We start from the raw sequence: 115,343 nt of genomic DNA, 5'->3' as shown, positions 1-115,343 counted from the left end.
AATCTCAGTACCTTTTTCATCACCAGATTCTGCATCATAAAATACATCCTGATCCTCAGAAAGACTCATTAAATAACTTTTAGCAGCATCAACATTTAAATGATCAGGTTGCTTAGGAACGTTATCAATATTCATCTGATTTTCCTGGCTAGGAGTCTCAGTTTTTAAATTTTCTTGTGTAGCCACATTCTTTTTTTCATCAGTTTGCTCTCTTAAAAATTGCCTTACCATCTTCTGTTTTTCTCTAAACAAAAAATCAAATAATATTGGAGAAAGCTCTAGCTTTGCCCCCTCTGGAATAACAATACCATTACCTTGAGATTCACTTGAAAGTTGACTAGCACCACTTGCTTGATCTGCCTTATTACCAAACATCAAGTTTTTAACACTATTCCAGTATGGTGAAAATTTTTCTGAGACCCATGAAAATTCTATTTTAGTTGATGGCATAGTATCATAAACATTTTTTAATTTATTTCCAACACTACTAATTGTCCCTTTTGCTTGTGAAATAATGGCTTGCTCTTGAGTTTGTACTTCGAAATCTCTCTTAGTAAGCTGCTGGTTTATGCTATCAAATTCTACCGCATTACCTGGCTGAGAAGCATTAATCCTTCTGGTTGCAGCCAACTCATTTTTCATTCTAAAAATCTCCCGATCTTTCTCAGAAATAGTTTTATCTTTATCTTCTATCTCTTTTGCTTGATTAGCCAGTTGAGTATTTTTTTCGGATATTTCTTTTACTTTCTCAGAAATTATTTTACCTTTAGCTTCTACTTTACTTTTTTCATCAGAAAGCTGAGCTTCCTTCTCAGAAATAGTTTTGTTCTTACTAACTGCTGCATACGAAAGTGCAATAGCTACAGCAGAAAATACAGCACCACCAATAATAAATGGAAGGCCAACACTTAATGCTGCAACTGGAGCTAAGAAACCAATATAAGGAGCTGCAGCAAACACTCCAGATGCTAATAAAGTTAAAGCAGCCAGAGTTCCAGCTATATAATAGGGTACATTGTTTTTATTCATCATCTCACGTATTATAAAATATAATACCATATATAAAAGGATTTTTAAGAAATTGTCAAGCTATCTTTACATAAAAAAATAATCAATGAACTTGGGAACAAGAAGATTGCTGTCAAGCTATGAACTATGCCTTTCCGTGTAATCTTTGAATGCACCTCTGTTAGAGTCAAAATATAGCTTCACACTGCCAATTGGTCCATTTCTCTGCTTTGCAATAATGAGCTCTGCAATGTTTCTAATTTTTTCCATTTTCTCTTGCCATTCCCGATGTTTATTGTTTCCTTCATTTGGCTGTTTTCTTAGTTCATAATACTCTTCTCTATAGAGAAACATTACTATATCTGCGTCTTGCTCTATGCTCCCTGAATCACGTAAATCAGAAAGTTGTGGTTTTTTATCATCCCTCTGCTCAACAGAACGAGAGAGCTGAGATAGTGCAACAATGGGAATATTTAGCTCCTTTGCAATTGCTTTCAAACCCTGCGTCACTTCCGAGATTTCTTGCACTCTATTTTCATTACTCCTTTTTGTTGTTCCTCTGATTAGCTGCAAATAATCAATGAATACCACTTCTACATTATATAATTGATACAGCAAGCGTATTCTGGTGCGAAGGGCACTAATTGATAGCGCAGGGGTGTCATCTATGATGAAAGGCAGTTCAGATAATTCTGTACTAGTATTGATAAATTCATGCAATTCAAAATCACTAATTCTCCCGGTTAATGCCTTATAATAACTAATCCCTGAATCTATAGTGATCAGCCTTGCAGTTAATTGCTCTGCTGACATTTCAAGTGAGAAAAACGCTACATGGTGTTGTTTATCTGCTCTTTTTTGCAACATCTTACAAGCATTAAGTGCAATGTTTAGCGCCAATGCTGTTTTACCCATAGAAGGCCTTGCAGCTAAAATTAATAAATCAGATTTTTGTAGACCACCAAGAAGCTGATTTAGATCTTGAAGTCCGGTTGTAACGCCTAGCGCTTCTGGATTATTTTTCAGTGTGCTGATCTTCTCAACTACATCTTTAATTGAACTTGCAAGTTTTATATATGTTTTCTCACCTTGTTTTTTTACTGCCAAATTGAACAATTTTGTCATTGCTTGTTCAATTTGCGCCTGTGCAGGATTTTCAATATCGTAGTTGTAGCTATCACCAACTATTTCTTGCCCGAGCTTAATTAAACATCTCCTTAAGTAAGTATCACGGATTATTCTAGTCAAATTATAAATATCAAGTGCAATACTTGCCTTCGCTGCAAGCTTTGCTAAGTACTCTACCCCGCCACACTCGGTAAACGCTTGGTCGTTCTCAAAAAACATTTTGAGGCTCAGTTCATTGGCAACTATACCGTGTTTCCTGGTTTTAGATATTTGCGTAAAAATACTTTGATGCAGTGGATCATAGAAATTTTCTGCTGTAATTGTGTCTTCAACTGCATCACAGATTCTATTATCACGAATCATTGCACCAATAAGCATCTGTTCAGCTTCTAAATTATGCGGTAATTTACATATTTCCTTATCTACACTTCTTGAACTGAGGAGATTGGCTAATTCATTCATTTTAAGTTTTGAGAGTAACTGTTGATTATTGTAGAATATTTAGTCCTAATTTGAAAGATGTAAAGGCAAAAAAATTTGACTAATTCCGTGTTGCCTATAGCATTAAAACTTAATGCCCCTGTGGTGGAATGGTAGACACGGCAGACTCAAAATCTGTTGCTTGCAAAAGCATGCTGGTTCAAGTCCGGCCAGGGGCACGTTAAATATTGGAAAGTATATATATGTTACATAAATTTTTTAATCGTTTATTTTCTATTTTTTCTTCTATAAATGTTATTCAAAAGGTAAAGAAAGATGAAAATGGGATATGTTATGTAACGGGCCTCAGGCGCTATATATCAGTATTGCTTGATTTGATTATTATCGTTTTGTTCTTGCAGTTTTGCAGCCAAGCCTTAAATCAGCTCTTTATGAACTCAGAGGATAGCAAAATATTAAGTCAAATTGCTGCAAAATCCCCAATGCAAGCACCACTGTCTGCGGAAGAAAAGACAACGCAGAGTAGACTTATAAAATTACTAATCCTAAATCAAATAAATTAAAAAATATTTATGATACTATGCCATCAGCTGAGTTTGCAAAGGATATCAAAACAGCATCTGAAAAAGCATTTACTTCTACAAAAGAAGCATTTATTAGTGGTCGTGTAACTCGTATTGTTAAAGATGGCTTAAAAGATGTTTATGGTACGTCATTTGAACCAGTAAAAAGTGCACTTAATAGCTTTGGAAGCAGCTTGAAAAACACTTGTGATACATCAATTGAGTCAGCAAAAGGGACAATTAGTAGTGTTGGAAATAAATTAAATTATTATGCTCTTTTGCTATGTAATATATATGTGGGTAAAGTTTGCTACTACACCTGGAAAACTATTATTTGGGCTTAGAGTTGTGGATGCACAAACTTTCGAAAAGATGACCCTAAAACAAGCAACAAAGAGATTTTTTTCCTTTATATTGTCAGTTGCACCATTGTTCTTGGGCTTTTTATGGTCAAATTTCAACAAACGCTGTCAAACTTGGCACGATAAGATCGCAGGCACAGTGGTTGTCACGAGTAAAAGCCTTAGAAGGCAGAGCTAAAAACTACTTGACACCCTTCGCCAGCCCCTTTATCATGATACTTAAGGTATTCATTTATCTTCAATCTGTGCAGATTAAACGACAACAGTATTACGTATTGGCGTCTTATTTTTAATTTTTTGCACTATGTGCATGCACTGGGATGACACCTCTGGGCACTGCCGTCGTAAAGGAACCAGTGTCAGCTACTCGTATGACAAAGGAGGACAGTGTCTCAGCTACTTTCATGACACCATTTGCTGTCTTTAAAAATGAATGTTCTTACAATTGTGGGTCATGCGCTTTATTAAATATTTTACTTAAAAATCTAATTTCTTATTATACAAGAGATAAGCAATTCATTGATGATGAAAAATTACAAAAAGGTGCATAGAAAGCGCCTAAGGGAGAAAATTATTTTAGATAATGGACAATCATTACTTGATTATGAGGTTTTAGAGCACATTTTATATTCAGCATACAGTAGAATTGATGTAAAGCCGATAGCAAAGAGTTTGATAGAAAATTTTGGCAGTTTGAATAAAGTTTTTAATGCTGACCTGGAAGCGCTGCAAAACGTTGATGATGTCAGCAATGCAGCGATATCTGCCATCTTTTGTGTAAAACAAGCCTTTGTTCGTTCTGCAAGAGAAGAAATAAAAAACCTGCCTGTAATCGATAACTGGGAAAAATTGCTTGATTATTTAAGAATAAGTATAGGAAGCCTCAATAAGGAAAATTTTCGTGTCATCTATATGAATAAAAAGTATCGTCTAATAGCGGAAGACCTGCAAAATATTGGTACAGTAGATCAAACTCCTCTTTATGTCAGAGAGATCATCAAGCGCGCACTTTTGATTGGTTCAATATCCATTGTAATATCTCACAATCATCCAAGCGGAGATACACAACCTTCAAATAGCGATATATCTCTCACTAGACAACTAGCAGAAGCTTGCCAAAGTATAGGAATAGAATTAATAGACCACATTATTATTACATTCAGTAGCTATTTTAGTTTCAAGGAAAATAGGTTGTTGTGAAAGCCTTTATAGCTACAGTAACTTAGATTTACCGACAATCGTCATTCCGCTACGTGTTAGCGGCTAAGAGATACCGTGACGGGATGACGTAGGGGTTGCCGAGAACTTGTCATTCCAGTGCTTGACACTGGAATCCAGTTTTCTTTACAAATTCACCAAAAGTGCTTCATTCTATAACGCAAAACCCATACTCACCAAACCCAATGCATTACTTGCAATTAAGTTTCCTGGATCCAAGTAGTCAGGGCACTGGGATGACACCGTCATAAAGGAACCAGTGTCAGCTACTTTCATGACACCCTTCTGGTAGGCCCAAATCGCAATGTTCGTACAGTTGTGGAATGAATCGCGGTATGACGGTTCGCGGTGGTATGACGTAGTAGCTATTTCTTGCAATCAAGTTTCGTTAAAAGTCAGATTGAATGGTTAAATCTTCCACCCAAATAACCACGCACTCTACTTGCTTGTTTGGATATATTTCTTGTACTAAGGTTTTATAGATTAACATCTGTTTTTTTATTTCATTTAATAAGGAAACAGAAACGTTACGGTGTGACTTGTAGTCAATTATGATTGCTTTATCTTGCGTTATGCATAGCCTATCTAGTCGTACTAATACTGGTTCGCCATCGATTATTCCACTCAGTGTAATCTCTGATTTGCCTCCTAAGTCAAACAAATAGCCATATTTTTCATTAAAGGCCAATATTTTACTGTAAATTTCATCCTTATCTTCACTGGTGTTGATGTTATCAAGGTATTTTCTGACCCAATTTTTTCTCCTTTCTTTTTCTATCTTGGGCATATACTGCAATATGCTGTGAATTATTAGGCCTCTTGCATAACCATCTGTCATCCCAGTGCTCTTTTTTTTGTCATTCAAGTAGCTAGACACTGGCTTTTTTTCTCTAGGTTCCAGCGTTACGTGCTGGAATGACATTGATAGGTTTGGCGGAAGAGAAATGACCGGAACGTCAAAGTAATCACGTTTTTTATAAATGTAAGGGTAGTTTGCGTTCACACATAGCACTTCAACTTTTTCTTTAAATATTGGCTGTAAGCATGCTTGTTTCTTTTCATATGATGTTCCATACTGAGTGATTAAATCATACCAAGAGCCCTTTTGCACTGCCTCTTTGCTTAAGATGTATAACTCATCTTCAGCACGCGTGAGTGCTACGTATAATAAACGCAAATATTCATTATAATCCTCTAGTTTTTTCTCTCTTTTTACTTGATCACAATAAGCATTGTTGTTTTTTCTACACCAAAATGGCACTTCCATTCCATCAAAGATGATACTTTCATTGCTTCTTGGCACCGTATTTGTATCAACCAAAAATACTATGGGAGCTTGCAGGCCTTTTGATTTGTGAATCGTCATTATTCGCACAGCATTGCGTTCTGATTGCATATCATTCTTAATCTCCGGATTATTCTCCTTGATCCATTGAACAAACGCTTGAAGAGATGGGTTTTCAAATTGCAACACAAGGTTCATAAATTCGTCTAGAACCTCAAAGCACTCAAGACCTAGCCTTGCAGCAAATTTCTTCTTACCTGTGCGCAATATATGTGTAAATAGTGCAAGAGGAGACTCTATGCGAGATAAGTTAATGAGATAGTTTAATTCACTATAGATAACCACAGAATAATCCTGAATTCTTTCCCATAGTGAATGCTCCTTACGGTCGTATGCAATGTTAAATAAATCATCCTCGGTGAAATTAAATAGCGGTGATTTTAAAGCATTTGCAAGAGCTAAATCATTTGCCTGGAGGAGTAAAAATTCGGCCAAAGCTATTAAGTCCTGCACGGCTATATAGTCCATAATTCTAAAATAATCCCGGCCTACAACTGGCACATTTGCTTTTTTAAGTTCGCTTATTATGTAATCAACTAACACGTTTCGTTGTCGCACCAAAATCATAATGTCTCTTGGCTCTATATGGCGATCTTTAGCGACTAAAATCCGCCCTTCGTTTAACCAATTGTGAATTCTGTTAGCTATTGTTTGAGCAAGTAATCGATCTGCTATTGTATAACCTTCCTTGCATGTCAGAGGAATTTGTAAAGCTCGCTGTTCTTTCTCTTTGCGCCTTGGTAACGCTGGCCAAATTTCAATATATCCTTGGTCATTTTCTCTATGTGGAACATGTTTTATTTCATTATCATTAAAAGATATTTCTGCGCGGAAGTTATTAAATATTCTATCTACAAGCATCAAAACTTCTGGAGTTGAGCGAAATGACTTTTCAAGTTGGCATGATATCCAATCTCTAACACCAGTTTTCGTATGAAAGTATTGTTGCATATAGTTGAATAGATGGGGATTTGCTCCTTGAAATCTGTATATTGATTGTTTTACGTCACCAACTACAAATAAGGTTCGCTTTTCATCATTACCGGCAAAAAATTCATCGCAGAGATTTGTTATAATTTTCCACTGGCTGATGCTATTGTCTTGTGCCTCATCAACAAGGATGTGATCTATTTTTTGATCCAAGTTAAACAATATCCAATCTTTATAGTTTGGATTGCTGAGAAGATTTGTTGCTAAGCCAATTATATCATTGTAGTCAAGCAGTGCATTTTTTGATTTTTCGCTACTGTATAGATCAACATATACTTTAAATATACCAAGTAAGCTACTGGTTCTCTTGAATATTTGATAAGAGTTCATGTCTCTTATATGGGTAAATACTACATTCTGAACGCTCTCTATTATTTGCTCTGCATCTTTGAATTTCTCCAAAATACTTTTTGTTGCAATGGATGATATGCTCTTTTTTTCGTGCGATTCTGATTTTAGAAATACCTTGGCTAGGTTTTCTATTTTGGTGTCATTCCACTTTATTCCGGTGTCATCCGAGTAGCTGACACTGGTTCTTTTTTTCTGGATCCCAGCTGGGATGACAGTAGAATAAAGTATTTCACTATAACTCTGATCTCTTTTACTGCCTTCACTTAATATCTCGGCTAGTCTTCCCACGTGCTCAATTGTTTCACTCTGTAAGTCATGAATTCCATCTGGGGCGCTCAATTTATCTTTGATATATTTCGAATCATTTGCTGACATCGATCTTTTTACACATAAAGTATAAAGCAAATCGCGTAGTTTATTTTCATCAATTTCAGTTGCAATAAGGTTGATATCATCCTGCACAGTTTCGTTATGAAGCACTTTATTGAATATGAGTGAATGTAATTCTTTACATTCACTCAGCGTGCAATTTGGAGCAATGCCAGCTTCTATGGGAAAGCTGGAAATTAATTTGTAACAGAAAGCGTGTATGGTTTGTATAGTTAGACCAAGATTTTCCAGTTCAGAGAAAAGCCTTCTTGCTCTTGTTAAATAATCTTTATTTTTTCTGGATCCCAGTGTCACGCACTGGGATGACAAGTAGGGGTACATCGGAAAGAAATCTAGTTGTTCCAGATCCATTATTAATTCACTATCTGAACATATTGCCCACTTACTGAGTATGCTGTGAATGCGATTCTCCATCTCGTTTGCTGCAGCATTGGTGAATGTTAAGCAAAGAATATTTCTTTTGTTTTCTAATAAAAGTCTCAATACTCTGTCTATTAAGATTTTTGTTTTGCCTGTACCAGCGGACGCATTTACCCACACAGAGAAATTAGGATTTATGGCATTTGATCTCATCAGAAGTGCGAGAACCTTATAAAAGTTGACTAGAATAGCATTATACATATAATGTAAAAATAGTGTTAGTGAAGATATATAATGAAAAGTTTTTGTGTAAAGGCGCCTGCAAAAATCAATCTTTTTTTGCATGTTGTAGACAAAAAAGAAACAGGGTATCACTTGATTGAAGGTTTATTTGTCTTTGCTAATCTCTCTAATTTTTTGGAAATAAAAGTAGGTGAGAAGGATTCTAGATACGATAACTCTACAGTTGAATTTATAAACTCCGAGTCTAGAATAAATAACCAGTATAACACTGTAATGAAAGCGGTTAATCTGCTGCTTAGGCATGCTCCTGTACGCACTAAAGTCACTGTAAAGGTTGTAAAAAACATACCAATTGCTGCAGGACTTGGTAGCGGATCCTCAGATGCTGGAGCTGTGGTACGTACGCTAGGGAAGCTGTGGGAGATTGATAGGACGATTTTAAATGAAATAGCCTTAAACGTTGGTGCTGATGTTCCCGCAAGCGTAGATAGCAAGCCAGTTTTTGTTAGAGGTATTGGCGAAGAATTATGCCACATTAAAAAATTCTCTTTACCTACAAATGTGGTGCTTGTGAAACCGAAAAAAAGGTTTTTGAGTACACCAGAGGTATTTTCCAAACATGAAGGAAAATTTTCTGAGCCAATTAAATGGAGCGATGACGCTGAAAAGGATTTGTTGAAGCTTCTTAAAGAGACGAGAAACGATCTTCAAGAAATAGCAATAAGCTTTGTACCTGAAATTAAGGATGTGATATCAACACTTGAGTCACAAGAAGGCTCTATACTTTCTCGCATGTCAGGCAGTGGTGTATCATGTTTTGGAATATTCGATAGTGAGGAAAATGCAAAAGCTGCTGCAGTTAATATCGGAAAAAAGCAACCAGAATGGTGGGTATGTGACACTCAATTAATAGTTTGACTTATGCCCTTAATTTCCGAGAATAAAAATCTTATAAATGGTTACAGGGAAGGAAAATTTTTGGTGAATAATAGAGAATATTGCGGCTCAATTATAATTTTTCCTGAAAAGGTGATTAAATTGAAAGAAAGTGATATAAATAGCAAGGAACATTTTAAATCTTTTTTAACAGAGGAAATAGAAATTTTGATAATAGGTACTGGTAAAACACGCAATATACTAAGTTCTTCAGTGAAGTCCTATCTTATGGAACAAAAAGGTTTAAATTTTGAATTTATGACAACAGGTTCTGCATGCAGAACCCATAACGTTTTAATATCCGAAGATAGATTTGTTGTCAGTTATCTAATAGCCATATAGCATGCTTACCCAGGACTTTTTCATCAATAGTCTAGTTGCAGTAGTTGTAATTAGCCTAGTAACAGGCGCTTTAGGATCGTTTATGATATGGCAAAGGTTATCTTATCTTGGTGATAGTTTGTCCCATTCTTCGTTGCTTGGTGTTGCACTTGCTTTAATCTTTAAGATTAGCCCATCGCTTAGCATAATGCTCATTGCAATTACATTTGCTATACTACTTTCTCTTAATTTTAACAGATTATATTCTGCTGATACGATATTGAACATTGTTACCAATGTAGTTTTATCATCGAGTTTAATACTTATGTCTTTTCTTCCATCTGGCAATAATAGTATTATTAGCTCACTGTTTGGTGATATATTAACGCTCGATCAAAGTGATATAGTATTGATTTTTTTAACCTCTGCAGTAGTTACTTTGATATTAATATTTAGATGGCGTTATTGGTTAATGATTTCAATTAATCAAGATTTAGCAGTAGTTGAAAAAATTAATGTTACCTTTGTTAGACTAGAATTTTTAATCACTCTTGCTATATTTATAGCAATTGCTGCCCAACTAATAGGAATATTACTCATTGCTGCATTTTTGCTAATACCAGCAGCATCTGCAAGGCTCATTTCGAAAACTCCAATGCAGATGATTATTGTTGCAACAGTTTTTTCTGTGATCTCTGGGATATCAGGTCTCATGTTATCTGCAAGTTTTGATTTGTTAACTGGACCTGCAATTATACTTGTTGCAGCGGTATATTTAATTATCGCTTATTTTATAAGGCTAGTATTAAGCAGGTTGGCTTAATTTTGATCTCGAATGTTAATAATTTTGTAATATACTCATTATAAAACATCACTATCTTAGCACAAAATAGTTTTTGCTATACTATTATTTATATGCTAATGATAAGTTGTTAATTTTATGGAGTAAGCAATATGAGCGAAGAAGGATTTTTTTCCAAATATATATCTCAACCTGTGAAAAAATTTTATAATTATATTACAGGAAAAACAGAAGAGTCAGATGATGTAGCAGGTGATGTGCATAATATTGCACAAGGAGACTCAGAGTCTTTGGATACTCATGTACAGTCAAATGAGAATGATATCATATAGATAGCATGAGGGTCACACCATCCAAAGTTAAAAAATTCCTAGAGAAACCTGATGCTTTACGTGGTGTGTTAATTCATGGAAGTGATAACAGTAGGGTTGATTTTTATGTACAAGAAATAATTGCTAATTTGGGTGAGTATTCAGTTCAGGTGATGGATTTTGCAATAGTGAATAAGTCACCCAGTTTACTGTTTTCTGAATTGGCAAACGTTTCGATGTTTACCAGCAAAAAATTAATTAAGCTGATAAATGTGAGTGGAGGTATATCCAAAGAGTTAAAAAACGTATTGGATTATAACGCAAGTGGTCACTATGTAATGATGGTAGCAAGTGATCTTCCATATAATTCTGCGACTAAAAGTTATATGGAGAGTTCAAAAATTTTTGGTGTGATTGCTTGCTATAAGGACAGCAACAGCAATCTTTATGACATTATATCAAGTTACTTAAAACAAAATGATATAAAATGCACAAATGAGATAATCTACCATTTGCAATCTTACTTTAATCATAGCAAGCTGCCTATATGTTCAGAACTTGAGAAGTTAGTTTTATACTTAGGGGAGAGAAAAGACCTAAAACTTACTGATATAGAATTATGCTTTTCAACTTCCGGCAACGACTATGCTACACTTGATGATTTATGTTCTGCCATAGCAAGTAAAGATATGTTGCGCTTCATTAGAATTTCTGATGCATTGGTATCGCAAGAAAATTTTTCACCGATAGCGCTAATTCGCATTATATCAAATTATTTCCTACGCCTTGAAAACGTTTTGCTGTCAGTGCAAGGTGGAATGAGTGAGCAGGCTGCGATTGATCAGCTAAGCCCTCCATTGTTTTTTAAACAATTGCAGAGTTTTAAATCTCATTTGAAAAGTTTGCAACTTTCAGAACTTAAGAAGATCTTGGAAAAATTGATAAGCTTAGAAGTTACCTGTAAAAAAACTGATTTAGATCATAAAATGATTTTTCAACATGCACTGACGGGTAGCTGACTACTCGGATCCAGCCTTTCTTATAATTTCATCAAAATGTTGTATTTTAACATAAAATAGCTGCTTTTATGCCTACCAAAATTCATTCTTTAGTGTGTGTCTCACAAGTATTCTTTGCTAATAGGATATTTTCGAATATAATTGAATATAACTAGATAAAAATACAGATATGTTTGACATTTCAAAAATTGTAATAACACCTGAAATGTTAAAATTAGTTGCTGAAATTGATGAATTTAAAGGAGCATGGCAATTGTTTGGTAATTTAGCTCCAGAACGTTTACAAATGCTCAAGAAAATTGCAACAATTGAAAGTATTGGTTCTTCTACTCGTATTGAAGGGGCAAGATTATCAGACCGTGAAGTTGAGCAATTACTATCCAAACTTGATACACGCTCATTTCGTTCTCTAGATGAACGAGAAATAGCCGGATATGCGTATGTGTGTGAAGAAGTATTTCAAAACTTTAACAAGATGCCATTTACAGAAAACACTATAAAACAGTTTCACATCTGGCTTTTACAATTTTCATATAAAGATCAAAGGCACATGGGAGAATATAAAAAATTCCCCAATCATGTTGAAGCGTTTGATGAATCTGGAAAAAGCTTGGGCATAGTTTTTGAAACAGCCTCTCCATTTGAGACAGCAACACAAATGCAAGAACTTATTTATTGGACTAGCCAGCAATTAGAGGTGAAATCGTTACACCCTCTATTAATTATTGGCATTTTTATAGTTACTTTTTTAGCTATTCATCCCTTCCAGGATGGAAATGGCAGATTATCACGCATTCTCACAACTTTCTTGTTACTAAAGTTAGGGTATATCTATGTACCTTACAGTTCCCTTGAAAGTAATAAGGAGAGTTACTACTTAGCTTTGCGTCGTACTCAACAATCCTTGAAGACGAGCAGCAATGATTTTAATCCATGGCTTATGTTCTTTTTAAGGTCACTACAAAAGCAAAAATTTTATCTTGAACAAAAGGTGTCACATGAAAAAGTGTTAAATCTCTATTTACCACCACTTTCTGCTGAAATACTAGCACTACTCAGCAAACATGGACGTCTTACAATTAAGGATTTGGAAAATATTACTAAAGCAAACTGCAATACCTTAAAGAAGCACGTATCTAATCTCGTAAAGAGTAATCACATTACTCAGCATGGAAAAGGCAGAGCAACCTGGTATGTAATATAGAGCTCAATAGGATATGTATTCATTTTGAATTGTTAAATTATTCAGCTATAGAATATAGATCACAGCTGTACAAACATTGTAGTTTGAGCCCACTAGATCCCAGTGCCCTATTCTTGTCATCCCAGTGCCTTCTCCTGTCATCCCAGTGCCCAGACACTGGGATCCAGAAAAGTTTGCTTGTAAGCAAGCAAACTAGCATAGAAAGTGGTTACAACGTTTTCGATGAGATTGCAGAAAGGCTAGATTCCAGACTGGAATGACATCGTTCACTATGTACCATATTGCAATAGTTGTGGTCAAGGCACTGGGATCTGAAATTGCAGTGTTCGTACAGCTATAGAATATAGATCAGAAGTGACAGAGCTTAAAAAAAGGCCTAACATTCTTAATAAACGTAAAAAGTTTTATGAAAATCAGAGTTGGAGTAATAGGCTGCTTAGGCAGAATGGGCAAAAAAATACTCAATGAATTAATTACAAATACCAAAGTGGAAATAGCAGGTGCTGTTGCCCGTTCAGGTAGTAAGTACATAGATTCAGATATTGGACCAATTATAGCCAATCTAGGAATTAAAGTTACAAGTTCTATTAGTGGCATATTTGAGTCATCTGACGTTGTAATAGATTTTACAACTAAAGAATGTATGTTAGACTGCCTTAAAGCAGCTGTAAAATTTAAAACACCGCTGGTTAGTGGCACAACTGGAATAGAAGGTGTCGATTTGAAAGAATATGCTGCTGAAGTTCCAATATTATGGTCAGCAAATATGAGTGTTGGGGTTAATGTGTTGCTGAAATTGGTAAAAAAAGCTGCTGAGCTTTTAGGTAATGAATATGACGTTGAGATTTGGGAAATGCATCATAACTTAAAAAAGGATTCACCATCTGGAACAGCTATAGAACTTGGCAAAACAATTGCTAACGCTTCAAAAGTGGATTTTCAGTCCAATCAATATTTACATAGTGGTTCAAACATAAGGAAAAAGGGGGGAATAGGTTTTGCAGTATCTCGTGGAGGTGGAGTAATAGGAGATCACAGCGTGATGTTTGTTAATTCTGATGAACGGATAGAACTAAACCACAAAGCAATTGATCGCACAACATTTGCTAGAGGAGCTGTTCAAGCAGCAGTATGGCTATACGAAAATAAAAGAGAAATTCCGGGGCTCTATTCAATGCAGGATGTGATATGAGCAATACACGTGCCTCTGTTAAAGATTTAAATCTCTGGTACGGCTCTAAGCAAGTTTTATTCGATATAAATTTGAATATTTATAAAAGAAAAGTTACTACTTTTATCGGACCATCCGGGTGCGGTAAATCAACATTTTTGCGTTGTTTTAATCGTATGAATGACTATGTACCAGGTTGCAAAACTGTTGGTGAATTAGATATCGATGGGCTGGGTGATATATATTCACGCGATATGGATGTTGTACTACTTAGAGCAAAAGTTGGTATGGTATTTCAAAAGCCAAATCCTTTTCCAAAATCAATATATGATAATGTTGCTTGTGGGCCAAAATTGCATGGTATGGCGAAGGATAAGCAAAAATTGAATGAGATGGTGGAAAATAGTTTAACCAAGGTTGGTTTATGGGAAGAATTGAAGGACAGATTGCAAGATAGCGCACTCAATTTATCCGGTGGCCAACAACAGAGGCTATGCATCGCTCGCGCAATTGCAGTGAAGCCAACTATTTTATTAATGGATGAACCGTGCTCTGCTCTTGATCCAATGGCAACCAATGCAATCGAAAATCTTATACAAGAGCTGAAATTAAGATTTACTATAATTATGGTGACTCATTCAATGAAGCAAGCTAAAAAGTTATCTGATAGTGTAATTTTCTTTCATAATGGCAGAATTGTTGAGTCTGGAAGCACTCAAGAAATATTCGAAAATGCTCAATCTCCCTTAACAAAGGAGTATATCCTGGATCATTAAATTTCTGACCTTACCCAGAAAAAGTGGAGAGAAAGAAAGGAGTTTTTTCGGGTAAAATAAAATTTTGAAGGATTAGAAATGGCAAGAGAATATAAGGCAGAATTCAAATTGGAAGCTGTTAAGCTGACAAATGAACAAAGAAAGGTAGGTCAACCAGTTGCAAAAGTAGCAAGAGATCTAGGAATAAGGGATAGTGTATTAGGAAAATGGATGAAGAAATATAACGAAAAAAAGTCAGCGGCAAATGCATTTCCAGATGTAGCACCTTATGACAAAGAGAGATTTGATTTACAGAAAGAGTTAGCAAAAGTAACAAGAGAAAGAGACATTTTAAAAAAAGCCCTGGCCAGTCAAAAAGAGTAAAATATTTTTTCATAAAAGAGCATAGTAAACACTATAAAGTGCAGGAATTATGTAGGGTTTTCTGCTAGTGGCTACTATAAGTGGACTACAAGGAAAATAAGCAGTAGAGAATCAGCAAATAAAGAGTCATTAGCAGATATTCAAAAAATATATCAAGCTTCTAAATGTAGATATGGAGCTCCTAAAATTCATTCTGAATTAAAGGCTTTGGGTAAAAGTTGCAACTTAAAAACAGTGCAAAGTATTATGCAGAAAAATGGTATTCAGGCTATATTGAGAAGAAAATTTAAAATTAAGAAACAACAAACGGACAGTAGCTCCCAATATATTAGACCAAAACTTTATTGTCGATCAACCAAATAAAGTATGGGATTACTTATATAAAAACCAAAGAAGGATGGCTATATTTGGCAACAATAATCGATCTATATTTACGCATGGTAGTTAATGAGCAGTTCAATAAATTGGTTATGGACTCTTTATTAATGGACGTTAACAAGCGTAAACCTGCCAAAAATCTACTATTACATAGTGATAAAGGTTCACAATATACTTCGCAAGGTTATCAATATCTCTTAGCTGTAAAGAATATAGATGAGTCATAAAGGTTGTTGTTACAACAATTCTGTTGTGGAAAGCTTCTTTAGCTCATTGAAAAGAGAAATACTTATTGATACTTCACAACACTCTGCTCAACAAACTAGAACTGCAATATTTGAATACATAGAAATTTTTTATAACAAACAACGTCACTATTAACTATTGCATTCCAGAACAATTTGATGCATCATTCTTTTTGTAAAAAACATTCCAAACTTTCTCTCCACTTTTTCTGGGTAAGGTCACTTTTCCACTGATCATATTTAATCGCCATAACTTTACTCCTACTTTAACAATATTTTAATTATCATATATTATGGCAAGAAAGTCAACCCTACCTAATTTTGCTTAGTAAGCACACTAACTATGAAACAATCTATATTACCATCAAAAACAGAATTTATATTGCCCACTTCATGTCCGGTTCTTAAATCCTTCACCATTTGATATGGATGCATAACGTACGATCTGATCTGATTACCCCAGCCTATATCGCATTTTTTACCATATTCTTCAGCCATTTTCTGTTCTTTTTTTTCCAGTTCAATTTGGTATAAACGTCCTTTAAGTAATTTCAATGCCTCATCTTTATTTCTGTGTTGAGAACGACCATTTTGGCATTGAACTACAACACCAGTTGGAATATGCGTAATGCGTACCGCACTTTCAGTTTTGTTCACATGCTGACCGCCTGCTCCAGAAGCTCGGTAGGTGTCGATCTTTAGATCCTTTTCATCCACAGCAATATCAATTGAATCTTCTATCACTGGAGTTACTCCTACACTTGCAAAACTGGTATGACGTTTACCATTTGCATCAAACGGCGATATTCTAACCAGCCTGTGAATTCCACTTTCACTTTTTGCCCACCCATAAGCTTTTTCTCCAACGATTTTTATCATTGCAGACTTTATACCAACTGACTCTCCTTCTAATTTTTCTACAACTTCAACTTTAAAGTTGTGATAAATTTCTGCCCACCTTATATACATGCGCATCAGCATTTCAGCCCAATCATTGCTCTCGGTTCCGCCAGCTCCTGAGTGGATTTCTAAAAAGCAGTTATTATTATCTGCTTCACCAGTAAATAAGGACTCTGTTTCTTTATACTTGATTAATTTCTCTAGCTTAGCTAATTCATTTTCAACTTCAGAGAAAAATTCTTCATCATTTTCATCAATAGCAGACTTCATTAAGCTGATGGCATCGTTGTAATCGCTTTCCAGCTTTAAAAACGACTCTACGTCATTCTTAATTTTAGAACGTTCTTTTAAAACTTCTTGTGCTTTTTGGTTATCTTGCCATAGGTCATCATTCGACGCTTGGGAGTCAAGCTCTTCAAGGTGCAACTTTAATTTTTCTATGTCAAAGACACCTCCTGATAAGAGAAATACTTTTATTTAAGCTTTGAAAGTGTTCAAGAATTTCTGGATAAGTTTTCATTATACTTTAGATTTTAATATATTTACTATCAATAACAATAACAGTAAACAAAATAGAAATTTAACCATATGATAGTTAATTTAAATAATTTCATTATACTTTAATGTTTAAGGAAATCAAGCGCGTATATTTATTAAAAAATAAGGTAAAGTAATGAATATTAAAATAAGTTCTCATTATGGTTTAGACAAAAAGGCTATTGATGACTTAATAGAGTCACTTGATAACGAGGAGCTAGAGAATGTTTGTAGTATTGTAAAAACGATAGATAGCGTTCAGTTAGCTTATTTTTTATCTACTTCAATCAGTGATCACAGGGAGAAATTAGTTAATATCCTCGATCAACATTTGTTAAGTGATGCCCTAGTGCATGTAGTGCCAGATTTACAAATAGAGATCATAGAAACATTGGGAATAGAAAATACAGCAAAGTTACTAATGCTCCTTGATGTAGAAGATATAGTAACCATAGTGAAAGATTTAGATAGAAAGTCTGTAGAAAATATACTTTACTATTTGCCCAGCAAAACTCAGAAATCGGTAGAGGAGTTGCTATCATATCCAGAAGAAAGTGCAGGAAGGTTAATACATAAAGATATGGTTATAGCTCCATATTATTGGACAATAAATCAACTGACAGAATTTGTGTGCAACTATAAAAAAATACCAGAAAAATTTCACCAGATATTCATTATCAACTCAAAATTAGAGCCTATAGGCAGTGTTAATTTAAATAAGGTAATATCTCACTCAGGAGACACAATAATAAAAGAGATAATGGATCATGACATAAAAATCATTAAAACTGGAGTAGACCAAGAGGAAGTAGCAAGAATATTTAAAGATTACTCTCTATTATCGGCTCCGGTAGTAAATAAGAATGGTAAAATTATTGGTGTGATCTTAATTGAAGATGTGATAAAAGTTGTTCAACAAGAAACAGAAGAGGATGCACTCAAAATAAGCGGTGTATCTTCTAAAGCCGATATAAATGCCCCTATACATAAAACTATAATTAAAAGGCTACCTTGGTTACTGTTTAACCTCTTAGCTGCAACAATGTGTTCCATAGTAGTTGGCTTTTTCGATGATGTAATAAAGAGTTTTATAGTGCTGCCAGTAATCATGCCGATAATTGCATCAATGAGCGGAAATGCAGGATCCCAAACAGTAACGCTAACCATCCGGGCAATCGCAACAAAATATCTAACTGAGCAAAATGCAAAAAGAATACTGATGAAAGAATTTTTAATAGGTCTTATAAACGGGGTGATCTTATCTACTATTTCATTAGTAGTGTTAGCAATAAGGTTTCACAACTTCAAAGTGGAGATGATTTTTGTGGTCTCCATGATTATGATGTCAATTATTGCAACGTTCATCGGAACTTTCATTCCTATAATGCTTCATCGCTTAAAGTCTGACCCTGCCGTTTCTTCTTCAATCCTAACATCGGCAACAACTGATATTCTCTCAGCTTTTATATTTCTTGGTTTAGCTACGATCTTTTTATTAAATAGCTAATACTATCTATAGCTATACCGCCGCGAACCGTCATGCCGCGATTCATTCGCGGTATCTCTTAGCATAGATCCCGCTAACAAGTAGCGGGATGACGAGAAAGGGGCTACTTGGATGACATTCTTCCTGGTGTGCCCAAATCACAATGTTCGTACATCTGTGGATTTATTCGCGGTATAGATATCGCTAACGAGTAGCGGAATGACGGTTTTTCAAATTGTCGTAAGTCAGTTTAGCTATAATATCAAGTTTCACCAACTATTTCTCTCTATTAAATAAGAATAAATTACCTATACAAAAATAGATTGGCAATATTTCAAGTCTGCCAAGCAGCATTAAAAACGATAGAAATAATTTTACTTCATTACTGAAAGAGGAATAATTACCCGAAGGACCTATTAAATTACTAAATCCCGGGCCAGAGTTTGTAAGCGTTGCAGAGACTGAACTGATGCTAGTTATAAAGTCTGCATTGCTTAAGTAAGACATCACTATTGATGAAATGGTAAACGTTAACATGAAAATTGCAAAAAATATAAAGACAGAGTGAACTTCATCATTCTCCAGAATTTTTCCATTGAATTTTACTCCATTGTCTGCATCAGGGTTTAATAAAAGGTAAAAGTAATTTCTTATAGACCTTAAAAGAACAATCAAGCGGAAGATTTTGACACCACCACTTGAAGAACCGCTACATCCACCAACAAAGGTTAGAAAAAAAGCTAAGACTGAAATGAAACTCCAATCTATATGATTACAGATTGCATAACCAGTTGACGTAATCAAGGAAGTGATGGTAAATGTGCTGCATCTAAATGATAATGACACTCCTAAATCAACATTTTTATACAACCAAAAACAAGCAAATAAAGATGAGATAGTAGCTATCTTAACAAAGTAAGAGACCTGTTCATCATAGCAAATGTCTAACCGTCTTATAATTTTTAAATAGCTAAGAAAAGGCAGAGAACCCAAAATCATAAAAACGATCGTTATGGCTTCTAGTATGGGATTATTATAGTGCCCTATAGAATCATTATAGTTAGCAAATCCACCAGTTGATACAGCAGACATTCCGTGACATATTGCATCAAATAGTGGCATACCAGATAGATAATAGGAAAATATGCATAACAAAATTAAGCCATAATATATTGCCGTAACATGAATCACTACGCTTCGCGTGTTCGGCAACTTCCTTTTGGTAGCATCTGAATATTCAGAATAAAGTAAATTATTTAGGCTGAGAACCTTAAACATAGGAAAAACTGCAATTCCTAAAGTGATTACACCAAAACCCCATGCCGTGTAGCATTGCTCTCCACAGCAGTATTCCTGGAGATTGTTTTTCAATATCATTAAATATAGTTGCCCCTGTGGTTGTGATGCCAGATATCGTTTCAAACAATGCATCAACATAGCTCAGATTATCAAAATAGAAAGGAATAGCTGCAAACAGAGACAAGGCAATCCAGGTGCAACTAGTAATCGCAAAAATTGCTGGCATTCCATGCAATCTACTTAATTTACCGAGTAAAATAAAAATTGCGCCAGATGTGCAGGTAATTATGAATCCAGCGAAAAAATTTTTCCATTCGTAGCTGAGATACTTATTGGTAATAGCAGGAATAAGCATTGCTAAGCTAAATAGCAATAGGAATATTCCCACAATAAATGCAATTGAACGTAAAGTTTGTAAACGTTGATGATTTTCATAGAGTTACTTCCTCGCTATACAAAGCCATAAAAGCTACTCTAACGTCAAGCATTTTGTTGGCCTTTATTAACAGTTATTAACAATATACTTGATTTACTTGTAAATATGTATGATAATTAAATTTTTATTAGAGGTAAGATATGGTTGAATTAACTGATGCACAAGAAGAAATTCTAGGTTCATTAAGACAGGCAGTCAGGAATGACAATTTTCAAGAAGTCCAGAACGTACTCAACAATAAGGAACATAATGATATACAAGCAGTTTTGAGCCACGAGGGGACTATGACTAGTGACAAAGGTACCATTTAAATGATGTTATTGGCTGTACTAAAACTAGCGTTAACACTAAAGTAGGGATCATTGAACTAATTTGGAAGGAAGCTGATCAAAAACTCGTGATTTTTTGTGTGATTACAAGGTAACAAAATCTTTTGAAGATCAACCATATTTTACGGATACAATAGATGATCTTAAACGCTTTCAAGGAAAATTTGACCCTCATAGCACAGAATATTTTGCTCTTGTACAAGTTGTTCAAAAAATAGAAGATCACAAGTGGGTAATGGATCTTGATTCCAACTTACAAGAAGCAATAGAAAACCTTGATATTGATCAAGTTAAAGCAGCATTAGAGAATTGTGGTGAAGATGTAGAAAGGGTTTTAGAGCGAGAGAGGTATATTGGAGTAGTGGAAGAGTAGATGCCCTTTTAGTTTATCCTCTGAAAGTTGAATATAGTGAAGAATTGAACCAAGAAGATGTGGAAAAGATAAAAGAAAGCTTTAAATTAATGTTTGATGCTGCTTCTCCAGGGCTCCTTGGGTTCGAGCCCAATGGAAATAACTATGTAATGGATAAACTTACATGTGCACAAAAACGTTTTGCTAAAATACCTGGAGTAGGTGAGCAATGCTTTCAAGATTTGATTCAAGAATTTGAGGAAAAACTTAGTAAAAATGAACTAGATAATGCCAAGATTAATGATCAGATAGCATGGGATAAAGAGTATGCGACTCGATTTTCACAAGAAATCAATCAGGATCCGTCTGAGAATGATGATCTTAACTTTATAGATGACACTGATCTAGATCAAAACACCGTAAACTCTGCACCAACTGCAGACAACAAAACCCCAGAAAAAAACGATACAAACTTCTGGAGTGAACACAAAGGGAAGATCGCTCTGGGCGTTGTTGAACTATGCGTAGTTGGTGCTATTGCAGCCTATGTGCTGGCATATCCTGTAGTTGCATTAGTTTTAGAAGTTTTAGCAGTTTCAGCATTGGCTGTACTAGCTTATATTGGAGGAGTTTGTGAGAAATCAGAAAGCCCAAATACGAAAAGCTCGGACCCGGTTGTTTCTGGGGTGTTGCAACAACGCAGAACTGTCTAATTAGTAATCCATTGTCATCCCAGCGCGCCGCGCTGGGTCTGACTACGCTAGAACAAAGAATATAAAAGAAACGTTGCCGTCACGTTATATCATAAACCTTTGCTGAAGCTTTCTTTATATCTTCACTTGAAAGTGGAATTAGACCAAGCCTAGATAGGTACCCATCTTCAATGCCGATCGAATCTATAATTTCTTTTATGAATTCTCTTAATCCATCAACAGTATCCAGGTGTTCTTTCTTTATATAAAGGTATAGAGGTCTTGCTAATATATATTTTCCCGATGATATATTTTCGTAAGTTGGCTCAATTCCTGCAATTGTGCTCCCTTGTATTTTATCTTGATTCCTCATTAAAAAGCTAAAACTAAATATCCCTAAAGCGTTCTTGTTACTTTTCAATTTTTGTATTATTATGTTTTCATTAATTCCAACTTCTATATACCTTCCGTCATCCCTTATATTACCACATGCTTTCTTTCTTTCTTCCTGATCTTTATAATTCTCTTTGAAAATTCTCGAGTTCATGCATGAATATTGATCAAGCATAATAGAATTAACCAAAGTTTCGTATGTGCCTGTATTTTGATGTGGACCATAAATTTCAATTTCTGTTTTTGGTAAGGCTTGATTTACATCAGACCAAAACTTCTTATTATTTTTTACTAATTTATCATTTTCTTGAGAATATGCAGATAAAGTTTCAAATAAGTCCTTCTTTGTGAAATCAAATCTATGGCTTTGATTTGAATTTGCAATGACAATTCCATCATAGCCAATGATGATCTCTATCACTTCATTAATTTTATTTCTTTTACATAGTTCTCTTTCTACTTCCTTTATAGGGCGAGATGAAGTGGTGATGTCTGGCGTGTCTTCCCCTATTCCTGAGCAAAACATTTTGAACCCTGATCCACTTCCTATTGATTCCACAACTGGAGTCTTAAAAGGGAATACACGATTGAACTCCTCGGCTATAAACGAGATAAAAGGAAAAACAGTTGAAGATCCAACAATTCTGATGTATTTCCTGGCATCAGCATTTGACGGCGGCGTGAATAATACGAATACAAAAATCAGGAGAAAGTTTCTAAGCATTATTTTTAGTTAAGAACATAAATCTAATTATTGTAACAAAACATCAAACTGAAAAGCTTTAATTGCATGACAAAAGCTACAGTTTACATTTAAATTTTATTTTATATTATTGTAAGTATTACACAACTTTAAGGAACAGTTATGGCAGTTATGCCAGATAAATGGATAAGAGAAAAAGCTGAAAACTTTGGAATGATAGAGCCTTTTGTGAATCACAAAAGCAGCAAAGGTGTTATATCTTTCGGACTATCATCTTACGGTTACGATGCAAGAGTGGATAATAAATTTAAAATTTTTACTAACGTTAATTCAGCCATCGTGGACCCTAAAAATTTTTCTGAGAATAGTTTTATAGATAAAGAAACAGACGTATGCATAATTCCACCAAATAGCTTTGTGCTTGCAAGTACAGTGGAATATTTTCGTATACCAAGGAATGTACTGGTCATTTGTGTTGGTAAATCAACTTACGCAAGATGTGGAATTATAGTAAACGTTACTCCCTTAGAACCTGGATGGGAAGGTCATGTCACACTCGAATTCTCAAACACCACTCCACTTCCTGCAAAAATTTACGCTAATGAAGGCGCATGCCAATTCGTATTTTTAAGCGGCGAAAGTGAATGCGAGAAATCATATGATGATATGAAAGGAAAATACATGAATCAGCATGGTATCACTTTGCCGTTAGTTAAGTGATTACTTTAGGTAAAGCGTGATATTGTTTTATTGTACTGAAGATTACTAAAATGAGTTTTAACTAATTTGTCGCATTCTTTATCACCTAAAACTGCACGTGCAGAGTGGTTTTTAAATGACTCTACATAGCTTGAAAAGAAATTTGTAGAAGGATTACTTAAAGCTTCTGCAACTTCTTTTTTTTCTTTATCATTGGAAAGCTGATTAAATAGTTCTTCTCCCTTTTTTTGCAGCTCATTTTCAAATTCCTGCTTTATAGTATTCTTATCTGCTTTTTGCAAGAAGGAAAACTCTTCAAAAGTGTACAAGGAAGAGACAATACTGTTAAATGTGCCAGTAAAACATGCACTTGAACCACGACCACCACGCACTCCGTATTCTGTTTGCGATTCTACTAAATGTTTAACCAGTTGATATTTTCTCTGTGATATGCGGGTATTAATAGCTATATTATTTGCTCTAGTTTGATCGTTGCAAGCCTTCCAAACTAAATTTAAAACTTGCTTCAATGTTAACCCGCTTCCACTATGTGTACCAGGGTTATTTTTTATACGCTTCAAGCACTCAAGTGCATGTTTTTTCTCATCTTCTATAAGTTGATCTTTATCTGCAGCTTTTTGTGTGCCATTTGCTATGCACTCTAACTGATCAATAAATCCTTCTATTTCCTCTATAAACTTATCATCAATATCAGGCTCACCGTAGTTTTCTTTTAGCTTTTGAACGTTAATATTAATTGCATCATTTACATCAGTATCATGCGTTGTTTGTGGAATACGTGCTGCCTCCATAAATGCTTCAGCTCTTTGCTCTAACCATTCTGGTGCTTTGCCTCCTGCAAAAAGATATAGCTTACTCAATACATTGGCGATTGAGAGAAACACCAGGAAAGAAATAACAAATATTATCAAAAGTACTACAGATAAACCTATGATTAGCCACCTTACAGGAGCTAGCAGAATTTCTTTTGCTTTTTTTAATTTTGACGGTCTTTGTATGTTGTCTGGTGTATTTACTACTGCTGGCATAATTAGTTTAAGTTAATATCAATATTATTAATATACTATATTTTTTCTTATTTTGTCAACTCAAATTTCTACTTCCGCACTTTCTTATTGTTGCTTACAATGATTATAGCTACACCATGTGCTTTTCTTAATTACAAACTTCAACTATTCATTGTAAATTATTGAATTTCCTACTATTTAGTAGCAAATTGTCATCCAAGTGGCTGTAAAACGACAAATTCGTCATTCCGCTGCTTGTTAGCGGCTAAGAGATACCGCGAATGAATCGCGGTATGACGGTTAAGTACCCTGCTACGTGTTAGCAGGATCTAGAGATACCGTGACGGTATGACGGTTCGCGGCGGCATAACGATAAGCTCGTCATCCCGCTGCTTGTTAGCGGCGCGGCGGCATGACGTAGAGCCTACATTAACTATAGAAACAAAAAGGAGGATTACCATGTCTACAATAATTTTATCATCAATTTTTGGTCAAGCAGGCAGCATTTTTGGGCCAATTGGCCGGATTATCGGCTCAGAACTTGGTGCTCTTCTTGGTGCACAGCTAGATGGGGCAATGTTCGGCCTTGAAGCCGAGCAAAAAGTAACGCATGGGGCAAGGCTAAAAAATCTGCAAGTTCAAACCTCAACCTACGGCAGAACGATCCCAATTATCTATGGCACTGCTCGTGTTGCAGGGAATATTATTTGGGCACAGCCAATAAAAGAAGAGGCGATAACCACCAAAAGTAAAATTGGAAGAGGTATGAACGTTACATATAATTACTATGCAACGCTTGCAATTGCGATCTGCAAGGGGAAAGTAGAAAAATTAAACAGAATCTGGGCAGATACAACATCACTTAGCTTTGATGAAATAGATTATACTTTTTACAGCGGCAGAGAAGACCAAAATCCTGATCCATTTATGTCATCAATTGAAGGAGAGGGGAATGTGCCGGCTTATAGGGGAATATCTTACATAGTCATCAAGAATTTTCCTTTAGCAGACTATAATAATCATGTTCCGGTATTTACGTTTGAAGTGCAAACTGCAGTAAAGTCAAATGAATTTTCAGTAGCAAAAAATATTCGGAATATCAATATCATACCAGGTTCAGGTGAGTTTGTATATGATACAAAAATACAGAAGAAAATCGCGCAAGAGAAAATAAGCAGCAACCAATATATCCCATATGGGCTGGCGCAAAGGGTAAATCACAACAACCACACTTAAAAGAGCGATGCAATGCTTTCTTTGGATCAATTAAAAGAAGATTTGCCAAATGTTGAGTTGGTGTCGGTGGTAGTCAATTGGTTTGTGAATAATCTGAACATTAAAGATTGTAAAATATACCCTGCAGTTGAATTTCAAGATGATTCCGCGATATTACCTGATGATTGGCAAGTAGGGGGTGTAACCAGAGATAATGCTCAGCTAATTTCAAAAGATGCGAGTGGAAACCCAAGGTATGGTGGCACAGTTAGTGATGCAGCGTTAACTAGATATATAGAAGAGCTGCACAGCAGAGGTTATAAGGTGATGCTCTATCCAATGCCATTACTTGATACAAAGAACAAAGAGTGGCGAGGAAGATTGAGTGGGGCTCCTGAAGATATAAGTGATTTTTTAAGAATCAGTACAACAAATTTATAGAGCATTATGCAAGCATTGCCAAACAAACTAAAGTGGAAGGGTTTATCATTGGTTCTGAATTTGCGCAACTTACCAAAATCAGGGATGAACAAGGGAATTACCCTGCCGTTATAGAGCTGGTCAAGCTTGCAAAGCGAATAAAACTTAATCTTGGAAAAGAAGTAACAGTTACCTACGCTGCAGATTGGAGCGAATACCATTCATATGATGGTTGGTATAATATGGATGAACTGTGGTCTTCAGAGTACATCGACGTTGTTGGCATAGATGCTTATTTTCCACTGACTGATGGTCCAGAGCCTCCTTTTGGCTATTCTGCGGAAGATGTAATGGGTGGTTGGAGCAGTGGAGTGGGGTATGATTATTTCTATGATTACTCAAAGAGTGAGTCTGAAAAAGTAAAGTATAACGACAGCAGGTATGCGTGGAAAAATATAGAGAAATGGTGGAGTGAAACTCACATAAACCCCGGTGGTAGTAAAACAAAATGGCAACCAAAAATGAAAAAATATGGTTTACTGAATATGGATTTCCCAGTATGAACGGCTGCACTAATGAGCCAAATGTGTTTGTTGACAAAGGCAGCATAGAGAGCAAATATCCACGATATTCAAACGGAGAGGTGAGCTTTCTTTCGCAAAAAATTGCAATTGAAGGAACGCTAAAAAAGTGGCAAAGTTCAGAAATGGTAGAAAAAATGTTTCTCTGGGCATGGGATGCAAGGCCATTTCCTTATTTCCCCAATTTGTGTGATATGTGGACTGACTGCCATAATTGGCAGACAGGACATTGGATTCAGGGAAAGCTTTCACAGCTTAATATTTCCGATGTTTTATCGGATCTGTTACAAAAAACAGGTTTAAAAAGCGATCAGTTCGATGCAAGCAACGTCAAAGGGTTATTGTCTGGGTATGTGATAAACGAACAGCAATCGGTACGTTCAATTATTAAAATGCTGCAAAGTTGCTATTTTTTTGATGTGGTTGAACAGGACTCTAAACTGAAATTTGTCCAAAAGGGCAGGGGAGTTGCGACTGGAATACCAATTGGTGAAATGGTTTTCAGTAACAATTCAAAACTTGCTAATATCAGTCAATTAGATTTAAACAATAAAGTTAACGTCGTTTATTTTAATCGCAATTTTGGCTATCCAATTGATGTTAAATATGCTGAGTTGCCAAAGCAAGGCGCTGCTATAACAGTTGAAATACCGCTCATTATGGAGGAGGGAGAGGCGCAAAATATAGCTGAGGTTTTACTTTATTCTTCGTGGCAAGAGAGAAATATATACAATTTCAAGCTGCCGATAAAATATGCGTGGCTTGTGCCAAGTGATGTAATAACGATTTTAGACGGTAAGAAAAAGCATACGGTGAGAATTATAAAAACAAAATTCGAAAGCATGTCCATTCAAGTAATTGGCGTTGGTTATGATCACTCTATATATAAGCTTTCTTTTCCTTCAACAAGGTCACTTATGCTGAAGGAATACCCTCCCTCTCACATTAGCAAAACCATCGTAAAAATGATAGATTTACCGGATATTAAAGGTAATAGTGCAAGCTTTACTTTAATTAGTGAGGAAAAGAATTGGAAGGGAGCAACACTCTTTATTTCGTACAACGATAAGGATTATAAGCCTATTGCAAGCACAAACAAGCAGTCTACTTACGGATATGTAATGGAATCTACCGACGAGGGGCTTATAGTAGTGCTACGTTTTGGTATATTGAGTTCTTCATATAACCATTATTTAAGTGATGGTGTCATCCCAGCGCTTGACTATATTTCTCCTGGATCCCAGTGTCTGGGCACTGGGATGACGGAAGAGGGTTTTACAAGCACTAACGTTAGTACTATAAATGTAAGCAATTTAGCACTGGTTGGAAAAGAGGTGATAAAGTTCCAGAGTGCTGAACTAATAGATAAAAATAAATATAAGCTTAGCAACCTAATTAGAGGGCAAGAAGGCACCAAAGAGTATCAGCACACCACAGGTGAAAAATTTGTTCTACTTGATGATTCAATAATATCTTTTGAAGTGCAACCAGGAAAACGACTTTTCCTTAAAGCAGTGACTTATGGTGATTCATTGGATAATACGGAAGCGAAGGTCTTGAGTAATTGAAATTTAATAAAGTAAGTGCTAAAATTAATATACAGGTATTAATGGTAGAGATATAACATGTCAAAGGAAATGGTCAATGCGTTGAAAGCTGAAGTGAAGAAGCTCAAATATGCTGATTTCAAAGCTAACACTTGGGACGAAGTAATTTCTGGTGAGGGAACATATAAGGATCTTAATAGAACACACGGCCTTGCTATTAACGGACAAAAAATAACTAACGAATTTATTAACAATCTGTATTCAAACCATAAAAATCTAATTCTACGGGATGAAAACGGAAAAGGGAATTATCGTCCATTTCTCAGACAAATTTTTACAGAAATGTTTAAACACGTTGGTGCAACAATTCCCAATAACTCTATTATTGAGGAGTTAATAAATAACTATTATCAGGGCGGATATACTCATTTTCTTCCTAATGATATGAATCAAGCTCTTGGATCTTTTCATTTGTCAACGCAAGGCAACTGTATGACAAGAGAGTATATTATGGATTGTCGTGAACCCAATTGTATAAAGCTTAGTTTTAGCATGAAATATACAAAAATGCTTAACTATGATGATTGTACATATATCGAAACACCAGGTTTTTGCAGTTCAGCGGAGTTTAAGCTGAAATGTAAGGATGAAAATGTGACGTATGAAGACGGTAAGGTATTGCTTACCATTCCTAAAGAGTTAGAGGACTATAAAGCTGGTGATGACGGTTTGTTTGATAAGCTTACTTATATTATAAATAAGCTTATTGAGTATTTCAAAAAACTTTGTGAGAAATTGGGCTTTGAGTTTGATACAAGAATAGAGTACGATCCTGAGCGTAATATAAAAATAGAGCATAATCTTGGTGAACCACTAAAGGTAGTAAGTGAGGCAAATGCATCTTCTGTTGAAGACTTAAAGCTTAAAGTGAATAATCAAAGATAAGGTATTGAAATTCAGGCTTTTCATGATTTTAGCTTAAGATTTCAGTGTCCGCTACTCGAATGACATCGTTTACTATGTAACATTGTACTTATACTAATGAAAAAAATACATTATAATTAAGTATATTTAATCCAGTAAATCATTAAGTGAAAACAGCTCTTCCGCAAAATATCATCTCTCTTATTATGATATTGTCTGTAGCAATTGTCGATATGGCAACTGACCTATACTCAGTTGCACTACCAAGCATTGCCAATTATTTTAAAGTAGAAGGCAGTGTAGTGCAGCTTACAATTAGCTTGAATCTAGTTGGATTTGCAGTATCTGGCTTAATTTATGGTCCATTATCGGACCATTATGGTAGGCGTCCAATGATGCTGATTGGTATGACAATTTTTACTTTGGCAAGTGTCATGTGTTATATAGCCGACAGTATTGCGCTCTTGATACTAATTCGCTTCATACAAGGAACAGGGGCTGGTGTTGCAGGTGTTGTTGGGTATGCAGCAATAAGGGATATGTACTCGGGTAGTGAATACTCGAGAGTCATTTCAAAATTAAATATGGTTGTGGCACTCTCACCTGGAATAGCTCCAGTGGTGGGCAGTTATATAATTTCACATGGGTATAGTTGGAAATTTTTGTTTTTTATTATATCACTTGCAGCAATTGCTATACTTATTTTTATCTACTTTAAGTTACAAGAAACACTCACTGTAAATAAAAATGAAACCAGTATAACTAACATAACTACTAATATCTGCAAGCAATATATATCAATATTTAGAAATTATCGTTTCCTTGGGTTTTCAGCCATTCATGGATTAACTTTCATGTGGCTTTGGGCATACATTGCTAACTACCCTTTCATATTTGAATCGATGGGCATTGAAGTACAGTATTTTGGCTACCTCATATCGATCATAGTCATATTTTACATAATTGGAACTTTAATTAATAGAAGGTATGTACCAAAAGTAGGGGTTAGCAAAATGCTAATAATAGGTTTGGTGTTACCGATAATATCCGATAGTTTATTGGTATATTTTTATTTCGCGGACAAGTTAAATATATTAATTCTTCAAACTGTTTGGATTCCAGCCAATATCGGACTTGCATTAATAATAAGCAATAACGTAACTTCTGCTTTAGAAACGATCAAAGGTATAGGGCTTGGTAGTGCAGTTCTCTCATTCTGCAATATGATGTTTGGGGCTATTGGAATATATATAGTAGGAAAATTTTTTCGCTATGGTATTTTACCAAATTTACTATTAACAATAGCATGCTCTACAATTGCAATTCTTATGTACAGCCAGCTCAAATGTACTGAAAAACACAGGGAATAACCATTATTTGCGTGATCCAGAGCTCATGGGTTATTAATGACTTTATCATGATAATATAATTTTACAGGGGGTGAGAGCTCATAGATTATTAACGGCTTTATCATAACAATATAGTTTTACAAAGAGGTGTAGGATGAGTAGTTCACAAAGTAGAGATAATTTTTTAAGGCTGTTGAAAGAGGTGATATTGATGCAGTAACCCGTCTAATAAGTGAAGGAGCAGATGTTAAGGTAGAAAATGATAAAGGAGAGACTCCTTTACATATTGCTGCTGTATGGGGCCATAAAGAGGTAGTAGAAGCCCTACTGCAAGTAAAAGGAATCGATATTAATGCAAAAGATCAAGGTGGAAAGACTCCTTTACACTTTGCTGCTGAAAGTGGTTATCAGCAGGTGGTGCAAGCTCTATTGGATAAAGGGGCAGATGTTAATATAAAAGATAAAAATGAAAAAACTCCCTTAAATTTAGCCACTGATAAAGAAATACAAGCTCTATTAAGGAATGCAAAAAACCCTGGCGACGGTTCTAAGCCATCGACGGACAATGAAGAAAATTCAGAGGAAGATGCTGGTACACGAGAGAAAGAAAAACAAGAAGGTGATGCTCAATCAGGATCAGACATTACAAAGCAAGAAGCTGATAAAACTGTAAATTCGGGGAGTGGAACACCACAAACACAACAGGGGACCACCAGTGCAGGACAAGGAACTGATGTACAAGACAACGGTGTAAATTATGTTGCTTCCACAGAACCTGCACAAACAGAAGAACAGCCGAGCTCTTTTTTGGTAGTTTGTTTAGTATACTTATGAAGCCTTTTTCATTAGTTGCATCATTTTTTGGTGGGTTTTTTTCATGGTTGTTTGGGTCTGATGAGCCAACACAATCATCATCTGAATTTGATCAACCAGTTGTATTAGAATCACCAAGTAGTTCAGAAGGCAATGACATAATATAGCCAGAGGTTTACTAGATTCCAGCGTCACGCGCTGGAATGACATGGTGGTATGTATTCAAGTAGCTGACACTGGTTCCTTTATGACGGCAGTGCCCAGAGGTGTCATCCCAGTGCCCAGACACTGGGATCCAGGAAACTTAATTGCAAGTAATGCATTGGGTTTGGTGAGTATGGGTTTTGCGTTATAGAATGAAGCACTTTTGGTGAATTTGTAAAGAAAACTAGATGCCAGTGTCAAGTGCTGGAATGACATCATCTTGGATGGAAATAACGTCACGCGCTGGAATGACAAAGAAGAGTGGGCTTTCATATGGTTATGCAAGAAGTCTACTGAATGTAAACCAGTTTCTCACACACACATTTTACCACATGATCAGCGTTGATATTAAAATGCTCATAAAGTGTTTTATAAGGTGCTGATTCTCCGAAGCTTTTCATGCCAATAAATATACCGTTTGAACCTATGTATTTATGCCAACCCATTTCACTTCCGGCTTCAATTGCAACTTTAATGCTGTCATTATTTAATATTGCCGCTTTATATTCATCGCTTTGCTCGTCAAAAAGCCTCCAGCATGGCATAGAAACAATCCTTGTACCTATACCCTTTTCCTGCAATTTCTCCCTTGTTTCAACTGCAATTTCAACCTCGGACCCCGTAGCAAATATCGTCACTTTTAATTCTTTTGAACATTCACACAAAATATATGCACCAAACTTCGATAAATTAGCAGATTGATCGATATCAGAGTAGAACTTGCGCATGTAACTTACGTTTTGCCTTGAGAGCGCAAACAGTGCTGGAGATTCTTTCTTTTCGAGTGCAATGCTAACACAATCCAGAGTTTCAACTGCATCGGCTGGCCTAAAAACATATAGATTTGGTATAGCACGCAAAGAGGCTAAATGCTCTATTGGCTGATGAGTTGGGCCATCTTCTCCCACTCCAATTGAGTCGTGAGTCATGACATACATAACCTGCTGCTTCATCAGAGCTGAAAGACGTATAGCAGGACGACAATAGTCGGAAAATACCAAAAAAGTGCCGCCATAAGGAAGAATCGCGCCGTGAAGTGCCATACCATTCATACATGCTGCCATAGCGTGCTCTCTCACTCCATAGTGGACATAAGAGCCACTATAATTATTGCTATTTATTACCTGCATGTGCTTATATTTAGTGCAATTTGACCAGGTAAGATCAGCAGAACCGCCGATTAATTCCGGCATATGTTGTGTTAAAAGTTCCATTACCCTACCAAAAGAAGATCGAGTAGCTTCGTTTGGCATTAGCTCACATATTTGTTTCTTCAGGTCAGCTAAAACACCAGCGATATTATCCGGCAAACGCTTATCAAGTCTTCTTTTTAGTTCTTCATTTTTTTCTCTGGATTCCAGTGTCACGCACTGGAATGACAATGAATTGTAATTTTGTTTTGCTCTCTCAACAGTTTTCTTCCAGGCATTTTTCACATCTTCTGGTACATGGAATGGTTCATAATTCCAGTTTAATTTCTCTCTCATCTGTTTGATGTCTTCCTCCGAAAAAGCACCACTGTGAGCAGAGGATGTGCCAGCACGGCTTGAAAATTTTCCGATAATGGTTTTGCAGCAGATCATTGTAGGTTTATCAGACTTTTTTGCTTGCTCTATTGCAAAGGATATGGCATCAAAATCATGGCCATCAATTTTGTCAACATTCCATCCATACGCTAAGAAGCGTTTCTCTACATCGTCAGAACAGGAAAGGCAAGTAGCGCCATCTATAGAAATATCATTATCATCAAAAAGAGCTATAAGCTTATTCAATTTAAGATGCCGATGCCCAGCAAGTGATGCTGCTTCATGGCTTATTCCTTCCATAAGACAGCCATCCCCTAGCATCACGTAAGTGTAGTGATTGATTCTAAACTGCTTTTCAAGTATCGATTCAGCAAGTGCCATGCCAACAGCAGCGGCAAACCCCTGCCCTAAAGGGCCTGTTGTTGCCTCTACTCCGGAAGTCAAGCCAAACTCTGGATGACCTGGGGTCTTGGATCCCATTTGCCTGAAGTTCTTTAGCTCATCTATGCTAATATAACCTGTCAAATATAATATTGAATATAGTAACATTGACCCATGACCGTTTGATAAAACAAAGCGATCTCTATTGAACCATTTAGAATCATCAGGATTATGATTCAGATATTTAGCAAACAAAACAGTTGCAACATCTGCCATGCCAAGTGGCATACCTGGGTGTCCAGAGTTTGCTTTTTGTACTGCATCAATTGATAAAAAACGGATGGCGTTTGCCATAGATTCCAAATGTGAATGATTCATGTGTTAATAGAAAAACTTAAAAATGAAGTATAAAAGATTATATCAGCAAAAACAAGTTGACACTGAGTGCTAAAATCCTTAATAATCTAAAGTTAAATCGTGAGAGTTTTTATATGACAACTGTTATCACTAGAAAGTATAGGATTAGCCGTAGACTTGGTGTAAATTTATGGGGTAGAGCTAAAGACCCAGTAAACAAAAGGAAATACCCTCCAGGTCAACATGGTATTCTTGGATTCAAGAAGTTATCCGACTTTGGTAAGCAGTTTGCTGCGCATAAGAAATTTAAGTTTTACTATGCGATTTCAAGTAAGCAGCTCAGACGTACATTTTTAGATGCTTATAACAGAAAGGGTTATACGGCTGATAATTTTATCGGTATCTTAGAATCGAGATTAAGTTCTGTTTTATACCACTCTGGTCTTGTTCCAACAATTTACTCAGCAAAGCAGCTCATATCTCACAAGCACGTTACAGTTAATGATAAGGTGGTTAACATATCGAGTTATCGAGTGAAGCCAGGTGATATAATAAAAATAAGAGAAAGGGCAGCAAAAATCCCTGTAGTAGTAGAGGCTGAACAAAAACAAGAGCGCAAGGCTCCGGATTATTTAGAAGCAGATAGTAAAGAGCATTCAGTGAAGTATTTGAGGTCACCTCAATATTCTGAGGTTCCTTATTCAGCAGACATGGAAGTCAATTTAGTAGTAGAGTTTTACTCTAGATAGATAAAAAAAGCCCGTGTGGCGGAATCGGTAGACGCAGCGGACTTAAAATCCGTGGGTTTTGCGACCTTGGGAGTTCAAGTCTCCCCATGGGCACCAATTTAACTTAGCAGATAAATACAAAAAAGTATGAAATGGCTTGATATAGAAGATATTGTGGAAGCTCTGGAGGAAAAATTTCCAAATGAGAATATAATTAGTATCAGATTCACTGAGCTTAAAAAAAAGGTCTTGAGTTTAGAGGAATTTGATGATGATGAAAAACGCTGTAACGAGAAAATACTCGAAGCCATTCAGGCAGCTTGGATTGAGGAAAGATTAACCGCATAGCAATAAACCATACGCAAACGTGATTTCTATTACAATTTGCATATGGATTATGCTATTTTTTGGATCTAGCCTGGCAAGTTAATAATAATTTAACTAATTACAATTAAAACAGCTATAAGGTTAATTATGAGGCAAAGATGACAGCACAAAATTTGGTAAATGGAACGATCTTGACAAGTGCTACGTTGAGATAAGTTTTGCATAAAAATACTGCTTTTACGGTGTGAGACTAGAGGTTTGTAAAGCAGTTAGAAGGTTGTCATCTAAGTAGCGTGACCAGAGCTAGATTCCGCGAACACGCCGCGGAATGACGACTATGCAATATGCGTTGCGGAGTGACGATTATGGTCATACCGTCACGGTATCTCACAAACATGTAGCAGTAATGACAAAATCTCAAGTTATATGTATACTTTTATATTATCTACCTACTAAAAAAACAGAAAAATGCTCAAACGTAGCGGTCCAAAAAAATTAAAGTCTATAATAGAAAACTATGCATTAAAATGCATGAAAAATAAAATTAGCAAAAATGAAATACGTCTTATTTTAAACTGGCGAAATATAGTAGGGAAAGAAATAGCAGAGTGTACAAAACCGAAAAAGATCTCATATGCACAGAATATAAATTCGGGTGTGTTGCATCTGGTAGTAACAAATGGCAGCAAAGCATTGGAAATTCAGCATATGATTTCTCTTATAATAGAAAAAATTACGATATTTTTTGGCTATAAAGCAGTATATGGTATAAAAATTAAGCAAGAGAGTATTGACTATTTGACTATATAAGGTAATCTAAGTACATAGAATAATTTGGTATATTGAAGTGAGTAGAGTTTGTGAATTAACAAATAGAAAAAAATCTTTTGGTAATAAGGTATCACATTCAAATCGTAAAACAAAGCGTACCTTTCTTTTAAATTTACATAAGGTTACGTTGACAAGTGATATATTGAATAAAAAGTTTAGATTTCGTGTGGCAACAAGAACTTTGAGAACTATAGATTACAAAGGTGATTTAGATGCTTTTTTGCTCAACACAAGAACGATTAAACTAAGTGAGAAAGCGCAGAAGATAAAAAGAAGGTTGAAAAAAGTTTTAGTAAAGCAAGAGGTAGAGTTAGCAGTTTCAGATGCATAGCAAACCTCAATGGCTCAGAGCAAAAGCTCCGACCGGTGAAGTGTTCAATGAGACCTTAAACATCGTTAAACTGCATAACTTGCATACAGTGTGCGAAGAGGCTGCATGTCCAAACATTGGTGAATGTTGGAATAAACGTCATGCTACTGTGATGATTCTTGGTTCTGTTTGCACTCGTGCTTGTGCATTTTGCAACGTTGCAACTGGCATTCCTGATAAACTAGATCCTCATGAACCAGAAAATTTAGCAAAAGCAATAAAAAAGTTAAACTTAAAGCATGTTGTTATTACTTCCGTTGATCGTGATGATTTACCAGATGGTGGCGCAAATCAGTTTATACAGTGCATAGAAGAAATTAGAAAGATAACTTCAGAAACAACAATAGAGATTTTAACTCCTGATTTTTTAAATAAGAAAGGAGCATTTGAAGCAATCGCTGTTGCATCACCTGATGTCTATAACCACAATATTGAAACAGTGCCGAGATTGTATGCAAAAATAAGACCACGAGCTCGCTATTTTCATTCACTATATTTACTGAAGATGGTAAAGCAGATTAATTCTAAAGTTTTCACAAAGTCAGGGCTTATGGTTGGTCTTGGAGAAACAAAAGAGGAAATACTTCAGGTTATGGACGATTTGCGCAGTGCTGAGGTTGATTTTATTACAATTGGTCAATATCTACAACCAACTCCAAAACATGCAAAACTTGATAGGTATGTTACCCCAGAGGAATTTGAGCATTATAAATATATCGCTTACTCCAAAGGGTTCCTAGTGGTTGCATCAAGCCCACTAACTCGGTCATCATACCACGCTGAAGAAGATTTTAACAGGCTCAAGGCCTGTCGTTGACATTTGTGTTAATTCAAATTAATTTTTACTAATTATAAAGGAGTTTTTACGTAATGTCTACTATAAAAATCGAGAAGAAATCACAATTAGTTAAAGAGGTATTCGATTCCGTGGCAAGTCGCTACGACACCATGAATGATATAATGAGCCTCGGAATGCACAGATTATGGAAAGATAAGATGGTAAATAGTGTGCATTTTACAAAAAACTCTAAGGTTTTAGATGTTGCTGGAGGAACTGGAGATATAGCAATAAGAGTAGTAAGAAAAGAGCCAAGTGCTAAGGTTACAGTATGCGATATAAATCAAAACATGCTAAACAGAGGACGTGATAAAGCTATAAATTCAAACCAAATTAATTTTGATTGGGTATGTGCAAGTGCAGAAAGTTTACCATTTGAAGACTCCGAATTTGATTATTGCACAATAGCTTTTGGCATTCGAAACGTTTCTGACCGCAAGAAGGCTTTAAATGAGGCGCACAGGGTATTAAAACCACATGGAAAATTTATCTGCTTAGAATTTGCCCCTATGCACTATCAAAATGAGATATTTACCAAACTTTATGACTTATATTCATTTAAAGTAATTCCTAAAATTGGCAGCATAGTTGCTAAAGACAAGAGTTCTTATGAATATTTAGTGAGGAGCATTAGAGAGTTTCCAACTCAGGCTGATTTTAAAATGGAAATTGAAGAGGTAGGCTTTAAGAATGTTGAGTTTCATAATATGAGCTATGGAATAGTGGCATTACACATTGGAACAAAATGAATATTAAACTCTGGTATAGAACGCTGGATTACTATCTCATCCTTCCAGTGTTTTTTTTGCTCACTATAAGCTTCATTCTTGTTTATTCAGCAAGCCCTGTAATTGCGCAGCGTCTTTCTTTACCACAAGATTATTTTATACGGCGTCACACAATTTATATAGTCCTGTCACTAATTACCTTGGTGACATTTTCTTTTCTCAACACAAGAACTATACTTAACCTCTCGTTCGCAGGTTTCATTTTATTTACTATTCTAGTAGCAATTGCGATAATACTTGGTATAGAGGTAAAAGGTGCGAAACGATGGTTACATATTGTCAAAATTTCAGTTCAACCATCTGAGTTTGTAAGGCCATTTTTTTCTGTTGTTATAGCTAGTATCTTGGCCAGCGAAATGAAGTTTAAAATACACATATCAATCATAATATTTCTGTTAGTTTTTGTGTTGTTACTTTTGCAACCTGATTTCAGTATGTCTATGCTTTTAACATATTCTTTTATTGGTCAAATGTTTATTGCATGTATACCATTTTTATACTTTCTATGCATAATAGGAATGGCCACAACTGGAACTACAATAGCTTACTTATGCCTCCCACATATAAAGCAAAGGATTTACAATTTTGTCTTTTTTACGCAGCGCGATAACTTTCAAGTCACAAAATCATTAGAAGCATTCAAAAGAGGTCAATTAACTGGGGTTGGACCTGGTGAAGGTAGCGTAAAAGCCTCTCTTCCTGATTGTCATACAGATTTTGTGTTTTCTGTTTTAGCAGAAGAATTTGGTTTGATTACGTGCTTAGCCACATTGATGTTATTTGGCATCATTTCCGCCCGTTTGCTTTACGTTGCATATAGGGAAAATGAATTATTTAATCTGTTAGTGATTCTCGGTATCTCAATGCAATTCATCACACAATTCATAATAAACATAGGGGTAACATTGAGTGTTTTTCCAACCACCGGCATAACCCTGCCGTTACTTAGCTATGGTGGTTCTTCTCTTTTATCTTCGAGCATCGCACTTGGCATAATGCTGTCTTTTAGTAGAAATCAAGCTATTGCATTAAAGTTTCGTGAGCGTATTATGCTTGGAAGGTATATGGACTAAACTTGTACCGCTCACAACTATTATTGGTATCCCTCCAAAATGGGTATCTGTTCAGATGAGTGGCAAGAGATATTATGAAATCTGAAAGAGTTATGTGGAAATTTTTCAGAAAATATTCCACTGACATGCTGAACAACAAATACATCACTATGTCGTTTATCGCAAAAACTTATATTTTTCGTAACCATTCACACTTAATTCTGCAATTCTTTGATCTCACTCATAGAAAGACCAGTAGTTTGAGCTATAATATTAAAAGAAACACCTGCTTTAAGTAGATTCTTTGCGACTTCAATTTCCCTCTCTTTTCTACCTTCCTCTTTAGCAAGATCAAGTCTGTATTCAAGAATGGCTTCTTCTTTGCGCAGATCCATTATTCTTTCTTCATAAGCTATTAGATCTTTTTCATTCCAGTGAAACTTATCTAATTCATCATATGCTAGCTTTATTATTGGTGATTTTTCAGCAATTTTTCTGAGATCTTCGTCCGTTGTTTCATCTGCATATTTGAAAAAAAATAGCCAACGGTCTACTACACTTTCTAGTTGTTCTTCTCTACTCTTAGGAAATTTTGGCAGCTCTATGAAGATAAATTGAAAATCTTTTAAGTCATGCTCATTGGTTTTCTCATCTCTTATGGTATGGCTAGATATATAGTCAAGCTTATCAGGGAATAAGGTACAATTTGAAATCGCGATAAAGAAAATCTTCTTTAAATCAACGTATTTATCAGATTTATCAGCTTGTCTTGAGTAAGCCTTAGCAGCATAAAGTTGTGCACGTTTTTCAAAGCCTTTATCACGAGTGAGCTGCATCTCAATTATATACCTGTTCCCACTAGAATCCCTGCAAAGAACATCAACAATGCTTTGTTTATCAGAAGCAATTTCAGGGTCCATAATGGTGCTTAAGAATTCTACTTCTTGTATAGTGTTGACTTCAGTACATCCTAAAATATCGTTCAAAAAATGAATAAGAATATTCTTATTTCTCTCAGTACCAAATATTTTTTTAAATGTTAGGTCCAATTTTGGATCGAGAAATTTAGAAAGAGCCATAGTAAAAATACTGAGAAAAGATTAATAATTATACACTATTATTAACAACTATTCAACCATATTTTTAAGTATAGCTATACCGCTGCGGCGCTAACACGTAGCGGTATGACGAGCTTATCGTCATACCACCGCAAACCGTCATACCGCGATTCATTCACGGTATTTCTAGATCCCGCTAACACGTAGCGGAATGACGAATTACTATCTACACTGTCATACCGCGATTCATTCGCGGTATCTCAGCCGCTAACAAGAGATCCCGCTAACACGTAGCGGGATGACGATTGTCGTTTAGCTATAAATATTAAGGAATTTACCAAACGAAAAAAAGGCAAAAGAAACCCTAGTCATTGTCTATTTTCAGTATTGGCGTTTTTTAAGTCTTAAACACTGCAATTTAGCTGCTTTTAATTGCAACTAACCTACGCTGCAAATGTTTAAGAAATTTACTAAGCAGAAAAAAAGACAAAGAATCCCCGAGTTAGCTAGTCTTTTACTATCTCTGTCGAGTATTGGCATTTTTTGATGTCTTGTAACGCTTTATAAGCGCGTTCAGCTTATTTAGATAAAAATCTAGATGTAGATGAAGTTTTGTAAAGACATACAGTATCTATATACTGCAAAAAATTGAACATAAGACGCCAATACATTAAGTAATCCTTACCTTTTAATCTGCAGATTGGCGAAAGCAAATACAATAGCTTCAGTTTCATGATAAGAGGGCTGGCGGAGTTTGTCAAGCAAGTTTTTTGTTTCTGCGAGCTACTACCCTTTCTTGGTGGACTAAAATCACAACAGCTGCAGAACCTAAATTGCTTCATACTACACCTTTTCCCTTTCCCCTGAAACTAGAATCTATATACTTAACTTTAGAAACTTTAAAATAAGATGCGATCTAATATTAGGCAGTTATTTTACTATATAAAGCCTAATCTATCTTATTTCATCATAGCTTTTATTGCAGTTTTATTTTCAGCCTTAATGATCCTCCTCTTTGGCAGAGGCTTAAGCAATATAATTGATTCTGGCACAGAGCACGATTTTACTACCAAACTATTAGTTGCAATACTTATAGTTTTAGCCATTTCTCTCACTGCATTTACTCGGTTATATTTCATTGGCATTGGCAGCGAGAAAGTTATCGCAAGAATCAGATATGACTTATATAGCAGTATCACTAACTTGCAACCAAGTTTCTTTGAGAACACAGGCGTACAAGATGTTATTTCAGCGTTAGTTACTGATACCTCTGTGCTGCAATCAATAATAAACAGCAGCTTACTAACCATATTACGAAATTTTGTGATTCTGATTGGTAGTGTTGCTATGTTATTGTATACAAATATACAACTAACTGCGTATGCAGCTGCAATAATACCTATACTACTCATTATCATGACCTCACTTGGAAAAAAAGTGCGTAGCTATGCACGCTTTGCCCAGGATAAATTAAGTGAGCTTGCGTCATTTAGTGAGGAAAATTTTAGATCTATAGTGACTATCAAATCGTTTGTACTCGAGGAAAACGAAAAAATCCGTTTTAAGGAACATTTAAACTCAGTATCAAAATCATACGTAAAATTAGTACTCTTGCGTGCTATTTTAGTAACTCTAGTTATCACGTGTGTGATAGGTTCACTAGTTGTTTTGCTCTTTTTTGGTATTAAAGAAGTCTTAAGCAATAATATAACTATTGGAAAACTCTCCTCATTTGTGTTTTATTCAGCGCTCGCAGCAGGAGCTATAAATAATTTGAGCGATAATATCAGTGATTTACAACGAGGTCTTGGAATAGTAGAGCGTTTATTTGAATTTAAAAATATGAAAAGCTCTATAGCAGATCCCGATGATCCTATAAAAATTTGTAGTGTTCAAAAGGGAATTTCGTTTAATGGCGTAACATTTTTTTATGAATCTCAGTCTGATAAGCCAGCGTTAAATAACGTATCATTTTCTATAGAGGCAGGTCAAGCAGTATCAATTGTTGGACCATCTGGCAGTGGTAAAAGCACCATTTTAAAGCTTCTGCTCCGTTTTCATGATCCAAACAAAGGTAGCATTACTATCGATGGGCACAATATTAAGTCAATTGCGCTAAATGACCTCAGATCGTTGTTTGGCTTAGTGCCACAAGATCACATGATATTTTCTTGCTCAATAATGGAAAATATACTATATGGCAAACCAGGTGCCGAATATGAGGAAGTGAAGCAAGCAGCCATCAGCGCTTATGCGATGGAATTTATTGATAAGCTGCCTGATAAATTTGATACATTTGTAGGAAAAAGAGGATTAAAACTTTCTGAAGGACAAAAACAACGTATTGTAATAGCAAGGGCCATACTCAACAATCCTCAGGTTTTAATACTGGATGAAGCAACCTCTGCCCTTGATTACAAAAGTGAGAACCTCGTGCAAAAAGCCTTGAGCAAGTTAATGCAAAACAGAACAACAATCGTAATTACACACAGGCTATCAACCGCACTCAAGACTGACAAGATTATAGTAATTAATCATGGAAAAGTAGAAGAAGTAGGAACTCATGACTCTCTAATAAGTAAAGACGGGCTGTATGCAAAACTGGCGAAGATACAGTAGGCATGAAATATTGTGTAAATTAAAAGAGAATTTAAGCTATATCGTTGTTGATTTAATGAGTATGCTAGATTTAAAATTAAAATTATTAATTTTTTAATTTTATTATTTTATAATGGTTCCATAGTTATCCGGAAATTTCGTGACCTGTGGTTTCTTTCATTCATGTTATATTCATAGCTTGTTCTATCTTAATGTAATTCCAATTTTAACTGTATAGGAGGTCTCTATGTTAAAACATAACTATAGTGATAAAATCAATAATCGCTATTCATATACTAACAAATTTTCTTATAGTGATGAGGGTGTAGATGAGACGATCAAGGATAAAATCACAACTGAAGATCAGGTAGTAACTGATGATAAGGTAGTAACTGAGGATCAGGTTACGGGTCTAAGAGATCAGATCGAAAAAGAGAAAAAGGATGATGAATTTACCAGAGAAACACTTGAAGAGTGCAAAGACAGGGCTAAGAAGGCAGAAGATGGTGCTAAAAAGGCAGTAAAACAAGCACATGGTGAAGCTAAAGAAGCAAAAGAGCAGTTTGCGAAATGTGAAAAAGATGCTGAGAGGATAAAAGATGATGCTAAACAGGCAATAGAACGTGCAAAAGATGATGCTAAAGCAAAAGCCGATTTAGCAATAAAACAAGCTCAAGATGAGATTGAAAAAGTGAAAGCAGAAGCTAAACAGGCAAAAGCAGACGCTGGAAAAGCAAAAGAGGAGGCTGAAGGGATAAAAGAAGCATTTGTACAGTGTGAAAAGAAAGTTGAGAAAGCCAAAGAAGAAGTTGTAAAGTGTAAAATTGGAATGGCAAAGGCAGAGGTTGAGTGGTATAAAAAAGAAGCTGAAGAATGCAAAAAAGAGAAAGGAATTGGTACAGGCAAACCTGATACTGGTGAAAAAGGAGATGAAACTGGTACAAACAAACCTGATACTGATGAGAAAGAAGATGAAACTGGAAAAGCAAGTGTCATTACATCTCAAGAAATAACCTTAGATTGTTCCCAAGCTGAAAATTGTGGAGCATATGCTTCTTGGTATACAGCTTATAATAAGATAGGTCATCAAGGTTTTAATACATCTGATTTACTAAAGGAATTGTATCCTGAGATGTATAGTAATCCTAAAATTGCGACATATATAGAAAAGGGAATAGAGGGTTATTACGGTGTAGTAAATTTTAAATTTGCCTTTACAGAGCTTTTTGATTCAGCACACTATTTTAGTAATATGTCATGTAAAAAATGTATGGATAATCCACAAGAGATAGCCTGTCAAGACGATGAAATTAAGAGTTTCTGTTACCCTGCCGGTTATCATAATAATAAAGAATACAACAAAAGCTTTTTTATGAGAGAATCATGTCCTGATCTCATTAGAGAGTCCGATCGAACAATTGTTGCGAAAGCAAAACAAATTGCACCATTGATACTTGTTAACACATTAGGACAAATGATAGATAAAGAGGGCAATAACACTCAGATATTGTATAGTTCATTAAAGCCTTATCTAAAGGCTAATGGCAAAATAAAGGACTGTGGAGTTGACAAAAAGTGTGAAGATTTTGCTAAAATTATGAAGAAAGTTGCATGGGACAGTGATAAGGAAGTACTATTAAAAACTGTTTTTGATAGTACGGAAAAAACAAATCCTTACTATTATGATAATGAGGATAGTCTTGTTTCTGTTGATACTAATTTTATATAAGACTGAATGCTTTCTGGGCTTTTCAGCCCAGATGGCATTTTTGCAGAAAAATAGAGTGAGTAACCAGGATCGAACTGGCGACATTCAGCACTACAAACTAACGCTCTGCCAACTGAGCTACGGTTGCCAATAGGAACTCACAACTCTCTAATAAGTGAAGACGGGATGTATGCAAAACTGGCGAAGATACAGTGGAGTTGAAAAAAAATTTAAATCATACCGTTAGTTGATATGCTAGATTTATAATTTAAATTATTAAATTTTTAATTATTTTAATTTATAATAATCTCATAGTATTTTTTAAAGGATCATTATGGTTTATAATTATAGTCATTTACCAAAACTACCATGTACGGCTTTTAATTCGCCAGCATCAGTTTCACCAACACCAGTATCGAACTGTGCACAAGCTTGTGCACCTGCATACGCACCTTGTGCTACTAATTCGTGCCACAATCATTTTAACTCATATCATAATTATTATGACACATGTCATAATCCTTGTGATGAATTTGGGTTTCTTTGTTAGAAGATTGTTTTTAAACAACTCATAAACGCACGTCTAGCTATACGTGCTTCCAAGAGCACATGGGTGTTATTCAACCCATGTGTTTCATGTTTTGCTTGAGAAGATAAGCAATTGTTATTCACAGTAACCATATATTACAATTTATTTCAGCAACACGACTAATTTGACTACTGACAGCTTCTTCTTGGAATCTTATCACATTATTCTACCATAGTAAAACTTTTAACTCTAATATCTGCTACATTAAAGTCGTATTTTGAAATGTACTGTAGGTTAAGGACTTTGTATATGCTAATTTTAGCCTTAAAATTATTAAATCATTAACTTTTTTATCCTATAATAATCTAATAGTTGCTTTTTAAAGGATTTTTATGACTTACAATTTTTCTTCGTATCCACGTATGGATTCATGTACTCCTGTGCGCACAGCTTGCATAACCATACGCGTCAAGTTAAGGAAAAGTGTAAGTAAAGTTGATAGAGTGAAGGAAAATAATAAAGTATAAATTCTCTTGGATATATGAATGAGAGAACTTACAATGGACAGAATAGCTTGCTTATCAAAAGACCTCAATGAATTCTTTAATGAAAAAGCAGACGAAATATCAATTGCAGTAGGTTTTATAAAAAGAAAGAGAAAACTTAATGGCTCATCATTCATAAAAGCTATGGTTTTTGGTAACATAGGAGTTGATGATTGCAGCATAGAAACAATGTGCCAATTGCTAAATGAAGACTCGATAGAAATTACAAAACAGGGTTTAGATTTTAGGTTTAGTGAAGAAGCAGTTGAGTTCATGAAAAAAATGTATAACGAAGCTTTGTGTTTATTTAAAAAAAGTCTACAGATTGATTGCAAAATTTTACAGCAATTTGGAAGCGTTAAATTATTGGATAGCAGCTACATTAGCCTGCCCAGTAGCATAGAAGATATGTACAAAGGATATGGCAGTAGCTATAGAGATTGTGAGAATAATACCAAATCAGGAATAAAGCTACAGTTAGTCTTTGATTACCTGAATCAAGCGCTAGATAAGTTAAATTTTATGGAAGGAATAAGGTCGGATCAAGGTTATAGGGATTATCTGAACGGTTTATCAGCCAATGATTTGCTAATATTTGACTTGGGCTACTTTGTGCCTAGTTCTTTTAAACAGATTGATGAAGCAGGTGCATATTTTGTTAGTCGTTATAAGTCTGATACCAATATATATGATATAGAAACAAATCAAAAAATAGAGCTATTGGAGTATTTGGAAGGTCAATTATCTTCAGAAAAAGAAGTATTATTAGGAAAGGAAGTAAAAATTAAGGTAAGAATTATATGTCAAAAGCTAACTGAAGAACAGTCTATGGCTAGAAGAAGAAAGGCTAATAAATTAGCAAAGTCACATGGATATACATCTTCTCAAAAGAATCAAAAGTTATTAGATTGGTCAATATTTATAACTAATGTTCCAGAGAGTAAAATTAATGCTGAACAAATATTGACGGTTTATAGAGTAAGATGGCAAATCGAATTACTATTTAAACTATATAAAAGTCATATCAATCTTGATAAACTAAAAGGAAAGACAAATCCATTTAGAGTATTGTGCGAGCTATACGCAAAATTATGTGCTATTCTCGTATTTCACGGAATGATTGGCTGTGTAAAACTAAAAAAGAACACGGAGCTCAGTTTAACAAAGGCATTTATTGAATTGAAAAGGCGGGTTAGAGAGCTCTTTTTGATATTAAACAATATTGTCAATAATTTAAAAATTTTTCTAAAAAAGCTTACTATAATCTGGTCAAAGTTTTCTTTGAAAGACAGATATAGGAAGACCAGGGTATCTACTTTAAGCTCTCTACATTCCTTAACTTGACGCGTATGGCTTGCATAACTGACCCACGGTACCATCATAACTTTGACCCACGTTGCCATAACCGCTTTGACTCGCGGCATGATGGACTCGATTTAAATATACCACCTTGTCCTGCTTGTCCTGATACTGTTTGCCCCCCTGCTCCTGCTTGCCCCCCTGCTCCTGCTTGTCCTGCTTGTCCCCCTTGTCCACAAGTTAAGCCTGAACCTGAATCTAAAACAATCGTTGATTTTTCAAAGCTTGCAATAACGGTCAACCCAATAACTGATGATATTCTTGATATTGAGACCAGAGAGCCAACAGGCTACAAGTTTAAAGAATGTGCAAAAACTATTCAAAATGCTAAAAACAACCTTCAGGTTATAGATGGTAAACTTGTGGGCAGTTGTGAAAACAATTCTGAATGTGATAAATGTGTAGAAGTAATAAACTCTTCTATATTAGATGCAAAAAGTGCTGAAGCCTTTTTTTCTACCCACAATATGTCAGTGTTAGAAGGCACTGTTCATATTATATAAAAGTAATACAGTGTGTACATTGTTAGTACACACTTCCATCTTATGGTTAATTTTTTAATAATTTTATTTACTAATGGAGATATTTTATGCCAACGAATACTTTTTCTTGTCCGAATCAAAAAAATGCAAATCATGTACGTATATTGCCACTTGATACGTGCTATGTCAGTGATATGTTGAAAATTAATTTGTTCACAAAGTTGGATGATTGTAAAGTCAATAAGGGTAAGTTGATTTATGATAAATGTGGTAAAGATCTTAAGTGTAAGATTGATGATAAGACTATGAATGAACTGAAAAAATGTTTTAAGTTTGAGATTGATGATAAGACTAAGAATGAACTGAAAGAAAATATTAAGAATGAACTAAAGAAAGAGAAAGAGCCTGATGATGTTAAAGAACCTGATGGTGTTAAAGAACCTGATGATGTTGAAGAGCCTGATGCTGGTAATGATGGTTACAGCGAAGGTATGGCTTTCTCTTACCATGGTTACGGCAACGACTTAATATAAACTCTGATCCAGGAAGATAAAATAGTTAAGATAAACCTTCAACTAGTCCCACTTATTCACTATACTGCTATAGATTTTATAGCAATATAGTGAATGAACATTTTTAAGCAGATTTCCTCTCTAATCTTTAGTAAATTGAATGAGTTGAAACAAAGGGGTGTTATAAGCACAAGTGCAGCAAACTTTATCATAGAGCCTCCAAGCAATAGAGTCCATGGAGACATTTACACAAATGTTGCTATGGTGCTTGCAAAGCATGAAAAGAAGAATCCCATTGAAATTGCAGAGGTTTTAGCCAAAGAATTTGAACTTTTTGATGAAGTTGCAAAAGTGGAAATAGCAGGCTCTGGTTTCATCAACATGCACTTAAAAATAGAAGTGTGGCATGGAATTTTAAAACAAATAAATGAGCTAAAAACAGAGTTTGGCACCCTAGATATAGGGAACAATCAGGCCATCAATGTTGAATTTGTATCTGCAAATCCAACTGGTCCACTGCATATTGGTCATGCAAGAGGGGCAGTATTTGGTGACGTTCTGGCAAATTTATTGAAAAAAGTTGGTTATAAAGTTACTAAGGAATACTATATTAATGATGCTGGAGCACAGATAGATACGCTAATTCGGTCAGTGTATTTGCGATATAAAGAAGCTCTGGGAGAAAAAATTAGTGTTGAAAAAGGTTTATACCCAGGTGAATATTTAAAACCGATAGGGGAGGGGCTGGCCAAAAAATATGGCGCAGAGCTTCTAGAAAAGCAAGATAATCAAGTGATTAGAGACTATACTTTAAGTTCTATCTTAGAAATTATAAAGGAAGACATGAACTTACTTGGAGTAAATCATGATGTTTTTACTTCAGAGTATGAGCTACAAAAAAGTGGCAAAATTGAAGAGAGTATAAAGATATTGTCTGACAAGGGTCTAGTGTATGAAGGGTACCTGGAGAAACCAAAAGGCAAAGAAAGCGAAAATTGGACTTCCAGAAAAGAGATGCTATTTCGCTCTACAAAATTTGGTGATGACGTTGACCGTGCATTGAAGAAAGAGGACGGCAGTTGGACTTATTTTGCCTCGGATATCGCTTACCATTTTGATAAGATATCGCGTGGTTTTAACAATATGATCGTAGAGCTTGGTAGTGACCACGGCGGTTATGTCAAAAGACTCAAAGCAGTCGTCTCTGCGCTCAGTGATGATCAAGCAAAAATAGAGGTAAAACTGCATAATATTGTGAATTTTTTCGAGAACGGCAAACCTGTTAAGATGTCCAAAAGATCAGGAAATTTCCTCACAGCAAGGGATGTAGTGGAAGAAGTTGGCAGGGACATAACTCGTTTTATAATGCTAACACGCAAGAATGATATGGTCTTGGACTTTGATTTTGCTAAAGTTAAAGAACAGTCAAAAGACAACCCTATTTTTTACGTGCAATATGCGCATGCTCGTGCTCATTCGTTAATGCGTAATGCTCCAAAAGAGCTCCCAACAGCAGATCCTTCACTTTTAAGGACAGGTGGAGAGCTCTTCCTCATAAAAACCTTAGCAAAGTGGCCAGATGTGGTAGAAATTGCAGCAAGGCTTTGTGAGCCACACAGAATTACTTTCTACTTACTTGAAGTTGCAGAAGCGTTTCACGTTTTATGGGGGTATGGCAAGAGTGATTTAAACATGCGTTTCATACTGGAAGACAACTTAAACCTCACCGCTGCAAGAATGTTTCTCGTGCAAGCCTTAGCGCACGTCATCGCTTCTGGACTTTCTATCTTCAATATAGAGCCTTTGGAAGAGATGAGTTGATTTTTTTATGCAAGATTGTTTTTTCAACGAATAGAGAAGTTGACAAAATTAAGTAAAAATGTTATAGTTTATTGACCTTACCCAGAAAAAGTGGAGAGAAAGTTTGGAATGTTTTTTACAAAAAGAATGATGCATCAAATTGTTCTGGAATGCAATAGTTAATAGTGACGTTGTTTGTTATAAAAAATTTCTATGTATTCAAATATTGCAGTTCTAGTTTGTTGAGCAGAGTGTTGTGAAGTATCAATAAGTATTTCTCTTTTCAATGAGCTAAAGAAGCTTTCCACAACAGAATTGTTGTAACAACAACCTTTATGACTCATCTATATTCTTTACAGCTAAGAGATATTGATAACCTTGCGAAGTATATTGTGAACCTTTATCACTATGTAATAGTAGATTTTTGGCAGGTTTACGCTTGTTAACGTCCATTAATAAAGAGTCCATAACCAATTTATTGAACTGCTCATTAACTACCATGCGTAAATATAGATCGATTATTGTTGCCAAATATAGCCATCCTTCTTTGGTTTTTATATAAGTAATCCCATACTTTATTTGGTTGATCGACAATAAAGTTTTGGTCTAATATATTGGGAGCTACTGTCCGTTTGTTGTTTCTTAATTTTAAATTTTCTTCTCAATATAGCCTGAATACCATTTTTCTGCATAATACTTTGCACTGTTTTTAAGTTGCAACTTTTACCCAAAGCCTTTAATTCAGAATGAATTTTAGGAGCTCCATATCTACATTTAGAAGCTTGATATATTTTTTGAATATCTGCTAATGACTCTTTATTTGCTGATTCTCTACTGCTTATTTTCCTTGTAGTCCACTTATAGTAGCCACTAGCAGAAAACCCTACATAATTCCTGCACTTTATAGTGTTTACTATGCTCTTTTATGAAAAAATATTTTACTCTTTTTGACTGGCCAGGGCTTTTTTTAAAATGTCTCTTTCTCTTGTTACTTTTGCTAACTCTTTCTGTAAATCAAATCTCTCTTTGTCATAAGGTGCTACATCTGGAAATGCATTTGCCGCTGACTTTTTTTCGTTATATTTCTTCATCCATTTTCCTAATACACTATCCCTTATTCCTAGATCTCTTGCTACTTTTGCAACTGGTTGACCTACCTTTCTTTGTTCATTTGTCAGCTTAACAGCTTCCAATTTGAATTCTGCCTTATATTCTCTTGCCATTTCTAATCCTCCAAAATTTTATTTTACCCGAAAAAACTCCTTTCTTTCTCTCCACTTTTTCTGGGTAAGGTCAGTTTAGCTATAGGCAGCAATTTTCTGTATTTATTTTAAATTGAAGGAAGCTCAAATGAAAGATCATGTTTTGCTAAAAATCACAGAATGCAGTCTAACAGTGAACGGTTACGCTTTTAATCGAAAATGTTGTATAGTACACAATCAATTTTTCTGGATCCAAGTAGTCAAGGCACTGCCTTTGTGTTTGAGGCAAAATCGGCTATAACACTTAACATACTGCCTTTGCAAACAAATGTTCGTACAGTTATGTGTCAGCTACTTGCATGACGCCATTGCCTGAACGGGTACCAATGATTACCTATCAATCTCACCAAAAACTATATCGAGTGAGCCAATAATTGCTGCAACGTCAGCAAGCATGTGTCCTTTTGCCATAAAGTCTAAGGCTTGTAAATGCGCAAAGCCAGGTGCTCTTATTCGGCACCTATAAGGTCTATTGGTACCATCTGAAACTATATACACTCCAAACTCACCTTTTGGTGCCTCAACAACTGCGTAAGCCTCACCTTCTGGTACGTGATATCCTTCTGAATAGAGCTTAAAATGGTGAATCAGAGCTTCCATAGATTTTTTCATCTCTGCTCTTGACGGTGGAGAAATTTTTCTATCTTCAGTTTTTATTTGCCCTTCAGGCATTTTCTCTATGCACTGCTTCACCAAACTGATAGATTGCCTAATCTCTGCCATTCTAACTAGATAACGGTCATAACAGTCGCCATTTTGGCCGATCGGTATATCAAAATCTAGTTGATCATATATCTCATATGGCTGGCTTTTTCGCAAATCCCAAGCAAGCCCAGCAGCGCGCAACATTGGGCCACTAAAGCCCCAATCAAGTGCCTGTTTAATTGATATTTCACTAATTCCTACAGTGCGTTGCTTCCATATCCTATTTTCTGTTAAAAGTTCATCAACATCGTCTATATATTTTGGAAATTGCTCTATAAACTTTGCAATATCCTCAATCAAATCTTCTGGAACATCTGCTGCAATTCCACCTGGCCTGATGTAAGCTGCGTGAAACCTTGCACCTGAAGCTCTTTCGTAAAATTCCAGTATTTTTTCTCTTTCTTCAAAGAGCCATAAAAGAGGGGTCATTGCTCCAACATCAAGTGCTTGAGAAGAAACGTTCAGTAAATGATTTAGTATTCTCGTCAGTTCACAAAACAAGACACGTAAATACTTTGCCCTAATTGGCACTTCACATTGCAACAATTTCTCCACACAAAGTGAATATGCATGCTCTTGTGACATTGGTGATACGTAATCAAGGCGATCAAAATAAGGCAAAGCTTGAAGATACGTTTTATGTTCTATTAATTTTTCAGTACCGCGGTGCAGAAGCCCAATATGGGGATCTGCCCTCTCGATCACTTCACCATCCATCTCTAAAACAAGACGCAACACTCCATGTGCAGCTGGGTGCTGAGGTCCAAAATTTAACATCATTGTCTTTAGATCGGGCATGTCCAGTAGTTTAAGATATTAAAATTGTATAGGCTAAAGTGCGCTCAAAGTCAATAAACTTCTTGCATAGGCTACAACTATCATTCAATAGAAACAAAAACTTTTACAATGGCTAATAAGTGTTGGTAAAACCAAGTCACTTTAGCTATAGAATGACAAAAAAGGTTTGCATTAGCCAAATTTTTAGTTGAAGTAGCATAAAGAGGTTAAAGGAAAAGCTTTGTGTTAATGGATTCATTTCAGGTATAGTATAGATAACACCACAATACTTATAAAATGGATCATGTTGTTAATGCGTATAATAGACTTGACACTCCTATAGTTAGGGGAGAAGGGGTATATCTTTTTGATATAGGTGGTAAAAAATATTTAGATTTTGCTGCAGGTATTTCTACAACTTCTTTAGGGCATTGTCATCCATACATTACAGATAAGCTGAAAGAGCAATTGAGCTCACTATGGCACTGCTCTAACATTTTTACTATTCCCGAGCAAGAAAGGCTTGCCGAGCGTTTAACAACTCTTACTTTTGCAGATAAAGTTTTTTTCTGCTCAAGTGGGCTTGAAGCAACAGAAGCTGCAATTAAGTTTATTCGTCGTTATTTTTACTTGAAAGGGCAAGCAAAACGTAATCGTATTATTACAATTGAAGGAGGGTTTCATGGCCGCAGTATTGCTGCAATTTCTGCTGGAGGCAGTGAAAAACCACGCGAAGGTTTTGCTCCGCTTCTTTCTGGTTTTGATAAAGTGCCAAGAAATGACATTAAAGCTTTGGAGAAAAAAATCAGCGATGAGACAGCTGCTGTGTTTTTAGAGCCCATACAAAGTGAAGGTGGAGTATATCCACTAGACGTAGAATATCTTCAAAAAGTAAGGGAAATAACAAAAGCTCAAGGAATAATTTTGTGCTTTGATGAAGTGCAGTGCGGATATGGACGCATCGGTTCTTTATTTCATTATCAAAATGTCGGCATTGAACCTGATATGCTAACCTGTGCGAAGGCTATGGGTAACGGTTTTCCTGTAGCTGCATGTTTAGTGAAAGATTATATAGCAGAAGCAATTACTCCAGGAACTCATGGATCAACCTATGGTGGCAATCCACTTGCCATGACTGTTGGTAATGCAGTGCTCGATATAATGCTAAAAGAAGGCTTTTTTGATCATGTTAAAAGAATTAGTAAATATTTAAAAGAAAAGCTGTTGCTTTTAGCTAAAGAATTTCCTGAGATGATTTTAGAAGTTCGTGGAGAAGGGTTACTAATGGGAATAGAACTAGCAACTCTTGTAGCTGATAAAATTATTAGTCGATCTCTTGATAAAGGTTTAATAATAACTAGGGTTTTAAACAACAAAGTAGTAAGGGTAACCCCACCACTTATCATTGAGGATGAGCATGTGAACGCAGCGTGTAATATGCTTTATGATTTGTTTTTTAAGATTAAAGGTATATAAAATTCGGCAATATAAATTCAGGCTTGCAAATGCCTCTCATAACATGTAAAATTAATTTTATTTTTTATCACAATAACATCGTACTTTAATGGATTGGTTATTGGTCTTAGTATCATCAGCAATTTTTGTTTTGTTAGTTTTATCGTTTTTGTTCTCAGGAGCAGAAATAGGCTTAACCTCAATTAGCCGTTCTCGAGTTAATAAGCTAAAGCTAGACGGTAACAAAAAAGCCAGGGTAATAGATCGCTTATTAAATAGGAAAGAATTGACAATAGGAACGGTATTGCTCGGCAATACAATTATTAATATTACTTGCTCTGCTTTATTTACAGCAATATTTATCAATCTTTTTGGAAATGAGGGCATTCTCCTATCAACAATTATAATGACATTTTGTATTTTATTGTTCTGCGAAGTTCTACCAAAAACTTATGCTATTCAAAATCCTGAAAAATTTGCATCATTTTCTGCTTATTTTGTATTGTTTTTTGTAAAGATTTTTTCTCCATTGACACTAGGTATTCAATTTATTGTTAACCTCATCCTAAAATTATGTGGGCTGCATAAAGATAAGGAAGTGATATCTGCAGCGGATGCAATGCGTAATATGATTACTCTTCACCGCAGTGAAGGAACTATGTTGCAACAGGATTTAGATATGCTAAGCAGCATACTTGATTTGGCTGAGACAGAGATATCACAAATTATGACCCATAGAAGAAACCTATTTTCTCTTGATATAGATCGGAATAAAGAAGAGTTAATAAGAGAGATTTTAACCAGCAGTCACAGTAGAGTACCTTTATGGCAGAAGGAACCAGATAACATTGTAGGTGTAATTCACGTGAAAGCTCTAATAAATGCTTTGCGTGAAAAGAATAATAAAGCGGAAGGAGTTGACATTACCCAAGTTATGTCAAGGCCTTGGTTCATACCAGAAAGTACACCGCTCAGCGTGCAACTTCACAACTTCCGTAAGAACAGGAAACACCTTGCATTTGTTATTGATGAGTATGGAGCACTGCAGGGAATTGTAACTCTTGAGGATATACTGGAAGAAATAGTTGGAGAAATTTCGGATGAACATGATTTGATTACGGAGAATTTTATAAAGAAAATATCTGATAATATGTATCACATAGAAGGAAAATCTACTATTAGGGACATTAACAGGCAGTTATACTGGAATCTCCCTGATGAAGAAGCTACAACTCTAGCAGGTATGATTGTGAATGAAATAGAGCGCATTCCTGACGAAGGCGAGGAGTTTTCCATGTATGGTTTTCGCTTTAAGATTTTAAAAAAAGATAAAAATATTATTACTGTTGTTGAAGTGCAAGTAAAAACTGGTAATATTAGTGGCAGCAATTAATTAGTGGAGTTTCATGGAAGATACAGTAAAAATAACGGCTGAAGAGTTGAAGGGTTACATAGAGAGAATCGAAAAACTTGAACAAGAAAAGAGGGATGTGCAAGATCACATTCGTGATGTATATGCAAAAGCCGCAGATGAAGGTTGGGATATAAAAGTGATGAAACAAATTATTAGGCTGAGGAAGATGGATGATGATGACAGAGAGGAACAAGAAATATTGCTTGATACCTATAAACGTGCATTGGGAATGAGCTACGAAGAAGAGTTAAGTGAATAGCAGAATTGTAATTGGAATAAGTGGAGCATCTGGTTCTATTTACGGTGTGCGTATTTTAGAAGCGTTGAAAGACGTCGATTATGAAACTCATTTAGTGATAAGTCGTGCTGGGAAAATAACTTTAGCTCACGAGATTAAAGAAAAACTTGAAGATATTACATCACTTGCAGATTTTTACTATTCTGAAGAAAAGATTGGAGAAAAAATAGCAAGCGGCTCATTTAAAACCTCAGGGATGATTGTAGCACCATGCTCTATGAAGACAATGTCTGAAATCGCATCAGGTGTTACTTCCAATCTATTGACAAGGGCTGCAGATGTAACGCTAAAAGAAAGAAGAAAGTTAGTTCTTATGGTGCGAGAGTCACCACTGCATCTTGGGCATTTACAAAATATGTTAAAATTAGCGGAGATGGGAGCAATTATTGCTCCACCAGTACCAGCTTTTTATATTAAACCAAAATCGTTGGATGATATTATTAATCATTCTGTTGGCAAAGTATTGGATTTATTTGATATCAAATTACCCGACTTTAAGGAGTGGCAAGGAAGTGACAATTATTATTGATGGTAAAAAAATAGCAAACGACCTATGTGAGAGGCTATCACAAAAAATTGATATTTTAAAGAGAGAGTATAACATTTTTCCTTGCCTGAAAGTAATTCTCGTGGGCAGCAATCCAGCAAGTCAGGTTTATGTTCGCAACAAACAGAAAAAAGCAGAATCAATAGGCATAAGTTCTGGGACCATTGTTTTGCCTGATAATATTTCAGAAGATGAATTAATTGAAAAAATCAATGAATTAAATGAAGATCCATCTGTGCATGGCATTTTAGTGCAATTGCCTTTACCAAATCATATTAGTGCAAGCAGAGTAATTAACACAGTAAGTGTTGAAAAAGATGTAGATGGCTTTCATGATGAAAACGTTGGCAAATTAGTTAAAGGTGAAAAAAACTGCCTTATACCTTGCACTCCTAAAGGTTCTTTGCATTTAATTAAGTCAATTGAAGAGAACCTTTCCGGTAAAAACGCAGTGGTAATTGGTAGGTCAAATATCGTGGGCAAGCCAATGTTTTACCTGCTATTGCAAGAAAACTGCACTGTCACCATCTTGCATTCACAAAGCAAAGATTTAGCTGAATATTGCTCTAAAGCGGATATAGTAGTTGCAGCAGTCGGAAAGCCAAATTTTGTTCAAGCAGACTGGATAAAGAAAGGTGCAATAGTGATCGATGTTGGCATAAATAGCGTTAACGTAGGAGAACAAAGTAAGCTCGTAGGTGATGTTGACTTCGGGGGAATAAAAGAAAAAGTCAAAGCTATTACCCCAGTACCCGGGGGCGTTGGCCCAATGACCATTGCATTTCTAATGATGAACACTGTTATTGCTGCTTGCTTGCAGAAGGGAGTTGATGCTTCTAATTTCATTAGTTGAGGTATGAAGAGGAAGCTGTATGAAGATAGAATGTACCACATCTCACAATTAATAAAAAATTGAGATTTTTGAAATTCCTCGGTAGTCAAATTTATTAAATATTTAGGATCATCATCTATTCTTTTTTCTCTACAAGTATAGCTAAAGTGGCTTAGGTTTACCTACAATTTGAAAAACAACAAATTCGTCATTCCGCTACTAGTTAGCGGAATCTATGCCGAGATACCGCGGCGGTATGACGTAGGGAAACCTTTCTTGGGTTAGCTATAGTTAGTGGAATTGCAAAGTTTCTAGGCATAAAAAGCTTTGAACCTAATATATGAGCCAAACTTGATTTTCCAACCGTAGATACACCTGTAATAAAAATAATAGTCTTCATTTTATGAATTTACTTGCTATATGAACTATCGGAGAAATTTTTTTATAGTTTATAGTATCTATACTTTGCCATATACAACCATCAGAATCTTTTCCATCAGATTCTCGCTTTATTTCTCCTATGATTTCAATTTTGTATAAAACTGCTATATGTTTTAGACATTTATTTACATTGTCTTCATTATAATGATATAGGCTAGTAACTGTTTGGATTTGGTCGTATTGTTTCACTAAACAACCTGTTTCTTCTCTAATTTCTCTTACAAGTGCCTCTTCAAGCGTTTCAGCAATTTCTACCTGGTAAATCAAACAACCCTTTATAAGGACCTCGACTTTTTTCACCAAAACTATACTTTTAGGTTTTAAAATTAAACCGTATACGCCTAAGTGAGAGTGATAAATAATATCATCTTTCATTAAATCAAAAATATTAGAGTTAATATAATAATTTAAAAAATCAATTATACAAAATAATGTATTATAAATACAATTACTCAATATAAAAATTCCACTTAACAAATTTATAAAAGTATAGCTTCTACGTCATACCGTCACGGTATCTCTTAGCATAGATCCTGCTAACAAGTAGCGGGATACTTAACCGTCATACCGCCGCGGTATCTCTTAGCCGCTAACACGTAGCGGTATGACGATTGTCGTTTAACTATAAATATTTAAGAAATTTACCAAATGAAAAAAAAAGGCAAAAGAAACCCCGTAGTGCGAGTTTTGACTCTCTAATACTTTAAATTGGCGCTATAATAATGTGCTGACGCTTAGTTTAAGCGCGATTTGGCTGAATGTAGAAAAATTTTAAAAGACATGCAGCCGCTATAATGTTATGTAATCCGCCAAAAGATACCCTGAGTTTTTTACTGAATTTTGTCATTGAGCCTGCAGGTCAAAAACAAGTTTTGAGTCATAAATACCCTTAATGCCATGACGTGTATAATAATGTTACAAAAAATAATATCATAGAATTCAATAGGATAATCCCTAGAGAATTACTCATCTACAAAAAGCCAAATCGTGTTAATGCTGTTTAGATGTAAAAGATAAGCTAAATCTTTACAGGGAATTTAAAACAGTAGAATACCTTTGATTGAAAAAAAGAACCAAACTAGGCAACTTAACCGGTTTGCTATTTCAACTACTACAACTAAATCAATAAATCTTAATAGGGGGAAAAACATCATGAGTGCGCCAAGAAGTGCGTAAAGTTCAGTTGGTGAAAATCCAACCCAGGCAAAGCCTAGCCAGCAACCTGGAACGAACCATTATGCTGCGTAAGGTGACGAGCGTAGTAAAGCTAGTGGAAGGTGTAAAAGACAAGATTTGATCTGACAGACAAGAATTAACTGACAGAAGAATTGAGGTAGTCAAAACTAATATCAGGCTCTTGTGTAATGCTACTAATATTTTTCTGAAAAGCAATATATTTGCTATCAAGAAAAGTGTATTAAATAAGACTTGACCTGACACTTTAAAAAAGTAAGTTAAAAATAATAAAAATAAAGGAGTGTTAGATATGAGTACAATACAGACAAAAATATTAAAACCAAAGCTAGGATTATTAGAACTAGCAAAACAACTAGGAAATGTGTCTCAAGCATGCAAAGTGATGGGATACTCAAGAGATACATTTTATCGCTTTAAGGAGTTATATGAAAATGGAGGAGAGGAAGCATTACATGAAATAAGTAAGAAAAAACCGCTATTAGCAAACAGAGTTTCCGACGATATAGAAAGAGCAGTGATTGGTATAGCAACAGAATTTCCAGCATATGGGCAAGAAAGAGCTGCAAATGAACTGAGAAAAAGAGGTATAATAATTTCTCAGGGAGGAGTAAGGTCTGTATGGCTAAGAAATGACCTTGAAACTCTCAAAAAGAGACTTAAAGCACTAGAGACAAAAGTAGCTCAAGACGGAATCATTTTAACTGAAGAACAACTTGCAGCTTTAGAAAAAGTGAAAGAACAAAGGGAAGCTCATGGTGAAATTGAGACGCAACATCCAGGTTATTTGGGTTCTCAAGATACCTATTATGTGGGCAATATCAAAGGTATAGGGCGCATTTATCAGCAAACTTTTGTTGATACTTATTCCAGAGTTGCAATGGTTAAACTTTACACGGACAGAACAGCTATTACAGCTGCAGATCTTCTCAACGATAGAGTTATTCCATTTTTTGATGAGCAGAAAATTCCATTATTACGCATTTTAACTGATAGGGGTACGGAGTACTGTGGCAAGCCCGAAAATCACGCTTATCAGCTTTATTTGGGCATAGAAAACATCGATCATTCTAGAACTAAAGCCAACTCTCCACAGACTAATGGCATATGTAAAAGGTTTCATAGAACCATGCAAGATGAGTGTTACAATATCATCTTTAGAAAGAAAATCTACAGTTCTTTGGAAGATCTACAGATTGATGTTGATCATTGGTTGCGTTCTTATAATGAGACAAGACCTCACTCGGGTAAATATTGCTATGGCAAAACGCCTATGCAAACTTTTCTTGATAGCAAATATATTGCTTTTCAGAAAAATATTAGTAGCATTACACAAGAGCCTGATATTAGTTTTGACTACCTCAATTCTTCTGTCAGTTAATTCTTGTCTGTCAGATCAAATCTTGTCTTTTACAGGCTGAACAGATACAAATAAGACAAATTTCTCAAAAAATCTTTTAAAATGTTAACTTAACATCACCATCACTTCATTATAGAGAACGGCCTACTGTTTCTTCAAGACTTGAAGCTTTTCTCATTTTTTCGCGCTTTGCCCAAGGGCCCACTTTTGTTGCATCAGATTGACTAATTGTTTCAGAACGAATCAACTCTCCAGATCTAGTAAAAAAACCTCGTTCAATAGCATCACGTACTGAACACCCACCAAGCAAACATTTTTCCCCTATTCGTTCCTCACAATTCTGTAATTTTTTCCACTTTTCTTGATCTTCTACTTCTACCTTTATTAGATTTTGCTTATCAGGGTATAATCTCACTTCCAACTCTCCCAAGCCAGTATCGAAAGTCAATACTATATTACTACCATCTGCTAGGCCTACATAATTCCTTATAGCGTTTTCCGTTATAATTTCTACCTCACTCTTACCTATCTTTATTATATTTCTTCCGTATTGTACACCTTCCTGAGTGATACCTAAACCCCTTGCTCCATTTGTAATCTTTGCAACATCTACTTTACTATCCTGTGAATATTCAAGACAGAGAGTAGAGTTGTCGATTTTTACGTCTCTTACCTTACCACTTGTTGCGCTTTGAACGATTGTTATGAAATCTAAAGCACGATTCTCATAATCTGCATAAGCGTTTTTCATATTAGCTTTGTGGCTTTCAAACTCTTCCAGTTCGTCAATTACATATATACTGCTTATGTTGTACAAAATTGCCCCTTTTGATATCAATTGACATACTATACCACTAGCAACCTCTATATTCCTTGAACCTTCGGAACTCTTTCTTAATTCACTAATCTTTCTTATCACAAAATCTGTAAAACTATATTCCTTTTCATATACCTTTCCGTATATACTACCCTGGTTAGGAAAGTTCAGCCTTACCCCAAGTTCTATAGCTTCGTTTACAACGCGTTTTAACTCATCTATATCTTTGGATTTATTTACCCTACCCAAAAATATTTTCAACTTTTCCGACTGATCTAATATTAAATCATCCCATAGAGTTCTAAGCTTAGGCAAACGTTTTTTGTCCTTCCACTCTTCGTAATCAATCGCTCCTGCTTCTAGCAGCAACTTTTTTGCTTCTTTGAAATGAGTTTCATTACCATAACAAGCCTCCCTAATCTTTTGAAAAACTCGAGACTTTCCTTCGCAATCACGGAGATTGAGAATCTCTTTAAGACCTTCATTTCCTTTGTGCTGATTGAAAAACTTTCTTAGTCGATTAGTGTTAAAGCTATGACCGCAAACACCTTCTAAATCATTTTTTGCTTCCAATTGCTCCTGAGTTAAAAAGATCTGTTCTAAAAGATTCACTTCAAAAGGTTTTTTGTTAATAATTACAATGTCTAGAGGAGTTTTTCCTTGTCTGTCAGGTTGACTACGTGCTCCTTTTTTCAGAAGCAAAGGTATATTTAAAGTATTATAATAAGCAGCATAGTGCAAAGGTGTTTGCCCTTCACTGTTAACTATGTTAGGATCAGCACCAGATTTTAAAAGTAAAGTCATAAATGCACTAACTGCACAACCTATGTCTTTTTCCACTGCTAAATACTCCATACCTTGTATTACATGTAGTATTGTCAATTTGGATTCTCCCCTTTGAAGATTGAGAACAGCTTTTAGATCATCACCTTTGTTATCGTGTAAAAAGTCCTCAAACCTTGTAATGTCACAAAATGGAAAGTCTGTAAGAAGATTTAACAGTGCCTTATTCAAATTTTTTTGGTTATCTTTTAAATCAGGTACGTTGAAAGACCAATCAGATATTAAATTTTTGAATTTTTCCCTTTTAATAATAGAGGTCAAAGAGCTGTTATCACTAAGCAGCAACGAGTATTTAATTGACTCATACTTATCATCTACCCGCCCCTCCTTCTGTTCTACCTTTACCTCCTTTAAATACTCTGTATCATCATCTTTAATGCGTTTAGCTAGATCCTTTAAAAATTCAATATCTCTGTTTTCCAGTAAAGGGAATGCTCCCTTCTTCATGAGAATCGAGACCATTTGTGTACTTCGTCCAGCTAAGTATAATGGAGTGCGCCGTTTTTCATCTAACGCATTAACATCAGCCCCATTGTTTATAAGATACTCTACTATTTTTATTTTTTGGCTCAAGACAGCATGATGTAGAGGAGTGCTTCCGTCATTATACTTCTTATTAACACTTGCTCCATTTTTTATTAGGATCTCTACCATTCTTGTGTTCCCTTGTGAGATAGCATAATATAATGGATCACGATTGTACGCATCAATTGTGTTAACATCAGCTCCTCCTTTTATAAGGGTTTCTACCATTTGTTTGTTGTTTTTTAAAACAGCAAAACTTAATTGGCACAATGTACCTGGATCTACTTGTTTTAATCTCTCTTCTATTTTACTAACTACATTACTCTTACTTAAACCAACATCAGCGTTAGCAGTACTTAATACTTCCTGCAATTTATTCAATTCCATAACTCCACCTCGGTTAAAAATACTACGCACCATTTTTACACGCATGACATAAAATGCAAGAACTAATATGACATGCAACATTCGTCCTTAGGCATTTGAGGTAAGCTTTGCCTATTCACTTCACATTCATTTAGCCTACTACTAGGCTTTAATACTGCATATGTAATGCCACCAGCAATGGCCCCAACAATCAATGCAGCAGTAGCTGATATTGATAAACTAAGATGAATAGCAATACATCCAATAGCTACACTTGTCAACATGGTCATTATGCCTACACAGAAACTGGTCTTTATTGCTCTATTAGTTATAGTTAGGTGTTTATTTTCTGTCACTTTTTGATACTGTATCACATTTTTATTGTCAGCCAGACTTCCCGAGGTTTTGGGATACTCCCTTACTCGAAGACTAAGATACTTAACTATATCTTTGTAACCATTGGAATCCGCCAAATCGGAAGGAGTCTCACATCTAAAGTTTTTTACATCAATAGTAGCCTTTTCTTCCTCTACAAGATATTCAACTATATCGTAGCGATTCATTCTAGCAGCTTCATGTAATGGAGTATCGCCATTTTTTTTGCTTACTACATTAACATCAGATCCCTTTTCTAACAGAGCTTTAACTATGCCTAAATAGCCCACCTCACAAGCAATATGCAAAGCAGTGCATCCTTCTTCGTTTCGTGCTTCAAAACTAGCTCCTTTGTCTAACAAAAATTGAACTACTTTCAAACGACCACATCCAGCAGCTTCATTTAAAGCAGTATCGCCGTCATAGTTTGTTGCATTAATATCAGTACCTTTGTCTAATAGAGCTTTAACGATTTCTAAGTAACCCTTTCGAGCAGCAATATGCAAGACACATTTGAAACTATTCTTTCGTATGTCAGCATTATTCATTTTGCCCAATAAAAACTGAACTATTTTCAAGTTTCCCCCTATAGCAGCACAATGCAAAGCAGTGCAGTCTTGATAACCTCGTATCTCAAAACTAGCACCTCTTTTTAACAGAAATTGAACTACTTCTAATTTGCCTGCTTCAACAGCAATATGTAAGGCAGTGTCACCATTATATTTTTGCGCATCAACATCAGTACCATTATCTAGCAGAAATTGAACTACGTTTAAGTGACCCATCTGAGCAGCAATATGCAGCGCAGTAGCGCCTTCATTGTTTTTTACCTCAACAGTAGCCCCTTTTTCTAACAGGGCTTCAACGATTACGAAGTGGCCCTTGCTAGCAGCAAAATGCAAAGGCGTGTTACCATCGTTGTCTTCTGTCTCAACGCTAGCTCCTTTGTTTAATAGATCTTGAACTTTCTCTAAGGAACCATGAAAAGCAAAATTAAGTAAGTCAGTATGTATATTACTTTCGTGTACACAATGCTCATCTGTTTTTAAGTGACTATCGAGCGTAGCTAAATATGAATACGTAATATTTTGATTAACTTGATAAATTGGTATTGTCTGTGTTGCATAAAAACCTTGTTCTTTTGACCGCTTTTCTATTCCATCAACCATACTGTTCTCTTCTAAATCTGCTTGAATATTTATTGGATTAGATACTTCTTCCAATTGATTACCCATAACACTAACTTAACTTAAAAACTTATGTTTTAATTATTACACAATTATTATAATTAGCAATAGTTTTATATTTTTTCAGAATTACAAATTTATTGTATTCAGATATAGGAAAATACCTTTTGTCTCTAAAAAACATTGCAACCAAGTATTACAAAGATTTCAATTATTTACTTCTTCAAAGATCCCAAAAAATCGTATCTTTGTGAGAACAAGCTACGTAAAAGTAGGGTTATGAAAATAGGAACTTGCAATCTTTGCAACAAAGTCAGGGAAATTAGTTCGTATGTGGATTTAGCGAAAGTGAGCCAATGTAGCTGGTTTTGGCATATAATAAAATTATAATATAAAAAAGTTCGCACAGATCATTTGGTAGACCAACGCATCCCAAAACAAACTCTTCTCACGCTTGCTGGTTTTTGTTGCTGGAAATGGTTGAATTATTTAGGTTTTTAATAGTATATATTGCTAAATTAGTAATAATTTATTAAAAGACTTCCATCAAAAATTATTTCAAAAAAATTTTAAATTAGGGATTGACAAGTTTTAAAGATGGAGTAACATGTCCAAAATACATTAAACCTTTATGGTATGTAAGGGGTTAAAGTCTATTCATTTCAGGGGGGTAGCTATGTTGCGTTCGGATATTCCAGAAATTTTGTTTTCTTGCATTAAAGAGGATGATCCTTATAGGGCATCCAAAGTCTTTCAAATTGAACGCTGGTGCTATGCAAGTTGGCGTTTACACCAAAGAAGTGGCCGAAAAGGGCACAATTTTCTTGCACGAGTACTATCTAGTGAGGATTGCTCGAAGGAAATAGATGGTTTACATGGAGTCAAGCTTGACAGGCAAATGGTAGGTAAAAATTGATTGCACCAGATTCAGGTAATTTCTTTGATAAGTATGACATTGCTTGTAAGTGTTGCTTGGAAGAAGATATTATTGCTTTATTTGAGGAGAGAAAAAAAGGGTTGTCAGCTTAAGGCAAGAGTAGCTTACTAGAGTATAATCACTTGGTTAAGTGTTTAACAGGTAATCCTTTGATAGTTTTTTGGTCACATTTTGTCAGTGGTTACATCTCTAAATTAAATTTAAATGGTCGTCATCCATATGAGTATGGACTTAAATGTGCTATGGATCTTAAACGAGCAGAAGCAGTGGAATTTTTCTGGAATAAAATAAAGTCTCTACCTGAAGATAAATTAAGTACTCAGCAGAAAGATGAAATCTTTATGAAACATGCAGTGTATGCAGCAGGGAATCATTGTAACAGTTATCCTGAGATATTCGAGTTTTGCTTTAGTCAAATGAGTCCTGATAAATATCCAGAACTTTTAAAAAGAGATTTAGCTGAAAATCGTCATTACGGTAGTTTAAACACACTACAGGGTGCACTCCGCTTTGATCAATTTCAAGGATTGTTTGATTGCTTAAAACCATTTGATGTTCCAGAAGGTAAGTATTGTACTTGGTTGCGATTTATAGAAATAAAGAAATGTTCTGGGCATTATATAGATTCAGGTGTAAAGCTTTTTACACACATGTGGATGAAAGAAGGATTTGATAGTCATCGTACCTCAGCATTAAATGAAGAAATGATGAGCAATTCTGTCTTTCAAGGAAGGTTATTAGTGCCTCTAGTTGAGAAGGGTTGTATGGAACCAGTATGGGCAGTTTTGGATAAGGCTAATCCTGATCAGGTTAAAGAATTTATGAATACCAAACAAGCCGATCATATACGTTCCATATTAAAGGAAAGAGGAGATGAGGGTTCATTGGATAAATTCCTATCATATGGTAAGTCCGTAGATAGAGAGCTTGAGAATTTAAGTACTGATTTAACTGAAGTTAAGTTAAGTAAGGCACATAGTTTAAGTAAAAGGTAGACATATTATAAAGGGGTATTTATGCCAAACGAAGAAAGACCACAAGATTTTGAGTTAATAGAATTACTAATTCGAGAAGCAGCAGCTAGCACTTCAGTTCAGCAGAGCAGTGGGGTTGATGAATCCTTCAAGGCAAGGTTTCAGTCGTATGTTGATCAGATTCCATCTTATATGCATTCTGTAGAAAAGAAAGGGTTTTTTCTCACTTTTTCTTCGGAAGCTTTTCTACGCTGCTGAATGCAGAAATAGCAGAGAAGTTAGGCATTAAAGAGATTTCTTTTCGTTTTGACACTAAGGAAACTTTAAAGGTAGTTGTTATTAAGGATGGTGAAATTAAAAATGATAGAAGTGCCATTGATAATATCAAATTATTTTCTATTTCAGAATCAAAAGATGAGTCCAAAGGTCAATTTACTTCTTGCGAGTTGGAAGAAATATTAAAAAAGAACCTGATTTGGACAGATAAAAACACCCTGATTGGTGAAGTTGGAGCTATAAAGGATAGGATTAAGGGTAGAGATGAGATGAAACCCAGGTTAGTACGAATCTCTAAAGGGAAAAATGGTATTTTTGTTAAGACAGAAGTTCAAGAAATATCTGACTCTGCTGCTAGTCATGGCTTTCATAAAATAGAGAAAGGACTATGGAGCAAACCAGAAGATGATATAGCAAAGCTGACTGGTACTGATATGCAGAGAGTTAAAGAATCTTCTGAAAAAGTCCTTGAAAAAATTGGTAAAGTTCATTCCAAATATGAGTACTCACTTAGCTACGCTAAAGAAGCACGTGAGGCAGCACATCATGGATTTGTGGCTGGTGTTTTTATGAATTTCCGCTATAGATATAACCTTAGAGTTTACTTAGAGCAATTTGCAGGAAGAGGTTATGCGGATATTGTTTTACTAGCCCGTGGCCCTGATCGTGCGTTAGATTCCATTCCTATTATCATTGAATTAAAAGCAGGAACAGTTCGTGGTACTGCACCAGGTGATGCCCTGCAACAAGCGACGGATTATGCAAAAGGCTTTCAACCAAATGTTATGCGAGTTTTAACTACTGCAGACAATATTCTGTGTGTTGGTGTAAATCTTGATTATCGATCTCCTGTTTTCCAATATTGAAGCAAAAAGTCGTGAGGGAGAAATTGTTCCTCTTTTTCAAGATATGCTAAAATCTACTGATGACTGGGGTATGCGTAGGATTGATATAGGAGAGTTGGAAAAACAAATAAAAGATAATTTAGAACGCATTTATCATACGTTTCCTGGCACAGGAGAGAAGGGAGATAATCATTATTTCAGTAGATTTTATTAGGACAATCGTTATTGTTAAATGAAGCTTTAGGAACTGAATTTGAAAAGCATGTTTTTATTTACAGTGAAAATATACCTACTGAAGCTCATGAGTCTAGTAGACCTCAACGTCCAGCAGGTCAACAGGTCTTGATAAAAGCCATGCAGTTGTAACAATGGTGCTGATTCCAGAAGGTACCGAGAAGCTAGTTTATGTAATTAATGTTATTGAAGCTGATGGAAGAGCAGAGGTACTGAGTAAAGGAGTTCCACTTAATAACCTAAACGAGAAAATAGGAAATAGAAAAATAGCTGAGTTAAATCTTAATTTTAACATCAAACAAAAGTCAAACTTTAAAAAACATTTTAGTATAGAGGCCAATGAGCCTATTTCTTTAGAACAGTACAACAACAAAAAAGCCAATAAGTTTCAAGGTACTTTTGAGAATGTTCCTTATCCTGATCAGCTAAAAGAAACATTTGATAGAGTATTAGACTCTCAACTTACTTCTGCTCAGTCTTCATCAATAGATGAGTATAATGGGTTATTCAGAAAAATTGGAGAAGGAATGTTACCTTTTAAAACTCTCATTAACAAAGAAACTAATTTCCAGGGAGTATTGGATGGAGCGCTTAGTCATTATAGTGATCTAAGGTTACAGGAATCGCCAGAAACTAGAGCATTAGTTTTAACTGAGTTTCAAACTGGTAGAGGGAAACGTGTTGATATGCTGGTTCACGGTATTAAGTTTGCAGATCAAGGTAATGCTAAGGAATACACTCCTATAGGACTAGAGCTTAAAGGGCCAGAAGAAAAGATAAGTGCTGATAAGTTAAAAGAAAAAGCAAATAAGCAGATAATCGAGAGATATGCAAAAGGTGTAACGTATAAAACACTTACAGATGGTGATGAAGTGAAATTTATCGGTGTTGTTTTTGACAAAAAAGCTAGTAATGCAAATTCTCTTGTTTTAGCAAGTAGAACAAGCGAAGAAGGATTTATTCCTGTTAAAGTAGTTCATAGCTCGGTACTTAAATTTTCTCTAGGACCAGAAGATATTTTAGAGGATTCAATGGATCTTTTTAATCAGCGATGCAATGGAAGTAGAAAAAAACGCAATATAGGTATGGCCTGCATAGACTCACGTGATGAGGAAAGTATTGAAGAGAAAGAAAAAAAAGAACGACGTATTAAAGAATTATTTGATACTGATGAAATAAGAGAAAGAACAAAGAGCATTGAATTTTATGATCAGCTTTTTAAGGTTTCTGAGCATATATCTAAAGGCGAAGCTATAGATCAAAATATTGAAGAAGCATTTATAGCAAAGGTTAAAGATATAGATCTGAATTCAATAGATCCAGAGATTAGGGATGTTATGGAAGAGATTAAAGAAAAGATCAGTGAAAAAGAAGCAAATAAATCAGAAAAAATAAAAGATATTTTAAGAAGATCTGGAGTAGAGGAAAAGATAAGTGAAGCAGCAAAAGGTGTAGGTCTTACTTACAGAAAATTTTTAGATGAGGGAGGAAGTGAATCTCAGAATATTATCAATAAAATTAACAGTAGCCCAGAGGCCATGAGCCATCTAAACAGAGTAGGTAGAATATCTGGCTGGGCTATGGAAGGTATGATGTACAAAAATCTTATAGGTGATATCCTAAGTGGCAATTTAGAAGGAGTAGCAATTAACTTGGGTTTTATTGGAGGTAGTCACTTACTTGGTAAAGTTGCAAATACTGTAGCAATAAAAGGAGAACAATTTATTTCAGAAGGCAAGGTATTTCTTGGCAAGTCTTTAAAAGTAGCATCACCTTTCCTCGCACGGGCGACTTCTGCTTTTATCGCTTATGATTTAGCAAATCAAGTTAAGGCATTTAAATCTGGTGATAAAAATGCTATGGCTGGTATAGTAGGAGATAGTATTGCCCTTACAGTTGATGCAGCAGCAATCGGCATAGAAGTTGCTGAAGTTGCTGGAATACTAAGTGGTGTATCATCAGTCACTGGTCCTATTGGAGCTGGAATAACGGCTCTTGTATTTATTGGCACTGACATTTATTTATCCGTGAAGGCAGTTGAACAAGAAGATAAAATTATTCATTTAACAGGGTGGGAAAAATTTAAGGAAGGGTGGCGTGCATTTCTCCATATAAAGCCTGAAGAGTATATAGAAAAATTAATAAAAGAGAAGCAGGCTAATAGTCACTTGGTTGAAAATGCTGTAGGTTTCTTGAAGCAACATACTGGAATTCGGAGATATGTTTTTCCTACTGGTAAGTTGATTTTCAGAGAATTTATGTACGTAGATCGAGATAATAAAGTGCTTCTTAATGAAAAGATAGGCGATATTAAGTGGAGCAGATCAAGGCCAGATAATCCAAGAGATGGGGAGTTATTCTGCTTACCGGAAGGAGATTGGGAATCAGTTCCAAGAGGTGGAGCTTACCTTTGTGAAAATGCAATAGGCTTGTCTTACTCAACTAATAGAACAGGGGATTATACTTTAACTGATTTGGGTGAAGGTGATGATGAGGTAATCGGATTCCAGGATAGTCCTAATATTTTCCTTGCAGGAGATGGAAATAAAAATTTTACTGGAGGAAGTAAAGACGACTTCTTTATCTTGCAAGGTAATGGTTATAGTAGTGGGATTATAAATGGGGGCCGTGGGAGTGATACGTTGGACTTAACAAAGTTTGCTTTAGGTTACTCCATAAAGATTATGAGGACCTTTTTTGGGTACTTTTCTATTAGTAGTGATGGTAAAAATACTTGTTCATCTTTTAAATTAATGAACATACAAACAATTCTTGGTAGAGAAAAAGAACAGGATGAAGTACAATGTAGTAGCGATTTAAAATATGTTGATGGTGGAGGTGGAAAAGACAATAACCATCCTGACAAAATTTTCATAAATCATGTTACTGGTTCCGGTAAATTGACAATAGCAGTAAGGCCTAATACCGAGATCATAAACCGCTCTTACAACGGAAATTTTAGTTATATTCCCTTTCATGGTGAGGGAAGGGCCAACATTAATATTAATCGCCAAACAGATAAATTACAGCACAGTTTCTTATTTAATTATGCTCTTCCTGATTTAAAAAACGTTAAGGTTCATGATCTTCCGGGTAAAAATACTAACTACCCAATAAAAGATGTTAAATTTAATTTTCAGCAGAGTCCTTTAGGTGTATTTGACATAGATATTAAAAATGTTGCAAATAATGCATCTTATGTACTAACAGATGATAAAACTGAAGTTAAAATTGGAAATGGGGGTAGTTTATATCTACTACAAAACACTAATAAACCTATTGACGAAATTGTAAGAAACTATCCGGCTATAGCGAACAGGCTAAGTGCAACCGTCTTTGCAAAATTTCAAGATGAGCTTGTTGTAATCGGGCATGGAAAACATGAGGTAATGAGTAATGATCCTTTACACAAGAGTCACTTAGTCGGAAATGGTGGTGAAAATGTATATGTAATTACTCCAACTCAGAAAGAAGTGAGCATTTATGATGTTAGTAAGGAAAGTTCTATAGATACACTAGACTTAAGGAACACAGTAAAGGATATGAAAGATATACAGTTCAGTTCATTAAATGTCTCTCAAGATAAAGATGATTTGCTGATAAAATTAGAAATGGAACGATCTCCATTAAAATTTCCAATAAGGCTAAAAAATGGTGTGCAGTGGTATCAGAAACTTCATGTTGTTCTTAATATAAACATGCAACTTGAACGTAATGGTAATAATTGGATTCTAAGTCCTTTACCTTTACCTTTACCTTTAATTTTCGATGAGAATACTAAAACTATTGTTATAACAGCTAAAGATATAGAAGAAGGAAATAAATTAATTGTACATAAACAAGCAGGACATTATACCTTTTTACGTTTAAGGGATGACTTGGTAATAATTACTGATTCTAGCACAGGAGAAAACAATATTTGTACTATATTGCTGAGTAATTTCTATAGAGAACCTAAAATGGAAACATTATCTATTGAATTTAATGATACAACAATATCAATACAGGAGAAAATGAATGAAATTAACAGCAGCAAGCTGCTATTTTGTTCTAGTGCACTACAAGTAAATGAACCATTTAGCATTGACGTCCGTGAGTTATTAAATAATCATGATTGTCTCAAGTTTGATTCAGATAAGATAGCCTTTTTTAGGTCAAGTGATAATTTACTATTGTTATCAGATCAAGGAGTGTCGGTTATATTAAATTACTATTCTCATGTCCATAGGCAGTGGAATTTACCAATAGAGTTGAACAATAGTATTATAAAACCAGAGGAATTTAGAGAAAAAGCAGATGACCCTAGTTCTTTTAGGTATTACCTGCCAGGGGAAGAAGGTTTAAAAATTTATCATAATCAACCTACTGATAAATATCAAGTTGGTTTAGTAGATTTAAAGAATAGGTCTATACTAGATTGTGATATGAGAATCGTTGATAAGAATTTAATTTTATCATCTGGAAATAATACTATTGTAAAAGTGGAAAATTGGGTTACTGGCCAAAAGATAATGTTCGCTTTTAACGATGCTATAGTTTTTAACCCAAAATGTATATTTGTTGCTTGCAATCAAGAAGACATTATAGAAGAATTTAATCAAGAAAAAAATAGAGTAAGTAGTATACCTCAAATAGCTGCACTTGTTTCGGGATTACCTTTAGATGAGGCTGTTGAGAAAGATAATTTAGATTCAGTCAATACACTACACCATGCTGTTATTACAAATAATTACGCAATGGCACAACTTCTTATTAGTGAAGGTACGGATATTGAAGCTAGAGATAATGATGGTAAGACTCCTTTAAGTCGTGCTGTTAGTCTTGATAAGCCTAATATGGTTCAACTTCTTCTCAATAAAGGTGCAGATATTGAGGCTAAAGATAATGATGGCAGGACTCCTTTGCAGCATGCTGTTAGTCTTGATAAGCCTGATATGGTTCAACTTCTTCTCAATAAAGGTGCAGACATTGAAGCTGAAGATAATGATGGTAGGACTCCTTTAAGTCGTGCTGTTACTTTGGGTAATTTGAACATGGTACAACTTCTTCTTAATAAAGGAGCCTACATTTATTCTAAAGACGGTAATGGTAAGACAATTTTTGAAATAGCACATGAATGTCATAAAGCAGAAATAGTGAATTATCTCATAACAAAACAGGATAAGTATGGTAACACAATACTGCATTATGCTGCTGAAGAAGGTAATTTAAATTTGGTCGAATTGCTTTTAGATAATAATACTCATATTAGCGTTAAAAACAGTGACGGTTGGATACCTTTGCACTTGGCTGTTAAGGAGGGTAAATTAGATGTAGTTGAGCTGCTTATGAGAAAAGGAGCTAATATTGATGCTAAAGATAACAATAACCAAACTCCTTTGCACATTGCTGTTCAAGTAGGCAATTTCGATACTATTAGCCTCATTGTGGATAAAATTGAAAGCATAAAGTTTCTTATAAATGAAAAAGATGAGTTCGGTTATACACCGCTGCAATATGCTGCTAAAAATGGTAAGTGGGATATAGTTAACCTTTTCCTTGACAAAACTGCTGAAAGGGGTCCAGATGATGTTACAAATAAAGATCAACTATCAAAAAGTTGGACTACTGTACACTATGCTGTTTATAATGGTGACTTGCATTTAATTAAAGATATATTTCAATTTCTTCAAGATAAAGATGCTATCGTTAATACTAAAGATAGTAGTGATTGGACACCTTTACACTATGCTGTATACTACAATGCCCTTGATACAGTGAAATTTCTTGTAAGTAAAGGTGCTGATATTGAGTCTAGAGACAGAGACGGTAAAACACCTTTAGATATTTCTATTGATCGAAAATATGATGGTGTTGTACAATATTTAAAACAAGTGCAATTAAATGAACAACTGTTGAAAGCAGTACAAGTTGGTGATCGTAATGAAGTTAAAGCTTTGATTAGCAGGAAAGCTGACGTTAGTGCTAAAGATAAGGATGGTAAGACTCCTCTACATTATGCTTCTTGGCTTGATTCTTCAAATATGGTAAAGGATCTTATAAGGGAAGGTGCTAACATTGATGCTAAAGATAACAATGGTAAAACTCCTCTAGAGGACACAGGATTTAATGCAGGCGTAAAAAGAATTTTAATGCAGGCACACTTAGATAAAGAGTTATTAATCACTGTACAAGGTAATGATCTTGAGAAAATTAAAAGCCTTGTTGCTCAGGATGTGAGCAAAGATAGTCATGGCGCGTATTATTATGCTTGGAGTGGTAACTTGGACACAGTAAAGTTTCTTGTTGAAGGAGATGTGAATGTTAATGCTACTGATAAATATGATTGTACATTGCTACATTGGGCTGCATTGAAAGGTCATTTAGAGGTTGCTAAGTTTTTGGTTAATAAAAGAGCTAATGTTAATGCTGAAGATATTTTTGGCAGAAGTCCTATGCACTTTGCTGTTATGAATAATCACATAGGTGTACTACGGTATCTAGTAACTAATCAAGCTAACATTGATGCTAAAGATAACAATGGTAAAACACCTTTAGAGGTAGCAAGAGAGTATTTTAAATTAGAAGCAGCTGGAATCCTTTCTATAAATAATGATATTAAGGAAGGTAAGTTGGATGAAGTCAAGCACTTTCTTGCTAATAATGCTAGCAGAAGTGATACTGATGCTAAAGACAAAGATAAATGGTCGAAAGATTGGAATCTTTTACACTACGCTGTCTACAATGGTAACTTAAATTTATTCAAAGGTGTGTTCGAACTACTTTTGGAAAAGAGTGGTAGCATTAATGCTGGAGATCAGTACGGTTGGACGCCTCTACACTATGCTGTCTATTACAATGAACCTGATATTGTCAGTTTTCTTGTAGATAAAAAGGCAGACATTGATGCTCAAGCAAAAGATCACAAAACACCTCTACATGTTGCTGCTCAGTACAATAGCGGATCTGAAATAACTGGGCTTCTTCTTGATAAAGATGCTAACATTGAGGCCACAGTAAATAATGGTTTTACTGTTTTACATGAGGCTGTTTACTATAATAAACTTGGTATAGTTGAATTTCTTGTTCAGAGAGATGCTGACATTAATGCTAAAAATGGTAAGGGTGAAACACCTCTAGAGGTAGCAAATAGGTTGGGTAGATCAGAAATAGCAAACTTTTTAAGAGGGAAACAAAACGAGAAGCCTGTACAACGTAAGCGTCGTCATCACCATGGAGACCACCCTCGTCACTACGATCGCTCATCGCGTAAGCTTCCTGCTACAGATTTAAGTAATCAACCTGAGGTAGCAGCTAGACAAGATGTACCAGAAAATTCATTACAAAATGATGAGACAGGCTATAACAAAGGGGGAGCTACAAGTGGAGCAAGTAAGCCATCTTCATGGATAAATGTTGCTGCTCATGCTGTTGCAGATACTGTTATGGGTGTTTTTCAGTTTATCTCTTCTCCTTTTAAGTCAGCTATAGATATGGAGCATTCTCAACCTTCTAAAGCTATAACAACTCAAGGTACTGATGTAAATAGCACGCTTTTTCTGTTGGATGTATTCATAAGAAAAATTACAGGACAAAAATACATTTCTACAGTGGACCAGCCTACAATATCCTTACCAGAAGCGGAGTACTATGCATCAGATATTATAAATGAATTTGAACAAGTATTGAAGAAAACAGCAGTTGAATCAGGAATATCAGTAACAAATTTAAATTTTGATCCTATAAAACCACAATCAGATATAGTTGGACAACTAATAAATGGGAATTTTTCTGAAATATCGAAAACCTTGTATTCGTCTGCAAAACAAGCGTGCCCAGAGTTTAAGCAAACCAAGAAATTTCTGGAACGTATGAAAAGCCATATAGAAGAGCTTTTAGACAAGAAAGAACTTGTACTGACAAAACAGCAAATGGAGCAATCCTCTAAGGCTTCAGACCAGCATGCATCTGGTGCAACAGAGCTATCTAAAAAGCCTTTCTTAAAAGGTACATCAGTGGCTAAAGGACTGGAATTATGTAGCGGTGGTGCTAGTTTTGTAGCTAATAATCCTACAGGAAGTCAGTTACCAGGAGCTACTAGCGGAACAGACGGTAAGCCCGAATCTTATTTAAGTGGTGTAACAGTAGATAATCAACTAGAGAGGTCACAACGACGTTAGGCTATTTATTCCTGAAGTTGTGCAATTTCATCAAGGGAAAGGTCAGTTATTTCAGCTATAACATCTATAGAGACACCGGCCTTAAGTGAATTTTTAGCCACTACACCGTCCACGGATTGTGAGAATGAATAAAGAACACACGATAAAGACTTTCATCAAAAATTATTCCAAAAAAAATTTCTAAATAGTGGTTGACAAGTTTTAAAAATGGAGTACTATGCCTGAAACACATTGGATTGCTAATTTTTATGGTATGTAAGTGTGTAATAGCTAAGGTAGTTTTACGTTTATTAGTGAGCTATGTTATGTGAAGGCGTTCCAGAATTCTTATTTGAGGGGAGATGGTACTTTCTGTGTTGCTTGAAAGAGCATATTGTTGTTTTACTTGAGGAAAGAAAAAAGCCTAGGGTAAGAGTAGCTTGCTAGAGTGTAATTACTTAGTTAAGTTAGGTAAGTTTTTGTAAATGTGGAGGAACAAATGACTTTAAATAATGATAGTTTATTAATTGGTGCTGCAGAAGCAGGATACCTTAGTGAGGTTAGAGAACTTCTTAAGAAGGGGGCTGATATTGAAACTAAAGGTATTGATGGTTACACACCTTTGCACTTGGCTGTTAAAAATGGTCATTTAGAGGTAGTAAAAAAGCTTATAGAGAAAGGGGCTAAGGTTAATGAGCAGAACAAGGAAGGCAGTACCCCTCTACACTTAGCTGTTGAAAATGGTCACTTAGCGGTAGCAGAAAAGCTTATAGCGAGGTATGCTGACATTATAATTAAAACTGATGATGATTATGTACCTTTAGACAAGGCAAGGGAAAACAAACAATCAGAAATGGTTAAGTTTTTAGAGAAAAAAGCAGAAAGAGGAAAAAGTATAGATCCTATAAGGCGTAGGCGTCATAAACAACACCACAGAGAGCAGTTACAAGAGGAACGTACTAGCTACCTTGAATCAAAGGATGCTCTTCGTAGTATTGAAAATGATAATTCTGCAATAGAAGACAATAAGCAAGCCACAAGTGGAGCAAGTAAGCCATCTTCATTGATGGGCAGTATTGTTAAGTGGATTAAGAATTCTACAGAATCTCCAGCTCTACTTACTTCTGGAGAACGTAATAATCATACCGTTACAACTGTACCGGAAGTAAACGCTACTCTAGTGAATAACACAATAATGTTAGCCATTTTAGCTGCTGGTCGGTATAGGCAGCCAATTCATGAAAACCTCTTGTCACCAAGAGAGCAATCGATGAGATTAAATAATATAGATGAGGACGTGATTAGAGCTATGCAGGAGAGTGAAGAAATTGGAGATCCTGATACTAAGATGGATGAAGTGAAAATTAGTGGTAATAAGACTGGGATGTGGAAAGGAGGTAAATAGTTAATATGCCTCTTACGGAGATAAACAAAGTTAGAGGTTTATGATTATTTAGTTCCCTAACTTTTGAATTTCATCTAAAGAAAGGCCGATCATTTTAGCTATAACATCTATAGAGACACCGGCCTTAAGTGAATTCTTTGCAACTTCGATTTTCTCTGCTTTTCTGCCTTCGGCTCTGCCTTTTTCATGTCCGATTTGGATGGCTTCTCTATTTATGAGCTGTATTAGCTGTGGTGTTGTGTAGCAGATTATCCAATCTGGTGCTTCTCTGCCATTTTCCCACTTAGCAAATCTCATCTTTTCCTTGAGATAATATCTCCTATAAGCTTCCACAGCACTGCTGCATTTATACTGATCCGGCAGTGCTTGTATAAAAGCTTGCATATCAGTTGATCGAAAAATGAGTAAATCCTTATTACTATCACACCAATTTATTACTTCCTCTGATTTATGCTTCCTTTTGTATCGCTGTGTATACTCTTTACACAATTCTTTTCCATACTCTATCAACCAACAAAAGTTTCCTTTCGATTGCCTAGCCCACAAAGAACAAGGATGATTGCTGTGAGTGAGTTTATATGGAACTTCTATATCCTGATCTATGACACTAACAAAAGGATTTGGCGCTTTTAATGCTATTGAAAAAACATTACTTAATAACTGAGCAGTTTCTAATGGCATTTTTACTATATGCTTATCACATAACATTTTTGCCGCAATCTCTGGGTTTTCATCTAATACAAAGATGTTCATCTAAACATCCAAAGATAGAATCAGCTTAAGTCTTTAATTTCATTAACTGTAAGACCAGTAGTTTGAGCTATAATATCAATAGAAACACCTGCTTTTAGTAGATTCTTTGCGACTGTTATCTTAGCTTGTTTTTCACCTTCTTCTCTTCCCCTCTCTGCGCCAATTTTAATGCCTTCCTCCTTGCCTTCCTCTCTGCCTTTTTGATGTCCGATTAGGATGCCTTTTTCAGTAGCATCATCAAGTTTTTGAGCGAGGACAGCCTGTTCATCAAGAATACGTTTTATTTCCTGTTCATAGGCAATAAATTCTTTTTTTGACCAGTTAAATCTATTTAGTTCTTCATAGGCCTTTTTAATTATTACATCACTACCTATTATTTTTTCCAGCTCTTCTTCACTAGTCTCATCTGCATATTTAAAGAAGTAGATCCATTTTTCAACTATATTTGAAAGCTGATCCTCTTTGGTTTTTGGAAATTTTGGCAATTCAATAAATATGAAGTAAAAATCTTTTAGATCGTGTTCATTAGTATCTTCATCCCGAATAGTATGCTTTGATTTATACTCAGACTTGTCCGGAAACAGGATACAATCTGCTATAGCAATGAAGATAATTTCCTTAAGGTCTTGGTATTGATCACCTTTATCGGCTTGTCTTGAATACGCTTTAGCTGCATAGTATTGGGCACGTTTTTCAAAGCCTTTAGTTTTAGCAACCTGCATCTCGACGATCACTTGCACCCCATCTTCATCTCTACAGAGAACGTCAACAATACTTTGCTTTTTAGCAGCAATATCAGGGTCTTGAATAGTACTTAGAAACTCTATATCCTTTATTGCACTTTTGTCAGTGAAGCCAAGGATATCATTGAGGAAGTGAATAAGAATATCTTTATTTTTTTCAGTACCGAAGATACGGCGAAAAGATATATCATTTTTGGGGTCGAGAAACTTCGAAAGAGCCATGAGAAAAAAACCTAAAAAGCATTAATAATTATACACAATTGTGAAGAAATGTTCAAGTTTTTTATTTTTTTAAGTTTTGAATGCGTTGATGAAAAAAATGTCTCCCATAGATGGCTTTATAATGCTACTACGCATCTTAGACGTCCTTTTGTACATCTTTTTATAACTCCATCATAAAGTGCCTTTAAAGCCCAGGAAATGAATTCATGAATTTAGTAGCTATAAAAAACTTCAAAAATACCTATCTTGGGTGTGAGAGGCTAATTTCCTAATAAAAATACGAGCGTAAAAACTCAATTACCTAACACCGTGAGATTAACCTCCCACACCCTTATTATAAATAACTCAAAAATAGTATTCAATAATTTTTAGTGGAAAATTTTACAATTGAAGTTATATCTGAGTAAGTATGAATACAAAAAAAGTAGTAATGTACACTGGCAAACGAGGAAGCAGACAGGCTTGCCAGAAAGGAAACTAAAAAGCTGAAATACAAAAACTACCAAAGCTGCAGCGAGTACAAAGAAATTAATGTTTTTATTCAGATACAAATTTGTGTAAGCGCTTACAATGAGGTATATATGGTTGTTTCCGTGAAAGAAGTGATCGTTAGCAGCTGTAATGATAGCAAAGCATATTAATCCTGTAAGATACAAAATAGCGCAAAAAATAAGAAGCTGGAGGCTAAAGCGAGGATATACCCTAAAAGATCTAGCAGACAAAACAGGTATAAACTATCATACGCTGCGAAGATATGAACAAGGGATATGTGGCATTCCAGATGAAGAATTACAAGTTATAGCAGATGCATTATCAGTTAGTTTGAGTGATCTACTTCCTAGACAAAAAGTACTCAAAGAAAATAGTTGTTTTGATAAAAGTAAGATCCAATGGATGTACGATTTCATAGGAAAATACACAAAAACAAGGGGGCGAGAATCACGTAAAGCGATTTATGCATTAACCAAATCTATTCGAGCTGAAGAGGAAAGTGATGTAAAAGCAGCAAGAGTAAGAATGGCGGAGAATATGCTGGAGGCAGGATTTGCTACTGATATAATCTACCGAGCAACAGGCTTATCAACTGATGAATATGATAATGAAGAGGAAAAAGGTTCTAAGCGTCGAAGCAAAAGACAAGAGATGAAAAAGTGGAGAATAATACAAGGGTGTACGCAAGAGGAATTAGCAAAAGAGCTTGGTGTAGGAGGTCCACAGGTACATTACTATGAACAAGGGAGCACCATGTTCGGTGAAAGGTTATGGGAAATAGCGAGAAAATTGTCAGTGGATGCTAAGGATCTGGTGCTTAAATCAACGGAAGAAGACTGCTGTGAAGACGAAGATGGTGAAGGAGAAAAAGAACTATTAAGTTGGGTGAGAGAGTCTAAAAAAATTAGCAATCAAGAATCACGAGATGAACTGGATACATGGGTAGAATTTTTATCCCAAAGAAGGCAAATTTACAAAGAAAAGATTGATAAAGTAGAGTCAATCAAGGTTGCGAATAATCTACTTATACTAGGTGTTTCTATTGATGATATTTCTCAAATAACTAGCTTGACTGCAGAGGAACTTGAAACCCCAAATAGGCATCTATAGCAGAAACTTCATATAGACTTTTGGAGAAAGGTTACAAATTCCTCCTCGGTTAAAATTTTAATACCCAGCTTTTTAGCCTTTTCGAGCTTTGACCCAGGTTTTTCGCCGACAACCAAGAAGTCCGTTTTAGGCGATACACTTGAACTCATAATTGTGCCTAAAGATTCCATTAGTGCTTGCGCTTCATTTCTCTCCATTTTTGAAAGTTTTCCAGTAAAAACTACTGTTTTGCCATTAAAAATGGAATTGCTAGTATTAGCAACCACAGGCAGAATATTTAACTGAGCAGCAAGGTCATTTACCATTTCAACATTATCCTTTTCAGAGAAGAAAGATATTAATGAATCTATAATCTTTTCTCCTACACCTATTATGCTCATTAATTCTTCTTCATCAGCAGAATACCAATTTTCATATGAGCCATAATGTTTTGCTAGTAATTTTGCTACATGTGGTCCGACGTATCGAATCCCTAGAGAAGATATAAATCTGTCAAGGGTTATGGTTTTTCTACTATTGACAGAATTCAATAAATTAGATATTAATTTTTCACCCCACCCTTCTTGTTCACTTAAGTTGAAATTTTTTAGTTTTTCTTCCAGAGTAAAAATATCAGGGATCTGTTTTACTAAACCAAGATTATAGAGAGATTCCAGTTGTTTGTCACCAAAGCCAGTAATGTCAAAAGCATCATTGGAAACAAAATATTTTAACCTTTCTATGATTTGAGCTTTACAGGTAACCCCTGAACATCTTATTGCTGCTCCTTCAATCTGTACTTCACTTCCACATTCTGGACAGGTATTCGGAAATATAAACTTTGGTGCATTCGGAGAACGAGCATTTTTGTCCACTTCTACAATCTTTGGAATGACGTCGCCTGCTCGCTGCACTACCACGACATCTCCTTCTCTTACGTCCTTGCGCTCTATTTCATCTTGATTATACAGGTTTGCTCTAGTAACAACCACCCCACCTATGTTTATTGGCACTAATTGAGCAATTGGAGTCAATTGGCCTGTTCTGCCGACTTGTACTAATATCTTTTCTATTTTAGTTTTTCCATAAGCTGCAGGAAATTTGTGTGCTATAGCTCCTCTTGGTGCTTTATTGGTACTACCTAGACGATCTTGCAACTCTAAGTTGTTGATTTTATAGACTACCCCATCAATATCATAACCTAATTCATGACGATTATCATAAATCCTGTTATAAAACTTCAGCATCTCGTCCACATTTTTTGCTAAGCATTGATGTTCATTTACACAGAATCCAAGTTCCTTCAACTTGTTTAATACTTCAAATTGAGTTTTTCTGCTCCACCAATTAAAGAATAGGCAAAGTACCTGAGCGGTCTACTGGCGGTAACTTCTGGGTCCAATTGTCTTAGTGAACCGGATGCCGTATTGCGCGGATTTGAAAATTGGTTATCCTTATTTAATTTTAAAAAATCGTCATTTCTTATGTATATTTCCCCTCTCACCTCCAATCTACCATTTATACCAGGTAAAGCTTGAGGAAAACCCTTTATGGTTTTTGTGTTATCAGTGACATCTTCGCCTAAATTACCATCACCGCGCGTTGCAGCTTTAACGAGTAAGCCATTTTCATAAATTGCAGTGAAACTTAAGCCATCAATTTTCAGCTCGCACATTATCTCCAGCTCATCTGTATTTAGGAGTTCTCTGGACTTAGCAATAAATTCTTCAATGTCTTCTTGGCTGTAAACTTTGTTTAACGAGAGCATAGGCACAATATGCTGTACCTTGGAAAACCTATCGTCAGGCGCAGTACCAATGGTTTGAATATCTACTTTTTTTACCAGTTCATCATATTCTGCATCGGTTATTTCTGGCCTATTTTTCCGATAGTACAACTCGTTGTGACGCTTTATTTCTTCTTGTAATTTTAATGTATTTTCACTCATACAATTTACCTCAACCACTGTTTCAGTATACAGCGTCAATTGTAAATAAATTATTGACCGTTGTATTCGTTTAGATGGTATTCTACAAAGAAGCCACTAGCTTTGCTACTGTTTTTTATATTTAATATACAATATTTAAATAGAAATAGAAAAATATTTAATTAGTAGAGATTTCTGCTCGCTTCTAGCCTTAGCTACATTGTGAGATATCAATTTCCTGAAGTTTATGCCTATTATTTTGGCAGAAGTAGTAAAACTTTAATCAAACTCAATAATACTGTATTATATGTTTGTTCTGCAATTGTGCAAAAAATGACCACTACCAGAGAGAAAATTGCTATCGACTCTTTAAGCTACCAAGTAGTTCAAAAGATAAAAGAGTTGAGGTTATTAAGGGGATATTCTCAAGCGAAGTTAGCAAAGGAAACTGGTATATCAACGTCACAAATACGAAGATATGAACAAAGGATAGATGCTGTTTCACCTGAAAATGCAGAAAAGATGCTAAAAGTATTATCGGCTAGTTTTAAAGATATATTTCCTACAACAGGTTATGTTAGTTACAAGGAAGAAAAGATGCTGAGTATACTGCAAAATTTAAAAAAAATTAAGGACCAAGAATTTCGCAGTGCATTTTGTGTATTAGTAAAACTTTTGTCAGGGGAAATTCAAATTGGCAAGAGTATAATAGGTACAAAGTCTATAAAGCACAAAATTGGACAAATGGCAAAAGATTGGAGGTTCGTAAGAGGATGTACTCAGTTGGAGTTAGCGAATAAAATCGGATTATCACAACAGCAAATACACAGATATGAACAAGGTGTAGATTGCATGTCATTTAAAAAGCTATCTGAAGCAGAAAAAGCATTAGTGAATGCTAGAGTTTTATTCTGTGGACCAACAGAAGAAAATTATTACGAAGATGAAGATAGTGAAGGAGAAATGAAAATATTAAATATAATGAAAGAATGTCAAAAAATTGAAGATCAAAGATTACAGGATTTATTGAGTTCATTTTTATCAGAGGTAGTAAAAATTAGCGAAGAGAAGCAGAATCAATAAAACTTATTTTTATAGAAAAGGTATATCTTTATGGACATTTGTATATTTAACAAAAATTTTACATGTTTTAAATTTAAAGGAGGGTGAAGGTGAGAAAACTACAGAAAATAATAAGAGTTATAAAAGGTATCTCTATAGAGCGATACGTTATTTTGTGAACCCGAATTATACAAGGCTGTTTCAAGCAAAGATTTAGGTAAAATAAAGTCGTTACTAAAAAAAAGGTGCTGATTCTAATGAATGCAGTAGCAATGGCTCTGCACAAATGTTGGCTGTTGTAAAACTGTTCATAAAGGATAAAAAGGGTTCAGCAGCGAAAGAGAAACAAGTTGTATGACATGGATGTAATTCAGGAAGCCAACAACAATGGGAAATTTTCGGAGCTACCGCCCTCTTCGGGAGTGTTAAATAAACCATACGCGTCAAGTTAAGGAATGTAGAGAGCTTAAAGTAGATACCCTGGTCTTCCTATATCTGTCTTTCAAAGAAAACTTTGACCAGATTATAGTAAGCTTTTTTAGAAAAATTTTTAAATTATTGACAATATTGTTTAATATCAAAAAGAGCTCTCTAACCCGCCTTTTCAATTCAATAAATGCCTTTGTTAAACTGAGCTCCGTGTTCTTTTTTAGTTTTACACAGCCAATCATTCCGTGAAATACGAGAATAGCACATAATTTTGCGTATAGCTCGCACAATACTCTAAATGGATTTGTCTTTCCTTTTAGTTTATCAAGATTGATATGACTTTTATATAGTTTAAATAGTAATTCGATTTGCCATCTTACTCTATAAACCGTCAATATTTGTTCAGCATTAATTTTACTCTCTGGAACATTAGTTATAAATATTGACCAATCTAATAACTTTTGATTCTTTTGAGAAGATGTATATCCATGTGACTTTGCTAATTTATTAGCCTTTCTTCTTCTAGCCATAGACTGTTCTTCAGTTAGCTTTTGACATATAATTCTTACCTTAATTTTTACTTCCTTTCCTAATAATACTTCTTTTTCTGAAGATAATTGACCTTCCAAATACTCCAATAGCTCTATTTTTTGATTTGTTTCTATATCATATATATTGGTATCAGACTTATAACGACTAACAAAATATGCACCTGCTTCATCAATCTGTTTAAAAGAACTAGGCACAAAGTAGCCCAAGTCAAATATTAGCAAATCATTGGCTGATAAACCGTTCAGATAATCCCTATAACCTTGATCCGACCTTATTCCTTCCATAAAATTTAACTTATCTAGCGCTTGATTCAGGTAATCAAAGACTAACTGTAGCTTTATTCCTGATTTGGTATTATTCTCACAATCTCTATAGCTACTGCCATATCCTTTGTACATATCTTCTATGCTACTGGGCAGGCTAATGTAGCTGCTATCCAATAATTTAACGCTTCCAAATTGCTGTAAAATTTTGCAATCAATCTGTAGACTTTTTTTAAATAAACACAAAGCTTCGTTATACATTTTTTTCATGAACTCAACTGCTTCTTCACTAAACCTAAAATCTAAACCCTGTTTTGTAATTTCTATCGAGTCTTCATTTAGCAATTGGCACATTGTTTCTATGCTGCAATCATCAACTCCTATGTTACCAAAAACCATAGCTTTTATGAATGATGAGCCATTAAGTTTTCTCTTTCTTTTTATAAAACCTACTGCAATTGATATTTCGTCTGCTTTTTCATTAAAGAATTCATTGAGGTCTTTTGATAAGCAAGCTATTCTGTCCATTGTAAGTTCTCTCATTCATATATCCAAGAGAATTTATACTTTATTATTTTCCTTCACTCTATCAACTTTACTTACACTTTTCCTTAACTTGACGCGTATGGTTTATTTAACACTCCCAAAAAATTTCTATATATTCAAATATAGCAGTTTTGATATGCTGTTTAGAGTGCCGAGAGGTGTCTATTGGTAACTCCCTTTTTAGAGAACTAAAGAAGCTTTCCACAACAGAATTGTTGTAACAACAACCTTTATGACTCATCTATATTCTTTACAGCTAAGAGATATTGATAACCTTGCGAAGTATATTGTGAACCTTTATCACTATGTAATAGTAGATTTTTGGCAGGTTTACGCTTGTTAACGTCCATTAATAAAGAGTCCATAACCAATTTATTGAACTGCTCATTAACTACCATGCGTAAATATAGATCGATTATTGTTGCCAAATATAGCCATCCTTCTTTGGTTTTTATATAAGTAATCCCATACTTTATTTGGTTGATCGACAATAAAGTTTTGGTCTAATATATTGGGAGCTACTGTCCGTTTGTTGTTTCTTAATTTTAAATTTTCTTCTCAATATAGCCTGAATACCATTTTTCTGCATAATACTTTGCACTGTTTTTAAGTTGCAACTTTTACCCAAAGCCTTTAATTCAGAATGAATTTTAGGAGCTCCATATCTACATTTAGAAGCTTGATATATTTTTTGAATATCTGCTAATGACTCTTTATTTGCTGATTCTCTACTGCTTATTTTCCTTGTAGTCCACTTATAGTAGCCACTAGCAGAAAACCCTACATAATTCCTGCACTTTATAGTGTTTACTATGCTCTTTTATGAAAAAATATTTTACTCTTTTTGACTGGCCAGGGCTTTTTTTAAAATGTCTCTTTCTCTTGTTACTTTTGCTAACTCTTTCTGTAAATCAAATCTCTCTTTGTCATAAGGTGCTACATCTGGAAATGCATTTGCCGCTGACTTTTTTTCGTTATATTTCTTCATCCATTTTCCTAATACACTATCCCTTATTCCTAGATCTCTTGCTACTTTTGCAACTGGTTGACCTACCTTTCTTTGTTCATTTGTCAGCTTAACAGCTTCCAATTTGAATTCTGCCTTATATTCTCTTGCCATTTCTAATCCTCCAAAATTTTATTTTACCCGAAAAAACTCCTTTCTTTCTCTCCACTTTTTCTGGGTAAGGTCAGTATGGGAAAAGGTGAAAGATGTACTAAAAAACCCAGAGATGATAAAAAAGGAATACCAACGTAGAGTATTAGAAAATAAAAATGATGAATCATCAGAGAAAAAGTTTGCAAGAAGAGAAAATCAAATAAAAGAAGGTATCGAAAAATTAATGGAAGATTATTATAGTCAAGAAAATGCAGGAGAGAAAGGATATATAAGCGAGGAAGAATTTAAACAGACAATGAGAAAAATGAAAGAACGCTTACAAGGGATAGAAGAAGAGAAAAAAAGGTAGTTGATCAGAAGGCAGTAGAAAAAGGAATAAGTCTTATTATAAATAGCATAAAGAATTTTTATTCTAGTGTAAAATCGAACCTGGAACAGCTAGATTGGCAAACTAAGCGCGGCATTATTAAAGCATTAATAGGACAAATTAACATTGGTTGTGATCAGGTAGAAGTAGGATTTCAGATCGAAGAACCAGCACAGGATGGGGGAATTCTTAATTTGTATCATTGTACTACACATCATAATAAGGGGGTTGGCGAAGGGTGTCAAGCAAGTTTTTTCGTTTCTATAAATCTGGATTTCAGCGTTATGCGCTGGAATGACAACGTGAGGTAAATTTTTCAACATCCCAAAATTACAGAATTCAGTCTGTTTAATTAAGTGTGAACTGTTACACGAAAATTTTGTAAACAGATTAATATACCCTGTTTTTGCTATTCATCTAAAAATGGAACCATAGAGTACGTTGAGGAGCGTAAGCAAATTTTAATGCAAAAATTACTATCAAAAAATAGATTATGCAAGAGGTCTAATTATTCTGCCGCAATTTTGCTCTATCACACTTGCCACATTTAATATTCCAGCTTCATCATAATAATTTCCAATCACTTGCAAGGCAAGTGGTAAACCCTCATTGGAGAGCCCAACAGGAACAGAAATAGCAGGCAATCCTGCCAGACTTGCCGGCACAGTAAACACATCATTGATGCACATAATTAGCGGATCTGGCTTTTCATTTAAGCCAAAAGCTTCTGTTGGAGCAGATGGCACAAGTATGTAATCTATTTTTTCAAACGCTTTTATAAAATCATTTCTGATTAATGCCCTAATGCACTGCGCTTTTTCGTAATATTCATTATGATGACCTGAAGAAAGCGCATAAGCGCCAATTAAAATTCTTCTTTTCACCTCTTTACCGAAACCTTCTGCTCTTGTTAGTGAATACATTTCTTCAAGGGTATCAGCATCAACCCTGAACCCATAACGCACACCGTCATAACGAGCAAGATTGGATGAAGTTTCAGCAGAACAAATTAAATAATAGACTGGTATTGCATATTTAGTATGTGGCAGAGTAACGTCAACAACTTCAGCGCCATTTTCTTTTAAATAGGAAGCAACTTTCTCCCAATTATGGACTATTTCCTCTGAAATTCCATCCATCCTATATTCTTTTGGTATACCAATACGCTTACCCTTAACATCACCATTTATAAAGCTGGAAAATTTAGGTGCTGGCTTTCTACTTGATATTGAATCTTTTGTATCATAGCCACAGATTGCTTCCAGCATTAATGCTGAATCAGAGACAGAACGAGTAATGACTCCTGCTTGATCTAGAGAACTCGCAAATGCAATCATACCAAAACGCGAGCATCTTCCATAAGTTGGCTTTATTCCAACTACTCCACAGTAAGCTGCTGGTTGGCGTACAGATCCACCGGTGTCACTCCCTAGTGCTCCAGCGCATAAAAATCCAGCCACCGATGCTGCAGATCCACCAGATGATCCACCAGGAACAACTTTTTCCCCATCACTTTTTCTAATCCACACATTTTCGACAGGGCCAAAATAGCTGTTTGTGTTCGCAGAACCCATAGCAAATTCATCCATATTAAGCTTACCGAGCATGGCTGCTCCACTTTTTAAAAGCAAGTCAGACACCGTAGATTCGTAAGTCGGAACGAAATTTTCCAGCATTTTTGAGCATGCTGTTGTTTTTATTCCTTTTGTACAGAATAGATCTTTGATGCCAACTGGTACACCCATGAGCGGCGAGATTAAATCATCCTTTTGCCTAGAGAAATATTCATCTGCAGCTTTAGCAGCTTTCATTGCTATCTCTGGGGTTTTTGTTATAAATGCATTTAATTTCTCATTTTCAACCGCACTGATGTGCGCCTCTACGAGTTCAACGGCAGAAAAACTCTTTTTTTTGAGCCCGTCATGCATTTGTGTAATACTTAACTTTCTTAGTTCATTCATCAATATTTAATTTTTAGCAAGACGTTAATTATAACATGGCACGATAAAAAATCCATACATTTATAGTTACAGCTAGAAATGTAGCTAAGGTAACTTAGATTCACCGACAATCGTATCCCGCTACTTGTTAGCGGCTAAGAGATACCGCAGCGGTATGACGTAGAAGCTATACTTTTATACTCACCAACTCAGTATCCAATCCGGATTGTATCTTAAAAAGGTCAAAAGACTATAATAAGCAAAGGAGTGATACTGTGTCTGAGTGAAAATCGTTGAGATCCCAGTGTCTGCTGCTTGCATAGCATTTATTTACAAAAAAATAGTCATGCAAGAGACTTTGCTTGGATATTTGATATAATTTAGGTCTATTAAAGCAAAAAATACTAACATGAATGAAGTGATAACATTTGGTTGTCGTCTAAATTTTTACGAGAGCGAGTTAATCAAAGAAGCATTAAAAAAAGCAAAGAGAGAAAATGTTGTTGTGGTGCATAGCTGTGCAGTGACAAACGAAGCAGAACGTCAGGTAAAGCAAAAGATACGTAAGATTTACAAAAATGATCCAAATAAAGAAATTATCGTAGTTGGTTGTGCTGTTCAGTTGGATCCAGAAGTTTACAGTAGCATTCCTGGTGTAAGTAAAGTGCTCGGTAATCAAGATAAGCTAAAAGCTGAAAATTACTTACTAAATGACGATAAAATCTTGGTCAGTGATAACCAAGTAGAACCTGTTCTAATTAATGGATTTGAAGATAAGTCAAGGGCATTTATTGAAATTCAAAATGGTTGTAATCATAGCTGCACATTTTGTTCAATTACTGAGGCAAGAGGGAATAATCGATCTGTGCCAATAAACAGTATTATAGAGCAAATCAGGATCTTTGTAGAAAATGGATATCAAGAAGTAGTGTTTACAGGGGTTGATATTACTGACTTTGGTACAGATTTGTTGGGTAAGCCATCACTTGGTTCAATGATTAGGAGAGTTTTAAAGGATATACCAGAGTTGAAGAGGCTAAGACTTTCCTCTATCGATGTTGCTGAAGTTGACGACGAATTAATGGATTTAATAGCTAATGAGTCAAGACTTATGCCTCATTTACATTTGAGTCTACAATCTGGTAATAATTTAATACTAAAGAGAATGAAGCGTCGTCACAACAGAGAGCAAGTGATAGAATTTTATCATAAAATGAAGAGCTTGAGACCTAATATAGCATTTGGCGCTGATATTATTGCTGGATTTCCAACAGAAACTGATGAAATGTTTCAGGATACGGTTGATCTACTAAAAAAAATAAATGTAGTTTACCTACATGCTTTTCCATATTCAGAGCGGAAAAATACACCTGCTGCACGGATGCCGCAAATACCAGAAAATGTACGTAAAGAACGGGTAAAGCACCTAAGAGAGGTGAATAAGGAAATGATGAGCAGTTTTTATCAATCTTTGCTCAGCACCGAGCAAAGCGTTCTGGTTGAGCAAAATCATATCGGTAGAACAGAAAATTTTGCATTAGTAAAGCTTGAACCAAAAGCTCAAGCCAAGAGTATTGTGAAAGTTAATGTTAAAGGAGTGGAAAATAATTATCTAATCGGAAGTATCTTACCTTAATTTTTTGTACATTAAAGAAATATATGATATAGTAGTTATACTATAAATGATAATTATGGGTTCATTTGTGATAACTAAAATATCTATTGCTTTATTTTTAATTTTCATTTCATGTGTCTATTTTTTTATTACTTATATTAGTAATAGTACACACATTGAGCAAGTACAACCCTTAAAATTAGAAACAGACAATGATGAAAGTGTGATACGTTCTGAGGAGGTTACTGCAAAAGAAATACCAATAAAATATCAAGAACTTGAAAGTAGTCCACCTTCTGTTTTCCAAGTAGCTGATCAGAAAAATATGTGGTCACGTATTGCAGATCAAGCTGAGCCTACAAAAGAAAAATCAAAAAAACTTGATTTTTATGTTAGCGCTAACGGTGGTAAGGTATACCATGATAATTCAGAAATATTTGTAAAGGGTATAAAGGCAATAGGGGAGAGAGTCCTAACTTTAGTTGAAAGTCATTATGGTTTTATAATAAAAAATATAGTGGCAGATGAAATTAAAAGTATACAGCAATTTGATGGTAAAATTGATTTCCAGTGGTTTAGCAGCATGTCTTTAGGTTACTATGCTGGAGAAAATGGTAAAATTGATTTTGAAGCCGCGTATTCTATAGCCAATATTGAAGATAGTAATTCTCCTCCGGTATTTGATAAATCAGCAAGTATATTTGCGTTTTTGTTAAACTTCTATTATAATCCCAGCGTTCAGGATACACAATTTGCTCCGTACATCGGTCTTGGTATAGGACCAACAGTTTTTAGATTAAAAAGGATTAATGGGTCACCCCAAAATTCAATGCCACTGAATGTTCCTTGGTTTGCTTATCAAATAAAACTTGGTGTTGATTATTCAATAATCCCAGAAATCAAAACCTTTCTCGGCTATCGTTACTTTAGCGTTCCGATACCTGTTGCAGATGACATATCTACTCACAATATTGAAGTTGGTTTGATATTTAATTTTTAGTGATAATTTAATATATATATAAATTCTTATCTTTTCTATCTAACAAACCAAATGTTGGTACGATTGTTGCTTTTAAAAAAATGACAGTTTCTACTGTTCTAATATTATTCGCTAGCCTTTTTGATTTCTGATGCAGTAAGCTTTGCTTATCTTCTCTATGTTCTATAAGCCCGCCGATTACCATAATTTCACCGCTCTTAATTTTTAACATAGAGTTCATTTCTCTGATTTCAACAATTGGAATGTCGCTATTTAATTTCATTTTACTCTGCTGTGCGACGTACTCTATATCTGGATCTTTAGTGTAGCCGTTAATTCTTGATAAAGTTGGATGTATATCCATGAATATTTCACTAGTATCAATGTTAATGCTTGGGTGGATTATTAGCACAACACCTATTGGGACGCTATTCATCTTGGTAATTAAGGTCTGATTAGAGTTTCTAGTATCTTTTTGTATATCGGAGGTAAAATAAATATGGTTTTTAGTAAATGAAATCATCGCTTGCTGATTATTTATAGCATGTACTCTGGGGCTTGAAATTACAGTTGAAGTGCCAAATTTGTCTAAATTTTTTACTAAATCTCCTAGATCATTTGCACCAAAGTTCATTGCTAGGTTAATAATGGAGTTATCTTGATTTATTATAGACTTAGTTCCATCTTGTAAGTCATTTAAGTTCATACCAGAAAGGTATTTGTCATCTAGCACAACTTCAACTATTTTTGCCTCTATCATTACTTGAGAAGACGCTAACTTCTTAACCTTATTAATATATTCTTCAACAGCTTTGTGGATATCTTTTCTAGCATTCAAAATAATAACACCAGCTTCTCTGTTGGATGAAAGGAATTCGCCATCATCCACCCCGTTAACATCCATTATTGCATTCAAGCCTTTTTCTAATGAATTCCATAAGTCACTACTGTATTGAGACTTCATAACATTGTTATAGTCCCTATCAACGTTACTTCCATCACTGTTAGTAATATTGTTATTAATGACGAAACTGCTTTGAGCAGAATGTTGAATATTGATGAAGTCTACGTAATAATTTTGTGCGTATGGCAAGTCCTGCTCAATTCTAATTACACCATTACTTGTTGAGTAACGCAGTTTGGCGCTATTTGCTATACTCTGAATTACTTCGTTTATATCCTTATCTTTTAGCTTTAAAATAATATTACCTGATATTTTTGGGTCCATATCCAAGTTAACGTCAGAAAGTTTTCCTATCTCAATCAGCAAATCCTTTACTGATACTTCTTCACTAACATTAATAGAAATAAGCTGATTACTGATTGTGAGATCGGGAAACTCTATTGGTAAAGGCATAATTTCTGGTATTGCCGGTTCATTAATCTCCAAAGAGGTGTTATATTGTTGCAACGGATAATCGTGCTTATAATTGTCTATGTTAATAGGATATTGCTTGGTAGGTAGATGTGTGCAAGAAATAATGAAGAGGAGTATTAAGCATTTAAAAATAGCCATTAGAACAGCATATAGATCTATACTAATAGATTTCTATAAAAATATTAAAAATGTATTTAATTTCGTTTTCATCGAGCAGATAATTGTCATATATTAGCTTTGGCTATGTATTTTTTGTATACTCTTCTTGTACTTAAATGTAGACCAGCATAGCCTTAGTTTTTTTATATATTTTACTTCTTTCTCTATATTTAATAATAGGCTTGAAAATAAATGGTAAGCCTATAATTGTTAGGCTTAGAGCTAGGGTTGAAAGTATACAACAGGCTTTGTGTTTACTATGTAGCTCTTTCAGGTAAAGCATCAAAAATCTGCAAAATTTTTTGTAATTTTCTTCGATGTTTTTTTTGCTATGAGCCTTGCTAATGAACATATCTATTGCGGTATGACCGTTATTACACTTAATGTTAAGGTCTGCACCTTTTTCTATTAATAGCTGAGCTATATCAAAATAATCCTTTTGAACAGCAAGATGTAGAGGTGCAAAACCTTGTTGCTCACAAATGTTCATATTGGCTCTAACTTCCAATAACATTTTCACAATTTTTGTATGGCCTTTTTTAACTGCCAGTAGCAAGGGAGTTCTGTTACATTTAGTAACAGCATTAATGTTTACCTTAAGCCTCAATAAGAGCTTGACTGTTTTAGTGTTACCATTATGGCTAGCTTTATGCAGCCTGGCGTTGCCATTAAAATCTTGATCATTTGCATCTATTCCTTTTGATACAAGAAATGTTACCATTTTTCTATTATTATGCTCAATAGCGCAATCTAATGCATCAAAACCATGATTGTTTTTTGTGCAAAAAAACTCTTTAAGTTTAATTTTATCGTTACTTGCTTGCTGTTTTTTTGCAATAAGCTTTACTATTTGCATTTTGTTGTTATACGCTGCTAGGAAAAGCGTAGTGTTATTTTCTGCATCTTTGGCTTCTATATTTGCACCTTTCTTTATCAGATATTCTATAATTTCTGCTCTGCTGTCATAATGTGCGGTGCATTGATAAATGGTTAAAAACAAAGGAGTACGAAAATTGTTATCTTCACATTCGAGATTTGCTCCGCTATCAATTAAAATTTGGACGCTTTTTTTAGAACCGTATAGTGAAGCTATATGAAGAGGAGTATAGCCCTCTTTGACATCTTTTTCATTAATTTTTGCGCCTTTTGTTATCAAAAAATCTATTAATTCCGTGTCATCTTGTAGTGCAGCAAGGTGCAGTGGAGTAAATCCATTTTTATCCTTGGAATTAATTGTCAGTTGATTAACAAAAAGTTTAGCAACTTTCTTGTGTCCATGCATAATGGCATAATGCAGTGGATTTCTATTTTCGTTGTCTACGACATTGAAATCAGCTTCGTGCTCTAGTAATGACTTTACTCCAACTAAATCACCTTCTTTTGTGAACTTGTGCAAGAGAGTGATTCCACTTGCATCTTTTGAGTTAATATCAAATCCATTTTCTACTAATTGGTTTATATCTTCCTCACGCGCCATATCACTTAAATCTCTAATTAAACTCTTTTCGCGTTAATAATACTCCTACTTGATTAAGTTTAAATGAATCTGTGAGAAATGGCTAGTGCATTCTTGCATAACAAACTTTTGGCAGCGCATTGGATGAAACGAAAAACTTACTTGACAAACTCCGCCAGCCCTCTTATCATGAAACTGAAGCTATTTATTTATCTTCGCAATCTCTGCAGTGGATTAATGACAAAAAACTTAATGTATTTGGCGTAAATCATGCTTAATTTTTTGCACTATGTGCACCTCATGTCTTTATAAAACTTTTAGGTTTCTACCTATACAAGCCGAAACGCGCTTATAAAGTGTTTAAGACAGTAAAAGACGTCAAATAGACAAGGGAGAATTTGAATACTAGCTACCCTAGGGTTTCTTTGCCTTTTTTTATTTGGTAAATTTCTTAATATTTATAGCTAAACGACAACTGTCATTCCTGTAAAGGTCAAGTATCCCGCTACTTGTTAGCGGCTGAGATACCGCGAGTGAATCGCGGTATGACGGTTAGCGGCGGCATGACGTAGGATTGCTGTCATTTCGCTACTTGTTAGCGGCTGAGATACCGCGAATAAATCGCGGTATGACGGTTAGCGGTGGCGTGACGATAAGCTCGTCATTCCGCTACGTGTTAGCGGCTAAGAGATATCGCGGTGGTATAGCTATAAATTGTTGATATCTTTTTTATATCACATTTTTAACTTACAATAGTTAGCCAGCGTTTCTGACATTAACCAAATTTTTCAAATTCTGCACTCACCACTACCTATAACTCACTTTCACGCAATATTGATCGTTCTTAAAAAGCAATCTAACATTTTTTATTCCTTGATTGCGAAGCTTTGATGCAGCTGATTTAGCAGCCTGAGCACTTTTAAAAAATGCAACATATCCCTTACTTTCTGCACTGTCTTGTTTTGGGTGACGTTTCTGTATTTCTTTTTCATACTGCTTTCTGTAATGAGGAGTATTTTGTATCAATTGTTCTGACATCTTTCTTAGGTATTGGACTTTTACTTTTGCAAGCCCAGATTTATGAAATCCTAAGACTTGAGCTGCTTTTTCTGATAAGTCTATTATTCTACCTTCAATAAATGGTCCTCTATCGTTAACCCTTGTAACAAGCTTTCTTCCATTTTCTAAATTAGTGACAAGAACAAAGCAGGGTAGGGGCAAAGTCTTATGCGCTGCAGAGATCAAGTGACGGTTAAACACTTCACCATTTGCTGTAAGCGTGCCATGATCTTCTATTCCATACCACGACGCTGTCCCTATCTCTTCATAGTGTTTACAGTTTTTTGGATAATAAGTTATACCATTTATTGTGTAGCTGCTGCCAATTTTGTAATGACCTGCAGTGCAATTAAACCTGTTGCTAAAACTGCAACTACTCATCAAAACGAATATTAGACATAGGAAGGCTAGGTTTTTTATCATTGTATTCGGTAAGAGGGTTCGATACTATGAGGATTTTAAATTATACTATAATAAATTTAGTAATGAGTAAACATCTACTGCTAAATATTAACAAAACTCAAGAAGGAATAATACATATTATTGGTATAGGTGGAATCGGAATGAGTGCCATTGCTGAAATTCTTCACAATTCCAATTACAAAGTTCAAGGCAGTGATGCGCAGTCAAACAACAATGTAGATAGATTACAAAAGCTGGGTATAGAAGTTTACATTGGTCACAATGCTGATAATATAAGCCAAGCTCAAATAGTTGTATATTCTTCTGCGATAGAATCTGATAATGTGGAGTTAATTGCGGCAAAAAATAACAATAAAATCGTTTTGCATAGATCAGACATGCTTGCTGAACTTTTAAGAGATAAATATGTGATAGCGGTTTCAGGTTCAAGCGGAAAGACAACAACAACCGCTATGATTGCTTCCATTTTTGATCATTCTAGCATTGATGCGACTGTAACTGTAGGAGGGATATTAAATTCCTATAAGAGCAACTTCAAACTTGGAGGGAGTGACACTTTTCTGATCGAGGCTGATGAGTCTGATGGAACTATGCTAAAAATCCCTGCAAAGATTGCTGTCATAACAAGTATCAACAATGACCACATAGATTATTACGGCACATTTGATAATATCAAAAATGCATTTTCCCAATTCGTGAATAATGCAGGTTCTGCAGTTTTACCTGATTCTGTAGACATCGATTATGATGCGGGTAATTCTATAACGTTTGGGTTTGAGAATGGTAGCATAAGAGCCAGCAACATTAAACAGCATGCTAACAGCATAGAATTTGATGTGTTGAACAACTGGATTCCAGCATTACGTGCTGGAATGACAAAAGGAAAGTGTACAGAGATGTCATCCCAGTGCGTGACACTGGGATCCAGCCCTTTAAAAAACATAGTACTATCAAATGCAATTGGAATTCACAAAGTAAGCAACGCCCTAGCTGCAATATCAGTTGCGATAAAGCTCGGAATTAGCGATGCAGAGATTAAAAAAGGCCTTTTGGAATTTCAAGGAGTAGCAAGAAGATTCTCTTTGATTGCCGATATTAAAGGTGTTAAGTTAATTGAGGATTATGCCCATCATCCAAATGAAATATATGCAACTTTAACGGCTGCACGTTCGATTACTAAAGGAAAAGTAATAGGAATTATCGAACCACTTCGTTTTGCCCGCATTCGTAATTTTTTTGATGAATTCATACGAATTTTCATGATGTTTGATTATGTCATCCTCACTCCTGTTCATCCCCCAGAAGACAATCCTATTCCTGGTTGTGGGATTGATGATATACAAAAAGCTTTAATCAGTAATGGATTTAATAACACAAAAATTATGAATGATGCTTTGCTCATTTCACATTTTATTAGTGATTCGACAAGTCCAAGTGATATAGTATTATTTATTGGTGCTGGTAGTAATATAGCTAAGCTAGCAAAAGAAACTGCAGCACTTATTGCGGAAGTTAAGGTTTAATGTAATGAATAAGATAATCAATAACGTATTTGCAAGAGAAATTTTAGATAGCAGGGGTTACCCCACTATTGAGGTAGAAATTGAGCTCTGTGATGGCGCAATAGGCAGGGCATCTGTACCTTCTGGAGCTTCAACTGGTAAATTAGAAGCCTTGGAACTCAGGGACCAAGATGAGAAAAGGTATTGTGGTAAGGGAGTGCTGAAAGCTGTTCAAGCTGTAAATGGGATAATAGCAGATGAAATCATTGGAATGAATGCAGCGGACCAAAATGCAATTGATAAAGCATTAATTGAACTGGATGGAACAAAAAACAAATCAAAACTTGGAGCAAATGCAACTTTGGGTGTGTCTCTTGCAGTTGCAAAAGCAGCAGCAAACAGTTTCAAAATGCCGCTATATAGATATTTGGGAGGAAAGCAGACGAGTGTTATGCCGGTTCCACTCATTAACATAATTAATGGTGGAGTACATGCAGACAATAAGCTCGATTTCCAAGAATTCATGATTCTTCCGGTCGGTGCTGAGACTTTCAGCGAAGCGATTAGAATATCTGCGGAGGTATTCCACAACTTACGTAGCATTCTTAAGAAAAAAGGTTATAGCATAAATGTAGGGGATGAAGGTGGTTTTGCACCAAATATTGAAAGTACTGAAGAAGCACTTGATTTGATCATATACGCTATAGAATCAGCAGGTTATTCAGCGCAAAGTGATTTTGCACTAGGCCTTGATGTTGCTTCATCTACTTTTTATGAAGATGGAATTTACGAATTTGAAAGTAAGGGGCTTACTTCAGAAGAGTTAACCGAATATTATTGTAACCTTGTGGAAAGATATCCAATAATTTCTATAGAAGATGCAATGAGTGAAGACGACTATGAAGGCTGGAAATTGCTTACTGCAAAACTAGGGAATAAAATTCAATTGGTCGGGGATGATTTATTTGTTACAAATTGTGAACTAATACGTAAAGGAATAGAGGAAAAAATGGCAAATGCTGTACTGATCAAGCCAAATCAAATAGGGACGTTAACAGAAACGTTTAATGCAATTGAAATGGCAAAATCAAATGGCTATAAAGCTGTTGTTTCTCATCGCTCAGGTGAAACAGAAGACACAACAATATCTCATATAGCAGTTGCGTCAAATTGCGGGCAAATAAAAACCGGGTCGCTATCGCGTTCTGATAGACTCGCGAAGTATAATGAGCTAATGAGAATAGAAAGCACGTTAGGAAAGGATGCTAAATATTATCGTGGGTTAGCATGGGTTTTATAGACGAAGTAAAATTGTGTTTAAAAGCCGGTGACGGTGGTGATGGCTGTGCAAGTTTTCGTCGAGAAAAGTTCGTTGAATTTGGTGGTCCAAATGGTGGTAATGGAGGAAAGGGTGGAAACATAGTTTTCATCAGCGACGCTAATCTCAACACTTTGCTTCATTTTCGTTATAGAAGACACATTAAAGCAGATAGTGGAAAAAATGGTGCAGGCAGGGATAGATCTGGCACAGCAGGGAAAGACGTTATACTTAAAGTTCCAGTCGGTGCACAAATAATTGATGAAGAAAGTGAAGAGATAATAGTAGACCTTGACAAGCCTGGTATGGAATTTCAAGTAGCACAGGGTGGAAAAGGTGGACTTGGAAATACTAATTTTAAATCTTCTACTAATAAGGCACCAAGACATTTTACTTACGGTCAGCCTGGCGAAGAAAAACATGTATTATTAAAACTAAAAGTTTTATCAGATGTTGGAATTATTGGCATGCCAAACGCAGGTAAATCAAAATTTTTGACTCGCTGCTCAAATTCCGATACAAAAGTAGGCGATTATCCATTTACCACCGTAAGACCTCATTTAGGCATGGTAAAAGTGGATGATAGCGAAGTTGTAATAGCAGATATTCCTGGAATAATTACTGATGCTCACCTTGGAGTTGGGCTCGGGCATAAATTTTTAAAGCACATAGAAAGGTGTCAAATTTTACTTCATTTAATCGATGTAACTCACGATGACGTTGTTTCGGCTTATAGTTGTATCCATAATGAATTGGAACTTTACAATAGTGATCTTGTTGAAAAAGAAGAGATTGTAGTATTAAACAAATGCGACTTATTGAGGGAAGCAGAAATTCTGGAAAAGAAGAATCACCTAGCTAATTATCTCAATAAAGAAGTGCTGTGCTTATCAATTAATGGTGATTTACAGCCTATTTTAAGATTATTAAGTGAAAAATTGAAAAAGAGTAATTCTAAGGAAATCGATGTATATGATCCTTTTAAGATGTGAATTTCATTTATTTTATCATATAACTAGAATATATTTGTACGAACATTTGTTTTTGTTAAACACAACAAATCCCAGTGTCAGCTACTTGCATCTACCACACAACTGTACGAACATTGCAATTTGCAGGCAATTTGCGTTGCAGATGGTGTCATCCCAGTGCCCAGACACTGGGATCCAGCCTTTTCATAATCATCAAAACGTTGTATTTTAACATAAAACGGCTACTTTTATGCTTACCAACTTAATAAAATTTCTGGATCCAAGTGTCAAGCACTGTGATGACATCATAGGGGCGCTGGGATGACACCCTACTGCTAGACAATGTTCGTACAGTTGTACATCTACCATGCAAGTTACCTGAAAATTGCAATGTTCGTACACTTGACTACTTGGATCTAGTATGATTTAATTAACCAAGAAGTAGGCATGAAAAAATTATGTAGTGAACCAGTTTGCATAACACCAGGAGGAAAATATGGATAGAAAGACGAGAATAGAATCAGACAGCTTAGGGGAAGTAAAAGTACCAAGTGAACATTACTGGGGAGCGCAGACTCAGCGTTCTTTAGAAAATTTTAAGATTGGCACAGAAAAAATGCCAGAGCCTCTGATTAAAGCATTAGCAATAGTAAAACTTGCAGCAGCACATGTTAACATGAAGCAGGGTAGCATAGATAATAAGGTAGGGGACGCAATCTGCGCAGCCGCAAAGGAAGTAATAGATGGCAAATTTAATAATGAATTTCCGCTTGTTGTTTGGCAAACCGGATCCGGAACGCAGACTAATATGAATATGAATGAAGTGATCAGCAATCGCGCAATAGAGATTTTAGGTGGTAATTTGGGTAGTAAATCTCCGATACATCCAAATGATCATGTGAATTATGGTCAGTCGTCAAATGACACCTTTCCAACAGCAATGCATATAGCAGCAGCAGACCAGATAAACCGCTTGCTTATTCCAAATCTTGAAAAATTGCATAAGGTGCTGGATAATAAGGTTCAGGAATTTAAAGATATAATAAAAGTAGGACGTACTCATCTGCAAGATGCAACGCCCCTAACACTAGGACAGGAGTTTTTTGGCTATGCAGACCAGATTAAAAAGGGGATAGAGAGAGTAAAATCAACTTTAAGTGATATATATGAGCTTGCACAAGGTGGCACTGCGGTTGGCACGGGACTCAATACTAAAAAGGGTTTTGCTGAAGATTTTGCAAAGCAAGTTGCAGGAATTACTAACCTTCCATTTACTTCAGCAGGCAATAAATTTGAAGCGCTAGCAGCAAATGATGCTTTAGTTGAGCTCAGTGGAACACTCAATACAGTAGCAGTCAGTTTAATGAAAATTGCAAATGATATAAGGCTGCTTGGTTCTGGTCCAAGATGCGGAATTGGGGAAATAATGTTACCGGAAAATGAGCCTGGTTCTTCAATTATGCCAGGTAAAGTGAATCCAACTCAGTGTGAAGCGGTGACTATGGTATGCACTCAAGTTATGGGAAATCATGTTGCTGTAACCATTAGTGGTTCAAACGGTCATTTTGAATTGAATGTGTTTAAGCCAGTGATAATTTACAATGTTTTGCAGTCTATAAGACTTTTAGCTGACGCAAGTTTAAATTTTACAGAAAAATGTGTAGTTGGTATTAAAGCAAATGAAGAGAGGATAAAAGATTTACTGAATCAGTCGTTGATGTTGGTCACTATATTAAATACGCATATAGGGTACGACAATGCAGCAAAAATAGCGAAGCTTGCTTATAAAGAAAATATCACTCTAAAAGAAGCAGCAGCAAAACTTCAACTGCTCACTGAGGAAGAGTTTGAAAGGATAGTGAAACCAGAAGAAATGGTAAATTATTTGTAACCGCTCACACTTAATTCTTCAATCTCACTAATAGAAAGGCCAGTAAGCTTGACAATAGTGTTAACATCAACATTATTATCTTGCTTTTTCTACCTTATTTTGCCGCTCCCCTGAACGGATACGGTTTAAGACATAAGATCCTTTTTCATAGCTATACTACGTTATCCAGCGTCTGGGCACTGGTTTCTTGGTACTTATTCCGCAATAATTTTTTTTTCCTTCAATAAACTTTGCAGTTCGCCTTTTTCGTACATCTCGCGAGTGATGTCGCAACCACCAATAAACTCTTCCTTTATATATAATTGTGGAATTGTTGGCCAATCAGAAAACTTTTTTATAGATTCACGTATTTCATCATTCTCCAACACGTTAATATACTTAAACTTCACGTTCAATTTTTTTAGGATTGACACGACGAGTCCAGAGAATCCGCATTGAGGAAAATCAGAAGTGCCTTTCATATACAATACCACATCATTTTCTGTTATATCTTTTTTTATTTGTTCAAAATTGCTCATAAATTCACCTTATTTTAAAGTATTAGTTTCCAGTTGCAAGGCGTGTATAGACTGACCTTCCAGAGCTTTATATACCATTTTATGCTGTTCTATTTTTGTCTTTCCAAGAAAACACTTGGAATTTATTTTTAAATGATAATGGTCATCATCTCCAGCAAGATCATGAATTTTTATATCAGCGTCGGGGAACGATTGTTTGATGATCCTCTCTAATTCGTGAATTGCAATAGTCATTGATTTGCTTTAAATTACAATACTTTCATTATAAATCTAAAACGATTGAGCGCAATAAAAAGTTGCTATCATAAAAAATAGAAGTATACTATAATAATGGAATGACAAGTTATGCAGGGAGGCTTTGTGGTGGGCGAAAGATTTAAATTCACATATCTTTGGTTTTGCTAACTTTTTCATTTAGGTGCTTATCTTACGATGATAAAATAAATAACTTAGAGAATGTTTACATCAAAGCTAACTATTTTGGAGCATTCTTCAATGCAATAGGTTCTCTAGAAGGAAAAGAAGATGCAGGTGACAATATAACAGAGGGGTTTTTAGTTTTAATAAGAAGGAGCGAATTGAAGCTGGATACAGTCCTAAATATGTTCCAGGGTTTGCCGGTAGTGCTGCAATAGGGTATTTATTCAAAAATATGAGAGTTGAGTTTGAAGGCTTATATTCTCAGACTAACTTATATGATGAAGATTATTCAGATAAGAAAAAAGCAAGATATATTGAACTTCGTCGTCACAATGATGCGTCTACTGGAGCGGAATGCAATTCACCTTGGAGAAGTGGAAAGGTTGATATTCACATTCAAGAAAATTGTAGTGTTGAAGCAGAGTTCAGAGCTGCATTTAAGATGAAAAATGAAGGTTTTAATAACTTAGCTGGAATGGTCAATGTATATCGTGATTTTAATATAGCAAAAATGCCATTCACCCCATATGTTGGTATTGGTGCAGGTGTAACTAGGGTTAAATTTCTAGGAAAAACCAGATATGCCTTGGCTTACCAAGCAAAACTTGGTATCAATCACCAACTTACAGCACAAACTCAAGCATTTGCTGGTTTACGCTATTTTGGTATCCTTGATAACCAATTTAAAGATATTGTACCAGGAATAAAGATACTAGCTGGTGAAGGATATATTCCTGCCGGTGGAGGAAGTAAAGTTGATGAAACTGCACGTGTTGAATCAACAACTGCAACCATTACCAATAGGTTTGGCATATATGGCTTAGAGTTTGGGTTGGTTTATCACTTTTAACTTTATCCAATAAATTACATATGTGAAGATAGTAAATTCAGCGTGCTGAGAACATTAGAAAGACGAGATTTTAATTGATTTTCATATTTACTCCAATCTTGTATTGCCTTTCTTGCAACACCTGAATCAACTGCGGCTTTTGCAACAGCAGGAGCTACTATAGAAATTAATCTTGGGTCAAATGGAGTAGGTATTATATATTCACGTCCATAGCCCATTTTACGACCGCCATAGACTGCAGATATCTCACCTGGTACTGGCTCACGGGCAAGCTTTGCTATTGCATCTGCAGCTGCAATTTTCATTTCATCATTTATTGTTGTTGCATGTACATCAAGTGCCCCTCTAAATATATAAGGAAAACCCATTACGTTGTTGACTTGGTTGTTGTAATCTGACCTACCAGTTGCAATTATTGCATCTGGCCTCACAGATTTTGCAAACTCAGGCCTTACTTCTGGATCGGGATTGGCAAGAGCAAAAATAATCGGGTCTTTGCCCATACTCTTTAACATCTCTTCATTTAACACATCTTTTGCAGATAGTCCGATGAATACATCAGCGCCTTTTATTGTATCAAGTAGAGAACGTTCGGAAGTATCAATTGCATATTTTTCCTTCCACTCATTCATGTCCTCGTTTCTACCTTTGTATATTACTCCTTGCTTATCACACAGCACTATATTTTTAGCGCCCATGGACTTTAGTATTTCTAAACATGCAATACCGGCTGCTCCAGCACCATTCATAATGATCTTAACGTCCTCTAATTTCTTTTCGACAATATCAAGAGCATTTTCTATACCAGCTGCAACAACCACTGCAGTTCCATGCTGGTCATCATGGAACACTGGAATATCCATCAGTTCATTCAGACGTTTCTCTATTATAAAACAATCGGGAGATCTTATATCCTCTAAATTTATCCCCCCCCAACTTGGCCCAAGGTACCTTACTGCATTGATAAAATCTTCTATATTTTCTGTACCAACTTCTATATCAACTGCATCAATATCAGCAAAACGCTTAAATAAAACAGCTTTGCCTTCCATGACAGGTTTTGCAGCAAGAGGACCGATATTACCAAGTCCAAGCACTGCAGTGCCATTTGAAATGACAGCAACACAGTTGCTTTTTGCCGTATAATCATAAATAACCTCAGGATTTTTAGCTATTTCAAGGCACGGAGCTGCAACGCCAGGGGAATAAGCAAGTGACAAATCATACTGGGTAGATAAAGGTTTTGTTGGCATGATTGAAATTTTACCAGGCTTACCACCTCTACTGTGATAATTAAGTGCCTCTTGTTTTGTGGTACTATCTAAATCATCGTTCATCATTACATCCTTATATTTTAAGCTTATATTTTTTAAGTATATGGAGTTTTTATAAATGTTCAATTGTAAACTATTAGCTTGTGAACTCTGGTGTACTTCTGTATAAGTTTACCTACTACGTAGAATGGTATTACATGCTTAAGAAAAACGTGCCTAATTTGCTTACAATTTCTCGTGCGCTTGCAGTACCAGCAATAATATTAAGTTTTTATATAGAAAATAAATATGCAGGCCTGATAACAATATCAATCTTTGTGTTTGCGTGCATTACGGATTTTTTTGATGGTTACTTGGCGCGTGCGTGGAAAGTCCAATCAAAATTTGGCAAGCTATTTGATCCAATTGCTGATAAATTAATAGTGGTTTCAACGATAATTATGCTAGTTTATAAGCAGAAGATAAATGATTTTACAATAGTACCATCGATTATCATCATCTGTAGGGAGATATTAGTCTCGGGTTTGCGGGAGTTTTTGATAGCTACAAATGTTAGTCTACCTGTAAGCAAAGCTGGCAAAATTAAAACATTTTTGCAGATGGTTGCTGTAGTAGCGCTAATAATGAACGATTATTATATGATTCAATATACAGGTGCGATTTGTTTATGGGTTGCAGCTATTATAACTATGTGGTCAGGCTATAATTATATCCTAGCCGGCATCAAACAGATTGGTTAAATCTCCTAGGAAATAGTTAATAGACAAGAGTAGTTAATATCTTAGTGATATTGACTCAGAAAGCAAAAAGGTGTATAATTGTATTAACTTACAACTAATTAGGTTAATATTATGAAAATACCTAGTGGCAAATTTTCTTCTACCAAAAAGGTTCCAGGAAAGAATAAGAAAAAAAGAGATTTTGAACCATTAGAAGAGTTTTTTGGGATTTTTGGCCAACAGTTGATAAAGAAGTCAAAAGAGAAAGGCTAGAACAAGAACTATTAGCACTAAAAAAAAGAGAGCTATATAGACAATGTGTATCATTGGTAACAATGGTTCCATTTGCATTATTTATGGCTATTGAACTGGAAAAAATATGTAGCGATCAGGTATTACTTGGCGTGATAAGTGGCGCGCTAAGCCACACTATATTACCTTTTACAGTCTTATCTCTTATTTGTACGCTATATTTAATTTACAATAATAGGAAGATAGCACAAAAAGAACGAGAGTTGGAGATTATTGAAAATGGAGAGGAAGTAAAGGAAAAAGAGCACAATATTTCTGATATAGGTCAGTGTTTGATCTATATTGAGGCTATAACAACTGCACTGGTTATTGTAGGTATGATAATGGGTGAAACATCTTCACTTGAAGCAGCAGAGGATGCAATTTTATTTCTTGCCAATGCAATTGCTTTTCTTGCAACTCTTGTTTCTTATATTGATAAGCATGAAAAAAATAAGAAAAAGGAAACAGAAAAGTCTGATCTTGATGAGAAATCTAGCAAGAAAACTAGCAATATATCTGTAGCCGGATTGGCGCTTGCTGGTTCTTCTATATTTTTAATAAGAAGGATAATGTTAATGGCATTAGCATCGTCCTTAAATCCTGCTGTTGGACCTACTTTAGGCTTGATAGGTATTGCAATTTTTATGGCTGTACAGATCTTAACTATACATTCCTACAGCAAGACGCTGAAAGATCCAAAAGTGGAAGGACGAGGTGAATCAAGAAATGCAGGTAGTTCTGACCGTAGTTATAAAGAAGAAGGGCCGGCTATTGCCTAAGAAATTTATTTATTTAAGTAATATTTAGGTCTATACTTTATTTTGATCGAAAAAAATCTTATGTATAAGACTTTAATCACGTGCTTTATTTTCCTAATTTGCTCCTTTACACAATCGTATGCGGATGATCTTGAAAAAACTGAAACTGAACTATATGAAGAAGCAGTTGAACTTTTTGACCAGAAAAAATATAAACAAGCTATTAGGGCATTTCACAAGATAGAGGATTTGTATCCTTTGTCTTATTGGGCAATGAAAGCGAAATTATTATCTGGAGTTTCTCACTATAATATGGGTAACTATAACAGTGCTGCAAGTGATATGGCTGATTATATATATGTTTATTCAAATGGTGAAGATTTACCATATGTATACTACTTAAGAGTATTATCTTATTACATGCAAATTAATAAAGTGCAACTTGGACAGCAAACTGCATATAAAACTTTAGAGCTGGCTACAGAATACATTAATCTCTTTCCAGGCAGCGAATATGTAGACGAGATAAAGGAAAAAACAAAGCTAATCACAGAGCATATATCAACAAAAGAGTATTCTATCGGTAAATTTTACCTGAGGCGTGGTGAATATTTAGCAGCAATTAAGCGTTTCCAGAATATGGCAAGCTATAAGGATTCTAAATATTTTTCTAAATCTATTAACTATTTAATAGCAGTCCATTCAGCTATTGGCCTTGACTTAGAAGCTGAGCAGTATGAAAGTATGTTATTAGCAGAAAACCTACAAGATGCCAAGCCGGAGGCTTGAAAATTTGCTTTAGCTTTTTCTATGCTTTGATATATAATTTAGATTTTTAACTATTTGAATATGGCTGGTCATTCACAATTTTCAAATATAAAACATCGGAAAGGCGCTCAGGATGCAAAGCGCTCTCAAAAATTTACGAAGCTGATTAGAGAAATAACAGTTGCTGCAAAGCAAGGGCTACCCGATCACGAACTCAACCCACGCCTTCGTTCTGCTATATTTGCTGCGCGCAAGGAAAATTTGCCAAAAGATAAAATAGAAACAGCAATAAAAAATGCAACTGGTAACGTTGCTGGAGAAAATTATGAGGAAATCCAATATGAAGGTCATGGGCCTTCTGGCACTGCACTCATTGTCCATGCCTTGACTAATAACCGCAACCGTACTGCTTCTGAGGTACGTTATATCTTTTCTCGTAAAGGTGGAAATTTAGGAGAAACAGGAAGTGTTAGTTACCTTTTCGATCATGTAGGCTTAATCGTCTATAAAGCAGAGGGTGTGAATTTTGACGATTTATTCAGTCATGGAATCGAATTAGAAGTATTGAATATTGAGGAAAATGACAAAGAAGGATTACACGTTATAACTTGTGAAATAAAAGATTTTGGTAAAGTACGCGATGCCTTTTATGCAAAATTCGGAGAACCAGAACTTGCTCGTCTTTCATGGCAGACAAAAGATCTGATTGAAATTAGCGATAAAGAGTTGATTGATAAATTATCTGCATTGGTTGAAGAGCTGGAAGATAATGATGATGTACAGTATGTGGAAGGTAATTTTACTTTTGTTGATAAGCTATGAGGCTGGTAATATTTGTATTGCTTTGTATTTTACCAGCATATGCTACTGAAACATCAACAGATCTTGCACAGCCATTCCAGCATGGAATCAGAAAAAAAAAAGCTACTTTGACGACAGAAAGTGATAGAAAGTTGTTATTCATATCCAGTACCATAAAATCTTCCTTTTTTGCCACGGAAGGGTTGGCGCCAAATACAGTGGTGAAATTGATCAACATATATAAAGATTTTGGTGTTGATTTTAAAAAAGACATTGTGCCAGAGAGTAAATTGGAGGTTCTTTTTGAGAGATTGCCTAATAATCAGAAGACTGAAGAAAAAATTTTATATGCTTCACTGACAATAAACAAAAAAGCTATTAGTTTATATCATTATAAATCACAAGACGGCAAAGAAAGGTATTTTAATAAAGAAGGAATAAGCTTAAAAAATGGCGAAATTTTTGCAAATCCTTTAAATGGAGATTATCGCATATCCTCAAAATTTGGCAATAGAAAGCATCCTGTTCGCGGTAAAATTGCTTTTCACAAAGGAGTGGATTATGCAGCTAAACTTGGCACTCCCATATACGCTGCTGCAGAGGGTGTGATAGAATATATAGGAAAGAATGGTGGCTATGGAAATTACATCAAAATAAAACACAAAAATGAGTATTCAACCTGTTACGCGCATATAAGTAGATTTAGTGGCGATATAAAGTTAGGCTCTAAAGTAAAGCAGGGGCAGGTCATCGCCTATGTTGGTAGCACTGGTGTTGCAACAGGACCTCATTTACATTACGAAGTTATATATAACGGCAAACACATCGATCCGCTTACGATAGCGCATGAAACTGAAGTAAAATTGCCTGATCATGAATTAAGAGAGTTCAAACTATTTGTAAATAAGATAAATAAAACGATCAACAGAGAGGGTTCAAGTGAAAAAGAAGTTTAAAGACAATATGGATAAGAATACGATAAACGATAGAAATTTAAGTCAACTCCGGTTTTTTCCTGTACTAATAGCGCTAGGATTAATTTTATCGCTGCTTTTTTTGGCATATGACAGCACAATTGCACTTGGAGTTGCTGCCGTTTCAATTTTGACTTTTCTTCAAGGATTTTTTATTAATGACCCTAATGAAGCAAGAGTGATAGAGTTTTTTGGTCATTATATTGGAACTTATTTTAAGTCTGGAATATGTGTAACGCTTCCCTTTTCAAGCAAATATATAGTTTCCCTAAAATTTCAAAATATCAACACAGAAAAAATAAAAGTGAATGATGCCAATGGAAGTCCAATAGAGATTTCAGCAGTGATTGTTTGGAGAGTGAACAGCCCGGCGAAGGCGTATTATAATGTTAACAACTATCACGAATTTGTTTTTGTACAAAGTGACTCAGTAATAAGAGAATTAGCAAGCAATTATCCGTATGATAGCGAAAGCGATGAGGAGTCTTTACGTAAAAATTCTGATAAAATTTCAGATGAATTGCGGTCAATGTTACAACAAAGATTAGATATTGCAGGAATTGAGATTACAGAAGCAAGAATATCGCATTTGGCGTATTCGTCCGAGATTGCACAAGCAATGTTAAGGCGTCAACAAGCACATGCTATCACTTCGGCAAGAAGGCATATAGTGCAAAATGCAATAGGAATTGTCGAGGAAGTAATAGCTCATTTTGAAAAAAACAAAAGCTTACAATTAGATGGCAAGCAAAAGGTTCAATTGATAAATAATTTGTTGGTTGCCCTAATCTCTGAGCAAGATGCACAACCGAAGATTAGTTTAGATAATAATTAGCATAGGAGCCGATTGGGTTTCATAAATGCAAGTCACTATTAATTTCTTGATTAATAGACTAAATGATGTTATAAATTACACGCATTAGGGGTGCTCTAGAAAAGCTGAGAGTACATAAAGTACAACCCTTTGAACCTGATATTGTTAAAGCAAGCGTAGGAAAATGTATGTATATAAATATTGAAGAATGCTTCGGCTTCATTGCGTTAATTGCATCTCTAATTGGATTATCACCTCAAGTATATAAAGCATATATCACTAAAGTTACTCGTGATGTATCGATGTTAATGTTAGTAAACTATCTTATTTGTTCATTGTCTTGGATTGGCTATGGTCTTTACCAGAGCTCAATTTTTGTGGTGCTTAGCAATATTGCTGGATTAGTGATTAGCATAATATCAATTATTCAAAAATGTTACTACGATGCAAAACCTGCACCATGATCATGTGCTGCACTGCAGTACACAACAACAATATCGTTCTATTGTAGTGCTAAATGGAAAAATACCGAGCTCATCGTTTTTTAAACGAGATATACCTATTATTGCTGTAGATGGAGGAGCAAACAAGCTTCTATCAATTGGCGTAAAACCTGATCTTGTAGTAGGAGATTTGGATAGCGTAAATCTGGATTTACGTGCTAATTTGAATACGATATATCTACCTGATCAAGATTATTGCGACTTTTCTAAAGCAATGGCTCACTTAAAAACAGTAAAGTTATTGCCATCAATAGTAACGGGTATTACTGGAGGAGCAATTGATCACATACTACAGAATATTAACATTTTTCTAAGTACGGGCAGTATCTTTTACACACCTTCACCTCCCATGGTAGGTTACACTTTACAAAAAGGTATTACCCATTTTTTTTCTTTGCCAAAAAATACTAAAATATCTTTACTTGGTATACCGAGAGCTCAAATATCAACTAAAGGATTAAAATGGGAACTGCACCTTAGTAATCTTGCTTTTCCGGGAAAAAATTCTTGCTTTAATCGAAGTTTAGGCAATAAGGTACCCGTAGAAGTACACAGTGGTATATGTCTAGCAATGATTTATTTAGAGACAGTAGATGATGCTGCAAGACATCATGTGCGTCAAGTTAAGAAGTAAATAGACTTCTTGCATAACCCAAACTAAGTAGAAAAAAGGTATCATCCAAGTAGCTGACACTGGTTCCTTTATGACGTGTCATTCCAGTTTCAGCTACTTGAATGAAAGCAGTCCTACGTCATACCGCCGCGGTATCTCTTAGCCGCTAACAAGCAGCGGTATGACGAATTGCTTAACCGTCATACCGCCACGAACCGTCATACCGCCGCGGTATCTCATCCGCTAACACGTAGTGGGATACTTGATCTTTACAGGGATGACGGTTGTCAGGCTAGCCTGTCATCCCAGTGCCCAGACACTTGGATGGCTTTGTTGCATCGCTCAAGTGAAAAGAACTGGCAGTTACTGACAAAATTCATTATAAATAGCCATTTAACTGTTGAAGAAAAAATATGCCACAAAAAATGAGAGTCAGTAACTGCCATGAATATAACAAATTTCTCCAAGAAAGAGGAAGCATTTTTTGTTATATCAATGACGCCATAGAAAATTGGTACGAGAATTGTCCAAAAATGCAGGGCGGCAACTATATTTATAGTGATAAAGTTGTGATTTTGGTGCATATAATCGTCAGTTTCTTTAGAATTGGTTTAAGACAAACAGTCGGGTTTATAAAAGGGTATTTGCAACAAATAGGAAGAGATTTGGAAGTTATCAGCTATTCACAAGCATCAAGAAGGTTTAAGAAACTTAATATTAAGATAAATGATTGCAGAAAATAATATGGAAGATATCGAAATTGCTATAGACAGTACAGGAATTAGTATATACAACAACACTCCTGGTCACAGCAAGGAAAATAGCACTGACAGAAAATATCGTGGCTATGAGCAAACGAGAAAATTGCACGTAATGTTGAATATAAACAACAAAAAAGCCATAGCTGTAAAATACAGTAACGGTGTCTACTCTGATCACTATGGAGCTTGTGATTTGCTAAAAGAAGTTGATTTTCAGCATGCCATAAAAGCACTATATGCAGATAGAGCATGTGATAGGCACAAGTTTTATAAGTTGTGTAACGAATATGATATAAAGACAAAAATTCCACCAATAAACAATGCGGCAGAACATCCAGAAATAGATTATATGTCTGACAGGAATGCTGCTATTAGGTTAATAAAATTATACGGTGAAGATGGCATGAAAGAATGGAAAAAAGAAGTAAATTATGGGAAAAGATCTTATATTGAAGGGTTTTTCTCAAGATTAAAGCAAATATTCGGATTTAGTTTTAGGAATAAATCTGAGATAAATCGAGAAAAAGAACTGCTAATCAAATGCTATTTGCTTAATAAATTCACTGATATTGGTATNCACTTGGATCCAGGAATTTTATTAAGTTGGTAAGCATAAAAGTGTTATGTAAAATACAACGTTCTTGATGGGATTGCGTGAAAGGCTGGATCCCAGTGTCAAGCACTGAAATGACATCATAGGAGCACTGGGATGACACCCTACTTAACCGTCATACCGCGATTTATTCGCGGTATCTCAAAGCATAGATCCCGCTAACACGTAGCGGGATGACGATTGTCGTTTAGCCATAAACATTAAGAAATTTACCAAATAAAAAAAAGGCAAAAGAAGCCCCGTGGTTATTATCCGCTTTAAAATATTGGCGTTTTTTATGTTTTAAACGCTTGACAAGCAAGATTTAGCTGCTTTTAATTGCAACTAACTTACGCTGCAAATGTTTAAGAAATTTACTAAGCAGAAAAAAAGACAAAGAATCCCCGAGTTAGCTAGTCTTTTACTATCTTTGTCGAGTATTGGCATTTTTTGATGTCTTGTAACGCTTTATAAGCGCGTTCAGCTTATTTAGATAAAAATCTAGATGTAGATGAAGTTTTGTAAAGACATACAGTATCTATATACTGCAAAAAATTGAACATAAGACGCCAATACATTAAGTAATCCTTACCTTTTAATCTGCAGATTGGCGAAAGCAAATACAATAGCTTCAGTTTCATGATAAGAGTGCTGGCGGAGTTTGTCAAGGAAGTTTTTGTTTCTACTGAATGACAGTTGTGGCTTGGGAGGTAGTGCAAGAAGTCTATTGTATTACTGAATCATTAATAATTCAGTAATAGTGCCTGCTATGTAGCTAAAATTTTCCTTTAACTTAAGCTATATGTAGCTAAAATAACTTGGGTTTACCGACGATTTGACAAACGACAAATTCGTCATCCAGCTACTTGTTAGCGGGATCTAGAGATGCCGCGGCGGTATGACCCTGACTTGCATTAGCTATGTATAATAAAGGGAATCTATGACAAAAGAATCATTGGTAAAAACTGATATAGTGAAAGTTGAAGACAAAAAGGCGGTAAGAAGCTTTTTTAAAATACTAGGTGGAGTGGCAGATGCTGTAAGATCGTGGATTGGTAACATCAGTCCTGATTTAAGCAACAGTCGCGATATCGATAGTTTAGTCTTGAAGATGAACGAGTGCTTAAATCCAAAGGGAGGGGAGGTTTCAGCACGTAAAAACGCTGTATCTCTTGGTAACTTGTACTTAAGCTTATCAGAGAAAGGTAAAATAAAATTTCTACAAACCCTGGCAGAAAAATTTAATCCGAATAAAGCGGAAATAGATGAGAAAATTAGAGAGTATAAGAAAAACCAAGATCCCGAGTTAAACTATAAATTTGAACAGGATTTAATAAAAATTCTTGAATCACCGCGTTCTAAAATATTAAAGCAATTTATTTCTTTACCAGAAGGCCTTAAGTTTATTGTTGATATGCGTTCTGATGTGCTTAAGCTAAAGAACCAATATAGAAGCTTGAATCCACTAGAGAGCGAATTAAAAAATATACTCTATACTTGGGTTGATGTTGATCTACTCGATCTTCGTCAAATCACCTGGGATTCACCTGCATCATTGCTAGAAAAACTTATAAAATATGAAGCTGTGCATAAAATTTCCTCTTGGGGCGACCTAAAAAACAGACTAGACTCTGATCGTCTCTGTTTTGCTTTTTTTCATTACAAGATACCAAACGAACCTCTAATTTTTGTAGAGGGTGCATTGGTGGATAAGATTGCAGATAGCATTCAACACCTTTTAGATGAGTCAGTACCTTCAAATGATCCGAGTAATGCGAGCACTGCTATATTCTATTCAATATCAAATACTCAAGCAGGGTTATCTGGAATCAGCCTTGGTAATTTTTTGATCAAAAGGGTTGTAGAAAAGCTATCACAGGAGTTTAAAAGTATAAAAACATATGCAACTCTTTCTCCAATACCTGGCTTTACGAAATGGCTAAAAAACAATCTAAACCAAGATGTCACTTTATTGGGCAAACTAAATATAAAACAATCTAGTGCAGAAATTTTAGAAAGTGCAGAGCAATTAAAAACTAATGTTGAATGTACAAATGAAACTAAACAATACATGCTTAAACTATGTGCATATTATTTACTAAAAGTGAATAATAGTAATGGAAATACTTATGACCCGGTGGCGCATTTTCATTTAAGCAATGGCGCATCAATAAAACAATTAAACTGGATGGCGGATACTTCTGAAAAGGGTATTAGTCAGTCAGCCGGGATGATGGTAAATTATCTATATGAGTTGCCTAAAATAGATAATAATCATGAAAACTATATGGTTAATAAAGTGATTTCCTGCTCGAAAAAAGTGTCGTCTATGTTGAAGGAGTAAATAGTCTCTTAATAAAGGATTGCCCTCACAACACTTAAAATGTAAAATAGTTTCACTAATTAAGTATAGTGGGCCATAAATGAACAACATAAGGAATTTCGCAATAATAGCGCATATAGACCATGGTAAGTCAACGCTTGCTGACCGTTTAATAGAGGAATGTAACGGCCTTGAAGCAAGAGAAATGACCAATCAAATACTCGATTCAATGGATATAGAACGCGAACGTGGGATTACAATTAAGGCACAGACGGTAAAACTCAATTATACGGCAAACGACGGTAATCAATATTGCCTAAATCTCATGGACACCCCAGGTCACGTTGACTTTTCTTACGAGGTAAGTCGAAGCTTAGCCGCATGTGAAGGTTCACTTTTAGTGGTAGATAGTAGCCAGGGCGTTGAAGCACAAACCCTTGCAAATGTATATAAAGCTATTGACAACAACCATGAAATAATAGTTGTGCTCAATAAAGTTGATCTTCCTGCTGCAGATCCAGAAAAGGTAAAACTCCAGGTTGAGGAAGTAATTGGCATTGACGCAAGTGAGTCAGTTTTAATATCAGCAAAAACTGGACTTGGAATAAAAGATGTACTGGAAGCAATAGTAGCAAAACTTCCAGCTCCTCAAGGTGATGTCAATGCTCCATTGCAAGCAATTTTAGTTGATAGTTGGTATGACACTTACTTAGGAGTAGTAATTTTAGTGCGAGTTAAAAATGGAGTGCTAAAAAAAGGCATGAAAATTGTTATGATGTCTAATAATGCTACATATCAGATAGATAATATCGGTATTTTCACCCCTAAAAAAGTGATGACGGGTGAACTTTCAGCGGGTGAAGTTGGTTTTATAACTGCTTCAATGAAGGAAGTAGCAGACTGCAAGGTAGGGGACACTATCACTGAGGAAAAGAGACCTTGTAGTAAAGCACTTCCTGGATTTAAAGAAGTGCATCCTGTGGTATTTTGTAGCATTTTTCCTCATAAAACGGATGATTTTAAATATCTAAGAGAAGCTCTAGAAAAGTTACATTTAAATGATGCAAGTTTTACCTTCGAAGCTGAAACTTCAAATGCACTAGGCTATGGATTTCGTTGTGGTTTTTTGGGAATGTTGCATCTTGAAGTTATTCAAGAAAGGCTCGAGAGAGAATTTGATTTAGACCTAACAGCAACTGCACCGAGTGTTATATATAGGGTTACAACACGAAGTGGTGAAGTTTTGAATATTCATAACCCAAGTGATATGCCATATC

The 115,343-nt window shown here is 35.3% G+C and carries 100 protein-coding genes, 2 tRNA genes, 10 pseudogenes and 1 riboswitch (2 of these 113 only partly in view); of the genes and pseudogenes, 81 read left to right on the top strand and 31 right to left on the bottom strand.

The window, feature by feature from the left end; genetic code table 11:
• Positions 1-1,032, bottom strand: the 5' portion of a protein-coding gene (locus HUB95_RS04100; protein ID WP_244662733.1) for a hypothetical protein. 159 nt of this gene lie to the left of the window's left edge; 1,032 of the gene's 1,191 nt are visible here — the first part of the coding sequence; its start codon is at positions 1,030-1,032; its stop codon lies off the left edge, out of view.
• A 114-nt stretch (positions 1,033-1,146) separates the two neighbouring features.
• On the bottom strand, positions 1,147-2,598 hold the full coding sequence (locus HUB95_RS04095) for a replicative DNA helicase (RefSeq protein ID WP_209452334.1): 1,452 nt from the start codon (positions 2,596-2,598) through the stop codon (positions 1,147-1,149).
• Between the two features lie 114 nt (positions 2,599-2,712).
• Between HUB95_RS04095 and HUB95_RS04090 the strand changes: the two genes are divergently transcribed.
• The 6 genes and pseudogenes from HUB95_RS04090 to radC all read left to right on the top strand — a co-directional run bounded on the left by HUB95_RS04090 (position 2,713) and on the right by radC (position 4,702).
• A tRNA-Leu gene (locus HUB95_RS04090) sits at positions 2,713-2,795 on the top strand.
• A gap of 24 nt (positions 2,796-2,819) precedes the next feature.
• Positions 2,820-3,134: pseudogene (locus HUB95_RS04085) on the top strand (RDD family protein); the annotation flags it as partial.
• Positions 3,135-3,157: 23 nt separating this feature from the next.
• Complete coding sequence (locus HUB95_RS04080) at positions 3,158-3,484, top strand: hypothetical protein (RefSeq protein WP_244662732.1); 327 nt, start codon at positions 3,158-3,160, stop codon at positions 3,482-3,484.
• Positions 3,408-3,680, top strand: a pseudogene (locus HUB95_RS04075) (RDD family protein); the annotation flags it as partial. The gene HUB95_RS04080 and the pseudogene HUB95_RS04075, both read left to right, overlap by 77 nt.
• Positions 3,681-3,822: 142 nt before the next feature.
• Positions 3,823-4,053, top strand: a complete 231-nt coding sequence (locus HUB95_RS04070) for a hypothetical protein (protein WP_197907365.1) — start codon at positions 3,823-3,825, stop codon at positions 4,051-4,053.
• Complete coding sequence (gene radC / locus HUB95_RS04065; protein ID WP_209452333.1) at positions 4,028-4,702, top strand: RadC family protein; 675 nt, start codon at positions 4,028-4,030, stop codon at positions 4,700-4,702. The genes HUB95_RS04070 and radC overlap by 26 nt, the downstream gene beginning before the upstream one ends.
• Before the next feature lie 171 nt (positions 4,703-4,873).
• Here the strand turns inward: radC and HUB95_RS04055 are convergent, their stop codons facing one another.
• The gene (locus HUB95_RS04055) at positions 4,874-5,098 is read right to left on the bottom strand and encodes a hypothetical protein (protein ID WP_209452332.1); all 225 of its coding nucleotides are present in this window, start codon (positions 5,096-5,098) and stop codon (positions 4,874-4,876) included.
• A 10-nt stretch (positions 5,099-5,108) separates the two neighbouring features.
• Complete coding sequence (locus HUB95_RS04050; protein WP_209452331.1) at positions 5,109-8,369, bottom strand: UvrD-helicase domain-containing protein; 3,261 nt, start codon at positions 8,367-8,369, stop codon at positions 5,109-5,111.
• A gap of 81 nt (positions 8,370-8,450) precedes the next feature.
• On the opposite strand from HUB95_RS04050, the gene HUB95_RS04045 reads away from it, so the two are divergent.
• The 10 genes and pseudogenes from HUB95_RS04045 (at position 8,451) to HUB95_RS06620 (ending at position 16,104) form a co-directional block, all read left to right on the top strand.
• On the top strand, positions 8,451-9,317 hold the full coding sequence (locus HUB95_RS04045; RefSeq protein WP_015589090.1) for a 4-(cytidine 5'-diphospho)-2-C-methyl-D-erythritol kinase: 867 nt from the start codon (positions 8,451-8,453) through the stop codon (positions 9,315-9,317).
• Positions 9,318-9,320: 3 nt separating this feature from the next.
• Positions 9,321-9,677, top strand: a complete 357-nt coding sequence (locus HUB95_RS04040) for an Mth938-like domain-containing protein (RefSeq protein WP_015589089.1) — start codon at positions 9,321-9,323, stop codon at positions 9,675-9,677.
• 1 nt (position 9,678) lies between these two features.
• A complete protein-coding gene (locus tag HUB95_RS04035) occupies positions 9,679-10,479 on the top strand; it encodes a metal ABC transporter permease (RefSeq protein WP_010962536.1) in 801 nt (266 codons plus the stop codon).
• 131 nt (positions 10,480-10,610) lie between these two features.
• A complete protein-coding gene (locus HUB95_RS04030) occupies positions 10,611-10,790 on the top strand; it encodes a hypothetical protein (protein WP_010082539.1) in 180 nt (59 codons plus the stop codon).
• 5 nt (positions 10,791-10,795) lie between these two features.
• Complete coding sequence (holA, locus tag HUB95_RS04025; protein WP_015589088.1) at positions 10,796-11,788, top strand: DNA polymerase III subunit delta; 993 nt, start codon at positions 10,796-10,798, stop codon at positions 11,786-11,788.
• 169 nt (positions 11,789-11,957) lie between these two features.
• The gene (locus HUB95_RS04020; RefSeq protein WP_015589087.1) at positions 11,958-12,992 is read left to right on the top strand and encodes a Fic family protein; all 1,035 of its coding nucleotides are present in this window, start codon (positions 11,958-11,960) and stop codon (positions 12,990-12,992) included.
• Positions 12,993-13,075: 83 nt separating this feature from the next.
• On the top strand, positions 13,076-13,252 hold the full coding sequence (locus HUB95_RS04015) for a hypothetical protein (RefSeq protein WP_153801318.1): 177 nt from the start codon (positions 13,076-13,078) through the stop codon (positions 13,250-13,252).
• A 146-nt stretch (positions 13,253-13,398) separates the two neighbouring features.
• Positions 13,399-14,184 carry a 4-hydroxy-tetrahydrodipicolinate reductase gene (gene dapB / locus HUB95_RS04010; protein WP_010962542.1) on the top strand — a complete coding sequence of 262 codons (786 nt, stop codon included), beginning with the start codon at positions 13,399-13,401 and terminating at the stop codon, positions 14,182-14,184.
• Positions 14,181-14,939, top strand: a complete 759-nt coding sequence (gene pstB, locus HUB95_RS04005; protein ID WP_006280935.1) for a phosphate ABC transporter ATP-binding protein PstB — start codon at positions 14,181-14,183, stop codon at positions 14,937-14,939. The genes dapB and pstB overlap by 4 nt, the downstream gene beginning before the upstream one ends.
• Before the next feature lie 78 nt (positions 14,940-15,017).
• Positions 15,018-16,104, top strand: a pseudogene (locus HUB95_RS06620) (IS3 family transposase).
• A gap of 136 nt (positions 16,105-16,240) precedes the next feature.
• Here HUB95_RS06620 and prfB read toward each other — a convergent pair.
• A protein-coding gene (gene prfB, locus HUB95_RS03980; RefSeq protein ID WP_209452330.1) for a peptide chain release factor 2 occupies positions 16,241-17,345 on the bottom strand; the annotation gives its coding sequence in 2 pieces (ribosomal slippage) (positions 16,241-17,269 and positions 17,271-17,345; 1,104 coding nt in all).
• A 153-nt stretch (positions 17,346-17,498) separates the two neighbouring features.
• Here prfB and mgtE point away from each other — a divergent pair.
• Positions 17,499-18,869, top strand: a complete 1,371-nt coding sequence (gene mgtE, locus HUB95_RS03975) for a magnesium transporter (RefSeq protein ID WP_197907190.1) — start codon at positions 17,499-17,501, stop codon at positions 18,867-18,869.
• Positions 18,870-19,124: 255 nt separating this feature from the next.
• Here the strand turns inward: mgtE and HUB95_RS06220 are convergent, their stop codons facing one another.
• Together HUB95_RS06220 and HUB95_RS06215 are read right to left on the bottom strand one after the other, a co-directional pair.
• On the bottom strand, positions 19,125-19,847 hold the full coding sequence (locus HUB95_RS06220) for a potassium transporter TrkG (protein WP_244662813.1): 723 nt from the start codon (positions 19,845-19,847) through the stop codon (positions 19,125-19,127).
• Positions 19,842-20,502, bottom strand: a pseudogene (locus tag HUB95_RS06215) (potassium transporter TrkG); the annotation flags it as partial. The gene HUB95_RS06220 and the pseudogene HUB95_RS06215, both read right to left, overlap by 6 nt.
• Positions 20,503-20,723: 221 nt before the next feature.
• On the opposite strand from HUB95_RS06215, the gene HUB95_RS03965 reads away from it, so the two are divergent.
• The 3 genes from HUB95_RS03965 (at position 20,724) to HUB95_RS06210 (ending at position 21,977) form a co-directional block, all read left to right on the top strand.
• Entirely contained in the window at positions 20,724-20,894 is a 171-nt protein-coding gene (locus tag HUB95_RS03965) for a hypothetical protein (protein ID WP_209452329.1), read from the top strand.
• Positions 20,895-20,988: 94 nt separating this feature from the next.
• A complete protein-coding gene (locus HUB95_RS03960; protein ID WP_209452328.1) occupies positions 20,989-21,285 on the top strand; it encodes a hypothetical protein in 297 nt (98 codons plus the stop codon).
• Between the two features lie 44 nt (positions 21,286-21,329).
• Positions 21,330-21,977 (top strand): hypothetical protein, encoded by a 648-nt coding sequence (locus HUB95_RS06210; protein WP_244662731.1) that lies wholly within the window; start codon positions 21,330-21,332, stop codon positions 21,975-21,977.
• Positions 21,978-22,056: 79 nt separating this feature from the next.
• On the opposite strand, the gene HUB95_RS03950 is transcribed toward HUB95_RS06210, so the two are convergent.
• Positions 22,057-23,073 (bottom strand): substrate-binding domain-containing protein, encoded by a 1,017-nt coding sequence (locus HUB95_RS03950; RefSeq protein WP_209452327.1) that lies wholly within the window; start codon positions 23,071-23,073, stop codon positions 22,057-22,059.
• A 141-nt stretch (positions 23,074-23,214) separates the two neighbouring features.
• On the opposite strand from HUB95_RS03950, the gene dcd reads away from it, so the two are divergent.
• The gene (dcd, locus tag HUB95_RS03945) at positions 23,215-23,772 is read left to right on the top strand and encodes a dCTP deaminase (RefSeq protein ID WP_006280485.1); all 558 of its coding nucleotides are present in this window, start codon (positions 23,215-23,217) and stop codon (positions 23,770-23,772) included.
• Positions 23,773-23,777: 5 nt separating this feature from the next.
• Here dcd and HUB95_RS03940 read toward each other — a convergent pair whose 3' ends face one another.
• Positions 23,778-24,800: a hypothetical protein gene (locus HUB95_RS03940; protein WP_209452326.1), complete on the bottom strand. Its 1,023-nt coding sequence runs from the start codon at positions 24,798-24,800 to the stop codon at positions 23,778-23,780.
• Between the two features lie 438 nt (positions 24,801-25,238).
• Between HUB95_RS03940 and HUB95_RS06205 the strand changes: the two genes are divergently transcribed.
• From HUB95_RS06205 to HUB95_RS03910, 8 genes and pseudogenes are all read left to right on the top strand, one after another.
• A complete protein-coding gene (locus HUB95_RS06205; protein ID WP_244662730.1) occupies positions 25,239-26,015 on the top strand; it encodes a hypothetical protein in 777 nt (258 codons plus the stop codon).
• A gap of 12 nt (positions 26,016-26,027) precedes the next feature.
• Positions 26,028-26,435 carry a hypothetical protein gene (locus HUB95_RS06200; RefSeq protein WP_244662729.1) on the top strand — a complete coding sequence of 136 codons (408 nt, stop codon included), beginning with the start codon at positions 26,028-26,030 and terminating at the stop codon, positions 26,433-26,435.
• 32 nt (positions 26,436-26,467) lie between these two features.
• Positions 26,468-27,117 (top strand): annotated as a pseudogene (locus HUB95_RS06195) (baseplate megatron protein TIM-barrel domain-containing protein); the annotation flags it as partial.
• A 3-nt stretch (positions 27,118-27,120) separates the two neighbouring features.
• On the top strand, positions 27,121-28,563 hold the full coding sequence (locus HUB95_RS06190) for a phage tail protein (protein ID WP_410543624.1): 1,443 nt from the start codon (positions 27,121-27,123) through the stop codon (positions 28,561-28,563).
• A 57-nt stretch (positions 28,564-28,620) separates the two neighbouring features.
• Positions 28,621-29,487, top strand: coding sequence for a hypothetical protein (locus tag HUB95_RS03930; RefSeq protein WP_015589080.1), 867 nt, complete (start codon positions 28,621-28,623; stop codon positions 29,485-29,487).
• 185 nt (positions 29,488-29,672) lie between these two features.
• Positions 29,673-30,836, top strand: coding sequence for a multidrug effflux MFS transporter (locus HUB95_RS03925; protein WP_006279533.1), 1,164 nt, complete (start codon positions 29,673-29,675; stop codon positions 30,834-30,836).
• A gap of 186 nt (positions 30,837-31,022) precedes the next feature.
• Complete coding sequence (locus HUB95_RS03915) at positions 31,023-31,649, top strand: ankyrin repeat domain-containing protein (protein ID WP_338062226.1); 627 nt, start codon at positions 31,023-31,025, stop codon at positions 31,647-31,649.
• Positions 31,646-31,795, top strand: coding sequence for a hypothetical protein (locus tag HUB95_RS03910; RefSeq protein ID WP_209452324.1), 150 nt, complete (start codon positions 31,646-31,648; stop codon positions 31,793-31,795). Before HUB95_RS03915 ends, HUB95_RS03910 begins: the two co-directional genes overlap by 4 nt.
• Positions 31,796-31,850: 55 nt before the next feature.
• Here HUB95_RS03910 and HUB95_RS03905 read toward each other — a convergent pair whose 3' ends face one another.
• Positions 31,851-32,105: a hypothetical protein gene (locus tag HUB95_RS03905; RefSeq protein WP_167482804.1), complete on the bottom strand. Its 255-nt coding sequence runs from the start codon at positions 32,103-32,105 to the stop codon at positions 31,851-31,853.
• A 17-nt stretch (positions 32,106-32,122) separates the two neighbouring features.
• Entirely contained in the window at positions 32,123-34,117 is a 1,995-nt protein-coding gene (gene tkt, locus HUB95_RS03900) for a transketolase (protein WP_209452323.1), read from the bottom strand.
• A gap of 113 nt (positions 34,118-34,230) precedes the next feature.
• Between tkt and rpsD the strand changes: the two genes are divergently transcribed.
• From rpsD to HUB95_RS03860, 8 genes are all read left to right on the top strand, one after another.
• On the top strand, positions 34,231-34,845 hold the full coding sequence (rpsD, locus tag HUB95_RS03895; protein WP_010962555.1) for a 30S ribosomal protein S4: 615 nt from the start codon (positions 34,231-34,233) through the stop codon (positions 34,843-34,845).
• A gap of 9 nt (positions 34,846-34,854) precedes the next feature.
• Positions 34,855-34,941: transfer RNA gene (locus HUB95_RS03890), tRNA-Leu, on the top strand.
• A 30-nt stretch (positions 34,942-34,971) separates the two neighbouring features.
• A complete protein-coding gene (gene iscX / locus HUB95_RS03885) occupies positions 34,972-35,172 on the top strand; it encodes a Fe-S cluster assembly protein IscX (RefSeq protein ID WP_007552114.1) in 201 nt (66 codons plus the stop codon).
• 447 nt (positions 35,173-35,619) lie between these two features.
• Positions 35,620-35,961 carry a DUF721 domain-containing protein gene (locus HUB95_RS03880; protein ID WP_010082513.1) on the top strand — a complete coding sequence of 114 codons (342 nt, stop codon included), beginning with the start codon at positions 35,620-35,622 and terminating at the stop codon, positions 35,959-35,961.
• A gap of 37 nt (positions 35,962-35,998) precedes the next feature.
• Positions 35,999-36,313, top strand: coding sequence for a 50S ribosomal protein L28 (gene rpmB / locus HUB95_RS03875; protein ID WP_006279619.1), 315 nt, complete (start codon positions 35,999-36,001; stop codon positions 36,311-36,313).
• A complete protein-coding gene (lipA, locus tag HUB95_RS03870) occupies positions 36,306-37,169 on the top strand; it encodes a lipoyl synthase (RefSeq protein WP_015589076.1) in 864 nt (287 codons plus the stop codon). Before rpmB ends, lipA begins: the two co-directional genes overlap by 8 nt.
• Positions 37,170-37,222: 53 nt before the next feature.
• Positions 37,223-37,939, top strand: a complete 717-nt coding sequence (gene ubiE, locus HUB95_RS03865) for a bifunctional demethylmenaquinone methyltransferase/2-methoxy-6-polyprenyl-1,4-benzoquinol methylase UbiE (protein WP_010962557.1) — start codon at positions 37,223-37,225, stop codon at positions 37,937-37,939.
• Entirely contained in the window at positions 37,936-39,051 is a 1,116-nt protein-coding gene (locus HUB95_RS03860; protein WP_015589075.1) for an FtsW/RodA/SpoVE family cell cycle protein, read from the top strand. The genes ubiE and HUB95_RS03860 overlap by 4 nt, the downstream gene beginning before the upstream one ends.
• Before the next feature lie 194 nt (positions 39,052-39,245).
• On the opposite strand, the gene HUB95_RS03855 is transcribed toward HUB95_RS03860, so the two are convergent.
• Positions 39,246-40,109, bottom strand: coding sequence for an Rpn family recombination-promoting nuclease/putative transposase (locus HUB95_RS03855; protein ID WP_197907192.1), 864 nt, complete (start codon positions 40,107-40,109; stop codon positions 39,246-39,248).
• 888 nt (positions 40,110-40,997) lie between these two features.
• On the opposite strand from HUB95_RS03855, the gene HUB95_RS03850 reads away from it, so the two are divergent.
• Together HUB95_RS03850 and HUB95_RS03845 are read left to right on the top strand one after the other, a co-directional pair.
• Complete coding sequence (locus tag HUB95_RS03850; protein WP_015589073.1) at positions 40,998-42,707, top strand: ABC transporter ATP-binding protein; 1,710 nt, start codon at positions 40,998-41,000, stop codon at positions 42,705-42,707.
• A 226-nt stretch (positions 42,708-42,933) separates the two neighbouring features.
• Positions 42,934-44,415, top strand: a complete 1,482-nt coding sequence (locus HUB95_RS03845) for a hypothetical protein (RefSeq protein ID WP_209452322.1) — start codon at positions 42,934-42,936, stop codon at positions 44,413-44,415.
• Positions 44,416-44,745: 330 nt separating this feature from the next.
• Here the strand turns inward: HUB95_RS03845 and HUB95_RS06370 are convergent, their stop codons facing one another.
• Positions 44,746-44,871, bottom strand: coding sequence for a hypothetical protein (locus HUB95_RS06370; RefSeq protein WP_007549126.1), 126 nt, complete (start codon positions 44,869-44,871; stop codon positions 44,746-44,748).
• Between the two features lie 444 nt (positions 44,872-45,315).
• Between HUB95_RS06370 and HUB95_RS06365 the strand changes: the two genes are divergently transcribed.
• From HUB95_RS06365 to argS, 5 genes are all read left to right on the top strand, one after another.
• The gene (locus tag HUB95_RS06365) at positions 45,316-45,450 is read left to right on the top strand and encodes a hypothetical protein (protein WP_256433071.1); all 135 of its coding nucleotides are present in this window, start codon (positions 45,316-45,318) and stop codon (positions 45,448-45,450) included.
• A gap of 33 nt (positions 45,451-45,483) precedes the next feature.
• Positions 45,484-46,812 carry an IS4-like element ISWosp9 family transposase gene (locus HUB95_RS03840; protein WP_197907300.1) on the top strand — a complete coding sequence of 443 codons (1,329 nt, stop codon included), beginning with the start codon at positions 45,484-45,486 and terminating at the stop codon, positions 46,810-46,812.
• Between the two features lie 5 nt (positions 46,813-46,817).
• A complete protein-coding gene (locus HUB95_RS03835; RefSeq protein ID WP_209452321.1) occupies positions 46,818-47,330 on the top strand; it encodes a hypothetical protein in 513 nt (170 codons plus the stop codon).
• Between the two features lie 86 nt (positions 47,331-47,416).
• Positions 47,417-47,842, top strand: coding sequence for a hypothetical protein (locus HUB95_RS03830; RefSeq protein ID WP_197907162.1), 426 nt, complete (start codon positions 47,417-47,419; stop codon positions 47,840-47,842).
• A 93-nt stretch (positions 47,843-47,935) separates the two neighbouring features.
• Entirely contained in the window at positions 47,936-49,642 is a 1,707-nt protein-coding gene (gene argS, locus HUB95_RS03825) for an arginine--tRNA ligase (RefSeq protein ID WP_015589069.1), read from the top strand.
• Positions 49,643-49,757: 115 nt separating this feature from the next.
• Here the strand turns inward: argS and HUB95_RS06615 are convergent.
• Together HUB95_RS06615 and HUB95_RS03800 are read right to left on the bottom strand one after the other, a co-directional pair.
• A pseudogene (locus tag HUB95_RS06615) lies at positions 49,758-50,844 on the bottom strand (IS3 family transposase).
• Positions 50,845-51,213: 369 nt separating this feature from the next.
• Positions 51,214-52,386, bottom strand: coding sequence for an NADH-quinone oxidoreductase subunit D (locus HUB95_RS03800; protein WP_010962676.1), 1,173 nt, complete (start codon positions 52,384-52,386; stop codon positions 51,214-51,216).
• A 276-nt stretch (positions 52,387-52,662) separates the two neighbouring features.
• Between HUB95_RS03800 and HUB95_RS03795 the strand changes: the two genes are divergently transcribed.
• The 5 genes from HUB95_RS03795 to folD all read left to right on the top strand — a co-directional run bounded on the left by HUB95_RS03795 (position 52,663) and on the right by folD (position 56,932).
• On the top strand, positions 52,663-53,841 hold the full coding sequence (locus HUB95_RS03795) for an aspartate aminotransferase family protein (protein WP_209452320.1): 1,179 nt from the start codon (positions 52,663-52,665) through the stop codon (positions 53,839-53,841).
• An 88-nt stretch (positions 53,842-53,929) separates the two neighbouring features.
• Positions 53,930-55,213 (top strand): HlyC/CorC family transporter, encoded by a 1,284-nt coding sequence (locus HUB95_RS03790; protein ID WP_015589067.1) that lies wholly within the window; start codon positions 53,930-53,932, stop codon positions 55,211-55,213.
• A 13-nt stretch (positions 55,214-55,226) separates the two neighbouring features.
• Positions 55,227-55,493: a DUF2312 domain-containing protein gene (locus tag HUB95_RS03785; RefSeq protein ID WP_010082293.1), complete on the top strand. Its 267-nt coding sequence runs from the start codon at positions 55,227-55,229 to the stop codon at positions 55,491-55,493.
• Entirely contained in the window at positions 55,486-56,061 is a 576-nt protein-coding gene (locus HUB95_RS03780; protein ID WP_209452319.1) for a UbiX family flavin prenyltransferase, read from the top strand. The genes HUB95_RS03785 and HUB95_RS03780 overlap by 8 nt, the downstream gene beginning before the upstream one ends.
• Positions 56,045-56,932, top strand: a complete 888-nt coding sequence (gene folD, locus HUB95_RS03775; RefSeq protein WP_197907341.1) for a bifunctional methylenetetrahydrofolate dehydrogenase/methenyltetrahydrofolate cyclohydrolase FolD — start codon at positions 56,045-56,047, stop codon at positions 56,930-56,932. The genes HUB95_RS03780 and folD overlap by 17 nt, the downstream gene beginning before the upstream one ends.
• 375 nt (positions 56,933-57,307) lie before the next feature.
• Here the strand turns inward: folD and HUB95_RS03770 are convergent, their stop codons facing one another.
• Positions 57,308-57,727, bottom strand: coding sequence for an NUDIX domain-containing protein (locus tag HUB95_RS03770; protein ID WP_209452318.1), 420 nt, complete (start codon positions 57,725-57,727; stop codon positions 57,308-57,310).
• A 1,111-nt stretch (positions 57,728-58,838) separates the two neighbouring features.
• Here HUB95_RS03770 and HUB95_RS03765 point away from each other — a divergent pair.
• Positions 58,839-59,927 (top strand): IS481-like element ISWpi2 family transposase, encoded by a 1,089-nt coding sequence (locus HUB95_RS03765; protein ID WP_015588908.1) that lies wholly within the window; start codon positions 58,839-58,841, stop codon positions 59,925-59,927.
• Positions 59,928-60,036: 109 nt separating this feature from the next.
• On the opposite strand, the gene HUB95_RS03760 is transcribed toward HUB95_RS03765, so the two are convergent.
• Positions 60,037-62,559: an ankyrin repeat domain-containing protein gene (locus tag HUB95_RS03760; protein ID WP_174516872.1), complete on the bottom strand. Its 2,523-nt coding sequence runs from the start codon at positions 62,557-62,559 to the stop codon at positions 60,037-60,039.
• Entirely contained in the window at positions 62,541-64,067 is a 1,527-nt protein-coding gene (locus HUB95_RS03755) for an ankyrin repeat domain-containing protein (RefSeq protein WP_209452317.1), read from the bottom strand. The genes HUB95_RS03760 and HUB95_RS03755 overlap by 19 nt, the downstream gene beginning before the upstream one ends.
• Before the next feature lie 628 nt (positions 64,068-64,695).
• On the opposite strand from HUB95_RS03755, the gene HUB95_RS03750 reads away from it, so the two are divergent.
• The 6 genes from HUB95_RS03750 to HUB95_RS03725 all read left to right on the top strand — a co-directional run bounded on the left by HUB95_RS03750 (position 64,696) and on the right by HUB95_RS03725 (position 75,444).
• Complete coding sequence (locus HUB95_RS03750) at positions 64,696-64,935, top strand: hypothetical protein (protein WP_209452316.1); 240 nt, start codon at positions 64,696-64,698, stop codon at positions 64,933-64,935.
• A gap of 170 nt (positions 64,936-65,105) precedes the next feature.
• Positions 65,106-65,951: a hypothetical protein gene (locus HUB95_RS03745; protein ID WP_209452315.1), complete on the top strand. Its 846-nt coding sequence runs from the start codon at positions 65,106-65,108 to the stop codon at positions 65,949-65,951.
• A 21-nt stretch (positions 65,952-65,972) separates the two neighbouring features.
• A complete protein-coding gene (locus HUB95_RS03740) occupies positions 65,973-66,188 on the top strand; it encodes a hypothetical protein (RefSeq protein ID WP_209452314.1) in 216 nt (71 codons plus the stop codon).
• 188 nt (positions 66,189-66,376) lie between these two features.
• A complete protein-coding gene (locus tag HUB95_RS03735) occupies positions 66,377-67,072 on the top strand; it encodes a hypothetical protein (protein ID WP_209452313.1) in 696 nt (231 codons plus the stop codon).
• Positions 67,041-67,265, top strand: a complete 225-nt coding sequence (locus HUB95_RS03730; protein ID WP_209452312.1) for a hypothetical protein — start codon at positions 67,041-67,043, stop codon at positions 67,263-67,265. The genes HUB95_RS03735 and HUB95_RS03730 overlap by 32 nt, the downstream gene beginning before the upstream one ends.
• A gap of 154 nt (positions 67,266-67,419) precedes the next feature.
• Positions 67,420-75,444, top strand: a complete 8,025-nt coding sequence (locus HUB95_RS03725; protein WP_209452311.1) for an ankyrin repeat domain-containing protein — start codon at positions 67,420-67,422, stop codon at positions 75,442-75,444.
• A gap of 5 nt (positions 75,445-75,449) precedes the next feature.
• Here the strand turns inward: HUB95_RS03725 and HUB95_RS03720 are convergent.
• Positions 75,450-75,545: pseudogene (locus HUB95_RS03720) on the bottom strand (Rpn family recombination-promoting nuclease/putative transposase); the annotation flags it as partial.
• Positions 75,546-75,922: 377 nt separating this feature from the next.
• Between HUB95_RS03720 and HUB95_RS03715 the strand changes: the two are divergent.
• Positions 75,923-76,828, top strand: a complete 906-nt coding sequence (locus HUB95_RS03715) for an ankyrin repeat domain-containing protein (RefSeq protein WP_209452310.1) — start codon at positions 75,923-75,925, stop codon at positions 76,826-76,828.
• Between the two features lie 48 nt (positions 76,829-76,876).
• On the opposite strand, the gene HUB95_RS03710 is transcribed toward HUB95_RS03715, so the two are convergent.
• Positions 76,877-77,581 carry a pyrimidine dimer DNA glycosylase/endonuclease V gene (locus HUB95_RS03710; RefSeq protein ID WP_197907345.1) on the bottom strand — a complete coding sequence of 235 codons (705 nt, stop codon included), beginning with the start codon at positions 77,579-77,581 and terminating at the stop codon, positions 76,877-76,879.
• 20 nt (positions 77,582-77,601) lie between these two features.
• Positions 77,602-78,546: an Rpn family recombination-promoting nuclease/putative transposase gene (locus HUB95_RS03705; protein ID WP_209452309.1), complete on the bottom strand. Its 945-nt coding sequence runs from the start codon at positions 78,544-78,546 to the stop codon at positions 77,602-77,604.
• Positions 78,547-79,167: 621 nt separating this feature from the next.
• Here HUB95_RS03705 and wmk point away from each other — a divergent pair.
• Positions 79,168-80,148, top strand: a complete 981-nt coding sequence (gene wmk, locus HUB95_RS03700) for a WO male-killing family protein Wmk (RefSeq protein WP_141457133.1) — start codon at positions 79,168-79,170, stop codon at positions 80,146-80,148.
• Between the two features lie 8 nt (positions 80,149-80,156).
• Here wmk and ligA read toward each other — a convergent pair.
• Positions 80,157-82,075, bottom strand: a pseudogene (gene ligA / locus HUB95_RS03695) (NAD-dependent DNA ligase LigA).
• Positions 82,076-82,276: 201 nt separating this feature from the next.
• On the opposite strand from ligA, the gene HUB95_RS03690 reads away from it, so the two are divergent.
• Positions 82,277-83,137 (top strand): helix-turn-helix domain-containing protein, encoded by an 861-nt coding sequence (locus tag HUB95_RS03690; RefSeq protein WP_197907387.1) that lies wholly within the window; start codon positions 82,277-82,279, stop codon positions 83,135-83,137.
• Between the two features lie 422 nt (positions 83,138-83,559).
• Here the strand turns inward: HUB95_RS03690 and HUB95_RS03685 are convergent, their stop codons facing one another.
• Both HUB95_RS03685 and HUB95_RS06610 read right to left on the bottom strand, forming a co-directional pair.
• Positions 83,560-84,888 carry an IS4-like element ISWosp9 family transposase gene (locus HUB95_RS03685; RefSeq protein ID WP_197907300.1) on the bottom strand — a complete coding sequence of 443 codons (1,329 nt, stop codon included), beginning with the start codon at positions 84,886-84,888 and terminating at the stop codon, positions 83,560-83,562.
• Positions 84,889-85,003: 115 nt separating this feature from the next.
• Positions 85,004-86,026: pseudogene (locus tag HUB95_RS06610) on the bottom strand (IS3 family transposase); the annotation flags it as partial.
• 85 nt (positions 86,027-86,111) lie between these two features.
• On the opposite strand from HUB95_RS06610, the gene HUB95_RS06185 reads away from it, so the two are divergent.
• Positions 86,112-86,375, top strand: a complete 264-nt coding sequence (locus HUB95_RS06185; protein ID WP_010082214.1) for a hypothetical protein — start codon at positions 86,112-86,114, stop codon at positions 86,373-86,375.
• 509 nt (positions 86,376-86,884) lie between these two features.
• On the opposite strand, the gene gatA is transcribed toward HUB95_RS06185, so the two are convergent.
• Positions 86,885-88,354 (bottom strand): Asp-tRNA(Asn)/Glu-tRNA(Gln) amidotransferase subunit GatA, encoded by a 1,470-nt coding sequence (gatA, locus tag HUB95_RS03655; RefSeq protein ID WP_015588939.1) that lies wholly within the window; start codon positions 88,352-88,354, stop codon positions 86,885-86,887.
• 388 nt (positions 88,355-88,742) lie between these two features.
• Between gatA and mtaB the strand changes: the two genes are divergently transcribed.
• Entirely contained in the window at positions 88,743-89,969 is a 1,227-nt protein-coding gene (gene mtaB, locus HUB95_RS03650; protein ID WP_015588940.1) for a tRNA (N(6)-L-threonylcarbamoyladenosine(37)-C(2))-methylthiotransferase MtaB, read from the top strand.
• 67 nt (positions 89,970-90,036) lie between these two features.
• The gene (locus tag HUB95_RS03645; protein WP_197907187.1) at positions 90,037-90,948 is read left to right on the top strand and encodes an outer membrane protein; all 912 of its coding nucleotides are present in this window, start codon (positions 90,037-90,039) and stop codon (positions 90,946-90,948) included.
• A 7-nt stretch (positions 90,949-90,955) separates the two neighbouring features.
• Here HUB95_RS03645 and HUB95_RS03640 read toward each other — a convergent pair whose 3' ends face one another.
• The 3 genes from HUB95_RS03640 to HUB95_RS03630 all read right to left on the bottom strand — a co-directional run bounded on the left by HUB95_RS03640 (position 90,956) and on the right by HUB95_RS03630 (position 95,402).
• Complete coding sequence (locus tag HUB95_RS03640) at positions 90,956-92,443, bottom strand: type II secretion system protein GspD (protein WP_015588942.1); 1,488 nt, start codon at positions 92,441-92,443, stop codon at positions 90,956-90,958.
• A 133-nt stretch (positions 92,444-92,576) separates the two neighbouring features.
• Positions 92,577-93,941, bottom strand: a complete 1,365-nt coding sequence (locus HUB95_RS03635; protein ID WP_141457199.1) for an ankyrin repeat domain-containing protein — start codon at positions 93,939-93,941, stop codon at positions 92,577-92,579.
• Between the two features lie 786 nt (positions 93,942-94,727).
• Positions 94,728-95,402, bottom strand: coding sequence for a septal ring lytic transglycosylase RlpA family protein (locus HUB95_RS03630; protein ID WP_015588944.1), 675 nt, complete (start codon positions 95,400-95,402; stop codon positions 94,728-94,730).
• 26 nt (positions 95,403-95,428) lie between these two features.
• Here HUB95_RS03630 and murC point away from each other — a divergent pair, with 26 nt between their 5' ends.
• The 5 genes from murC to fumC all read left to right on the top strand — a co-directional run bounded on the left by murC (position 95,429) and on the right by fumC (position 101,084).
• Positions 95,429-96,925: a UDP-N-acetylmuramate--L-alanine ligase gene (gene murC / locus HUB95_RS03625; RefSeq protein WP_015588945.1), complete on the top strand. Its 1,497-nt coding sequence runs from the start codon at positions 95,429-95,431 to the stop codon at positions 96,923-96,925.
• 4 nt (positions 96,926-96,929) lie between these two features.
• On the top strand, positions 96,930-98,204 hold the full coding sequence (gene eno, locus HUB95_RS03620; RefSeq protein ID WP_015588946.1) for a phosphopyruvate hydratase: 1,275 nt from the start codon (positions 96,930-96,932) through the stop codon (positions 98,202-98,204).
• Entirely contained in the window at positions 98,192-99,214 is a 1,023-nt protein-coding gene (cgtA, locus tag HUB95_RS03615; RefSeq protein WP_174515741.1) for an Obg family GTPase CgtA, read from the top strand. Before eno ends, cgtA begins: the two co-directional genes overlap by 13 nt.
• Before the next feature lie 52 nt (positions 99,215-99,266).
• Positions 99,267-99,425: a hypothetical protein gene (locus HUB95_RS03610; protein WP_209452308.1), complete on the top strand. Its 159-nt coding sequence runs from the start codon at positions 99,267-99,269 to the stop codon at positions 99,423-99,425.
• 264 nt (positions 99,426-99,689) lie between these two features.
• On the top strand, positions 99,690-101,084 hold the full coding sequence (gene fumC, locus HUB95_RS03605; protein WP_209452307.1) for a class II fumarate hydratase: 1,395 nt from the start codon (positions 99,690-99,692) through the stop codon (positions 101,082-101,084).
• A gap of 194 nt (positions 101,085-101,278) precedes the next feature.
• On the opposite strand, the gene grxD is transcribed toward fumC, so the two are convergent.
• Both grxD and HUB95_RS03595 read right to left on the bottom strand, forming a co-directional pair.
• Complete coding sequence (gene grxD, locus HUB95_RS03600) at positions 101,279-101,602, bottom strand: Grx4 family monothiol glutaredoxin (protein WP_006280013.1); 324 nt, start codon at positions 101,600-101,602, stop codon at positions 101,279-101,281.
• 9 nt (positions 101,603-101,611) lie between these two features.
• Positions 101,612-101,836 (bottom strand): BolA/IbaG family iron-sulfur metabolism protein, encoded by a 225-nt coding sequence (locus HUB95_RS03595; RefSeq protein WP_015588949.1) that lies wholly within the window; start codon positions 101,834-101,836, stop codon positions 101,612-101,614.
• A gap of 164 nt (positions 101,837-102,000) precedes the next feature.
• Between HUB95_RS03595 and HUB95_RS06180 the strand changes: the two genes are divergently transcribed.
• Entirely contained in the window at positions 102,001-102,237 is a 237-nt protein-coding gene (locus tag HUB95_RS06180) for a hypothetical protein (RefSeq protein WP_151807860.1), read from the top strand.
• Complete coding sequence (locus HUB95_RS03590; protein WP_151807861.1) at positions 102,180-102,872, top strand: P44/Msp2 family outer membrane protein; 693 nt, start codon at positions 102,180-102,182, stop codon at positions 102,870-102,872. The genes HUB95_RS06180 and HUB95_RS03590 overlap by 58 nt, the downstream gene beginning before the upstream one ends.
• Positions 102,873-102,886: 14 nt before the next feature.
• Here HUB95_RS03590 and HUB95_RS03585 read toward each other — a convergent pair whose 3' ends face one another.
• Positions 102,887-104,209 (bottom strand): malic enzyme-like NAD(P)-binding protein, encoded by a 1,323-nt coding sequence (locus HUB95_RS03585; RefSeq protein WP_015588951.1) that lies wholly within the window; start codon positions 104,207-104,209, stop codon positions 102,887-102,889.
• Between the two features lie 134 nt (positions 104,210-104,343).
• Here HUB95_RS03585 and pgsA point away from each other — a divergent pair, with 134 nt between their 5' ends.
• The 12 genes and pseudogenes from pgsA to lepA form a co-directional block, all read left to right on the top strand.
• Positions 104,344-104,886 carry a CDP-diacylglycerol--glycerol-3-phosphate 3-phosphatidyltransferase gene (pgsA, locus tag HUB95_RS03580; protein WP_015588952.1) on the top strand — a complete coding sequence of 181 codons (543 nt, stop codon included), beginning with the start codon at positions 104,344-104,346 and terminating at the stop codon, positions 104,884-104,886.
• 111 nt (positions 104,887-104,997) lie between these two features.
• A complete protein-coding gene (locus HUB95_RS06175; RefSeq protein WP_244662726.1) occupies positions 104,998-105,138 on the top strand; it encodes a hypothetical protein in 141 nt (46 codons plus the stop codon).
• A gap of 62 nt (positions 105,139-105,200) precedes the next feature.
• Positions 105,201-105,938, top strand: a complete 738-nt coding sequence (locus HUB95_RS03575; RefSeq protein ID WP_242049538.1) for a hypothetical protein — start codon at positions 105,201-105,203, stop codon at positions 105,936-105,938.
• 60 nt (positions 105,939-105,998) lie between these two features.
• A complete protein-coding gene (locus HUB95_RS03570) occupies positions 105,999-106,706 on the top strand; it encodes an outer membrane protein assembly factor BamD (protein WP_197907184.1) in 708 nt (235 codons plus the stop codon).
• A 60-nt stretch (positions 106,707-106,766) separates the two neighbouring features.
• Complete coding sequence (locus HUB95_RS03565) at positions 106,767-107,507, top strand: YebC/PmpR family DNA-binding transcriptional regulator (protein ID WP_209452306.1); 741 nt, start codon at positions 106,767-106,769, stop codon at positions 107,505-107,507.
• On the top strand, positions 107,504-108,442 hold the full coding sequence (locus tag HUB95_RS03560; RefSeq protein WP_197907183.1) for a M23 family metallopeptidase: 939 nt from the start codon (positions 107,504-107,506) through the stop codon (positions 108,440-108,442). The genes HUB95_RS03565 and HUB95_RS03560 overlap by 4 nt, the downstream gene beginning before the upstream one ends.
• A 7-nt stretch (positions 108,443-108,449) precedes the next feature.
• Entirely contained in the window at positions 108,450-109,295 is an 846-nt protein-coding gene (locus tag HUB95_RS03555) for an SPFH domain-containing protein (RefSeq protein ID WP_141457374.1), read from the top strand.
• A 76-nt stretch (positions 109,296-109,371) separates the two neighbouring features.
• A riboswitch (TPP riboswitch) is annotated at positions 109,372-109,474 on the top strand.
• Positions 109,463-109,738 (top strand): SemiSWEET family sugar transporter, encoded by a 276-nt coding sequence (locus HUB95_RS03550; RefSeq protein WP_006280002.1) that lies wholly within the window; start codon positions 109,463-109,465, stop codon positions 109,736-109,738. It overlaps the preceding riboswitch by 12 nt.
• Positions 109,719-110,411, top strand: coding sequence for a thiamine diphosphokinase (locus tag HUB95_RS03545; protein ID WP_197907182.1), 693 nt, complete (start codon positions 109,719-109,721; stop codon positions 110,409-110,411). The genes HUB95_RS03550 and HUB95_RS03545 overlap by 20 nt, the downstream gene beginning before the upstream one ends.
• A gap of 392 nt (positions 110,412-110,803) precedes the next feature.
• Positions 110,804-111,761 (top strand): annotated as a pseudogene (locus HUB95_RS03535) (IS5 family transposase).
• A 922-nt stretch (positions 111,762-112,683) separates the two neighbouring features.
• Positions 112,684-114,087 carry a malonyl-CoA decarboxylase gene (locus HUB95_RS03530; RefSeq protein WP_209452303.1) on the top strand — a complete coding sequence of 468 codons (1,404 nt, stop codon included), beginning with the start codon at positions 112,684-112,686 and terminating at the stop codon, positions 114,085-114,087.
• A gap of 79 nt (positions 114,088-114,166) precedes the next feature.
• Positions 114,167-115,343: the 5' portion of a translation elongation factor 4 gene (lepA, locus tag HUB95_RS03525; RefSeq protein WP_209452302.1), read on the top strand. The gene runs 620 nt beyond the window's last position; 1,177 of the gene's 1,797 nt are visible here — the first part of the coding sequence; it begins with the start codon at positions 114,167-114,169; its stop codon lies beyond the right edge, outside the window.

Source organism: Wolbachia endosymbiont of Ceratosolen solmsi, from assembly GCF_017869155.1.
Classification (GTDB): Bacteria; Pseudomonadota; Alphaproteobacteria; order Rickettsiales; family Anaplasmataceae; genus Wolbachia; species Wolbachia pipientis.
Note: the sequence above shows the minus strand (reverse complement) of the source record. Positions and strands in the feature narration are given on the sequence as shown.

Excerpts from the sequence above, each read along its gene's own strand:
- HUB95_RS04095 (WP_209452334.1), bottom strand. The coding sequence starts at position 2,598 with ATGAATGAATTAGCCAATCTCCTCAGTTCAAGAAGTGTAGATAAGGAA.
- HUB95_RS04080 (WP_244662732.1), top strand. The coding sequence starts at position 3,158 with ATGCCATCAGCTGAGTTTGCAAAGGATATCAAAACAGCATCTGAAAAA.
- HUB95_RS04070 (WP_197907365.1), top strand. The coding sequence starts at position 3,823 with ATGACACCTCTGGGCACTGCCGTCGTAAAGGAACCAGTGTCAGCTACT.
- radC (WP_209452333.1), top strand. The coding sequence starts at position 4,028 with ATGAAAAATTACAAAAAGGTGCATAGAAAGCGCCTAAGGGAGAAAATT.
- HUB95_RS04050 (WP_209452331.1), bottom strand. The coding sequence starts at position 8,369 with ATGAGATCAAATGCCATAAATCCTAATTTCTCTGTGTGGGTAAATGCG.
- HUB95_RS04045 (WP_015589090.1), top strand. The coding sequence starts at position 8,451 with ATGAAAAGTTTTTGTGTAAAGGCGCCTGCAAAAATCAATCTTTTTTTG.
- HUB95_RS04040 (WP_015589089.1), top strand. The coding sequence starts at position 9,321 with ATGCCCTTAATTTCCGAGAATAAAAATCTTATAAATGGTTACAGGGAA.
- HUB95_RS04035 (WP_010962536.1), top strand. The coding sequence starts at position 9,679 with ATGCTTACCCAGGACTTTTTCATCAATAGTCTAGTTGCAGTAGTTGTA.
- HUB95_RS04030 (WP_010082539.1), top strand. The coding sequence starts at position 10,611 with ATGAGCGAAGAAGGATTTTTTTCCAAATATATATCTCAACCTGTGAAA.
- holA (WP_015589088.1), top strand. The coding sequence starts at position 10,796 with ATGAGGGTCACACCATCCAAAGTTAAAAAATTCCTAGAGAAACCTGAT.
- HUB95_RS04020 (WP_015589087.1), top strand. The coding sequence starts at position 11,958 with ATGTTTGACATTTCAAAAATTGTAATAACACCTGAAATGTTAAAATTA.
- dapB (WP_010962542.1), top strand. The coding sequence starts at position 13,399 with ATGAAAATCAGAGTTGGAGTAATAGGCTGCTTAGGCAGAATGGGCAAA.
- pstB (WP_006280935.1), top strand. The coding sequence starts at position 14,181 with ATGAGCAATACACGTGCCTCTGTTAAAGATTTAAATCTCTGGTACGGC.
- mgtE (WP_197907190.1), top strand. The coding sequence starts at position 17,499 with ATGAATATTAAAATAAGTTCTCATTATGGTTTAGACAAAAAGGCTATT.
- HUB95_RS06220 (WP_244662813.1), bottom strand. The coding sequence starts at position 19,847 with ATGATTTTGGGTTCTCTGCCTTTTCTTAGCTATTTAAAAATTATAAGA.
- HUB95_RS03965 (WP_209452329.1), top strand. The coding sequence starts at position 20,724 with ATGGTTGAATTAACTGATGCACAAGAAGAAATTCTAGGTTCATTAAGA.
- HUB95_RS03950 (WP_209452327.1), bottom strand. The coding sequence starts at position 23,073 with ATGCTTAGAAACTTTCTCCTGATTTTTGTATTCGTATTATTCACGCCG.
- dcd (WP_006280485.1), top strand. The coding sequence starts at position 23,215 with ATGGCAGTTATGCCAGATAAATGGATAAGAGAAAAAGCTGAAAACTTT.
- HUB95_RS03940 (WP_209452326.1), bottom strand. The coding sequence starts at position 24,800 with ATGCCAGCAGTAGTAAATACACCAGACAACATACAAAGACCGTCAAAA.
- HUB95_RS06205 (WP_244662730.1), top strand. The coding sequence starts at position 25,239 with ATGTCTACAATAATTTTATCATCAATTTTTGGTCAAGCAGGCAGCATT.
- HUB95_RS06200 (WP_244662729.1), top strand. The coding sequence starts at position 26,028 with ATGCTTTCTTTGGATCAATTAAAAGAAGATTTGCCAAATGTTGAGTTG.
- HUB95_RS06190 (WP_410543624.1), top strand. The coding sequence starts at position 27,121 with ATGGTAGAAAAAATGTTTCTCTGGGCATGGGATGCAAGGCCATTTCCT.
- HUB95_RS03930 (WP_015589080.1), top strand. The coding sequence starts at position 28,621 with ATGTCAAAGGAAATGGTCAATGCGTTGAAAGCTGAAGTGAAGAAGCTC.
- HUB95_RS03925 (WP_006279533.1), top strand. The coding sequence starts at position 29,673 with ATGATATTGTCTGTAGCAATTGTCGATATGGCAACTGACCTATACTCA.
- HUB95_RS03910 (WP_209452324.1), top strand. The coding sequence starts at position 31,646 with ATGAAGCCTTTTTCATTAGTTGCATCATTTTTTGGTGGGTTTTTTTCA.
- HUB95_RS03905 (WP_167482804.1), bottom strand. The coding sequence starts at position 32,105 with ATGAAAGCCCACTCTTCTTTGTCATTCCAGCGCGTGACGTTATTTCCA.
- tkt (WP_209452323.1), bottom strand. The coding sequence starts at position 34,117 with ATGAATCATTCACATTTGGAATCTATGGCAAACGCCATCCGTTTTTTA.
- rpsD (WP_010962555.1), top strand. The coding sequence starts at position 34,231 with ATGACAACTGTTATCACTAGAAAGTATAGGATTAGCCGTAGACTTGGT.
- iscX (WP_007552114.1), top strand. The coding sequence starts at position 34,972 with ATGAAATGGCTTGATATAGAAGATATTGTGGAAGCTCTGGAGGAAAAA.
- HUB95_RS03880 (WP_010082513.1), top strand. The coding sequence starts at position 35,620 with ATGCTCAAACGTAGCGGTCCAAAAAAATTAAAGTCTATAATAGAAAAC.
- lipA (WP_015589076.1), top strand. The coding sequence starts at position 36,306 with ATGCATAGCAAACCTCAATGGCTCAGAGCAAAAGCTCCGACCGGTGAA.
- ubiE (WP_010962557.1), top strand. The coding sequence starts at position 37,223 with ATGTCTACTATAAAAATCGAGAAGAAATCACAATTAGTTAAAGAGGTA.
- HUB95_RS03860 (WP_015589075.1), top strand. The coding sequence starts at position 37,936 with ATGAATATTAAACTCTGGTATAGAACGCTGGATTACTATCTCATCCTT.
- HUB95_RS03855 (WP_197907192.1), bottom strand. The coding sequence starts at position 40,109 with ATGGCTCTTTCTAAATTTCTCGATCCAAAATTGGACCTAACATTTAAA.
- HUB95_RS03850 (WP_015589073.1), top strand. The coding sequence starts at position 40,998 with ATGCGATCTAATATTAGGCAGTTATTTTACTATATAAAGCCTAATCTA.
- HUB95_RS03845 (WP_209452322.1), top strand. The coding sequence starts at position 42,934 with ATGTTAAAACATAACTATAGTGATAAAATCAATAATCGCTATTCATAT.
- HUB95_RS06365 (WP_256433071.1), top strand. The coding sequence starts at position 45,316 with ATGACTTACAATTTTTCTTCGTATCCACGTATGGATTCATGTACTCCT.
- HUB95_RS03840 (WP_197907300.1), top strand. The coding sequence starts at position 45,484 with ATGGACAGAATAGCTTGCTTATCAAAAGACCTCAATGAATTCTTTAAT.
- HUB95_RS03835 (WP_209452321.1), top strand. The coding sequence starts at position 46,818 with ATGGCTTGCATAACTGACCCACGGTACCATCATAACTTTGACCCACGT.
- HUB95_RS03830 (WP_197907162.1), top strand. The coding sequence starts at position 47,417 with ATGCCAACGAATACTTTTTCTTGTCCGAATCAAAAAAATGCAAATCAT.
- argS (WP_015589069.1), top strand. The coding sequence starts at position 47,936 with ATGAACATTTTTAAGCAGATTTCCTCTCTAATCTTTAGTAAATTGAAT.
- HUB95_RS03800 (WP_010962676.1), bottom strand. The coding sequence starts at position 52,386 with ATGCCCGATCTAAAGACAATGATGTTAAATTTTGGACCTCAGCACCCA.
- HUB95_RS03795 (WP_209452320.1), top strand. The coding sequence starts at position 52,663 with ATGGATCATGTTGTTAATGCGTATAATAGACTTGACACTCCTATAGTT.
- HUB95_RS03790 (WP_015589067.1), top strand. The coding sequence starts at position 53,930 with ATGGATTGGTTATTGGTCTTAGTATCATCAGCAATTTTTGTTTTGTTA.
- HUB95_RS03785 (WP_010082293.1), top strand. The coding sequence starts at position 55,227 with ATGGAAGATACAGTAAAAATAACGGCTGAAGAGTTGAAGGGTTACATA.
- HUB95_RS03770 (WP_209452318.1), bottom strand. The coding sequence starts at position 57,727 with ATGAAAGATGATATTATTTATCACTCTCACTTAGGCGTATACGGTTTA.
- HUB95_RS03765 (WP_015588908.1), top strand. The coding sequence starts at position 58,839 with ATGAGTACAATACAGACAAAAATATTAAAACCAAAGCTAGGATTATTA.
- HUB95_RS03760 (WP_174516872.1), bottom strand. The coding sequence starts at position 62,559 with ATGTTGCATGTCATATTAGTTCTTGCATTTTATGTCATGCGTGTAAAA.
- HUB95_RS03755 (WP_209452317.1), bottom strand. The coding sequence starts at position 64,067 with ATGGGTAATCAATTGGAAGAAGTATCTAATCCAATAAATATTCAAGCA.
- HUB95_RS03750 (WP_209452316.1), top strand. The coding sequence starts at position 64,696 with ATGTTGCGTTCGGATATTCCAGAAATTTTGTTTTCTTGCATTAAAGAG.
- HUB95_RS03740 (WP_209452314.1), top strand. The coding sequence starts at position 65,973 with ATGCCAAACGAAGAAAGACCACAAGATTTTGAGTTAATAGAATTACTA.
- HUB95_RS03725 (WP_209452311.1), top strand. The coding sequence starts at position 67,420 with ATGGTGCTGATTCCAGAAGGTACCGAGAAGCTAGTTTATGTAATTAAT.
- HUB95_RS03715 (WP_209452310.1), top strand. The coding sequence starts at position 75,923 with ATGACTTTAAATAATGATAGTTTATTAATTGGTGCTGCAGAAGCAGGA.
- HUB95_RS03710 (WP_197907345.1), bottom strand. The coding sequence starts at position 77,581 with ATGAACATCTTTGTATTAGATGAAAACCCAGAGATTGCGGCAAAAATG.
- HUB95_RS03705 (WP_209452309.1), bottom strand. The coding sequence starts at position 78,546 with ATGGCTCTTTCGAAGTTTCTCGACCCCAAAAATGATATATCTTTTCGC.
- wmk (WP_141457133.1), top strand. The coding sequence starts at position 79,168 with ATGATAGCAAAGCATATTAATCCTGTAAGATACAAAATAGCGCAAAAA.
- HUB95_RS03685 (WP_197907300.1), bottom strand. The coding sequence starts at position 84,888 with ATGGACAGAATAGCTTGCTTATCAAAAGACCTCAATGAATTCTTTAAT.
- gatA (WP_015588939.1), bottom strand. The coding sequence starts at position 88,354 with ATGAATGAACTAAGAAAGTTAAGTATTACACAAATGCATGACGGGCTC.
- mtaB (WP_015588940.1), top strand. The coding sequence starts at position 88,743 with ATGAATGAAGTGATAACATTTGGTTGTCGTCTAAATTTTTACGAGAGC.
- HUB95_RS03640 (WP_015588942.1), bottom strand. The coding sequence starts at position 92,443 with ATGGCTATTTTTAAATGCTTAATACTCCTCTTCATTATTTCTTGCACA.
- HUB95_RS03635 (WP_141457199.1), bottom strand. The coding sequence starts at position 93,941 with ATGGCGCGTGAGGAAGATATAAACCAATTAGTAGAAAATGGATTTGAT.
- HUB95_RS03630 (WP_015588944.1), bottom strand. The coding sequence starts at position 95,402 with ATGATAAAAAACCTAGCCTTCCTATGTCTAATATTCGTTTTGATGAGT.
- murC (WP_015588945.1), top strand. The coding sequence starts at position 95,429 with ATGAGGATTTTAAATTATACTATAATAAATTTAGTAATGAGTAAACAT.
- eno (WP_015588946.1), top strand. The coding sequence starts at position 96,930 with ATGAATAAGATAATCAATAACGTATTTGCAAGAGAAATTTTAGATAGC.
- cgtA (WP_174515741.1), top strand. The coding sequence starts at position 98,192 with ATGGGTTTTATAGACGAAGTAAAATTGTGTTTAAAAGCCGGTGACGGT.
- fumC (WP_209452307.1), top strand. The coding sequence starts at position 99,690 with ATGGATAGAAAGACGAGAATAGAATCAGACAGCTTAGGGGAAGTAAAA.
- grxD (WP_006280013.1), bottom strand. The coding sequence starts at position 101,602 with ATGAGCAATTTTGAACAAATAAAAAAAGATATAACAGAAAATGATGTG.
- HUB95_RS03595 (WP_015588949.1), bottom strand. The coding sequence starts at position 101,836 with ATGACTATTGCAATTCACGAATTAGAGAGGATCATCAAACAATCGTTC.
- HUB95_RS03585 (WP_015588951.1), bottom strand. The coding sequence starts at position 104,209 with ATGAACGATGATTTAGATAGTACCACAAAACAAGAGGCACTTAATTAT.
- pgsA (WP_015588952.1), top strand. The coding sequence starts at position 104,344 with ATGCTTAAGAAAAACGTGCCTAATTTGCTTACAATTTCTCGTGCGCTT.
- HUB95_RS06175 (WP_244662726.1), top strand. The coding sequence starts at position 104,998 with ATGAAAATACCTAGTGGCAAATTTTCTTCTACCAAAAAGGTTCCAGGA.
- HUB95_RS03575 (WP_242049538.1), top strand. The coding sequence starts at position 105,201 with ATGGTTCCATTTGCATTATTTATGGCTATTGAACTGGAAAAAATATGT.
- HUB95_RS03570 (WP_197907184.1), top strand. The coding sequence starts at position 105,999 with ATGTATAAGACTTTAATCACGTGCTTTATTTTCCTAATTTGCTCCTTT.
- HUB95_RS03565 (WP_209452306.1), top strand. The coding sequence starts at position 106,767 with ATGGCTGGTCATTCACAATTTTCAAATATAAAACATCGGAAAGGCGCT.
- HUB95_RS03560 (WP_197907183.1), top strand. The coding sequence starts at position 107,504 with ATGAGGCTGGTAATATTTGTATTGCTTTGTATTTTACCAGCATATGCT.
- HUB95_RS03555 (WP_141457374.1), top strand. The coding sequence starts at position 108,450 with ATGGATAAGAATACGATAAACGATAGAAATTTAAGTCAACTCCGGTTT.
- HUB95_RS03550 (WP_006280002.1), top strand. The coding sequence starts at position 109,463 with ATGTATATAAATATTGAAGAATGCTTCGGCTTCATTGCGTTAATTGCA.
- HUB95_RS03545 (WP_197907182.1), top strand. The coding sequence starts at position 109,719 with ATGCAAAACCTGCACCATGATCATGTGCTGCACTGCAGTACACAACAA.
- HUB95_RS03530 (WP_209452303.1), top strand. The coding sequence starts at position 112,684 with ATGACAAAAGAATCATTGGTAAAAACTGATATAGTGAAAGTTGAAGAC.